Genomic DNA, 115343 nt, shown 5'->3' with positions numbered 1-115343 from the left:
AATTTTTAAAATCTCTTGCGGATATAAAATCCACGAAATTCCGTCTGACTGCTATTAGAGATAGGTTGTATTAAATTCCATTTTTTTACAGTTTTCTTCCGTCTTTGGTATGTGTTGTTTGCATTGTGAGGGTAAAGCCTTTTGCTTTTATTGCCATTATACACGGTGTTTGTGTGTTGCCAGCTATTCTTATTCTTACTTCGTTCATCGTTAAAAAATTAAGCAATTCCTGATGTTACCTAAAAACACCCTTTGATTGGAAAAAGTGATTTTATTATTTTCCATTTTATACAGCAATCCGTAAGAATAACCATTGTCTTCATCTTCATTAAAAAGTTGGGTAACAATGGCGTTGCATTCGCCATCTGCAAGTTTCACTACATCGGAGTAAACAAACACCACAGTTTCCTGCGTTAAATCTTCTATTTCTTCCTGTGCTGTTTCGATGGCTTTATCAATATTATCTGCCAAAATTTTACGGATGTTCTTTTCTCCCAAAAAAATGTATGGTGAAAATGTGATGCTTTCCTGAAGATTACCGATTGCGTATTCTTCGGCTTGTGCTATTGCTTGTTGCAATTCGTTTCTTAATGCTGTGAACTCCATAGTTTCATTTTTCTTTTCTATAATCTTTTCATCCCTTCGGGATTTTTGTTTTTATGCTATCGTTTCAAAATCGCCATCTTCCTCAATATAGGTTTCCAGCAAATCTTCAAATGATGGATATAAAACTTTCCATTCATCAGCATTAAATTCGTGGAAAGCATCCAGAATTTTCGTGGAATGTTCTTCGGTTGCATCCCAAACCAGATTTTCCTGACCACGAGTGTGCATTATCGGGATTAATCTTTTGCCGGTATATTTTTCCTGTTCCTGATAATCAATTAAGGTAAAAGAACCATCAAAATTGTAGGCTTCGATAATCTCTTCAAGACTGAGGAAATAATTGCTGTTCCAAATAATGCTTCCCAAATCTTCAGGGTTTTGAAGTTCTTCGGTTTTAAAAAGATTATTGGCAAAACAACCGCCGTTATTCAACAGGTAAAATGCTTTTAAAACCAATGGAAGCTTGATATTTAAAGTGGTTTCAAAATTTTCTATTTCACTTTCTGATGCACCTTTAGCAAAAAGATTTCGCTCTTTCAGTTGCAGTGATTTTTGTTTGAGTTTTTCTTTGATATTCATAGGTTTATATTTATCGCATTCGATTAATCGCCTTCAAACATTCCGATGTATTTTAATCCGTTGTAATCTTCTTTGTAAGGTTTTGGAACAGCCAGCTCGCCATCGGCATACCATAAAATTGCATTGGCTTTTTCGATGTTGTAATCTTTGCAAATGCTTTTTATTTTTTCCCATTCGGCTGGGTCTGTGGATGAATGTTCCAAAATTTCATCTAAAGAAATTTCATTCTCAAACCTTGGGATAATGCCAATGAAATCCTGGTCGTACCACTGTTTTCCAATGTCTTGGCAGAATGGGCAGAGTTTATAATTCGGAGTTTCAAAATCGCCCTCGGTTGAATAATCTAATTCGAAATATTGCTGATATTCCGCTTCGGTTTTGTTTGTTGTTCCTATCCAAAGATGGATTTTATTGTATCTTTCCATTGTTTTGTTGTTTTTATTTTTTCACTTTTTTAAAAATATTTTCTACAGGCTTTTCTACAGTGCCATCTTTGTTCCAAGTAGTTGGCTGTATTCTAAAAATCAATTGATTTTCTTTTACTTCTAATTGTATGTGTTCGTCTTCCGTATTGATAAAAAGTTTGTTGTCTTTCGGTAAAGCCTGCAATTTTACAGGTGGTGCTTCGCCGGAACCAATATCGATAACCGTGGCGTAATTTTTTTCTTTTTCAAATTGTATTTCGATGGTGCTGGTTTGAAATTCGGTTTCTTTTTGCCAGGTTCCTTCAAATTGTGTTTTGAAACTGTCAGTAAATTTCCCCTGATTTTCTACCTTAATCGTATCGGTTTGCGTTTTGTTTCCGCTGGTGTTTTTCTCTTTGCAGGAATGCATTGTGGCAAGTAAACAGATGAGGAATATTGTGGATTTCATTACTAAATTTACTTTGTTAGTTGCTCAAATAGAAACTGTTCCTTTTTACCCAATGGTTTTATGGCTTGTGCATTTTTAAAACTTTCTATCGCTTTTTCGATGCTTTTTGCTTTTGATTTTTCCGTTTTGTCGGTTTTAGATTTTGCAATAAACTTTGTGGCGTGTTCTAAAAATTTTTGGTAATTCTTCCAATCTTTTTCAGTCAGATGTGCAAAAGGGTCAACTTTTGGTGCAGTTGGCTTGATGTAATCTAATACAAAATCAATCTCTTGCTGTGTTGCTATTTTGGAATTAAATTCTCTGAACATTATACACTCCGGCAAATTTTCTTCAAACCATTTTTTTGCCTTTTCAGTAAGATAAATATGTCCGGCACTTTTGCTGATAAAAATATCGTTACCTGTCCAAGCGTTTTCAATAATGAAGAGTTCATTTCTTCCAGACACATTCCTTTGCTTTCTTCCAATCAAAGTTTCTTTATCTAATTTTAAACACCATATTGCTTCCATTTTTTTGGCAATTTCAGCATTATGTTTTCTTGTGAAAATATAGTTTTCCGGCTCGCCTCCGGCTGGATAAATCCTGGGTTTTTCTGCCTCCAGATCCCAATTTTGCCAATCGATATCTACTATTTTTTTGAAAGTTGTATTGATGAATTGAATTCCTTTCAAATCAGATTTTTCTAATTTTTGCCTGGTACTTTCAGAAACTAAAATCATATCCCACTTTTTATAAATTGCAGGAACAAAAGGACCTGCCCGTTCTATATATATGATTTCGTCATTATTTTCATCAGGGTATGCAAACCCTGTAAACAAGGTATTTCCATAATCGCCCCAGGGCATTTTTTTTGTTTTCAAATGTGTAAAAGTTCATCGTTCGTCAAGCTATTTTTTGTTTAACATTCATATCTATTTTAATAAGCGGTTTTTCAGGGGGCATATGCTAACCACTAACGTTTCGGGGCTTTGCGTTCGGGCGGGATTTTGAAGCACAAATCTTCAATTTTGTACAAAAGTTGAACCGAAGAAATACCGTTGAACTTTGCAGTTTCGCCCCACTATTGCAAAACCCTTGTTATGCGACGTTTTTTATCCGTTTAGTTTTGTTAGTCTTGATAGTTCGTCAAACTCAGCAGTTATAGTTTGTCCGTTTTTTGTGGCAATTAATTTTGTTCCATTTTCTGAAATCGTATAACCTTTTGCAATTAGATAATTTGTCAGAGCATAATTGTGGTTCATTTCAAATTGTGAAATTAATTGAGGAAAAACGGTTAAAATTCTGTGATGATTATCTTCTTTATTAATTTTGTCCACTTTTTCGCTTTTTATTGTTACAACCATTGCACCTTGTCCGTAATCACAAATATAATATCCACTAGAATTATGAATTCCTGATGCAATTATTCCAATTAGATGTAAGTCCTCTTTTGTAAAATCGAAAGTATCATTTTTTAAAAGGTCAATCTTATTTTCTTCGCCATATTTTTTTAGTTGCAATGCTTGTTTAATTACATTTTCGGAAAGACCTGATTTAGTATTTGCCCAAGCCCAAAGCCAAGTCTGTGAAGAGTGAGAAATTGTACCAAGTACTTGCATAGGAAGAACAATGTCAGTTCCAAAGCTTATTTCACCGTTTGCTATATTTATATTCCAATTGTTATTACCAATAAAATCTCCGAAACTTAATTGCTTATCCATTGCAATTCCGCCATATCTTTCGATAAGTTCTTGTTCTGTTTTACAAGGTGCTAAATTTTGTTGTGATTGTGTTTCGTTGGTTTGTTCTGTTTTGTCGTTTTGTCCAAAAATTTTATTAAAAAATCCCATATTTTTGTGTTTTATTTTTAGGTTGTTCTAATGTTAAAGGTCTGTCGTTTTAAAATGGCTACTAACGGTTTTGGGCTTTGCGTTGGTGGGCTTTTGAAACCGTAAACTTTCTGCCAGCACCAACGTTTATTAATTGCTCAAATATTTCTATTCGCACTGTCAGCCCACTAAAGCAAAACCCGTGTTAGCGGTTTGTGCTTTATTGTCCATTCCGTTTCAATATTTCTTCAATTGCAAATTTTGCAGAGTCTTTCACGTCTCTTTTTCTACTTTTCAAATGCTTCTCTAAATGTGGAATAGCTCTTAATGTTCCAATTCTATTTAGTGTCGCATTTGAATAAGTCAAGTTGTATTGGTTATCTGAACTATCAAGAATTTCAATTAGGGTTGATTCTGCATCTGGGTCAGTCGAATAATTTAAAGATTGAATAGCGCTATGTCTTATTAACCATTTGTCATTTTTGGTAGCTGTAATTAATGGCTGCAAATTTGTTCCTGTTGGTTTTTTGATATCCCCAATTCTGTCGAGAAGTGACGAAACAATGTATTTGTCCGTCTCTTTGTCAACCCGCTGAATTAAATAGTTCAACGCTGTTGTGTCGTTCGTGTTTTTTGCAATGTGCCCAAGTAGAAAGTATGCTTCGCCACGCTTCTTTTTGTCTTTTTCTTTGTCTATGAAAAGAATTAGTTGAGGTACGTAGTCCGCTTTGTCAACTTTTTCTGCTTCTCTAAGTGCTTTCCACGAAATGGTTTTAGAACTGTCATAACCGGCTTCCATAATTTGGTCGCTGGTGTCCAACATTCTTTCAATTAGGTCGATTAAATATTTGTCCATTGTTACTGTTGTCATAGCATAACCGCTAACGTTTCGGTTAGCAGTAGTTGTAATTTTCAGTTAGTATTTTGCCAATTAAAATCTTGGTCACCTTTTGATATTTTTCCTCGTTCAGATTTTCCATTTTTAATTTTCCAATTAGTTGTGTATGTTCCAGCACCATCCGAAAAAAATCCATACAAAATATAATAATCTGATTTTTTTTCAATTTTGAATTGTTCTTTAATTAATTCTCCGTTCAAATTTGGGTTAAACATCTGCGATACCTCTAATTTTATATATTTTCCATCTACGGATATTGCGAGTGATTTCAGTTCATTTTTTGGTAAATCCATTCTGAAATCAGAACCATACCAAAGCTCATTATCTATACTACAAATATAAGTTGCGTCTTGGTATTCATTTTCACAATATTCAATTTGATGATTTTTTGAATCAAAATCTTTAATAGTCCATCTTAAGTTAATGTTATTTTCGAAATCAATTTTGCCAGATTTCGAGTTTTTAAATTCATCTACTCGCTTATTCCAAATTTCTATTTTTCGTTCTTGAACTTTTTCGTCGGAAAAATAATATCTGTAAAAAGTAAAACAAACAATAATTGTCAGAGTTATTAATCCAATAAAAATTCCAATTATTTTCTTCATTTTGTTTTTAGCACAATTTTGTTTTACAATTACCGCTAACGTTTCGCGCATTTGAGAAGTTGCGGAAATAGGAGTAGAGTTCTCTCCGCTAAGATATAATTTTCTTGGTTTGATGAATCGTTCAATCACTACAAAACCAGCAATTTCTTAAATGCGTTGTTAGCTGACGTTCTATTTTAGTAATTTGCTTTGTTCTATAATATTCCAGCCAATTGTGCCTTCACGTAATTTTAATTGGATTGATGAATAATCATCTAAATTTTTGAGTTTTCGAAATACAAATCCCTTTATTATTCCATCCACTTCAGCATCTGCTGTTGGTTGTCTTGTTCTTGTAGTAAACCCTTTTTTCAAAATTTTAGTCTCTACAATTTTAAAATTTTCGGAAGATTTAAAATTCAAATTTATGAATAGTAATAAAGTTGTGAACAGACTTCCAAACGATACTGTCGAATATACAAATTTGATAAAGATGCTCAATTCTATTTTGGTAAATTTATCTATAATAAAATATGAAATTAAACCAGGAATTAAATAGAGTTGTAGGATAGTAAAAGGGCTAATTACAGTTTTGGCAAAAAGTTTCACGACAACGATGTTCAAAATTAGCCCTAAGAAAAAGAGGGTATTTTTGAGTGATACTTTTTTTGATTTTCTCAATTTCATATTTGCATTAATTTCCCAATGTTTTCCAAGAATGTCAGCTAATTCGGGGCTTTGCAATGGTGGGGCAATCGAAGCGAAAATCTTCAATTTTGCATAAAAATTAAATCGAAGAACTGCCATTGAACTTTGCAGTTTCGCCCCACTATTGCAAAACCCTTGTTGTGTGCAGTTTTTTAGTTAGTTACCATCTTTCTGATAATTAATATGTTTATTTTGAATATACTTTTCCTTAGATTTAGTGTCAATTAAAGACCATATTTCATATTCATCTTCTTCGGCTTTAAAAATTCGCTCGTTTTTATCCATCTTATTTATCAAAACAATAAACCTTTGTCTTTTAATATACTTTTGTTTTGTAACGTATTCTACTTCGTTAACTTTTTTTTCAAAAAGAGGATATTGCAAATTCACAAACGTTGAAATTTTTTCATTGTTAACAGGATAATATTCTATAATTATTGCATTATGTTCGTCTATAAAGACTAACTCTTTATAATAAGCCTTTTTGTTTGATAATATCAAAGGCTTATTTTCGTCAATCTTAATTTTCCACGAGTATTCAGCATTTCTATTTAAACCATTGCTTTCAAGATATGGTAGGTCTGTAACCTTTGATTGAGCAAATAGCTGAGAAACTGCTAAAATCAAAAGAATTGTAAAAATATTTTTTTCATTATGTGGTAAAGTTCGTTTTATTGAAGTCAGTTCTGTAAAATCACCTTGTTAGAGGTAGTTTTTATTCTCCATAATCATTTAGATAGAAGAACGTATATTTTTGGTTATATTTATTAATTTTATTTATTTGACGAATACACCTTATGGGGCTAAGTAATTTGTTTTTTTTTGTTTCTTCATATGAACCATACCTCTCCAAATAATCAGATTTTGTTTCGTCAACTTTATACCAATCTGGCTCAAGTACAGTATAAGCCATTAAATTTCTACCTTTTTCCATTCTAAGAAACTCCATATTGAATAGGTTAATTTTCCAAATACATTTCTCTTTTTCACATTCGTCATACAAATCTTTATATTTATCAAAAGTAAAAATATTGCCATCCTTGTCTATCCCTATAATACGTGGATAATCTCGAATTAAACTAAATTGAGATTTTGCGATTAAATATAACTCAATTGTCTTTTCTTGTTCTTTTGTTATATTAAAATATGAATTATCAAAATCAATATTTGTTTTTTTGTAACGTATAAATTTTTGAGATAAGCACAAATTACAAGTCAAACAAAAGATAATTAGTGTTAATATTTTTTTCATACTTTTTTCATTGTTCGTTTTATCTTGTGTCGGTCTGTAAAATTACCGCTAACATCTACATTAGCGCAACTTAGCCGTTGTTAATTATTTGTAATCGTTTAATTTTTCGCAGGAAAAGGTTGTTTCATTTCCGCAGGTTTTTGGTAAGTGTCCGGTAACTTATCGGTATCAATGGCTACCATTTTATCGCTTGTCATTTTCAATCCGTATTTAGCCAAAACATAAACTTCGGTAATACGGTAAGCGCCAATGTAATCATAACTGTCATTGGTTACCACTAAGGTGTTGTTCACAATTTTGTAAGAACCTTCGGCTGTTATTTTTCCTTTTCTTATAGTTTGTTTGGGAAATTCAAACTCACTGAGGTAACTTTTGTTTTCAACAATTTTATATAGCTGATAAGTACCGTCTCCATCAGATATTTTTTCCGACAGATAAATATTGAATTTCTTCTTGCCCAATGTAAAGCTTTCTACCAATTTATCTTTTTTGGTCACTTCGGATTGTCCCACAACAGCATCGGGTTTTTCCTGTGCTAATGTGGCTGTGCTGATGAATAAAAAGAATAGTATCGTGAATAGTATTTTCATAGAATTTATAATTGATTAGTTTATTTTACGGCTTCGCCATCGTTGGTAACAGGTTTGTTCCAACATTCGGTAGATTTATGATTTTACAATTTGTGATTTATATAATCACTTTTTGAGGCCATTTAATATTTGCAGTTTTTCTTTCAATATTTGTGGCATTTAGGTTAATATCCGAAAACTCAAACTGCTTTTACCACATCATTTTTATCAATCGAGATGCTTGCAAAACAGTTTAAAACAGGAATGTGAATTTGCAGTTTCCGCCTATCCGGAGTAGAAATCAATTGACCTTTCAAACCGATGAACTGACCTGAAATTACTTCCACTTCATCACCTTTTTTGTAGGTTTCTTCAATTTTAATATCGTTTGAAGTACAGAAAATTCTGATTTGCTCGATTTCCTTTTCGGTAACCACGGCAATTTTTCCGCCCACAAAAAGGTATTTTACCACAGCCGAAACTTGAAAAACTTCTTGTCGTTTTTGTTCGGTAGTGTAAATAAAAACGTAGCTTTTGAAGAGTACTTCATCCACGTATTTCTTGCGGTCGTGCCAGTTTTTGAGTTGCTTGTGTAAAGGCAGATAGTGGTCAATTCCAATAACAGAAAGTTTTTCAGATACTTTTTTTTCTGCCCGTGGATTAGTTCTTACAACGTACCACTTCTTTTCGTTCATTGTTTTTCATCATTTTTTTCATCGTTTGTATTTTAATTATCCAACAACATTTTTATTTTCCTAAAAACAAAATTAGGATTTATTTTTTAAATCATAATACTATGATTTGTTTTTTTTATATCTACTTTTGTTATTAGAATAAGATGATAAAATTGCACCGATTTTAAATCTGAAAAAAATGAAAAAAGAACCCCCTAAAAACAATAAACCCAGAAAAGAAATTACCGGTTCAATCAGGAACAAAGAGCGCACACAGCAGAAACTCATTAATGCCGTTGGTGCTGTTTTAAAAGAAAAAGGATATGCTGGAATTTCTATTCCGAATATTATCAAAAAGGCAAAAGTTGACCGCCGGCTGATTTACACTTATTACGGCGGACTCGATAATCTGGTAGAAGAATACCTGAACAGCCGAGATTACTGGATGACCAAAGTGGCACCACAAGTGCAGGAAATTGCATTCAAATCAGAACATTTTGGCGAAAAACAAATTGTGGAGATTCTACACACGCTGTACGATGCTGTAGATATTTCTCCCGATTTACAGAAAATGATTTTGTGGCAAATCAGCGAATACCACGATAAATTAAGGGCTTTGGTTGATAAAAGAGAAGAATTAGGCAAACCGCTTTTTGAAGCCACCGATAAAGATTTTAAAGGAACTGATATTAACCTGAGAGCGATTATGGCGGTTCAAATTGCCGGCATTTATTACCTGAACCTGCACGCTAAATCCAACAGAAGTACTTTTTGTGAAATAGAACTCAATTCTGAAGAAGGTAAAAAGCAAATTAAAGAAGCTTTGACATTGATGATGAAAATGGTGTATGAAAAAAGAAATTTGTAATTCTTGTCGTATTCATTACCTAAAACAGAATATATAAAAACCAAGTCTTAGATTTGATGAATATTACTAATTATATAGCGGACTAAATTTAGGCAATTATAATTCTAAAAGAGGTCATAATTTTCGTTATTATATTTGTTGAAATTCTGCAATGACACTCAAAATAGCTTTTTCAAATCCCATTGCATTTTCATCTGATTTTCTGTTACTTACAAAATTTTCGCTAATGATGTAATTCTTCACAAATTGGCTTTTCTTTGATCCCATTGGGTAATGCCAGTCTCCCATTCCGGAACTTCCGAAAACGATCACTTCATCCAGATTTATTATTTTTCCGTTTTGAAAAGAGGAGATTAGTTTTTGATAAACGCATTGGCCGATTTGTCGAACATTTACTTTACAGGGATGTAATACAATAATTCTTTAAAAAGAAACCACACGCACCCAACCAAATAAGATATCTGAAACGATTATCTTTATTGCATCACCAATTTGATTAAAATAGATTAAAACCAATGCTCCCAAAATAAGCATTGTAATTACATACCATTTCAGTCCTTTTTTGTAATGCACAAAAGGGTTGAAAACCAATAGCGAAACTGATTCTACTACTTCGTATCTATCTCTGATGTTCTTCGCCAAATATTTCATCCATATTATTTAAAATACTTTGCATTGGTTTGGTAAAAAAACTCTTGCCGGAAATAAACATCATGCAGATAAATCAATATACCTTTTAGCATCAATGTCCGCTATCTTGCCCTCTATAGTAATTCTCAAATAGATTGGAGCTATTCCTTTTGTTCTGATTTTATTCTTTTTGATAAAGAATAGCAGGCTGAATGTTTTGTTCATTGTGTAATAACTTTAATTGTTTAATAATTTACTTTTTCTTACCACTTTTTGCAAGATGTACAATCTTTAGACTACCTATTGATAGGCTTTTTCTAAATTTTTCTTCTCCCATTTTTCAATTTTAACGATGGGACACGAAATAGAACGTATTTTGATTTTTTTTATACCTGTGCTAAAACAAAAAACGCTGTAAACATAAATGTTTACAGCGTTTTAGCTTATTTTGGTTTCCCAACTGGCGGAGAGTGAGGGATTCGAACCCCCGGACCTGTTACAGTCAACAGTTTTCAAGACTGCCGCAATCGACCACTCTGCCAACTCTCCTTTAACTTCGGTTATACCGTTGTTTTCAGTGGTGCAAATATAGAAAGTTTTTTATAACTGACAAAATATTTTTTAATAAAATTAGAAAATTCATTGATAGCACAGGGTTTTCCCAAAATTCTACTCAGAAATACAGGTATACAAAGGCATTGACTATCAAATATTTTCACTATTTAACAGCAAAAATTCCTGCTCTATCATTATAAAAATAAACTTTAAAAACTTTTTTGCAACAATCTTTCTTTTGATTGAATATTCCTCCTTAGATATTAACTTTTAGCTGTAATAGTAAGTTGTGGAGACATCTCCGCTAAAATTAGGTTTTGTTTCCTGCTTCTGCGCATTAAGCTCAAATAATCTTTCCCCATCCTTTACTCCTGCTCTTATTCTTATGGAGGACCATCCGTTGTCAAGGGTAAGCTTTATGCTGTTTTCATCATTAATGGTTGAAATATCCTTTAAATAGCCAATACCCACAACCTTTAATTCATTATTCGTTGTCTGATATATCCAACCATCTGACTGAACAGCCACTTCCCCATTTCCTAGGATATGTTCTTCACCTGTAGAAATACAGAAAGAATAATAATCCTCTTCTACTCCTATAAGTGGAATAGCAATTCCTGACTTTGTTATTTCATCGCCGTGTTCATTTTCAACAAAGTATTTCAAAATATTATTACCCGGAAGGTTATGTTCCTGAAGGTATTTTGCTAAAAGCTCCGGACTGTATATGACAAAGCCTTTAAGTTCAGAAAATATTTTTTTCATAATTAATTTGATAAATTGGGTTAAAATTTAAATAGGGCCTCACTATATTTCAGATTCCTCCGGTTAAACTTCTGCCTAATCCAGTTCTGCCCTTGAAAATAGGTCCATGATCACGGTTTCATTTTCACAGGCTTTTTTAAAATCCAAAATAAAGTCTTTCAATTGATCTCCATTAGAAGAATAGACACAAAACATTCCTCCCTCAGGATCAAAACGAATACTATCGCTCAAATCCGGTCTTTTCTCTTCTAGAAAAACCTGAGCTAGGGATCCCCAGTCGTAACCGCTTCCCTCAAAGCCTTCTTCTGCTCTTGCATCAAAGATTTCCTGCTTATAACTACCGGCATCTAAGCATACTGAAAAGCTATTACCGTGTTCTACCCAGAAAAATGGCTTTATTGTTTCTTTTAAATTATTAATGTCCATATTGTTTTAAATCTTTAAAAATTTCGTAACGATTTTGCTTATATTGATCTATAATATTACAGGCATTTTTCCTTGAAATGAGATATTATTTCATAAAATACTTTCGTTTTATTTTGGCATCAAAAAATAACCCTGAAATAAAAACTTCAGAAAATCAAATGAAATAAACAGCTAAATTTTAAAAATCTGTAATAATCAGTAGAGTTAGAACAGAACGGATAAGAATGCCCTTGAATTTGTTGCCATGATCTATAAATTTTAATCGTTAATATTATTTTGTAATTGGGTGTTGGTATAACAAATATAAAACGGTTATTTATATTCAAAAAATTTTCAGACATTAATCTGAAAATTTGTAGTAGTTCTACGACTTTTGATCATAACTCTTCTTTTTTCTACATTAAAAAACATCAACAAAACGCTGTAAGACAAAACAATATTAATTATTTTCAAAAAAATATTTTTTCACCCTGCTATGAGAAATGCATTGTCATTTATGTACTGAGATAAAAGATCAGCCACAAATTCTTCATCTGTAACTGGTTTACTTATTTATTATTTTGTTTCTGAAGTTCAAGTACTTTTTTGAGATAAACATCTGTTTGATCCAAAAACTCCTGATTCGTTTGTTGTATTTTGATATGAGGAATAATTCCCTGTCCTCTTTTCTGATCCGGAAGAATTTGGGCATCCTGAATCACATGAACAATGGAAAACCCGGTCTGAATACCGGTATTTGGAAGTTCATACACCACAGGAAAATGTCCATTATGTTCATAATAACCACCTACAGTCTCCTTACCGATTACAATAGCATTGGTATAGGATTTAATAAGTGAAGCCAAATGGGAAGCTGCAGAAGCTACACGCTGGTCTATAAGCAGGTAAAGCTGCCCTTTAAAGGTCCTTTCATTGGGTAAAATAAGAGGATTCTTGTCATCTGCCCAATAATACTTCCCTTGAACCTGCTTGGGATAAAGCTGTTTAAAATAAGCGTTCAATCCGTTCTTATCCGTTACTCCATTGGAAAGGAAAAGAGGGGTAATAACCAGTTTTTCATCCATTGGAATCTCATTAAACTTAGTGTAAGCATAATGACTGTCACGAAAAGGTCTTTGCGTGAGGTAAGTAAAAACTTTCTCATAAACGGCTCCTGTTCCGCCTGTATTTCCTCTTAGGTCAATAATTAAGTTTCCTATGCTCTCCCGTTCAAGGATGTCCATCATCTGCTCAAGAAAAGTGGTGAATCTTTTGTATGCCGGATCTTCTTTACCAGTTGCAAAGTCAAAACCTCTCAATGATAATCGATACATCCCCTCGCCCTCTTTCGTGAGGCTATATTTTTCAGATAAGAGCTTTTTGTCGAATATTAATGAAAATCGGGATTCCTGAAGCTTTTTAAAACTTTCAAGCGGAATTCCGGATAACGTTGTGTGATGAGTCTGATTATCCCACAGATAACTAATTACATAGCTCTTATGGGTACCGAACTCCATATAAAATTTATCAAGCATTCCTCTTTCAAAGCCCGCAGTCTCCTTATAGGGCATGGAATAACCATCAGAAAAATAATATTGTGAAAAGCGAGTGATTATTTCCTTTGAGGAAACTCCGTTAATGGATAAAATTTCAGCCCCAAGAGGAACTGCAACATCTTTGGAATCCTGTAGTAATCGTCCATCAATATTCTTAAGGGTAATGGGTAAATATTCTGGTTTTTGGATTAGATAATAAGATGCGTGGTTAGGAAGGTCTGTATAGTTATGACAACTCCCCTCGAAGCCTGTAACCTTGGCTATTACTTTGTAAAAATCAAAAATATTCTTACTGTTTCCAGCCTCTTCCTCTGCTCTTTGATAAATGCTGTCTATCTGCTGCTTACTTCTGTAAACATAAAGCCCGGAGTTTACCTGCTCCCGAATGGATCGGAAAGTATGGAGATCTTCCACAAACTGAGCTGAAGCAAACTGGTTGTTCAGTATCGGTATATTTTTGGACTCTGTAATGGAAACTACAGCTGTTTTACTTTTTTCAACATAAGATTTTGCCCAGACCTTAAGTTGATACTTTTTATTTTTTTCAGGCGAAAAGTACAGTCGTTCAACACTCCTTGTTCCTCTGGAATCATCCTGCTCCTTTATCTTCTTCCCATCCATGAATAAAGCTATCCCTAAATTGGCATTGCCTGACTCCACAGATATCCATACAGGTCTGCCGGAATGGGGAGAATACATTAAGGTATCTTTTGGCTTTAGCTCCATATTTGTTTGTGCATATACAGAATTCACCAACAGTAAAAAAGCAGTGATAAAGGGCTTGGTCATGATTATTTTTTTGAAAGGCTAATATACAAATTAACCACAATCAGTTTTTATGATTCCTAGGTTACGGATTTTTAAAAGACTATAGTTTCACACTCATATCCTGAACTTCTTCTGCTGAAAAACCATAAATCTGAGGGGTTTTCACATCCAAAAGGTTCAGGTAAATATATAGTTCTGCTCTGTGATGAATTTCATGCTCTACCATTGCCCGAAGCCATTTCCATATTGAGATCTCATTATTGGCCGGAGTAAGGCATTTGCGGTTAAGATCTTCATCGGAAAATCCCCTTATGATTTCCAGAGTTTGCCTATGCATTTCATTGAAAAAAATGACAATGTTTTCATACCCATCCGCCAGTTCCTTTCCACAGCCCGGATACGCACTTTTTCTTCCAGAAATGGTTTCTCCATACATATATCGTTCAATAGTAGCAATATGTCGTATTTGGTCGCCAATGGTAAATTTACCCGGCTTATAAGTAAAATCAATATGTTCAGGAGGAACGATCTCAATAATTCGGTTGGTTCTTGCACGAATTTTCTCATAATAATCTATGAATGAATCTACAGACTTTATTTCCATTTTATTTCTTTGATTGAATTAATACATTGAATTTCGGTGTTGTGAATATAGTAAATCTTGAAAAATAAGAATCTCTTTACAATATTCTTTAATTAAAAAACAAAAATCCCAAATATGTGAATACAAAACTTGCCAGTTTATTAAATATCCAATATTTTAGTTAAAAAAAACAATAATGATGAAAATAGTATGGCTTTCTTGTCTTTTTATTTTACTGTCCCTTAAAAACATAATAGCGCAGACAACAAAAATAGATACTGAAAAACTGCTGACCTATTATGAAACACAACGCTATGGTGATGCAGCTCTTTATCTGCAAAGCATTTATCCTGAAGATACACAGGACTTAAAAGCATTAACTCAGATTGCCTACTGCAATATGATGGCTGGCAAACTTGCAGACGCAGAAAAAAGCTATCAGAAAGTCCATATCATCCAACCTAATAACCTGTCTACTCTATTCAGCCTCTCAAGTATTAATTCCAAGCGGGGTAATATATCTAATGCTAAAGCTTATCTTCAGCAGATCATTCAACTGGATAGTCTTAACTTTAGTGCTTACAAGCAAATGGCCGCCTATTCCGATAATCCTGAAACCAAGCTGAATTACCTTAGAAAGGCCAATATTCTGAATGCTGCTGACCCTGATGTTGCTTACGAATTAGCTATGACTTATAACAAACTCAAGCAGTATCAACTTGCTTATGACATATTAAAAACAGCCATCGCATTAGACACTGAAAACTTCACATTACAACAAGCAAAATTACCGATAGCCAACCAACTCGGAAAATATTTGGAAGTCATTGAAACAGGAGAAAAATTATTAAAAGTTCATCAGGATGAAAATGTAATGAACGATCTGGGGCAAGCTTATTTCTATATGAAAGATTATAAGAAATGTATTTTACTTTATAAAATGTTAGAAGAACTGGGAATACAAAATGAGAGCATCTTATATTATATGACGCTAAGCTACCGCGAGCTGAAAGATTATGATCAGGCCACAATCTATGCTCAAAAAACAATTGATGAGGCCATTTCAAAACACATCTCCCTCTATTATGCTGCATTGGCTGGTATTTATGAAGACCAGGAAAAATATAATGAAGCTACAACCACTTATAAAAAAGGTCTTACCTTTGGTAGTAATAACATTATTTATTATCGTTTGGGTATTCTTTACGACGTTACCCTTAAGCAGCCCAAGAATGCCATAACATATTATCAATTCTATTTGAAGAATAATCCTCATCAGGAAAAAGAAAAAAAGCAGATTGCCTATGCTACAGAGAGAGTTTCAGCATTGATAAATGCAAAATAAAACCACTTCAACACATATTTAAATTAACAAAAACACGAAAGAAGAGATACAATCAAAAAAACTCATTTATTTTGTAGCAATCATTACAAAGAAAATTGACATCAATCTACTAATTTTACTTTGATAAAAACAATCTTTCTGATGAGCCAGAAAGTTCTATTATTTCCTTTTCAAATCTATGATTCATTGGCTGTTAAATGATATTTCAAGTTACAAATTATTAATGGTATCAAGAATAAACTGAACCCTTTCCACTATGGAAATTTTCGGAACTTCAATGACATTGTACTCATATTTTAAATAGGTTTCCACCATACAATCAAAGGTTTGCACTGCTTCTTCCCAAGTTTGTTTTCTCTCCGAATCATTTTCGTAAATATCTTTCCAGGGAGGAAGAATAAAAATGTTTTTATTGTAAACCATTTCGCCGGCAATCAACTCCATTTCTTTCGGAATAGGAATATTCTCAAGCTTGAGATAGCCAATAGTATCCAATATTCCACGGTCAAAGAAAATAGGTTTCATATCAGTGTTCGCATACATTTTATGATATGTTTTTACTGAAGCTTCAAACATCAGTTCCGCAAAGAACTTTTTATTAATCCAAGGCAATCCCTCACCATCTAAGTCTATTTGTTCTTTAATAATTCTTCGACCATCTTCAGGCACTGTTGTAAATCCGTTATTGCTTAATTCATTTAATATTGTGGTTTTCCCGGCGCCAGGCCCGCCAGTGATAATATAAAGTTTTTGGTTTGCATCAATATTTTTCATCTACAAATATTTAAAGGTTAATAGCTTAGAATAATTAAAAGTTGCTGTAGGATTATTTTAATTTGAAAAAAAAAGAAATCCATAGCTTCTATAAAAGCAGTAGATAAAGGGATATTATTAATCGTAAAGAATAAAGAAAGAGCTGCTATAAGAAAATAGAAAAGTGTGAAAAATTAAGAATAATCATGACTCTCCTTACCGAATAGAAACTTGAATTAATCTTAATTGAGAAAGTAGAATTCTTATCAGTAAAAATAATAATTTTTGGTTAAATAAACGGAAAGAGCGGTCTATTCTTTTGGAGGAAAGGTAATTCCTGCATCCTTAATCAGATCATATCCAAAAGTCATAATAGTTTCAATGACAGGAATGGCCTTTTTTCCTTTCTCTGTCAGGCTATATTCTACTTTGGGCGGAATTACAGGGAATACTTCACGGTGGATCATTTCCTTACTTTCCAACTCTCTTAGCTGGCTGGTCAGCATTTTGTCCGTGATATGGGGTATATCCTTTTTCAGTTCACTAAAGCGAAGTGGTTTTTCCTGTAATCTCCACAAAATAGGCATCTTCCAAGTTCCCCCTATGTGACTTAGAGCAAATTCAATCGGAGTATAATACAATCTTTTATCGTGGAAAAACTCAGGCATAATAATCGTTTTTTATATTCATACTTTCCTAAAGGTAGGTATAGCGCTAAAAGGTAAGTATATGATTTTCTAATAGCTCATTTTGCAAATTTGCACAAAAAAATATGAAATCGAAAAGAAAAGTGTGCTGGCTTTATCTCAGCTTATCATTACCCTATCTAACATTCTCTCTCCATATATTGAAAACTTTTGTCACCAACCATGAATACTAATAAAAACCCTCGCACACTGGCAAGGGTTTATTATTTTTATCGATAGGTTAAAATTACGTTATTATTCCTGCATAATTTTTTTAACCTCTTCAAATTCACTTTCAATCACATCATCCTGCTTATAAGTCAATGACGAAACAATAATATTGGTTAATAGAGAAAGTGTGAATCCCGGAATAATCTCGTACCAATTTTTTAACGGATGCTGAATATATACCCAAGCCAATACGGTTACTCCACCTACTAACATACCAGCCAAACCTCCCTGCCATGTTGTTTTTTTCCATAAAAGTGACAAAAGAATAAGCGGTCCAAATGCAGAACCAAAACCAGCCCACGCATTTCCTACCAGATTAAGGATGCTGTCTTTTGGATCTAAAGATAAAAGACCAGCAATAATCGCTACCAGTAAAACAGAAAGCCTGCTGGCGATAAGCAACTGCTTTGATGTTGCCTTTTTATTTAGGAAAGCTTTATAAATATCTTCCGTTAATGAACTTGAAGTAACCAATAACTGTGAAGAAATAGTACTCATTACAGCAGCCAAAATAGCCGTAAGCAGGAATCCTGCAATAAACGGATGGAACAATATACGGGAGAAATAGATGAAAATAGTTTCTGCCTCTGTTTTGGATCCATCAAACTTCATCATGGTTTCCAAGTCAAATTTTTGCAGATAAGCAATTCCCACCAACCCGATGGCTAAAGCTCCGGCAACAGTAAAAATCATCCATGTAATTCCTATTCGTCGTGCCTTAACCAGATCCTTAGGCTTATCGATGGCCATAAAACGTACCAGAATATGGGGTTGCCCACAATATCCTAATCCCCATGCTAACAGAGAGACAATGCTTACCGTAGTTGTTCCCCTGAATAGATCCAGGTATTTAGGATCTTTAGCTTCAATCAGGGATAAAGTTTCTCCAACGCCCCCAATTTGGGTAATGGCCACAATCGGTACAATTACCAAGGCCAGCACCATAATGGTTCCCTGCACAAAATCTGTAAGACTTACGGCCAGAAATCCACCTAAAAACGTATACAGAACTACCACCAAGCTGGTTAATAGTAGCCCTACAGTATAATCCATTCCAAAAGCTGACTCAAACAATTTTCCACCTGATACCATCCCTGCTGATGTGTACAGTGTAAAAAATACCAGAATAAAAATGGAAGAGGTGATTTTTAGAAGATGATTTTTATTTTTAAACCTGTTTTCAAAGAATACCGGTAATGTAATGGCATTTTGAGCGACCTCTGTATAGATCCTAAGTCTTGGTGCTACAATAATATAGTTGAGATAAGCTCCAATCGTTAACCCAATCGCGATCCAGGAACTTGAAATCCCGGATAAATACATGGCACCCGGAACCCCCATCAACAGCCAGCCACTCATATCGGCAGCCCCTGCTGACAATGCCGTAACGGCAGCCCCCATCTTTCTTCCACCTATTAAAAATTCTTCCGAATTACTTGTTGATTTTCTATAAGAATATATGCCTATACCTATCATTAATAACAGATACAACCCCACAGAAATCCCTTCATATACTTGCATATCATTTTTTTTTATGAAGCCGAAGATAACCATTTTTAAAAAAATGCCCGAATTGCCTCTGAAAATAGTACTCTATTTTAAATATAAAACCCCAAGTATATTTATCTGGGGCTTGGTTTTTATCATAAATTGAATGAGCTTTATTTCACAAGAACCTGAGCCCTTTTCAAATTGTCAGTTGCCTGCAAAATTTTATTCTTCAGAATTGGATTATAATCAGGATTTTTCAAAAGAAACTGATTAACAATATCAAATGCTTTTGGAGTCTGATAATTACTAAACGTTGAACGAAGCCAATTATCCGGGAAAAAGATAGCTCCCGTTTTTTGTATTTCCTGTAAAACCTCTAAAGTATTGGAAAGATAATGAATAGAAGTATTTTGCCTTAACGGATGATGCAGGTAGCCTAATGCAGAACCAACAGCAGATTCATTCGCTCTGTTCTGTTTTTGCATAAGACCATTAAAAAAATCGTCACGTACTTTTTGGTCTGAAGAAGCAGCTTTCATAATAATTTTAAAACGATTTACCCTATCCGGATTCTTGATTCTTGCCAGTTGCTCTTGCAATAAATCATTATTATTAGCATTTCGTAATGATAAAGCAAGGGCAAGGTTCGTAAAATCATCATCATTAAGGGATACGTCTTTTGGTGGCATCTGGGATTTCCAAATGGTGTACAGATTATCATAGGCCTGCTGAGACTGAAATATTCCCTGATAGCAATCAAAAATAATTTTCTTATTATTTTTTGCCGTCTGCACCTGCAATGTTTTCCATAATGTATCTTCTATATTTCCGGATTCTTTCAATCGGGTATTTTCAGATAAAAAATCCCAGTAAATAGTAGAAATATAACCGGTAATCAAACGTAAGTTTAATTCTGTATTTTCCTTTGGCAACTGCTCAGTAAAAAAATGTAATAATTCCTGCGGGTTGGTTCCTGAGCCGTTCAGCATATTTTCATATAAAGAAATATAAGCGCTTGCACGGTTTATCGGATCTTTTACCAAAGAGAATTCCGATATTACTGCCTTTTCAGTTTTGAATACTCCATACCCGATTCCAGAGGAATTTTGCAGGATAAACAGAGGTTTCTTTTTCCCTTTTAACTCTGAAATGCTTTGTTCTTTTCCAGACAGTTTTACATTAACCTTCTCAACCTTGTTGGCATAAAATAAACTGATCTGAAATTCCTGCGGCCAGTATTTTTGTTCGTTTCCATATTCTGGTTTCTGAGAAATTATAAATTTTTCAATTGCATTGCCTTTATATTGTATATCATAATCGATAACAGGTCTGCCTGGATCGTTCACCCACACTTTATTCCAACTTTGCAGATCTTCCGGTGTATGTTGATCAAGAATGGTAATAAGATCCGGCCAGCTTGCATTACTGTAAGCATATTTTCTAAGGTATTCGCTTACTCCTTTTTGAAAATTTTCCTCACCTATCAGTAATTCCAACTGACGCATCATAATGGGTGCCTTATCATAAATAATAGGCCCATACATCATCCCTGCATTCTGCAGATTATCCAAAACCTGTCGGATAGGATTAGCTCCTAAGGTACGATCCACAGAATAGGCTGCCGGAAAATGCCCTGTTAAGAATTTCAGATCATAAACCATTTTATCTGAAGATGCGCCGGTACTTTTATCTGCCATAAAATTGGCAAAAACCTCCTTCATCCAGACATCATTGAACCAATTCATTGTCACCATATCCCCAAACCAAAGATGGGCAACTTCATGGGCTATAAGATTGGAGCGGTTATTTAGCTGGTTTTGTGTAGCATTTTGATCTAAAAATAAAGTGGAGTTTTGAAATAATATAGCTCCCGGATGTTCCATTCCTCCGAATTGAAAATCAGGAATAACAACCAACCCATGTTTTTGAAAGGGGTGCTTAATGCCTGTCCATTTTTCGTAATAAGAAAGAGAATTCCTATATAAAGTGAAAATTGAATCCATACTGTTTTTAATTTTCACGGAATCTGTTTCACGGTATAAAATCCTGGAATCCTGCTGACTGATTTTCTCTGTATGATTTTTAAAATCTCCGGCAGCAAAAGAAAACAAATAGGTAGGCAGCAGATCCGACTGCTCAAAACGCAATGTTTTTTGGGCCTGCTGGATACTTGTTTCCTTAAGCTTTCCGTTGGCTATCGCGCTCCATTTTTCAGGAATAGTTAACGTCAAGGAATAGTTGGCTTTCAGATCAGGCTGGTCAAAACATGGAAACATTGTTCTTGCACGATCCGGAACAAATAAAGCATACAGGTATCCATCACGTCTGTTCAATGCTCCGTTTCCGGCAATAAAGGCAATATTAATTTGGTTAAATCCCGATTTCAGGTACTTTGCTTCAATAATGACATGTTCGTTTTCCAGAACTGTTTTTATCTGTTGTCCGTTCACGGAGACAGAGATGAGTGAAGAGGGTTCTTCTTTAAAATCTATCTGTAACGGAGCTTCATTTTGTTTTTTATAGTTAAAAGTAATTGCTTCTGTTCCGGAGATCCTTTCTGACTTACTTTCCGGGATCTTCAGATTAAGTTCATACTTAATTTCTTTGAGTGTATTCTTTCGAAATTGAGCTAACTCGTAAGATACACCAGATTCAATCTTTGGTAAAGGCTTCATTTGGGCATGATAACCACTATTGAAAACAACTAAAAATAACGCTAACAGACCTGCTTTTTTCATAGATCAAATATAAGAATTGGAATTGGAATGGGTAATATTGAAATAACCCAACCCAGCAAGACTAAAATTTTGAAATTTATTACGGACATGAACCAGAAACTATTTCCAGTTAGTAATTTATTTTAATAAAAAATCAGACATTTATTTCCACCCCAATTTTAAGACACACAATTACTGCATTTTATGCATATATTTTCTCAGGTAAAAACAATGTTTTTTGAAATACAAAAGTCCAAATAATACGTTTACTATAAACAGATTAAGGCAATCTGAAAGCATATTTTCATATTTATTTATATTAATTCCAAACAAATGCAATTCTTTGTATTTTTTTTCATAAATATTTAATACTTTAGCTATATAATTGAAACAAATGGGCATACTGCTTAAACCTATTGATGTAGTAGAAGATATTTCACAAGAAGAATTTCGTGAAAAATATTTAAAACCATGTAAACCCGTGGTAATCAAAAACATGGCAAAGAAATGGCCCGCCTATCAAAAATGGACGATGGAGTACATGAAGGAGGTTGTAGGCGATGTGATTGTTCCTTTATATGACAGTGCCAAGGCTGATCCTGCTGCTCCCATCAACACTCCAACGACTAAAATGCCGTTTAGCGAATATGTTGATCTTATCCAACGGGAACCTACCGATCTTAGAATTTTCTTTTTCGACCCAATCAAATTTGCTCCTAAATTGCTGGATGACTATGTTCCGCCAAAGAATCTGATGGGTGGGTTTTTAGATAAATATCCGAGTATGTTTTTCGGAGGAAAAGGTTCTGTAACGTTCCTTCACTACGATATTGACATGCCTCACATCTTCCATACCCATTTCAACGGGAGAAAGCACGTTCTTCTTTTTGAATACAAATGGAAAACCCGCCTGTATAAGCTTCCTTATGCAACCTATGCTCTGGAAGACTATGATATTTCAAACCCGGATTTTGAAAAATTTCCTGCATTGGATGGTATTGAAGGAATTGAATGTTATCTGGAACACGGAGATACATTATTTATGCCAACCGGCTGGTGGCACTGGATGAAGTATCTTGACGGATCATTCTCTATTTCTCTTCGTGCCTGGGACAAAAGCTGGGCTGTAAAAGCACATTCTCTTTGGAATCTTACAGTTCAACGTAATTTTGATAACTTCATGAAAGGCAGGTACAAAAAAAGGTACATGGACTGGAAAGAAAGAAAAGCCGTGGAAAGAGCTAATATTGCTTTAAAAAAAGGACTTCCAAAATAAAAAATATTGATAAACAGGTTGAGAGATTTTTCTTTCAACCTATTTTTTATATGATCAATCTCATCTAATGAGAATCCCTCTCTACAAATGATTCTGAATTCTTCCTCCGAATCATTTTATTTTTACCACTTGCACTTAAAATTTAATTAAATTGCATAGTGAACCCGTTCCCTTAATTCCTCATGTATGTTCGAAAAATTGATTGACAGCTTTGAGAAGCTGTGTCTTCAGATTATTATTGAAATATTGCTGGTACCGGTAACCATTTTCAAGTTATTTCAGGATACCCGCAGATGTTATGATCTGTCTGTACATGAAATGGAAAAGGAAGAAACTGAACGCTTTCGTGATTATTTGTCGCCCATTAAGCTTTCAGTCTATACTTCTGTAATTGTTTCCGTACTTCTCATGGATTACAGCGGAGAGCACAGCTTTATTTCCAAGATAAAGGGGCTAAGTATGGTAGAAAAAGCCTTGTTTATATTCCTGATGAATAACTTTACAGCCGTGATCTTCAGTGTAATATTATTGTGGTATAAAAAGGAAAAAGTGAACACAGTAGCCTTTCGTACACTTCTTTTTTCCTTTATCTATACTACCGTTTACACCTCTACTCCATTTTTTATATTAATTCTTTCTGCGATGTTTCTTGGACAAACGGTAAATGTACAGTCTTATTTGGATCATCTTTCAAAATTGGCAGACTCAGGAGCCTATGAATCCAGAGATTATATCTTTTTTATTGTTTTTGTTGTATTTGTTGTGATAGGAGTAATCGGGCTGATAAAATTGTTCAGGGCTTTGCATCATATTTTAAAGGAAAATTTTCGTTATCATCCTTATGTGGTATGGATCTTTACCTTGCTGTTTTTTCTTATACAAATCTACTATGCGGGAGGATTCATTTGAGAAATCCCTTTATTCTAAGTACTTTTTCGGCGAAAAGAATATTTTAATTGAAAGATTCACTCTAAAAACGCAATGCTAAAAATAGATTTACGTTTATTGATCTCACAAAATAAAAAATATACACAAATAATTGATTTACAATAAAATAAAATCAATAAAAAGACTATATCAAAACATTATTTTAAGATTTTATTAACAAACACACCAGTCTGTTCATTTTTTATTTACATTTGTGAAAAACAATAATCAATGTCTCGACCTCGCGAAAGAATATTAAGCACCTCTATGCTTCTGTTTCACAGACAAGGGTATAACCGTACCGGTATCAATCAGATTATCGAAGACGCCAAGGTATCAAAGGCAAGCTTTTACCAGCACTTCAAGTCAAAGGACGATCTATGCATTGAATTTCTCAACAAAAGATATGATTATTGGGTTTCTGAACTGGAAAAATTTATATCAGAAGAGAAAAATCTTGAAGAGAAAATACTGAAATCATTTGATTTTCTTATTTATATGAACGAAAAGGAAGATTTCCGGGGTTGCAGCTTCCTGAATCTTCTCTCTGAAATACCAGCTGACCAAGTTGAAATCCACAATGTTCTACGTTATCATAAAAATAAACTGCGGGAGTTCTTCAATGAAGAGATTGAGGATGAGCATACGGCATCTCATATCTATCTCCTTTTTGAAAGTTCAATACTTACCAGCCAGCTTTATAGATCCAATGAATTAATCGAAACATCTAAGACTGCTATCAAAAATATACTCAACTCTTCACACTAAGGAAGAATTAAATATACTCAAGTTAAAAGCTATTAAAAAACTATGCAAAACTCTACTTTCTTGCAGAAGACTCATTCTGCAGTGTTCAGGCTATGCCTATTCGGAAGCACTACCATCACTTCACTACTCTATTCTCAGGCTGGTGGTAAAATAGGAATAAATACTCCTAATCCAAAAGCTACGTTGGATATTACTGCCAAAACAGACGGAACTTCACAGGCAGAAGGCCTTATGATCCCTCGTCTTACAGGAGATCAGATCCAAACAATGACAGCAAACATCCAACCCGGAACAGAATCCCTGATGATCTATGCAACTGCTTCTCCTGCTTCTCCTACTGCAAAAGTTTCAAAAATCACGCAGCCGGGTTACTATTTCTGGAATGGCACTAATTGGGAAAGCATGGGTGTAAATTCTAATATCTACACGGCAGATGGCTCTATCACAACACCTTTGGCATCAAGAAATGTGGATCTTAATGGCAAAAATCTTGTTTTTTCCGGAACAGGAAGTGTAGGCATTGGAACCGCTCCGTCAGCATCTGCTAAGCTGGACGTTGCCGGAACTGTAAAAGCCAGTGCTATAGACTATAACTCTGATGAAAGACTGAAGCAAAACATCACAGAAATTAAATCTTCTGACGAAATAGTAAGTAAGCTAAGGCCAGTTTCATACTTCTGGAACGAAACCGGAAAAAAGAAAGGAGGAAATGCACAGCTACAATATGGCCTTGTTGCCCAGGACGTAGAAAAAGTTCTTCCCAACATCGTAAGTACCGATAACGAGGGGTATAAATCCGTAAACTATAATGAGCTGATCCCTTTATTGTTACAAGCCGTTCAGGAACAGGGCAAAAAAATAGATGAATTACAAAAAGAAATACAGCAACTGAAAAAGTCAAAATAACCATCGAGGAAATCGATTTTTGACTTATTCATTACTATCAGGGATTGAGATTTTTATCTCAGTTCATTATTAATCTTGTAATTCAAAGAACATGAAACTTAAATTATATTTCATACTGCTCTTTCTGATAAGCCAGAGTTTTTTGGCGCAAAATAACTATTACTGGGTGGGCGGCCCCGGTAATTGGACAGACCTCAATCACTGGCGTATAGGCTCATCATCAGGGCAGGCAGCTACCATTATTCCTTCCCGTTATGATAATGTTTATATCACGTCGGGAAGTGGTTTTACTTCCAGCGGAGGCATGCTTAATATTCCATCAACAGCTACCTGCAAGGATTTTATCATAGATGATTCATTTAACACGAAACTTAGCTTTCCGGCAGGAAGTGTCTTTAATGTGTACGGAAATCTGAAATGGAAATCTAATGCCGGTGCTTATTATAACCTGACCATGAATTTGTTTTCGGACAGCTCAAATCCGACTCCAAACCTCATTGATGTCCCGGATAATATGATTGATCCAGGATATGTTAATGGAGGGTATCAGTCTTCTTTTAACCTTAAAGGAAACGGAACTTTCAAGCTTGTGAAAAATTTTGTCAGTAACGGATTTTTTCTATTCAACATCAGTGATAGTGCCTTTCTTGATACAGATCATAAAAATATAAGCTCTTTGATGCTCACCCACAGCTCTACGGCAGCATCCAATTTTAGATCTTCTACAATAACCACTACCAGCTCAATGACGTTTAACTCGTCTGTAAATCTTACACAAGCTACTGTTACTTTTGTTTCACTGAACATACAAACAACTCAGGATATCAAAAAAATACTCCTGACTTCTTCTGGGTATGCTCAAATATCAGGCGGAAATCTATTGACCGTTGATGAAGTAACAGGTGTGGGAACTTCAGGGGGAAATTTTACAGGAAATCAATTCAACATTAATAAAGTAAATGTATACTCCTGCCTCTTTAATGCCACTTTACTTAAGGCAAATGATATTGTGATTGGTGATGGAAGCGCTGAGATGACAGGCTCCCGATTTGAAGTCAAAAACTTGACTCTTGGCAAGGGAAATAATATCCTTCGGGCGTCACAATTTGACATCAATAATCTTACCTTGAATGGCGGACAATATAATTTTCGTCAGCCCATAGGTACTCTTTCTACCTATTTTCAGGTTAATGAAACCCTTATTGCCAATACTCCATGTAACGGAGCTATTCCAAAGTTTGGAGCTTTAGATATTTCATTGCCTGTAAATCTTATTCTCCCTGGTTCTATCAACGGAAATGGAATTGCTTCTTTTAATGGTTACAATTTAACGACTACAAAGCTTACGGGAGGAGCCTCTGCAACGGCAGGAATCAACGGTGGAAATAATACGGGAAATATTACATATCCCGGAATTACGACAAAAACCTATTACTGGATAGGTGGTGGTGGTAGCTGGAGCGATCCGGCACACTGGTCTTTTACATCAGGAGGACCTTCTGCCAACTGTATCCCTATCATGTATGATGATGTGATCTTCAATGAAAACTCAGGGTTTACGGCAGGAAATAACAATATCAGTAATAATGGAGCAGTTGCTTCAGTACGGAATATGAACTGGAATAATGCTCCGGCTAATCCTGTTTTGAGTGTTACGATGAACTTGTATGGCAGTATTTATCTTCAAAAGGATATGACGGCTCCTGTAGCAATAACCTTGCTTAAAAACAATTCAGGAGATCCTGTTGTAAGTCGTTACATGAACTTTGAAGGTCAGAAAATAAATCAGCTGAGCATCTTTGGGAATGATAATTTCTACCTCCTGCCATCTGGTTCAGGTACTCCTTATGATCTGGAAGTTGGAGGGGTCTTTAATTTTGACAACAATGCCCTGACAGGTAATCTTTATGCGGACGGAAGAAAAATAAAGTCTGGGGAATTATGGTTAGGTGGTAATAATGTCAATATAGACAATGCCCTGCTACGTCAGAACATCTTAAATATTCTAGCCAAGCAAACCATCATGGCACCTAATACAACGGTATACATACAAAACTATAACGGGCGATATTATAGTTCAGGAAATACCAATAACTTTTTTGGAAAAGTTTACAAAGAGGGAAATAGTGTCGGAGATATACAGCATATGAATACTGATGTTTTCCAGGCCAATGGAGGGGATCTAAGATTTTATGGAAACAATAAAGCAAAAAATGTTACCATCAATAGTTCTTCTCATATTAATATGTTTGATAATACTACCAAATTTACCATAACAGACAGTTGGATATATAATCGCGCAGACTGTGATATGGTTCTCAATTTTACAGGTCAGGGCGGAAGTAACCTCGTTCTGGGAAACAACATTAATGGTAATGGGTTTGTTGAATTGAACAGAATGAATTTTTCAGGGATTAATGCCAGCTATATTAATCCGGTGGCAGGAGCAAAACCTATTAACGCCAGCAACTCTATAGACAGCGGAAGTAATTCCGGGATTAATTTCATGGCCACTACTGCTAAAAATTTTTACTGGAAAGGAGGCTATGGCACATGGAACGACCTCAGCCATTGGTCTCTGGATCCTACAAGTACAAGAACAACAGCCAACTGTGGTCTTCCTACCATTAATGATAATGTTTTCTTTGATCAGTATTCCGGATTTTCTACAACAGGCATCACCAGTATACAGCTTTCTAATGATGTTTCTGTTAATGATATAACATTCATCGGATTAGCCCCTGGTTCAAAATCTCATTTTTCAGGAAACAGCAACTATTATAAGATCAATGTCAACGGAAATGCAGTCTTGCATGCGGGATATTATGATGCTGGCTATTTCAGTGGTTTTACGTTTGTGAATATTAATAAACCTACAGGTACCTTAAAAAATGTGACTCCCAATGGAGCAACTTCATCCCTAAATTTTGCAGGAGATGCGCAATGGAAAATAAACAGAGGAACTTCACAGTATGATCTTACCGGTAATGCTAGTATTGGACAAACCAGTATTCCCGGAAACATTTTGGATATAAGCGGTACCGTAATGAACATTAATGTTGTGAATATAAACGGTTCTCAGCTATTGATGGACAACGCAGATCTTACTGTTAGTTCCAGCTTTATCATCAATACCAAACAACCCGTTGTAAACACAGCCAATAGTGTTATTAAGTTAATAAGAAACTTTGGGGGCTCCGATTCCGATATTACATTCAATAATTTAAACCATTATTTTGAAAAGATAGAATATACCAATTCCTCTACCAATACAGATTATATTATCTCTTTTAGCTTCCCTGGTGGGATTATCAATAACTTTATTATTCACTCAGCAACCAATTCAAGAATTGATAAGGTTAATCCATCCATTGTTCTTAAAACACCTATGGCTGTGAATAACCTAACCATTGAAAAAAATAATTTTGTTGCCCTAGACGGAAATCTACAAGTCAACCAGTCACTAAAGATATTGGGAGACTGTTTAGACAGACTTACTTTTGCTTCATCAAATGCACAATTAAGAACCTTAATACTTCCTAATTACAGCACCAGCCCATCCAATTATGTAATGGATAAGGTACAGTTTAAAGCTATCTCTTCTTCTGCCGGACAAACTTATATAGCTACAGGAAGTACCGACCTAGGAGGAAATACCGGTATTAATTTTCAGGATGCCATTTCCTCCGCTCCAAGAAATCTTTACTGGATTGGAGGGCAGGGATTATGGCAAGATCCTCAACATTGGTCATTAAGTTCAGGAGGTATACCTGTTGCAGGTTGTGATATTCCTACAGCTGTTGATAATGTATTCTTTGATCAGAATTCAGGGTTTACAGCAACCTCAAACAAAATCATTATCAGAGGAAATAACTTGTCAAAAGCCAATAATATCACTTTTAATAATGCGCCTAATCAGCCAGTGCTTGACTTTGGTATAAGTGGCAATAATCCTTATTATCTGAATGTGTATGGAAACCTTACCCTGCAAAGCGATCTAAAAATTATAGTTCCGATGTCAACGTATGGGCTAACCCGAAATATTGTTATGACACAGGGAACCTCCCTAGGAAAAATACGATATATCGATACAAAAGGAACCTATATTTATCTGAATGTTAATTCCCAAGACTATTTTGAATTGAAAAGTCCATACCAGGGAGATCTTAATTTTAATAACGCAGCCGGATTTAAAACCAATGACCAGCCTATGAAACTGGTTAATTTCAGCTGGAATCAAACAATCAATAATAACCCGGTAGTAGATCTTGGGCAGTCTGTTATTACGGGAACAAGAACAAACAGTATTGGTACTGCCAACTATTACGTAGCAGCCATTCCTTATTATAGCTTCTATAGCCCTTATTTTTATATTAGCTCAGGGAATAATCCAATCACTTTAAATGCATCTGCCACTAAAGCCGATACAGGATACTTTACCATCAATACTCCTGATGCAGCAAGCTTTGGTGATCTTACCATCTGGAAAGACGGAGGAGTAAATACAGGATCAAAAATCTGGAATTTCAATAAAATGACTTTCCTGGGTAGTTCTGCCGTCAATTCTGTAAGTACGCTGACTTCCGCAGGTAAGTATAAAACGTTATACTTCAATCCGGGATCTTATCAGATAGAAAACAGCCAGACTGTAACTGAAAATCTGTTCATGACAGGAACTCCTTGTAACAGAATCTCTGTAATCAAGTCAACAGCTGGTCAGAATACAATTAATCTGGATCCTGCAGCAGCATACACCATGTTTTATGCTTCCATCAGAGACCTCAACTTTTCCCGTTCTGTGAGTGCCTATGGCAATAGTCAGGACTTAGGAAATACAGCCAACCTTACCATTGTTCCTACCAATGTACAGGCAGCAGGCTTCGGAGGAAATAAGGCCCTTTGCGCCTCTGAATTTCCAAAAACCTATGATGCATCAGCTTTATATGGAACGGATCCTAACGCAACCTATACCTGGACTAAACTTAATACTCCCAGCTCAGGAGTGATGGGCACAAGTCCATTGGTAACATTTACACAGCCAGGAAACTACAGGGTAAATGTTACTTATAGTCAGGACGGATGTAATATTACAGAGGATTTTACCATTTCTGCTATTGAATTGCCGGCAGACAGTAGTACTTCTTCAGCCACAAGTGCTGTGAAGCAGCTTTCCGGAGATGTACAGGTAAAGTTTAAAGGATCTCTGGCCCAAGCGTATATCTTTACTTATAGCATGAATGGAGGTCCTGATCAAGAAATCGCGTCTGCAGCTAATGGTGAAGCAATAATTCTTCATTCTAAAGCCCAAACAGGAACATTTGTATATCGTCTTAAAAGCATCCGATTTGCCACTGGAGAAGCTTGTCCGGTTACCATCAACAATAAAGAGATGATTGTGAACATCAACCCTGATTGCCCTACTCCCGGTGTTATGATGTTGATGGATAATGTTCTCAGAGGTTGTACTTCCGCTATGGGAGCAAGACGCTTATCAGAATTAAATCCGTCTATTGTATCAAATCCGCCAACGGATGCGGGCGTAACAAGACTTATTTCAGGAACAGGAATTGTAGTAAAGGAACGAAATGAAGTATTCCTGATCCGTAATACAAATGCTATCCCTGAAACATTAACGCTTCCAACAAATAAAACTCATATTCAGGGAGCTATTATTTACCATAACGATCATTTTTACGAAGGGATAGAAAACGGAAAATGGACCAGAGTAGATAACGATTAAATTTGCACTTCATAAAAACTGACTAATCATCAAGATCCGCATTGGAATTATTTCAATGCGGGTTTTTAATATTATAATTGAATATATAAGTACAGGATGATTTTAAAAGACTTTCTCTTCTTAGAATGATCTTATATTTTTTATACTTTATTCTGATCAAAAAAATCCCTTATCATCTTTGAACTTTCAGCAGCAGTTTTTAATTGAACAGTGTCACCATTTTCATCAGTTGTAAAGTGTCCTTTAAAAGCTTCCGGCATTCTTTCATATTGTTCATTCACTTGTTCCAACAGGTCCTTAAAAGAAGTATATTTATATTTTTCAACAAGAAATGGCAATGCATTTTTTCCTCTCAGCAATTCATATTCCTGATAATTATAGGGTGTTGTTTGCTCACGTTTTGTCAATGTTCCCTTAAGCTTGTTCACAAGCTTTTCCATCTCTTTTTCCTCTGAGAAAAGAGCTAATCCACGCAAGGCATAGATTTTCATATCCAGATACCTTTCTTTTTTATAAGCCAGCTCAAAAAATGAGTGAAGTTTAGGATGAGTCTGATCATAAAGGAGTTTCAGAATTCTATTCCGATAATCAATCTGTTTTGTAGTAGTATAAATCCGAATCAAGCTGTCAAAATTGTCAGGAGCAAGATCCTTGGAAGAAAGATCATACAATGCATTCCTAAAATCTATATGCCTCTCATTAAGTTTTTCATCTGATAAAATCTCCGGGAATCTGCTCATCTTATTAATAAATTTTGATATGGGTTGTTTTCTTTATGCAAATTGAGAAAAATAATTTAAAACCATATGTCGGAATAGAACTTAATTTTAGGATTTATTTAAAGTTCATCACATATTTCTATGGTAAAAGTGAACTCACCTTAATTCTATTTACGGTTTCCCGTAAAAAAAACAAGACAACGGTTCCTAATTTTGGTGAGAAATTAATCCTATAAAACAATAATCATGGCTTGGAGCTACAGAAAAAGAATTAAAGTAATACCTGGTGTACATCTTAACTTCAGTAAAAAAGGGATATCAACTTCTATTGGTGTAAAAGGAGCCAGCATTAATTTTAGTAAATCCGGAACAACCGTCAGTACTACTGTTCTTGGATTTTCGAATCGTTATAAAATTTCAAATACTCAATCCAGATCAAAGTATAATCCCACTCCATCACAACCCAACGTGCCTATAAATGAATCTTATTTTCCTGATGAAAATATTTTTAGTGCAGATATTCATGAGATCACAAGTCAGAATATGCAGGGCATTAAGGAAGCAATTATTTTAGCAGGGCAGCAAAAGAATGAATTAACATCTGATCTTAGAAAAATTATAAGAACTCTTTCTGTAACAAAAACTAAGAAAATTTTAAGTTATATATTTCTTTATGGCTTTATCAATAAAGACATTCCAAAAAATTCAGACAGAGATATTAAATCTCAGCAGGAGGCTATTGACCAAACAAGAAAAATGATAGAAAAATGCTATGTTAATCTTGAAATTGATTTTGACCATGAAATCAAAAGAAAATTTGAAAAGGTTTATGAAACTTTCCAAAAACTTACTGCTTCCCGTAAAATTTGGGACATTACAAGTGCCCGCTTTCAAGACAGAGTCGCTATGCGTTCTTCTGCAAGTACCATAGTAAGCAGGCGTGAAGTTCATTTTTCACTTAAAACACTTCCTTATATAAAATCTGATTATCAGGCGTTGTATATGAAAAATGCAAATGGTGCTGATATTTATATTTATCCAACCTTTATTGTAATGTATACCAATGAAAATAATTTTGCCATTATAGGAATTAATGAACTGAATTTTCGACAAACCTATACCCGTTTCACTGAAACCTCAACAGTTCCCGCAGATACCAAAATCATTAGTAAAACCTGGGCTAAGGTCAATAAAAATGGAACTCCGGACAGAAGATTCAAAAGTAATTATCAGATTCCTGTGGTACGTTATGGAAATATCAGGCTCACTACTCAAACAGGTCTTCATGAAGAATATGAGTTCAGTAATTATGAACTGACCGAAGAATTTGGTAAGGCTTTTAATGAATTTCAGTCAGAATTTAGATAAATTAAAATAGCTTATACCATTCATTTTACATTATGGTAATACTTCGTCATATTAACAAATCTTAAAACAATGTTAATTTTTATTTCAGATCACTTTCCAAACAGTCGTTTAATTTTGTTATGATTTTAATCTAATCAAAAGAAAGTGAAGAAAATTTTTACATCCGTTTTGTTTTGTGCTTCTATTTTTTTCTATGCACAAACCGGTACTCTTTCCGGAAACATCAATGACGATACTAAAATTGCCCTGCCGGGAGCCAAAATCTCCTTAAGCCCGGGAAATATTTATACAACCTCTGATGAGCATGGAAATTTTGTTTTCCTGAATGTTCCTCCCGGCAGTTATACCATGAAAGTGGATTATCTAGGCTATGGAGCGCATGAATATAATGTAATTGTAGAATCTGAAAAAAATACCCGGCAAAACATCGTTTTCGATAAAAAGGAAACAAATATTGCGGAAATCGTAGTTTCCGGAGCTACTTTAAAGAATCAGGCAAGAGCCCTGAACAAGCAGAAAAACAACTCCAATATTACCAATGTGATCTCTTCCGACCAGATCGGACGTTTTCCTGATGCGAATATTGGAGATGCCCTGAAACGTGTTCCGGGAATTACCATACAAAATGATCAGGGAGAAGCCAGAAACCTTATTATCAGAGGTCTTGCGCCCAACCTAAACTCGGTAACCCTGAATGGTGACAGAATTCCGTCTGCTGAGGGCGATAACCGTAATGTTCAGATGGACCTGATTCCCTCGGATATGATCTCTACCATTGAAGTGAACAAAACCCTAACTCCCGATATGGATGCTGATGCCATTGGTGGTTCTGTAAACCTTATCACAAGGGCTTCTCCTAACGGACAAAGAATTTCTGCAACATTGGCGGGAGGGTATAATCCGATTCGTGAAAAAGGAAATTATACGGCTGGATTTATATATGGAAATCGGTTTTTAGACAAAAAATTGGGAGCTGTATTTAGCTTTTCCTATAACAACAATAATTTTGGTTCAGACAATATAGAACCTGTATGGAGCCAGGCCAATGATGTGGCACAAACTGTTTATATAAGCAAAATGGGCATTCGTCATTACAATGAACATCGTATCAGGCATAGTTTTGATCTTAATATGGATTATGAGTTCAATTCAAAAAATAAGATCTATGCTTCTGCCATGTACAATTTCAGAAATGATAAGGAAAACAGGTTTGCGTTAGGCTATAAAATAAAACCGGTTTATAATACTGATGAATCCGAGATTACAGGCTGGAAAGGCAGCATCACAAGACAAAACAAGGGCGGAGATTCCGACAATGACAATACCCGCCTTGAAAAGCAGAAAGTTCAGAACTATGCCTTACGTGGAGAGCACTTACTGGGAACAAAAGTAGATCTTGACTGGTCTATGAACTACGCTACAGCCAGCGAAGATAAACCTCACCAGCGTTATATAGAGTTTGAAAACAGCAAAATGAATTTTTCACCGGATCTTAGTGACCCGAGAAAACCTATGTTCAATCTTCTTGCAGCAGATAACTTGGGAAGCTATAAATTGAGTGATCTTTCGGATGCCAACAGCTTTACACAGGAAAAGGAGTTTGGTGCCAAAGTGAATGTACGTTTTCCTTTTTCTGTAATTGAAGATCAAAAAGGAAGACTTCGTACCGGTTTCCGTATGCGTTTAAAGGAAAAGGAAAGAGATAATGATTTTTATGCCTTTGAACCCACCAGTAATATGGGTAGTCTTCTTTCTGTACCTACTGTATATCTTGATGGAAAAAACTTCCAGCCGGGGAATTATGTTCCCGGAGCATTCGTTGATCCCGCTTATTTGGGAGGATTGAATTTGTTTAATTCAGGACAATTCAATGGTAAGCTGAAACCATCAAAATTCCTTTCCAATAACTACAGTGCAAAGGAACAGATTTATGCAGGTTATATCCGTTGGGATCAGGATTTTAATGATAAGCTCTCCATGATTGTAGGGGCCCGTGTTGAAACCACAAAGATTGATTACACCGGAAATTATGTAATGAATGAAAGCAATCTGGTTGGAAAAATCAACAATACAAACACTTATACCAACGTACTTCCCAACTTATCATTTAAGTATGTTCCAATGCAGGATCTTGTCCTTCGTGCAGCATTTACAACAGCCATTGCCCGCCCGAATTACTACTCGTTGGTTCCTTACCTGAATGTAATTTCAGAAGATGAAGTTATTTCTGCAGGAAACCCGAATTTAAAGGCAACATATGCCTATAACTTCGACTTTATGGCAGAAAAGTACTTTAAGTCTGTGGGAATTCTTTCCGGAGGAATTTTTTATAAAAACCTGAACGACTTTATTTATACGTATTCCAGAAGAAATTACACGGCAAACGATTTTTCTAATGAGTTTGCAGGGCAATCTAATCCTATTCCCGCCGGAGAAAGCAACTGGAAATTTACCCAACAGCGTAATGGTGATAATGTAGATATTTATGGTTTTGAAGTGGCTTTACAAAGACAATTGGATTTTATTCCGGGAGCATTCTGGAAAGGCATGGGAGTATATGTCAACTATACTTATACCCAATCAAAAGCTAAAGGAATAACCAACGAAGATGGTATTGAAAGAACGGATGTTGGCCTTCCGGGAGCGGCGCCTCATATGTTCAACGGTTCGCTTTCATGGGAGAACAAGCGTTTTTCTGCAAGGGTTTCTATGAATTATGCGTCTCATTATATTGATGAATTGGGTGGAAAATCCTTTGATGATCGTTATTATGACAAGCAATTTTTCCTTGATGCCAATGCCTCCTATAAAATCACAAGCCAGTTAAGAATTTTTGCAGAAGCCAATAATCTAACGAATCAACCGTTAAGATACTACCAGGGAATTCAGAGCAGAACGGCACAGGCAGAATATTACAGGCCTAGATTTACTTTGGGGGTGAAATTTGATTTTTAACAACATGAAAAAGATAACATATTATATAGCAGCACTTGTAGTCTTTCCTTTTGTAACAAGCTGTAAGGGGCAGAATCAGTCAGGAGAAAAACTAAAACCAACGGTTATTACGGAAACTGTAGTTCATGATACCGATGATCCTGCAATATGGATTAATCCCAAAGATGCTTCCAAGAGTATCATCATTGGAACAGATAAGGATACTGATGGCGGATTGTACGCCTTTGACCTTAATGGTAAGATCACTCACAAGGTTTTGGGACTAAAGCGTCCTAATAATGTTGACATTGAGTATGGCTTTATTTTAAATGGAAAAAAGAAAGACATCGCTGCCGTTACAGAGCGTGAAACCAACAAGGTAAAGCTTTATTCTCTTCCTGAACTGAAAGAGGTTGGCGAGTTTTCTGTATTTGATGGAGAAACGGAACGCGGCCCGATGGGAATTTCTATGTATAAAAATCCCGAAACAAGAGATATTTTCGCCATTGTAGGAAGAAAATCCGGTCCAAAAGACGGCTATCTCTGGCAATATAAACTTTCTGAAAAAAACGGAGCCATCACAGGAGAAGTGGTTCGTAAGTTTGGGAAATACAGCGGTCTGAAAGAAATTGAGAGTATTGCTGTAGATGATGAAGCGGGATATATTTATTATTCTGATGAGCAGTTTGGAATTCATCAATATAATGCGGATCCGGCAAAAGGGAATGAAGAGCTTCTGGTTTTCGGGCAAGGTGATTTCACCTCTGATGTGGAAGGAATCTCAATCTACCCTACTTCAAAAGGGAAAGGATACATTTTAGTTTCCAATCAGCAGAATGATACGTTTAATGTGTATTTAAGAGAAAATCCGGGAAAGGGACGCGTTGCAGAAATTCCAGTTTCTACTCTTGAAAGTGATGGTTCTGAGGTAACCAATGTTAATTTAGGGGCTAAATTTCCTAAAGGTGCATTTGTTGCCATGAGCAATGGAAGAGTCTTCCATATGTATGACTGGAGAATGATTGAAGAAAGAATTAAATCTGCAGTAAAAAGCTCAAATCCAACAAAATAGGTTTTAAATATTGTATATAATGTAAGTCATTAAGATGAAAAATTTCTCAAAATCTTAATGGCTTATTTTTTATTCTACTCAACAGAACTTCCCTCAAAAAATCATTACTTATAAGTCCTGAACAACCTGTCCCAAATAGAGGTATAAAACCCAAAGTTCTTAGTTTCCTCCAAATGATGCTGATTATGAAATCTGGTTGTTCCTACAAAGAATTTATCAAAACTGGCAGGAAAAAACTCCCGATTCAGATGTCCTATGGTTCCCCAAATAAGATTAATCAGCAAGTAAATGGAAATTGAAATGACAGAAAAATCATAAGCCATCAGCAAAATCAGCATCATCATTCCAAAGCCTATGGTTTCAAAGGGATGAAGAACAAAAAGGCTCAGATAATTGGTGCTTACATGCTCATGGTGTTTTCCATGCAAAAGCTTATATACAAAAGGTAAATGAGCAGCATAATGAAAGAAATACATCAGAAGATCCATCAAAAGAAGCAATGCCATTACTTCCAAAACAATGGTACCCGGTGAAAGGATATTTTCAACCTTTATCCAGCCGTTTTTCCATAAAAAAACACCTATCAGCATCACAAGAGTGTTACAAAAAACGGTAAGCAAACTAAGATAGAAGTCTGCCTTTGTAACGGGATGATCCTGTTTCTGCAGTTTACTTTTGCGACAGGTTTTATCAATGAACAGATATATGCCTATTGAAAACAGGTACAGAAAAATGTTAATGACCAGACTGAACATGATCCATTGAGGCCAGGAAAACTGCCAAAATAAGTGCAAATAACCGGAAAGCTCAGTCTCATTAAAATTCATAAACTCTTCATCTTTCAACTTGATGTTATAAAAGTATGAATTTCGTTTTTAAAATTAGTCTTTCTGGTTATTTCTCCTTTGCTTTTTTCCTAAGTTCCCGAAGCCTTACAGTGAGCTTACGCCTTAAGTCATTGTGATATTCACGATAATTTTTTATACTATTCTCCAAATTCTTTTTGTTGAGCAAATAATCATCATACAATTCGTCCAGTTCCGAAATCTTTACCAGAATATCAGAAGACTGGGACTCAGGGTTATCCATAGCTTCCTGTAATAAGGTACGAAAGCATTCCATACGGTCCATCAGGCTTGTGTGAAGTTTGGGTTCTATTCCTTGCATTGTTTTATTTTTAAAGAAACTTAAATGAATGACTACTTCTGCCCCTGCATAAAATTCAAGTCACTCTGGTACAAAATCTTCACGTCTTTTTCCAGTCCATCATGACCTGCTGACTTTAGATACGTGCCGTTAAGAACAGATGAGATGAGGGTTTCATCAGGATCGCCTAAAGGTAATAATGGCAGCTCAGCATATTCATTCACTGTAATCTGTGGTGAGATTCCGTTGCTATATTCCCCAGATCCATCGGCATTAAATACTTTATAAATTACCGGATGAATCTGCCATGAAATATGTTTTGGCTTCCGTCTATCTTCTACTGTAAATCCTGCCATGTCTTTTCCTAGGGTTGTATTCCCTATTTGAATAACCTGCAAGTAAGGCTTTAAGTTATTAATCACTATTTCTGCAGCTGATGCCGTACTGTTTGAAGTCAGAATATAGACTTTACTTAATCCCAAAGCATTGGCTCGCAAAGTATTAAAATCAAGAGCTTTTGGATCATAGGCAATCTGCTGGGCAAATGTTCTTTTTACCTGACCGCCATTTTTATTTCCTTTAAACAGAATGAATGATGAACCTGAAGAAATACCTGAAGGAATCAGTGAACAAAGTGCAGCAGCGGCAGATACAGATCCGCCATAGTTGTACCGAAGATCCAGAATCAGTTCCTGTACGCCGGCAGCCTTAAACTCTGCAAATTTTTGATTGAACACGGAAGTCATTCCATCCGGAAAATCATAGATATAAAGGTAGCCTACCTTTTTACCGTTTTTTTCAAATATTCTGGATAATATAGGTTGTTCGAGAGATAAGCCATAATACACCTTAACTTCCTTTTCATCGGTAATGGTTCCATTTTTCCAGTCTCCCAGCGTAAGATCCAGCACCGTGAAATCTTTCATGGAAGCGGTCATGGTTTCTGCATTGGCCGCTGTCACGGTTTTTCCATTGATTTTGGTGATAATCATTCCCCGTTCCAGCCCGGCATTGAATGCAGGAGAGTTTTTAAGAACCAATTTAATCACTGTAACTACTTCCCCGTTGGCCAGCTGAAGAACCGTATAATCGAAACCATACATATTTCTAATGGAGCGTGGATAGCTGGAAGAGTCTTCGGTATTTACAATAAATGAAAACCGATCCTGAGAAGACAGCAGACTTTTAAAAAAATCTTTTACCGGAAGATGATAGTCAGGTTTGGCAGGCATCTGATCTGCCCAGTAATAGTAGCGCTTCATGCTGTCCTGTACCCAAACATTGACAGATTCTGTGCTTCCCTCAGGAAAAGCAGGAATATTTTCATCATTGTTTGTGCAGGACATTAGAATGGCTATCATGGCTATGCACTGAAGTTTTAAAAAGTTTCTCATCTCAGATTACAAATATTCTGCTACATCAATGTCCCCTTTTACCACCCATTTTCCGTTTTCCATTTTTTCCTGAAGAACAATCATATTGGCACCCATATGCTGCTTTATTTTAACCTTAATAATTTCGGATCCAATGTAGGGTTCTGTAGTCCCGGGCTTATATAATTCAAGATAAACGGGAGCTGTGGAGCTGAAAAAACTATAGACTTTCACTGCTGTGAAATTATCTTTCCCAATAGTGTCAAACTCTGCCAATACCACTCCATTTTCTCTTTTTAAAACACCTTTTACATTTTTAAGAGATGATCCTGAAAATTCTCCCAGATTTGGAAAAATAAATTCGAAGCCTACTTTTCCAAGGTTTACCTGAGGCTTTACGATATTAGTTTGCAGAAAGATGCCAGGTAAGTTGAAGAAATACAGCTTTTTATAATCATCTATATTATCATAGGTGATATTGTATTGTGCTATTTCCTTTCCTGTTTCATTATTATATATTGCCAGTTTGTTTGTTTCTCCTTGATCCTGTGCAAACTGAATGTTGGTCTCTATTTTATTGGTATATGAGGTATTTCCGTTAATGGATATGGGAGTTCCATTAAATCTCAACTGAAGTACATCAGGCTTGGAATATCCGTTGATGGCTATATCTCCGGGTTTTTGTATTGTATCATACGGCTCCATGACAGTGTTGTCTGTACAGGAAAACAGTATGGTAAATAATAATAGTACTGCAAAGATCTTATTCATCTTTTATATTATTTTAAAGCTTAAAAAATATTGCCCCACCCTAAGCAGGGCAATATATAATTATAAAAAAACTAGTTGGATATGTTCTGGATAAAGATTCTTGGAAAAACTTTATCCATTATTGTATATTTAAAATGTCTTGGTGTTTATAAAAATCATTTTAAAAGCAAGAAGGCTTATTTCTTAATAAAATTCAACCTTTCTGTGATCTTTCCGTCAGTAACCTCCACAATATATACTCCTGTAGATAAAGCTGCTACCTTCATAGATTTGGAATACTGAGTGGCACTCACTTTCTGACCTGCTCTATTGTAGATATTGATCATTGTTATATTTTCTTTCAATGCCGGATTAAGCTGTAACTGTAGGTTTTCTTTTACCGGATTTTCTACTATTTTAGTAAGATTTTCTTTCTTTTTTACATCCTTTGTGTTTAAAGATAATGTAGCATAAATAGCCATTTCATCTATATTAATATTCTGAATATTGTTCCCTAGTGCTTTTCTGTTTGACCATATCCCTATGTAAATTTTCTTTCCTGCAAAAGCAGACAGGTCTACAGTACTTTCTACAAACTGAGTAACATCCGTTGGAAATGGATTATTGGTGTATCCTCCCTGTATTTTATACGGATTAGGAAGATCATTCCCATTGGCATCTACGGCAAGTGACTGGAAATCTGACAAGGCCGGAACCGGCTTTTCCGGAGTACTCACGTAGATATAAAGATCTCTGGCAACTGAAGCCTGACTTGCTCTCTGCCTTGCTACGTAAGCAGCCAGCATAATACTTCCTCCGGCTGAGGATAAATCAATCTCTGGCGAAATGATCCAGTCATTTTCTGTATTGAAACTGGCAGCAGTACCTGATGGAACTAAGCTTATGGAATAACGAAGTGATCCTGAAGTTCCCAATACCATTGATGTTCCGTTATGGTAAATGTTTTTTCCCTGAACCCATTTGTTCCCGTTATTATTTAAATCATGAATCGTCCATCCCTGAAGATCATCAGCTGTTTCAAATGAATTGCTCCATATCTGAAACTGCGCAGCAGCTGCCTGTGAAACCAATACAATAGATAGTAAAATTAATTTTTTCATAATACTTGTTATTAAGATTTTTTGAAGAATAAAAGCAGGGAAAGACAAGAATGCCCTCCCTGCTTTTTAAGTCTTATTCCTGAACTGAGAAGTCATATTTTGTCCAAATACCCTGGAAGTTTCCACAGTTTCTAGGAGAAACATTCCATGGTCCCTCGTTGAAGAACGGCTGGCTCATTCCCCATAGTGAAGCAAGAGTTCCCGTTAATAGATTTGCAGCAGGAATTCCGGCTGTTCCTGTTCCTGTAACAGAAGTTCCGAATCCGTGTACAAGGATTGAACTTAAGTTAGAAGCTGAAGAAAGCTCAGAACCTGTTCCTTCTACTTTAATCCCTACAGGATATCCTGTAACTACAGCATTATTTAATGTTAGTTTTCCATTTCTTCTGATATGGATACCATTTTCGTAAGCAAGTCCTTGCCCTGCTACTCCGTTTCTTGCACCAATGATGGTAAGGTTATTGATCACAGGATTTGTAATCAATGATGTAGCAGTACCTCCGGCGTTGTTATCCAACTCGATACCGTTAGAGTCTGGAGAACCTCCACTTACAGTATGTGCTGATTTGTAATCTGCTAAAGATAATGCACATGTGATTGTTCCTGTATATCCGTTATCAAAATCGAAGTTATCGTCTTCAGCTGCAAAAGATACCAAGTTGGAAGCATTTACTGTTCCTCCGAAGAATTCGAAAGAATCGTCCTGACCATAAGAAACCTGAATATGATCTAAAGTCGTTCCGTTTCCAACACCTCCTAATGATAATGCGTTTACTTCGTTTCCAGAGTTAGCTCCTACGAAATCATAACCCGCGAATTCAATACGCACATATTTCATTGTTCCTGCGCTGTGAGCCGGATTGGTTCCTCCAAAGTAATAGTCATCACCACTTAGCCCCTCAATAGTTGTTGTAAAAGGTACATTGGTAGGAGCATCTCCTAATAGGATAACTCCTCCGAAATCTCCTGGAGTAGCCGTTGTAGTTTCTTCTCCGTCCAACAATCTATAACTTGTAAAGACAATAGGCTGAGCCTCTGTACCTACAGCATTGATCTTAGCTGATTTCGTAATCACCAAAATTCCTGAACCTTCTCCTGATGCATTTGGTTTAGCTTTGATAAATGTACCCGGCTGTATTGTAAGTATTGCTCCGTTTTTAACGGTTACTGTACCATCAAGCTCTACTACTCCGCTCCAAGTGGTGTTAGAAGTAATTGCTCCGCTTACAGTAGTTACGGGAAGTGAAGAAGCTGTAAGGTATTCAGCAGAAGTAGATTTCATTTCGAAAGGAGTTGAAGAATCCGCTAAATGGTCGTTCTGACAAGCAGTAAGGGATAATGCAGCAGCTGCAATTAGAGTTAATCTTTTCATTGTTATAATTTTTAGTAGATCCCGGTTATTTATTTTATTACCGGAAGTTTTAATATTTAGGAATATCCGCCTCTCTATTCCTTCGATTTGGTTTTTAATATTCACCCGGTATTTCAGGAGGGGCTGTCCTACCGAGGTTCCCTTTAAATCCGCTGCGGTTCGGAAAAAAACAGCAACGTTCGGTTTTTTGCTCATCCGGTACTGCTGTGCGCATCATCAGTATTCATCCGGTTCATGTTCAGGCTACCGAAACCCGTACGTTTCTATATCAAGAGCTCTTTTTCTCATTTTAAATTTTTGGCAGACAGGTATTAAAATGTATAACCCACACTTAGCCCGAATATTCTTCCGCTATATGCACGGAATAAGATTTTATCAATATCCTTATCATATTTATCGGTAGCACCTGGTAAAAGTGCCAAGGATTCTCTGTAGGTTCCTACCGTACTTCCACCGTCTTTCTCATTCAGATAAGAATTATAATTGTTGTAATATTCCCTTACCCTATTGAATAGGTTTCTGACATTCAATTTCAGTTCAAGGTTTCTGTTTCTTAAAAATTTATATGAAATCTGTGCATCTGCCACGGCGTATGGACGTTGTATTTCTTCTCCGCTATAGGCATATCCTACCGTCATATACTGATCTCCTTTTGCATTGTACAAAAAGCTTGCTCCCAGCCTCTCCCCATCAAACATCAATCCTAGGTTATAGGCATAAGGAGTTTGTCCGTAAAGAGGTCTTCCCACTTCGTAGGTTGCATCTTCATCCTTTGTTTTTTCCCTGTCTTTAAAGGCAATTACCTTAGTATCATTGTAAGTAAAATTTCCGCTTATGAAAAGCTTTGACAAAAAAGAATCCGGTATAATAAAGCCCAAGTTTTTTCTTACCTCTACTTCAAATCCTTTCAGCTTTGCATTTTTTGAATTTCCATTGTACAGATACAAATTTCCCTCGCTGGAAATATATCCCTCACGTTCTATAGGACGATCTATGTCTTTATAATATATTCCTGCAGAAAATATCTCTCCTAATCCCGGAAACCACTCAAATTTAAAATCATAGTTATTGACTACAGAAGAAACCATTTGTGTGTTGAAAATTTGTCCATTGGCGATCGGATCAAAATAAGGCAACCCTGTTCTTTCATTAAACTGAGGACGGATAACGGTCTTACTGTAAGCCAGCCTCAGATTCATTTTATTGGTAGGGCTGTAAGTAAAATTGGCCGAGGGCATCCATTGCCATGGTTTATCATCGATACCGGATTTGGAAAAATTTCTGGAATCATTTGGGTCTAGCTGCTGAGAAATAAGATCATATCTGAAATATTCTGCCCTTAGTCCCCAAACCAATCTGAATTTATTTTTCCAACGGTTATCAAACATCACATAGGCAGCATGCTGATCAACTTCTCCCTCATACTTTTCGTTTTTATAAAGAGGTCTGGTTTGCCAACCGATTCCTCCCGGTACATAATGAGAACCATTGAACCATTCGGAAAGAGGGCCATACATGATTAAAATATTAGGATTTGAAACCTCCCTGTTTTCATCTACCCGGAGCAGAAATTTCTGTTGCTGGTTGGTATTGAATTTGGAAGCACCGGCATATCCTATCTTAATATCATTTTTAAAATTTTCCCTGTCGAGGTTCAGCTTAAAGGACGCTCCATAGTTGTAGTCGGTTTCCTTATTTTCAATATACCCTCTTGCAAAATCACTTGAGGAGTTATTAATATTATGATAGCTTAGGATTTCATTACCCATGAAACGATATAAAGCCTGATGTAAAGTATAATCCTTGGTATCTGAAGTAACTCCTGTTCTGGCTGCAAACCAGTTGATTTCCATATTTCCTGTCTTATGGTTTCCTTCCAGTTTATTTTGCAAAAATGACTGATAAACAGGATAATTCGCATTGTCTGTATAAGGAGCATCTAAAGATTTAATCTGTGACGGATCATTATTCGGAATAATTCCGTGGTAAAAGTAATTATAGGCAAGCTCTGCATTAGCAGGAAGGGCACTTCCACTAGAATATTCGTTCCATCCTGTAACCCTTGTCAGTGTATTGTCATAAATATGGGTATAAGAGTTACGGAATGATATTCTGGTTTTATTGAGCTGTAAACCAAAATTTAGCATTCCGGCTACCGTTGAATTGTAATTATAAGATACCCCTGAGTTTTTAAAATTATAAAAAGGTATTTTTCCGTTGGCATCCGGTACGCCGGTAGTATCCATCCAGTTTCCTCTTCCTGTATGGTCTATATCCAGCTTATTCTGTTCGTTTCTGATGATAAAAGCTCCTGCAAAACCCCATTTATTATTATTTTTAAGGGGATATGTTCTTCCTAAAGCCAACTGTAAATTAGATCCCATATCACCTTTTGTTCGGTAGGTTGTAAAATTATCATTGGTGAACTGCTTAGACTGTTCAAAAAACATAGGATTGTTCCAGTTCATAGGTTCAAGCCCCTTGGGAAAATCTCTTGTTCCATCATCATATCCGAAATAATCATATTTTCCACGCTTACGGGTCAGGAAATCTTTGAAAGCAGCCTGATCATTGTAAGAAGTTCCCATGCTTACCGTAGTAAAGTTCTCGTTGGGAATATCTTTGGTTCTCACCTCTACATACCCTCCTGCAAAATTGGCATTCATATCAGGTGTTGCAGATTTGCTTACCACTACGCTTTCTACCATTGCCGTAGGAATAATATCGAATGAAAAATTCTGGTTATATGCCTCTGTACTCGGTAAATTGATCCCATCCATGGCAGCTGTATTCCAACGTTCTCCCATAGATCGTACAACAACGTATTTATTATCTATGGTCGTAATTCCCGTTACCCTTTTTAATGTACCACCTACATCATTATCCGGTGTTTTTGCAATCTGTTCAGCAGAGATCCCGTCACTCATTTGGGCTGCCTTTTTCTGCTGGGCCAATAATCCTGCCTGGGTATCTGCCTTTCTCGTGGCTGTAACTACCACTTCCTTAATGTCTGTAATTTTATCAGAAGCCCTATTCAGAGCGAACGATACCGCATTTGTTTCCTTATTGAGGATAGATAACCTTTCTACCCGAAGGGTATTGTATTTGGCTGCTTTTATCGTTAAATTATAGATTCCTGATGGGAGATCCGTTGAAAAATTACCGTTGTTGTCTGTCACTACAGTTTTTCCCGCAATATTAACTTCCGCCCCTGCAATAGGGTTTCCCACCTCATCTACTATTTTCCCGGAAATACGTCCGTTTCCCGGTATAGAAACATTGCCACCCTCATATTTTATGGAAATAAGGTCTCCATGTAACCTAAATACTACAGGAAGTCCACTGGTAATGTCTTTCAGACAGCCATTGATTGTAGAATTTTCACATTTTACGCCTTTTACCCTTAGCTCTTTAATATCTACTTTTGAATAAGCCAGTCTCATACCTGTTTTTCCGGCAAAGTCCTCCAAAACTTCAATCAACGGTCGGCTTGCAGGAACAGAAAATGAAACTTTCTGAACCAATTCCTGTGCTTCTGCTGCAACGGTAAAAAATAAGGCTGCTATGGTAAAACCACATTTCAAACTTCTCATACGTTAGTGTTCTCTTTTTAATTAAAGGTTATCTGATTATTTAATTTTTTTTGATGATTTACTTTTTTAGGAGGTATGTATTGTCTTTTTTCTGAACTTCGAAGCCCAATATAAAGGCCAATGATTCAATATTCTCACCGACTGTTCCCCCTGTAAAATCGGCAGTGATCTTTTTATTTTCAATTTCTTTCGGGTAATAAATTTTTGTATTATAGTTCCCTTCCAAAACTGTAATCACTTCTTTTAAAGGCACATCGTTAAAACTCAAGGATAATAACTCAGAAGTCTGCTTTCCGGAAGTTTTATCCGGTGCAAACGAAATAACAGCAGTGGTATGAGCAATCCCGAAATTGGTCCATTTCTGATTAGGCATAAGGAACGAAACAGGAACTCCTGCAGAAGATACAGCAACCTTACCCTCATAAAGATCTACTGCTTTTCTCTTCCCGGATTGAGAGATTTTAAATACCGTTCCCAATACCTTGGTACTGAAACCGTCTGCATATACAATAAAAGGATGTGTCTTTGATTTTGCTACAGAAAAAATAGCATCTCCTTTTAAATTAACCACTCTGGTAGAGGCAGGAAATGATTTTGATACGGTAAGCTCTGCCCCCGGTAATAAGGTTACCATAGATCCGTCTTGCAAATGAACAATACGCTCCCCAGATTCGGTAATATAAATATCCGGCTTAATGAATGTATGATAAGTAAAGAATCCTCCCAGCGAAAAAAGCAGAATGATTGCGGCTGCAATTTGGTAGGGATATCTTTTTAAACCTACTATAGAAATGGTTGTATCTGATGATGTAAAATAAGGCTCCAAACCGGACAGCACTCTTTCTTTGGATTCTTTCATATGAACAGCATCCAGATCTTGCTCGGCATTGATCTTCCATTGTGCTAAAAGTTCTTTTTCTTTTTCAGAAGTGGCTTCCCCTGAGACTTCACGTGTCCAAAGTCTGAAAACAAAGGCCTCAATATTTTTATAGTTAAAATGTTTCATAAAATATTTCATAGTATTCACAGATACTTCTATCTATAAGACGATGAAAATGAAAAACTTCCCCAGACAGTTCTTAATATTTTATTCATATTAAAGCCAGATTTGGGATTATTTTTAACTTATTTTACATTTACTCAACATTAAATTCATATTTAAGCGCAGTTTTGCAGAAATATTTAACCTTACCATAACTAAAGTTCACAAAAAGTTAATTTTCCTTTAGGTAATTTTGTTGCAGCCATATGAACGTAACAGACTCTACTTTATTAAAGAAAATAAAATCAGGCGATCGCCCTGCATTCACGCTGTTGTATGACCGATACTGGGATAATCTGTACCGCTTTGTCTTTGTACGAACCAAGGATAAGGAAGCCTCCGAGGAACTTCTTCAAAATCTTTGGATGAAGATCCTTGAAAATCCAGATACGATACAAACGGATGAAACTGAAAGTGCAAAAGGCTACCTTCTTCGTCACCTTCATTATCGGATTCTTGATTACTATAACAGCTATAAAAAAGCACCTCCTACCCTAAGCATTGACGAGTTTGAAACTCCGGAGGAACTTAATATTTCTGATACGGAATACTTTGAAATTATTGAGGAAAATGAAATTTCTACCTTATTATCTATGATTGATGAGGTAGTCTCACAACTCCCTGCAACAGAACAGCAGGTATATGACATGAGAATCCGACAGAATATGTCTGTAAATGAAACCGCAGAAGCCTTGGGAATAAGCAATAAAACGGTGAGCAATAAACTAAGTAAAGCCCTCAATGAAGTACGGGAACAGCTAAATCCGGAATACCAGTCTTCCAAAAAACTGGTATCTATTCTTATGCTGATGGAGATATTGACAAGGTATTAGAAGTCCTGTCTATTATAATTTTTATGTAATTCTATTATTGAAAAACAGTCAATAGCCCTGCATTGAAGTTCAATATTTTAAAATCAGCAAGATCAAAGTCTATACTTTCATCATCATTCGTAAAAACGATGGTTCTCATACCGGCTTGCAGCCCGAAGCCCGGAATGACTGTCTTCAATGGCTATGCAATGTTCCGGAGATACGCCAAGCTTTTTAGCTGAGGTAAGATATACAGCCGGATGTGGTTTTCCCAGCTCTTCAAATTCCGAGGAGTGAACGCTGTCAAATAATTCCCGTAATTGAAGCTTTTCAAGAACAGCATCAGCTACGCGTAAAGGCGCATTAGTTGCTAATCCTATCTTATAATCCTTATTTTTAAGGTTTGTAATAAATTGCTGTATGCCGGACATGGTACAGTCTTCGGATTGTATAAACTCTATAACCTTAGAAACAACTTCCTGCTCTACAGTAGGTACATCCAGATTTTCCCAGGGAAACTTTCCATGCCAGAATTCCGTAACCTCTTTCGTGGTCATGTATTTGGTCTGTGTTGCCAGCTCATCCGTGACCTGAACGCCATAGGAAGAAAAAACATCCAGCTCAGCCTTGGCCCAAAAACCCTCCGAATCCACAAGAACCCCATCCATGTCAAATATTACTGCTTTTAAAACCATATTCCTTACTAATGAATTTAAATGATAAATAATGAGTTATTGGCTAATTTTATAGACACAACGCTGTCCTCCGGAAATAATGTGGTCTATTCTTTCCACCGTATAGTCTTTCCCGATAAGGGACTGGAAATTGGAGAGTTCAGCACGGCAGAATCCCTGACATTCGGTTGCTGCAGCACATATCGGGCAATGGTTTTCGATCAGAAAATAATCCTTACCCTCTTTTTTCCACTCCGCCATATAGCCTTCCTTACTTCGGGCTTCTGCAAGAACATCCAGACGTTGTTCCAGAGATTTTGTCTTGGAAATAGCCTTTTCATAGCGTTCATGGGTATTCTTTTCTCTATCACTGATCAGTAAATCCAATGCATTTTCTCCTAAAAGATTTTTCACAGATTTCAGAAGCTGAACCGTTACCTCAGCATGCGTGTCCGGAAATTGAGCCATTCCCTTTTCAGTAAGAATATAATAAGTGGATGGGCGACCCACCCCTTCACTTTTCACGATAGGTTCAATCAATCCACCCTCCGCAAGATTCAGTAAATGTTTTCTCGCACCCTCCTTTGTAATAGACAGTTCCTCGGAAATCAGGAGCGCAGTCGCCTCTCCTCTCATCTTTAAAAACATCAGAATGCGGTCTGCTGCCGGCTTCTTCATTTGACAATATTTAGGTTGTTTTATTTTCCAACAACAAATATAGTCATTTTCTATAATCTTTAAATTCTAAGATTAATCACATCATTTACAAAGCATTGCACTTCATATCTGGTAAATTAATAAAACAACTAAAAAGTTGTTTTATTTAAATATATTATTACCTTTGTCCTACATTAATCAAAAAAATAAATGCAATGAAACCATTTACACTACCCCAATTATCCTATGCGTATGATGCTCTGGAACCATTTATAGATATAAATACAATGACCATTCACCACCAGCGTCATCATCAGGCGTACGTAGATAATCTAAATGCTGCCCTGGAACAAACCAATGAAACCAATCCTGATCTTGACTCATTATTGCAAAGAATAAGTGAATACAGTCCTGCAGTGAGAAATAATGGTGGTGGTCACTATAACCACTCTTTATTTTGGGAAATCCTGTCTCCACAACCTAAGCTGAATCCTGAAGGAAAGCTTAATAACGATATTATTTCAAGCTTTGGAAGTCTTGAGAATCTGAAAGCAGAAATGAAGAAAGCTGGATTAGGGCAATTCGGTTCCGGATGGGTTTGGCTTTTTGTAAAATTCAATGGTTCTCTTGCCATAAGCTCCACTCCCAATCAGGATAATCCTATGATGGATGTACTTTCGATGAACAGAGGCTTTCCAATCCTTGGGATAGACGTTTGGGAACATGCTTACTACTTAGCCTACCAGAATAAAAGAGCAGACTATCTGGATTCTTTCTGGTCCGTGTTAGATTGGGCTTCAGTAGAAAAAAAATACGAAGAAGCGCTTTCAAAAATAAGATAATACAAGAAAATATTGCCAACAATGAACACGCAAACTTTTGTCAATAAAGCAGAGGCCTCCGGTATTATTGCTTTTGACTTTTTAGACTATAAACCCACTACAGAAATCGTAGAGCTAGATATCAAGGATCATCTTTTTATGGGAATGATTGTCAAAGAAAAGGAGTTTAAAGAATCAATTGCTGCATTGGACTATTCTGTATACAACGAAAAAGCAGTGGGAATTATTTGTTCTACTGATGCTATCATTCCGCCGTGGGCCTATATGCTGATTATGGAAAAATTATCTCCTTATGCTGTTTATGTAGATTTAAACAATGCTGAAACAATTCTGCTTGACCTCTGGAAGCGCAGGATCACCTATGCAGATCTGAAACACTATAAAAATCAAAAAGTTGTAGTTAGAGCACATACCCATCATGACTCAGCACTTTACTTATTGGCAACCGGACTTCTAAAACCTCTGGTCAAAAGCCTGATGTACGGCGAGATAGGTTTACCAAAAGTAATTTTCAAAAACTAAAACAAAATGAAAGCAATTATATTTAACGGATCGTTGGAAAGAAGAACAGAATCTACCTCAGGACTTATTTCCAGATATTTATCAGAACGTCTTTCACAATCAGGAGTTCAGGCGGATATTTTTACCCTTGCAGATTCCGGAATTCCTTTATTTGATGTCACTCTTAGCAAAACGCCTTTGGCTGTGGAACGCATGACTCAAATGTTTTTGGGTGCTGATCTTCATTTCTGGTTGGCTCCCCTCTATCACGGCAGTATTCCGGGGGTAATGAAAAACTGCCTCGACTGGCTGGAAGTGACAGCTAATACCTATGAACCTTATCTTACAGACAAAACCGTAGGATTAGTTTGCTGGGCAGATGGTTTACAGGCATTACATGGAATTAATACGATGGATGTTATTGCCAAATCACTACGGGCATGGCCACTTCCTTTTAGTGTACCAATTGTAAGATCTTCCCTATTTGACATTGATAATCCTACACAAATTTCATCTCTTTATTCCGGTAAGTTTGATCAACTTATCAGTATAGCCACGACAAAGAAAATAGAAAAAACTACAATAAAGCAATCATAACATACATGATAGTGAAGAAGCACTTCTCTCAGAAATGTTCACTTCTGATGCAACCAGCAGATTAGCCTGTCAACTTTATTTGACAGCACAAACGGATGGCTTCTCTGTGGAAATTACAGCAGATTAGCAGATTCAAAATACAAGTTTGCACAGTTTATGATGTAATAAATTGTTGAAAATGTTTTAATTAAGTTTAGTAGGGATTTCCAAAACAGTTCAATGTTGAAGAAGTCCCTTTTTTTAAATACTTTAAAAATAAAGAACATGGCTATAAAAATAACTGATGCCTGTATCAATTGTGGGGCCTGCGAACCTGAATGTCCTAATTCAGCCATTTACGAAGGGGCAATCGACTGGCGTTGGCAAGACAAGACAAAGCTTTCCGGAAATGTCACATTTCCTGATGGTACAGAGGTAGATGCCAGTGCCTTTAATGAGGCTGTTTCTGATGAAGTCTACTATATTGTATCCGGAAAATGTACTGAATGCAAAGGCTTTCATGAGGAGCCACAATGCAAAGCCGTATGTCCTGTAGATTGTTGCGTTGATGATCCTGATCATCGGGAAACGGAAGAGGTTTTACTGAGCCGACAGAGGTTTTTACATAACTAATTTTCAAGCTTCATTTCTTGAATAAGTAAAGGCGGGTTTTAACCCGCCTTCAATATCAAAAAATCTTCGTCTGGCTTTAGTCCAAACTTATTTTCCTTTTATCTCATTGTATATTTTTTGCGTAAAAGGAGTATCAATATGAAGCTCTGTACCATATTTTAAGATCGCTCCGGCAAATAATTCCAGTTCATTGTCTTTCTTCCCGGAATGAATATCCAACTGTAAGGACGTGGGCGTTTCAAACGGAAATGTAGCGGCTTTTTCAAAGGTTTTCTCAATAATATCTTCTTGTAGATGAATTTCTTTTTTATCCGCAATCAATTTTATTTCTTTCATTATTTCTGTTGCTTCACGCTTCTGTTCTTCATCTGTGCATACCGTTCCAATGGATGAATTATGCTTTGCTGTTACCAATCCGAAGCTTGCAATAAAGAAAAACTTAGTCCAGATATCAGATAATGAATTGTCTTTAAAATCAAAATCAATCTTGCTTTCCTGAAGCAGGTTTGTTACCCATTCCACATCGGCGGAAAAATGTTCGGGATCTCTTCCTACAATCATCTTTCCTGCCTTTCCTTTATGTTCTACAGTTCCTCTTTCCTTAATATGAGAAGCTACATAAATGCAGGTTGGCAGAACAATATGATCAGGAATTACTTTTCGAATTCTGTCATAAATATCTGCTCCGTTCATCATCGGAAGTAAAATAGTATCTTTATGAATGACCTCTGAAAGCTGTTTACAAACATTTTCCAGATCATATTCCTTAACGCAGATCAGTACCAGATCCGGATTTTCAATATCGCTAATATTTTCTACAATCGTATTAGGATGTGTGCGATCATTGGGATGTTCTGGTGAAAGCAGAGTCAATCCGTTTTCCTTTACTTTATGATAGGTTTCTCCTCTGGCAACAAAAGAAACTGTATATTTTTCGGAAGCTTCGTTAGCCTGATTAATTTTAAAACCAAAATATCCGCCTACACCTCCTAATCCAACAACGACAATATGTTTTTTGTTCATGAAATTATTTTTAACAAAGATGAACGACAAAGATTAAAATATCACTTGACAAATGAAAAGAAATTACATTTTATTAATATCTCTCCTGATCCTGCTCAAAGAGCTATCCTTGATTCCCAGATAAGACGCAATAACCTTTAGAGGAACATGTTGAAAAATATCAGGATCTTTCTTCATCAGATTAAAATATCTTGTGGAAGCTTTCTGGCTCGCCATTTCAATCAGTCGATCATGGATGTTATGATAATTTAATACGAAAAGAAGCCTGCTAAATTCTCTGAATTCAGGGATATTATGAAAATTATGCTGTACATTTTCCAGGCCTGTTTCCCAGAAAGTACAGTTTGTAACAGTCTGATAAATTTCCTTGGTAGGCTGCTGTCTGAAAAACGACAGAAAATCATTTACAAAGCAAGGTGCAGCATAAATATTGGTGGTAATTTCCTCATTATCCTCATTCAAAAGATATGAGCGAACATATCCTTTTTCCAAAAAATAGGTCTTTGTGCTGATGGTATTTTGATCAAGTAAGACCGTATTGGCCTTTAATTCAAAATGATTGAAGGTTTCTGTAATTTTTTCAACCACTTCATCTTTGATACTGAATAAGGAATGAAAATAATTATTAATTGATGACTTATCCATTAAATATTACACTAATAAATCTATATTAAGCCCTCTAAAATAGGGATAATTCTATTAACTGAACTTAAAGATTTGACGACCGTTCTAGATTCTAGATTGAAGGAGATGGCGAATATTCTGATTCATTAAATATTCTTCCCGTTTTTACCTCCTTTATTTTGATCACTTTCTTGCCTTTTTTGGTTACTTCCAATATAATTTTCTCTTTTTTTGGATCCTTTTTATCAGAAAGCTGCAGTTTGTTGCCCTTTAGTTCAACAGTATCATAGTCATCATACTTTGCAGTATACCCCAGCAGAATTACCCGATCATCATTTTTATCCGGTTTTTTATAGCTTATCGTTTCTAATGGATAATGTGAAATAATACGCACACTATACATTCCATTAAAATCATATATCCTTTCTACAAGGTCATCAGGAGTAAAAGTAGTTAAAGTTTCGGGTTCATTCTTCCAACGAAAGGCTGCTATATCTCCGATGGCAGGTTCCAGGGATTCCTTTGTTATTATTGCGGGAGGAATTAATACTTCTCTTTTAGGCATGGGAGATATTCCCTTACTTTTCTTTTTCTGTGCAGGCAATGCCATAAAAATCAACAGAAAAAACAACAAAAATTGATATCTAGCCATATTTTTAGTCTTTTTAGATTCAAATTATATGAATAAGTCTTATCTACTAAAGTATTAAATTATTTGTTGTGATCTAACTATTTTTGTAATTTAATTCAATCTAACCAGTATGCATCTCTTATCAGTATGGACCAGGACTTTTATTATAATTTCATTGAACCCGATATCGTTCTTGCTGATTTTGTAGAAAATCTGGGGACATTTCATAACCGTTCAGATGAAGCAAAGGAGGTGGTCATCATACCGGATGGTCGGGTTGATTTGTTTTTCATGCAATCTCCGTCTGAACCCTTTCATATTGCCCTTGTTGGGTTAGAAACCTATCCCGAACAAAGACAGATTCCGCCACAAACCATTGCCTTTGTTGTCAGCTTCAAGCCTCTTGCTGTTGAATATATTTTACATACCTCCATTGCTGAAACATTAAATATAGCAAAAGATCTCCCTGACGATTTTTGGGGATTTAAGGCAGAAGATTTGCAAAATTTTGAGCTTTGCTGTACAAAAGCAACACAAAAGATAAAGGAACTTCTTCCCAAAGAAACAGATGAAAGAAAGCGTAACCTTTTTAATCTCATCTACTCATCAAAAGGAGAAATGAGTGTGAAAGAACTTTCGGAAAATGTGGGCTGGAGCAGCAGACAGATTAACCGGTATTTCACAAAGCAATTAGGCTTGTCATTAAAAACCTACTCCACTATTTTACGTTTCAGAGCATCCTTGGAGCACATTGTGCAGGGAAAGCTTTTTCCTGAACTTAATTATACGGATCAAAATCATTTCATCAAGGAAGTGAAAAAATTTTCCGGAGTTGCTCCCAAGGAATTATCTCAAAATAAAAACGACCGATTTGTACTATTATCAGTGTTGAAAGGCAAGTAATTTTGTCCTGTAAAATTTAAATTAAAATGCTGATAAACAATAAATCAATAGCAATCGTTGGAGGTGGTCCTGCGGGACTTACTCTGGCAAGACTTTTACAGCTAAAGAATGCCAATGTAAAGGTATATGAAAGAGATATTAATAAATATGCTCGTGTACAAGGCTCTCCCCTTGACATGCATGAGGATTCCGGACTGGCTGCCTTGCGTAAGGCTGATCTTCTGGAAGAATTTAAAAAAGCATACCGTCCTGGCGCAGATAAAACACTGATTATGAATGAACAGTCAGGAATTCTTTTCAGTGATCATGAAGGAAAACCTGATGAAGATTTTGGTGCCGAACATTTTCGTCCTGAAATAGACAGAGGGCCACTCAGAAATATGCTGCTGGACTCTCTACAACCGGAAACAGTGGCATGGGATAGCCATTTTATACACATGGAACCTCACAATGATGGCTGGATGCTTCATTTCAAAAACGGAACTTCAGCTTATGCAGACCTTGTAATTGCTGCGGATGGTGCCAATTCTAAAATCCGCCCTTATCTTACGGATAACAAACCTCTCTATTCAGGAATTATTATGTTGGAGGGAAATGTTTCAAAGGAAAATGCACCCAATATTAATGCCTTGATAAAAGGGGGTAAAATAATGGCATTCGGAAATACCAAGAATATATTGATGGGCCAAAAAGGCAATGGTGATCTTGGTTTCTATGCAAGCTTTAAGGCAGACGAAAACTGGGCTACCAATAGCAGTCTAAACTTTTCTGATAGTGCTAATATTCTGGAATGGTTTAAAACAGAATACTCTGAATGGAGCAATATATGGGATGAATTATTTATAAATGCAGCTACACCATTTATTCCTCGCCTTATTTACTATATGCCTTTGGATCAGACTTGGGAAACAAAGCCTAATGTAACCTTGTTAGGCGATGCAGCGCACGTAATGCCTCCATTTGCCGGGGAAGGAGCTAATATGGCAATGCTTGACGCCCTGGAATTGAGTGAGCATTTGACAAATAATAACTACAGCACCTTACAGGAAGCTCTTCATCATTATGAAACTAAAATGTGCAAACGGGCTGCTGTTGCTACCCAAGAATCTCTTGAAAATGGAGAGAGAATGCACTCTGAAAAAGCATTAACCACCATGCTGGAATTCTTTAGTGGACATTGAGGCTTATCATAAAAAGGCTGCCTCATAAGTTGAGACAGCCACTTTTTCCCTCTTAAAAAATAAATATCTTTCTCTCCGCTAGATTCTGATTTTGGAGACCATTTGTGCTATTTTTTATCATACCGCGTATTTCGTAAACTTTATAATGATTTATTATAATTACTGTTATTTTTAATCACAATTAACGCGCTATTAGTTATTTATTTTCAATAAAATATCTACAAATCTATATTTTAAAACTAGAAAAATGGAAAACAAGCCTACTACACCAATACAGCACCGAACAAAATAAACTGATTATCAATTCATTGTAAAAATAAATTAGGAAATATAGATTTGCAATAAAAAGCATTTATGATCTAAAATCGGATTTTAAGTATTATACAGAACATTTCCTGAGGGGGTGCATTTTAAAATAATTAGTCTCAAGAAAAAATATTAGTCATCAAAATTATCCATAAATGTGTACAAATTTTTGAATTTGGCGACAAAAATACAATGGGCTTATTCTCAATAAATTAACCTTATAATTTAAAGGTGTAGTATTTATGTAGTATAGCTTTTTTTCTTCCTTCAGGTAAAAATTTTCATATTTGAAGAACAAACCACTTAAATATAGTGGTGGAAAAAAAATATTTCGAACGCTGTCTGATTGTGATGATTCAGGCAGTTTTTTTTGCAGTTAATCCAGATCATCAAAAAATTGATAAATATCTGTCTCTGTTGGAATATCAAGCCTTTTTCTAATTCTGTATTTTTTCTGCTGAACAGTTCTATGCTGGATAAGGGTATAGCTGGCAATCTCCTTTGAAGTAAAATGTAGCTTCAGCATGGCACAAAAAGCCAATTCAGAATCCTCAAGGTTAGGATTAATGTGTAAAAGTTTATTAATGAGCTCCGGATATGCTTCTTTAAACTGTCTAAGAAACTCAGGATCATTTCTTCTGCCTAACTCCATAACTTCATCCAGACTTTTATCATTCATGCGATTCTTTAGCTCTTCGGATTCTGTTCTAAGTGTGTCTTTCCTCTTCCTAAGCAAACTTATGATTCTCCATGCATACACAGCCAGAAATGAGAAAACTGCAAGAGATAATAAAATTACCCATTGCATTTTACTCCTATGATCTTCCGAATCACTCTTTGTCTCTGCTATAAAGGATTCCATATCCTTGTTGATGGTTTTCAGGATGGCTGTATTATTTTTATTTTTTGCCTCTGTATAAGCATTCAAATAAAAATAAGCTTTTTCATTGTCACCTTTATTTTCATATACTGATCTTAGATCGTTATAAATATATTTGGTATAATAGGCATAGATACGCTTTGTACTACTATCTATTTCCAGGGCTTTTTTAAGGGATTCTTCAGCTTTATCATACTGCTTATCCGCAAGATAATATTCTCCCATAATGGTGTTTGCATAAAGAGCTACCCCATCATTTTTCCCTCTCACATTGGCTTTATTGTAGGCAATGGTTATATATTTATAGGCAGAATCCATATTTTTATGCATATATATGTAATCTGCTATTGCACAGTCTGCCAGTCCTAGATCGTCTAATTTTCTGGCTTTCTGAAAATACTCCAGGGCCTTTTCAGGCTGCTTTTTTTCAATCAGGTAAGTACCCTGTCTGAGATAAATATTAAAAAGGATATTGTTTTTCAGTTCTGAGTTTCCACTTTTTGTAATAAGATTTAATGCCTCATTATTGTACTCAAAGGCCTTATCCAGCCTCCTCATCTCTAAATTGAAACGGCCATACGCATTATAAAACCTAGATTGATGAATCTCATTCTTTGAGTGTTTTAAAATGGTCTCTGCATCATTAAAAAAAGACTGAGATTTTTGATAGTTTTCTAGTGAGATATTAACTTCCGCCAGATTGATATAGCAAAGTGCCTTTCCTTCTTCGTACCCCATATTTTGAGCCTTTCTATAAAAATTTTTATTAAGACTGACAAGAGCATCATATTCACCGGCGAGTCTAAGTTCCTCATTCTGTTTCATTAGAGGAATATCAAAGTTTTTCTCATATTTCCTGGAATCTGGGTTGCAGGAAATAAAAAAAACAAGCAAAATAAAAAGAAGAATACGTATCATAACACCTTTACCATCTAAATTGAATTTAGGTATAAATTATGATTAAAAAATGATTTTTTTACACTCAATTGCATTACATTTTGTTTATATTTTAATACTAAATCATTTTTAGTAACTCTTTTAGCGATCCAGGTTATCAAAAAAGGCATAAATATCTTCTTCCCCTGTAATGTTAAGCCTTTTTCTGATTCTATATTTTTTTTGCTGTACAGATCTATGCTGTACAAAGGTATAATCGGCTATTTCCTTGGATGAAAAATGGAGCTTTAACATAGCACAGAAAGCTAGTTCAGAGTTTTCCAGATCAGGATTAATCTTCAGGAGTGCAGTTATAAAATCCGGATATACTTCCTTGAACCTCTTTAAAAAAGAAGAATCATTCTTTTTGGCCAGCTCGGTGACTTCCTGAAGCATCTTAGTTTGGACATGATTTTTCAGTTTTTCTGTTTCCTCCTTTAATGTTTTCTTCTTAATTTTTTGCTGTTTTATAGTTTTTTGAACATAAATACCGGAAACGGTAAGCACTGTAATTGATAATGCGATAAGAAGAGGTAAATCATTTTTATGCCAATCCGATTCTTTCTTCATTTCTGTGATAAAGCTTTCGGTAGCCTTATTCATTGTAGCTAACCGGGCAGCATCTAGTGTATTTTCCTCCTCCATGTATCTTTTTAAATAATAATATGCCTTTCCACCGTCATTCTTCTTTTTGTATAGCTCAGCCAAGGACTTATATACCCCGCTGATATGGGTAGAATAGGTACGTCTTGTCTTTATATTAATTTCCAGAGCCTTTTTAAGGGCTATTTCTGCTTCATCATTGTTATTGATTTCGTTATAATAATATCCCATTGTATAGTAAACCCAGAGGGATTCTACATCGCTGGTCTTTTGGCTCAGCATCTTTTCATCCGCCTTAGCAATGTAGGAACCTGCTTGTTTCGCCTCATGTACAAACAAGTAGTATTGGGCAATCATACAGTTACTGTAGGCAGAGTTTTCCAATTCATTCGCCTTTAGAAAAGATTTTAGGGAAGTGCCTTTCCAGCCTTTCCAGGCAAAGTAGATTCCTTTATTGATATAAATTCTTGGCAAAAGCTTTTTTTTAAGATCTGAATCCTTTGCTTTCTTTAGATAAAAAAATGCTTTGTTATTACATGTTAGTGCCTTGTCATATAATTTGAGATGGGAATAATATTGGCTGTAATCATTATAGAATGTTGCCTTGTGATAGCTGTTTTCAGAATTTTCAAGGTCTTTTTCTGCTTTTTTAAAAAAGAACAGTGCTTTTTCATAATTTCCGGCTGATACATTTACTCCTGCAATATTGAGATAACAAAGGCCTTTTCCCTCTTTATATTTCATTTGAGAAGCTTTCTGAAGATATTTCATATTGAGCTGTACAAGAGCTTCATATTCCCCAGAAAGTTGTAGTTCTGAGCTTTTCCTGAGTAAGGAAATATCAAAATTTTCTTTCTCTTTATCTTGGGATTTTGAACCACACGAAAGCATATGCAATAACAGACCTATACACAATGTATACATCAATATTCTCTTCAGAATTATTGAATCTGTTCTATTACTCTTAATAACCATCAATTTTAATTACTCATTTTTTAGCCGAATTCCAAATACCTACCTATGCATAAATATTGCAATCTCCAGATACTATTATTCAATGGCTACCTTTAACTGCATCTGTTATAAATATACATAATTATCCCCAGCTATTATTCTATAAAAATTATTCCAATCTAAAAAAACAACGTAATAATCATTCAAAAATTATTTATTTATGGTAGATATTGTTGATTTTTTTACCGTTTTAAAAACCTATCAATAAAAAAAATTAGGTGCTTCATAAAGGACAAGTCTAAAACTATCTGCATATTTGTACATTAAAACCATGTAATCTTAAGCTTTTGCAAACCACCATGAATATTGAATATCGAAATCTTTTACCGAACGAAAGTAACGCCTATCGGAAAATCCGCTTAGAAAGCCTTGAAAAATTCCCGGAATCATTTGGTGCCAATTACCAGGAAGCTCTGAAGACTGAAAAATTCAGGATAGAAAATGATATAGAAAATCAATCTTTAGATAGATTTGTATTTGGCGCATTTGTTGATCAGGAGCTTATTGGTATCTGTGCTTTCGTTAAGGATGAAAGTAATACAGGAAATATCTATCAAATGTATGTAAGAGAGGGATTTCAGGGGAAAAATATAGGATCTGGATTAATACAGGCTATCATTAATGAAGCCAATAACAGATTTAAAAGTATTGAAATTGTTTTGGAAGTAACTCCGAAAAATGAAAGGGCCTATCATTTATATAAAAAAATCGGGTTTCAGGAAGTCATTGATGAAAACAATTCTGAAAGCAATATGATCATGAAATATCTGGCATAAAACAAAAAAAGAACTACAAAAAGTAGTTCTTTTTCATTTGTGACCCGGCTGGGATTCGAACCCAGGACCCATACATTAAAAGTGTATTGCTCTACCAGCTGAGCTACCGAGTCGGCCACTTACTTTTTCAAGTAAATCCCTTTGTTTAAGGGAATGCAAAGATAGAAACTTTTTTATCCAATCCAACTTTTCCTCCTTAAAAATTCATTGAAAATCTTAAAAACATTCTTAAAGTCCACAAATACAGTAAGATTAATTTTAGTAAATTTTTAGTGATCCCAATAAAGAGTCTGCCTCTGGTGATAAGGTTCTGGAAAATAAAAAATGGATTACCTAATTTTGATAATCCGTTTGCTTGTGAACCCACTGGTACAAAACTCGAACTCCTTACTGAAATATTTGGAAACTATTTTAATTCTGAATAGAGTATGTAATGTATCATTAGCTTACACCTGCTTCTTTGCATTATTGCATTTTTTATTCTTTAGATTTCTATTTACTTTTTCGTTGAAAAGCAAAATATATAATAATTACACTAATAGCCATTAAAATGGATGCTAGAAAAAATGGCGCTCCTGAAAATTCAAATGGAGCTTTATCATGTGTAAAGTAATAGAATAAGTTTGTCATGATCGGAGGGCCTATAATAGAAGTAGCACTCACTAAACTTACTAAGGCTCCCTGAAGTTCGCCCTGTTCATTTGAAGGAACATTTTTACTAATTATTGATTGTAGTGCGGGGCCACAGATTCCTCCCAAAGAATAAGGGATAAGGAAAACAAACATCAACCACCCTTGATGAGTAAAGGCAAATAGCATGAGCCCCAAGGCGTAGAATAGCAACCCCAAATATACACTTTTTTGTTCTCCTAATTTTGGGGTTGTCCATCTTATTAGAACTCCTTGTACTAATCCAAGTAATAATCCAAGTAAACCAAGTGATAAACCTACAGTTCGTTCCGTCCAATTGAATTTATACATGGTAAAGAAATGCCAGTTGCTCTGTACAGCATGAAGAGCGACATACACCAAAATTAAAGCAACGACAAGGTTTGATATTTTTGATTGTTTTCTCAAAAAATTAAATGTTCCAATAGGATTGGCCCTTTTCCAGTTGAATGACCGACGTTTATCTTTTTCTAAACTTTCTGGGAGTATAAACAACCCGTAAAGAAAATTCATCATGCATAATATAGCAGCAACATAAAAGGGAACTCTTGCTCCATAATGCCCAAGTAAACCACCGATTACCGGACCTATAATAAACCCTAATCCAAAAGCTGCACCTATTAAGCCAAAATTTTTGGTTCTATCTTCATCAGTGGATATGTCAGCTATATATGCACTAGCTGTTGAAATACTAGCCCCAGTAAGCCCGGAAATGATTCTTCCAAAAAACAACCAACCAATAGAAGGCGCAAGTGCTAATAGTATATAGTCAATCGCAAATCCAAGAAGAGAAATTAAAATAATTGGTCGTCTTCCATATTGATCACTGAGATTACCCACGATAGGTGCAAATATAAATTGCGTAATAGCATAGGCGAAGCCGAGCCACCCTCCATATTTTGCAGCTTCACTAAGGTCACTATGGATAAGTTCTCCAATGAGTTTAGGAACCACGGGAAGTATAATTCCCCAACCTGTAATATCAATCAACAATGTGATAAATATAAATCCAATCGCTGCTTTTTTACCTGTTTTTTTCATGCTGTAAAATTAAACAGAGATAAAAAGAAGGTATTGACAATTTAATGGAGTTTACGTACAATCTGAAAGCTAAAAATGTTCAGCCATCTGTAAATAGTTTAGATACATAAACGAATATAAATTACTATTCGTTTCTATACGTTTTTGGCGACACTCCCACTATTCTTTTAAAGTACCTGCAAAAGATACTTGTTTCTTCAAAATGAAGCTCATTGCTAATTTCTTTAATTGATAAATTAGAAGATTTTAATAATGTTTTAGCATGGAGAATTGTGATATAATCAATCCATTGTAATACAGATTTTCCAGTTTTCTGTTTTAGGAAAGTAGAAAGATATTGTGGTGTTAAATGTAGCTTTTCAGCATAAAACGCAACGCTTCTTTGTTGGCTGGCATGCTTTGAAATTAGTAAATAAAAATCGTCTATAATCTCATGTGTACGGTTTTTTACTAAGCTTTTGTTATCCGGTAAATTAGAATATACTTCAGAAATCATACTAATTAGAACCATAACAAGATGCCGTAGCATTTGTGTCTTATTAGAACTCGGTTTTTTATGATAGAAATTTTGTATAAGTGTTAATAATTCATTTTGGAGCTTTACGTCTTCGGGTTGAAGTCTGATAATTGGCTGCCATCTAATTTGATTATTCATTACAAACTCACGTAGAATGGGAAATTCTGTAATAAAATCTAATGAAAGACCAATTGTTATTATTTCTGCATCTTCACTCAATGATTTTGTTTCAATCATCAATTGCGGTTGTAAAATAGCAATATCACCCGTGTTTATTTCATACTCTAAAAAATGGATTTGCGATTTCATGGATCCTTTTACCATAAATCCCAGTAATAACCCATCAAATAGGCGACTATGAGTTGTATATTTCTTCTTTGGGTCATTTTGTTGACTAAGAATAACTATCCCTTCCGTCTTTTTTGAAGGATCGATATTGTACAATTTATAGACATTGTCCAAAGTTATAAATAGAGCCATGTACAAATAATAAAAATGAAGCTGAAAAAGTAATAAAATAAATTAGATAATAGCAGTTTTACTGTCTGAAAACAGAGTGCTTACAAAATGATGAGGTGGATTTTGCATACCTGTTCTTTTTTAGCAAGCCATTCCTATCACTTTCCCGTACTGCCGAAGATGAAGTTGGTTTATATTTTCCTATGAGTGATTTAATTCTTTCAAATTCAAATACACCTATTCCTTTGTCAAGTTGAGTTCCTGCGAATAGAACACCGGCTATCATCCCGCTTGAAATAAAAAAGCCTCAACTTTCGTTAAGGCTTTTTGTGACCCGGCTGGGATTCGAACCCAGGACCCATACATTAAAAGTGTATTGCTCTACCAGCTGAGCTACCGAGTCGGCCACTTACTTTTCAGTAAATCCCTTTGTTTAAGGGACTGCAAAGATAGAAACTTTTTTCTCCAATCCAACTTTTTCATCCTAAAAATCTCAGAATTATTCCTAAAGTACAGAGATACAATAAGATTAATTTTCATGGATTTTTAGTATCTCATATAAAAAGTAAAGTCCAATGATAAGGTTCTGGAAAATAAAAAATGGATTACCAATATTTGATAATCCATTTGCTTGTGACCCGGCTGGGATTCGAACCCAGGACCCATACATTAAAAGTGTATTGCTCTACCAGCTGAGCTACCGAGTCGGCCACTTACTTTTTCAAGTAAATCCCTTTATTTAAGGGACTGCAAAGATATAATTTTTTCCTTTACTCCTACTCTTTTTCTTATATTTTTCACTTTTAAATCTCTCATTAATGAAGATTTCACATTCCTTGTAATTATGGCCATCATACCAAAATACTGATAAAGTGTTAGTTGAAAAGAAAAAATGCTATATGAAATTTTCATATAGCATTCTAAAATTGTAGGTAGAAATTTAAATTTATTTGTGTTGATTTATTAAAATAACCCATTTAAGGGAAGTTACCAGAGAAGAGGTGCCTGGTCTCCATTTTTGTTTTCAGTATAATAAAGAGATGGCAGGATCTGTGAAAGGTAGGTAAACTCACTGTAACAGTGCTCCATTAAACCGAATCCAATTTCTTCAGACAACTTATTTTCACTATCTGCTGCTAAAGCTCCAAGAAAAAAATGACTTCTTAATGTACAGCCCTGCACTGTATCTCTAACAACATGAAACATATAGCCATCCATAGGGTCCCCATTTGCATCTATTAATGTATCCTCACCAAACCCAATTCTTGCATAGACAACAGCACTTACTTCCCCATTGGTATAGGCCTGCATTAGAGCATTAGGATCAAAAACTTCTGCAGGATCATGAAATTTTATAGTGGCTGCTACGGGAGGAATATCCCCAAGGGATTCTGTTGCGTAGATGGTAGCTCCGATATAATTTTCGTTTTTAATCCATTTATTGTCCCAACCACCGTGCTTCACATGATCATGGGGATGCCATAGCTTTAAATCTGCCGTGGTTTCAAAATACTTGAACCACCAATCCAACATCTTTCCTTTACAGTTATGCAGAACGTTTCTCATCGCGATATGAAGCATTCCGTTATCCAGCCTTTTTATACCGGCTTCAAGAGAGACCGGCTTAGAGGATAAAAGGGCGTTTATATCCTTAAACATTAATTGTTCAGTTTCCTTAGTCAATTCCATACTCGATACTTTATTACATTATACTTATTAATTCTTCGATTAAACCTGTTAATCATAAGACAAAGTTAAATCAGGTAAATCCCAAGATTATTGTACTATTATCTAATCGACCTGTACAATTTGGAAATGTGTTATGAATAGCACTTCCACTCAAATAATATCTTTGAGTTTGAAGAGATAGTAAGAAAAAGGATTAGAATTTTAAATGCTAGAAATATTAAAGACAGACATTATTTCTTTTAAAATCTTCAGGGTTTTGTCCTGTTTGCTTTTTATAAAATCGGGAAAAATAGGCAGGATCATCAAAATTTAAGCTGAACGCAATTTCCTTTATTGTCAATTCACTGGATATCAGCATTCTTCCTGCTTCTAAAACAACTCTTTCATGCAATAACTGAGTAAGGGTTTTATTCATCTTTTCCTTTAGAATTTGATTGATCCGTTTTTCACTGATCCCCATTTTTGAGGAATAAAAGTCAGCCTTTCTTTCTGTCTTATAATATTTATCCATCAACATAATAAACTGATACACCCGTTTCTGGTTGACATCCTGATTTAAAAAGTAATTTTGATTGATTCGAATAAGATTTAAAAGAAACACTTTCAACAATGACTTTAAAACCAGATAGGTTCCCATTGAGTTATTGTATTCTTTCTCAATTAATACTTTTAAGCACTGAAGAGTTTCTATAACATCATTATCCAAACTAAAACTACTGTATTGGCCATGCATATTGAAAAGGTTGAAAACATCCAATGCGTACTCCTTATCATCTTCTTCCAAATACTCTCTTTTAAAAGCAATTATACATCCGTTCTTGCCTTTAAGATCTGGCTTTTCAAGTCGATATAGGGGAATCAGACTTATATATTGCTCTTCCTCATTATTCTCTGAATCATTTTGAAACCATATAATCTCAAAAAAATCGGCTCGCAGTGGGTTTTGCAGGTAGTTTTCCGAATAAGAATCCAGTTCAAAAAATGTGAATTTCGATGGGTCGATTTGGTGAATAAATTTCATATGCCGGCTCTATTCTCGTGATATTATACAAATATACATCACAACTCTTCTGGAAAAATAGATGAGCTGATTTAAAATTTACTTATAAAAAACAAAAAAAGAACTGCAAAATTGCAGTTCTTTTTTATTGTGACCCGGCTGGGATTCGAACCCAGGACCCATACATTAAAAGTGTATTGCTCTACCAGCTGAGCTACCGAGTCGGCCACTTACTTTTTCAAGTAAATCCCTTTGTTTAAGGGACTGCAAAGATAGAAAAATCCTTTTTAAATCCAACTGTTTTCCTGTTTTTTTCACTTATAATTTCAAGAAAAAACATCAAACACCTGTTTATAAATCAATTACATTTATTGATTTTATGAAAATTAATCTTCTACTGTTTAGCTATCGAATCTTCCACTCTTGTCTGCTGATATTCAAAAAGGGTAATCAAGGTATTTACCAATTCTTTTCCATGATGCTTCCCAACTAAGTATAGAGCGGCATCTATTCCGGCTGTGATCCCTGCAGTGGTAATTAACTGTTCCTGATCAACATATCGTACTCCTCTTTTAATATTACTTTCCTGATTATGCGCTTCTAATGCATCCAGCAGCATGCTATGAGTCGTAATATCATAATGATCAAGGATTCCTGTTTCTGATAACAGCATACTTCCTGTGCAGATTGTAAAAATAACGGTTCCATTATTAGCATTATTTTTCACCCAGTTCAATACAATATTTTGAAAGTCATTGTCTTTGAGGCATTTCATTACCTGATCAGGATTTGTTCCGGGAATCACAATCATATCAGGCTTTGGAGATGTTTGTATATCATAAGTAGGAATTATTGACATGGTATTAGCCTCTGTATACACCGGCTCCATGGTTTTCCCCACGGTATAGCAGTTATAGCTTCCGGGTTGTACTACATTTGCTTTAACAAAAACGTCCAGAGGACCGTTCAGATCAAGAACTTCTACCTGATCATAAATTAAAAATGCTACATTCATTGTTTTACTGTTTTGTGCTTGCTTCATTATTTTATTTTTTAAGATTAATATTTTTCTGAAAAAGACATAGCTTTTGCCTGCTGACAAATGATTATCAGCCTTATTGTTTATCAAAAAGTGAAAATTTATTTATTCTGGTCCCTTGAATGCTCTTCTATATTGTGCGGGAGACATGGAAAGGTTTTTCAGAAATAACCTCCGAAGGGAAACGGAACTTCCAAAGCCACATTTCTCAGCAATCATATCGATGCTCATATCCGTGTATTCAAGCATGTTCTTTGCCTGACCAAGCCTCATTTTTTCAAGAAACCTACCAGGTGTCATTCCTGATTCTTTTAAAAATACTCTGGAAAAATTGCGAATACTCATGTTCACAGATTCTGCCATATATTCAATGCTTATGGACTTCCCTAGCTTATCTTTAAGTAAATCTCTTATTCCTTTTGTAAAAGGGCTCAGGGTTTCATAATCAGGGAGAGCATTTCCAAACTGCGACTGTACTCCTGCTCTTTTTAAATGCAAAACGAGATGACGTGCTACTTCCGCGGCCAGAGGTTTTCCAAAATCTTCCTCTACAACAGCCAATGCCAAATCCATCCCGGAAGAAACACCTCCAGAGGTATACATCTGCTGATCCCTGATAAAAAAAGGATTGACATTGACCTCCAACTCTGGGTAGCTTTTCTGTAATGTATCTGCGTATTTCCAATGAGTGGTTACCTGCTTCCCTTTTAAAAGTCCGGCTTTTGCCAGTACAAATGCTCCTACACACACTGATCCCATCCGTTTTACTTTTCCTTTCATATTATGCAGATAGGAATAAAGATTCGGATTGATCTCATCCAACACGGTAAGTGTAGTTCCTGCAACTAATAAGGTGTCAATATTAAAATCAATATCATAAATGGTATGGCTACAGTTCAACGGAATTCCGGAACTTGAATACAAAATCTTTTCTGATGTTCCTGATACAAGGCAGACATGATATCCTGATTGGGAGCTTCCCTCAGATAAAAAACGATTGGCTGAAGTGAAAACATCACAAGGTCCCGCTACATCCAATAATTGCACCTGCGGTAAAACCAAAAGCACAATATTTTTTATTCCTGTATCTTTTCCTACATCTTCCATATCGTTATTTGTATGATACAAATGTACAGAGAACGCATCATGACTGCAATGACAAAAAATATACACTTTCAGCCATATTTATAGCCTTTCGAATATGTAACAAAAAGAGACTGCCATAAAAGACAGTCTCAGCACTCTACTATAAAAACTAGCTAATAAGCTATACTTTTCTGATGGTATTTGTATTTAAAATATTCTCAAAGATCATATCCAATTATGCAGGAGATAATCTGCGGGATTTTAAATAAAGGGCTGTACGATTCAGATACGGGAAAAGAAAAATCAGCAGTATGGTAGCGGCAAGGAGCCACATCATCATTTCATAATAATCCATGGCAAAACGAACATGATTCTGGACGTTGATTCTTCCTACCAGTAATTTATTGGAAGCCTTTACAGCATGATCTTCCAACATTCCTTTAGCGGTCAATTTAGCTGTTTGTTGATGTAAAAAGCTTTTAACAGCAGGATCTATTGCACTTAAATGATCCTGAAAGGCATTATAGTGACGGCTTTTTTCGAAAAGTTCAAAAAAATTGATCAATGCAATACTGATGCAAAACCCTAGATATCTTATCGCCAGGGCTGTTGCCGCTGCTGACGGGCCAATAGAAGCAGGAACTGATGAAATAATGTAAATAATAGTTGGTACCATAATGAATCCCACTCCTAATCCCTGAAGAAATAACGGAATGTAGTAATTGAATTCATCAGCCTGAACATCAAAGGAATAATACATCAAAACATGAAAGGCAAGCAACATCAGAAACCCAGGCCCCCAAATATATTGAATCCTTTTCTTCTGCAATACCATACAGCAGGCAATAATTACCCCAATAACAAGTCCGCAAAGGTTAAAAATATTAATATAGGAAATATAAAATGGGTCAAGATGTAGTTCTGTAGCAAAATAATTATTGGTAATTCCCGAAGCAAAACGACAAATATACATTACAAAAAGAATCAACAGTCCCACTTTAAAGTTTCTGTATTTAAAAATCCGAAGATCAATATAGGGTCTTTTAATCGCTTGCTGGCGGAATATGGATATTCCTGCCAAAACAATGATACCTATTACACTTCCTAAAATCCGATTATCTTCCAGCCAATAATATTCCTGCCCAAAAATCATGATATATCCTATAAGCACAAGTATTGTACTAAAGACTGCAAAACTTTGCCAATCCAGTTTATACAGATGGAATCTCACATGAGTTCTGTAATTACTCATCGCAAGAGTTAGGAAGACAAGTCCAGGCAGATAGGAAAAAATGGCTGTTTTATAGACAATATTAAAATTATAAGAGTCTATAAGGTCAGCTGTAATTAAATTATTAAAGGGCAATGCACAGAGCAAAATTCCAAAGAATACGGAAAAGCTTATCTCCCGCCCTCTTTCACTGTTCAGTCTTGTAAAGATCTGCGTAAGCGAAAGGTTAACGTTACCCGCAAACAACATTCCCTGAATAAAACGTATCGGAAATAAAATGTAAACTTCCCGGGTGAAATAACATACCAGACAGGCTACTATCTGCAAGGTTGTAAATAAAAGAAAATACTCCTTGGCTGCCAGAAAACTGAAAAACCTCCTTTCCAGACTATAAAATCCCACATATCCGGCATAAAACAGTGCCACTGAAAACTGAATATCTGCAGGCTCACATCCATAATATCCTGCTGCTGCATTAACGTTGGATAGTGGCAGAAAGAATATGATAATCCCCGGCAATGTCATGGAGAAAAGAATGATCTTAACCAGCCATTCCGGTGCCCATCTTTTGAAAAAGGGCATTTGTCTTTTAGCCATTGGAATGCTTTTTATTGGCGTATACATTTACATTCATTCCTAATTTCAGGACATCTATCTCTTTTCTTTGTCCGTCCACCTTGATTCTTACAGGAATACGCTGTACAATTTTCACATAGTTTCCGGTGGAATTATCAGGAGGCAAAAGGGAAAAACTAGACCCTGTTGCTGGTGACAATGAGATAATGGTTCCCTGAAATTCTCTGTCGGGATAAGAATCCGCTACAATTTTCACATGATCTCCAATATGCATATCCTTAATTTGTGTTTCCTTGTAATTTGCAACTACCCATTTATCGGTTTCATTATTCACGATAAAGGCAAGGGTTTCTCCGGCATCAATCATTTGTCCTATTTCAACGGTTCTACGACCCATTCTTCCATCGTATGCGGCGGTAACTGCGGTATAGGTTACATCCAGTTTATGGCGATCCAATAATGCTTCCAGTCTGGCAATTTCTGCCTGTACAACAGCTTTCTCACTTTGTATATCATTGATTTTAGACATGGATGCAGCATAGTTGTCCTGAGAGGATTTATATTCGCTTTCATTGACGTCCAGAGTTGCTTTTACATCTTCTAATCGTTGTTTTGTAGCAGATTCTTCATCATAAAGCTTCTTGTATCTGTTATAATCAAGTTGCTGTTTCCAGACCTTTGCTTTATTGGCATCTACCTGAGCCTGAGCCGAGGCGGCTTCTTTTTCTGTGGTACCGGTATTACTTTCCAACACTCTTAGTTCTGCACGGGCTTTCTGAAGGGCTGCCTGGGTTTGTTTTTGCTGAAGTACATATTCACGATTATCAATCAGTAAAAGAGTGTCTCCTTTCTTCACTTCCTGATTTTCTTCAAACTTCACCGCAACAATAAATCCACCAGCTCTGGAAATAACAGGATTTACATATTCCTGAACTTGAGCATCATTGGTTTGCTCATATTGATAATAATTTTTAAGGGTAAAACCGCCCCAAACGGCCAATGCAGCAACGATTAAAACGGAAATCCATCCTGTTACTTTTGTAATGATTCTATCAGTGGGAGTATATTTTTTTTTCATTGTATTATAAAACGCCTGTAATATTTTGTAGTAAATAATAATTGTTCTGTGCCATAATCTTTGCAGCCTCCAATTCAAATTTTGTCTGAAGAACCTGTATATCAGCATCCAGAAGTTCTGTTATAAGAGAAGTTTGATTGAAATAGGTATTTTTGATGATTCTTGCATTTTCTTTCGCCTGAACCACATTGGTTTCAGCAACTTTTATCTGTTCAAGGGCTTCCTGATATCTTAAATAGGCTTCTTTTACCTGTTGTCTTACTTTATCCTCTGTATCCTTGTGTACCTCCTCTTCTTTTTCAAATTCCAGTGCTGCCGCTTTTACTTTTTGGGTATTGTGATAAAGAGAAGAAATGGAAAATGAAGCCTTAATTCCCACAATTCCCAGTGAGTACCAGTATGGATTATATGGATAAAGAAAAATCTGAGGGTTGGCATAATAAAATTCTCCATACATTCCAATTTTAGGACTTAAATTGGCTTTTACCTGCTTCAGTTTAATCTTGCTCAGTTCAGTTTGCTGTTCTGAAACATGATAATTGAAAGAATGATCCAAAGCCAGTTTCAGGTATTCCGCATAGGTTGTATTTTCATTCCATTGACTGAACGGAGCCTCAGGAATAACAACCTGATCATCCGGAACACCTAAAATAATATTCAGCTTTTGCATGGCAATGAGAATATCATTCTCAATGGTCACCAAGGTCATTTTTCTTTTGGAAAGTTCCAGTTCTATTCTTAAAACATCACTTTTCAGAACTACTCCATTTTTATAAAGAGCCTGTATCTCTTTAAGCTGGACTTTTTGATCTGCAATATCCTGCTTAATAAGATTCCTGAAGATGAAAGTTTTCTGTAGTTCAAGATAAAGACTTGCCGTTTTGTAATGAATATCAGAAATGGCCTGCTCTTTTTGAATTTCTTTTACTTTTTGAAGCGTTTTATTTTCCTTAATCTTAAGGTTCAGCTTATTTCCGTTATAAATATTCAGATAAAAATCTGCTCCTGCTCTGTAAAGTGTATGAATTACTTCATGTTGGGTAGGTTTTGAAAAAATACCATTTTCATAAATTGGGATATTGGATGCTTTTTCTGCGGATCCTTTAACTTCTATTTCCGGAAGTCTTTCCCTTTTGGCGTCTTTTACTTCAGCTTCGGCGATGTCTACATTGATGGTATTGATTTTAATATGACGGCTGTTTTCTTCAGCTTTTTGCCATGCATCTTTTAGGGAGAGACGGATGGTATCATTTCGTGGATTGCCTGTATGGGCTGATATAGTGTAGGAAGTTCCCAGCATCAGCAATCCGGTAAGATAAATTTTCATCGGGATTTTTCGAATTATTGCTCTGCAAAGTTACTCTCCAATTCAGACATCTCTTTTATCTAAAATAGTCAAGTTTTACATGATTCCGGCCAAATACGTATATTTGCATTTTCTTTAGTATTTTCATTTTTTATGGGATTAATTGCAGCACTACCGGATATAGATAAACATGATAAAAGTGTATTTGTAATGCACGAAAAATCAGAAAAACTAATTCCTTTTCATAAGCATACAAAAGGACAATTGAGCTATGTAGAGGGTGGTATCGCCTATATTACAATTGACAATAGAACGTATGTGGTACCTGCCAGACATTTTTTCTGGATTCCACAAGGGATGGAACATATTTTAGAGATCGGGCATACAGCTACGGTCCTTCGTTCTCTTTATTTTTATGCCCATGATGATATTTCTGATCCTTTCTATGGCAGGCTGGGGATTTATCCGGCATCAGAACTTTTGATTCAAATGATTAAATACTCAGAGATATGGGATGAGAAGCATGTTACGGAAAAGGACGAAAATTTTGAATTTCTAGTAGCTTTAAAAAAAATACTTCCCAAAACTCACAATCAGCCCCTGCCTATCATTCTTCCTGCTACCCACAATAAACAGATGATGAGAATCGTCTCTTATCTCGAATGGAATATCGGGGAAAAGCTTACACTAGGTAATGTAAGTGCCAGATTCGGGCTGAGTGAACGCTCCATGTCCCGTCTGTTTAAGGCCGATATGAATATTTCCTTTCTTCAATATCTAAAAACATTAAGAATCATCAAGGCAATTGAACTGCTTTTAAATACGGATAAATCTATTAACGAAATTGCAGATGATGTGGGTTATAGCTCCATTAGTGCATTCAGTGATACTTTTCATGAGTTTACCCAATCCAGACCGTCTGACCTTAGAAAAAGCAGTAAGGCTTTTTAAATGTTCTGTGTAAGATATCATTACCATACAAAAAAGCCTTTAAATTCAATATTTAAAGGCTTTTTTATCATTAAGCTGATGTTCTTATTACTGTGTAGCCCTAATCATGGCTGTGGTAATCTGCTCTTCTTTCTTCTTTGAATAGGCAGAATCAAAAGGCTTCATTACGTCAAACAAATATTGATAGAAAGGGGTAATCTGCTGAACATTTTCAGATTCTTTCATTGCTTTTTCTTTATCCATTTGCTGAAGACTTTTTATAAAGACATTGAATTTCTGATCAATTGGCTCCACAGATTTTAGCAGATAGGCATGTGCTTTCTCATTCTGTCCCAATCTTCTGTATCCTTCTGTAACTGCTGAAATGACAAGTGCATATTCCATCGGTTTTGTTCTCATCTGCCTTCTGGCAGCGGCTTGAAATGACGGAGAGAGTTTCAGATAATAATCATACTCATCAAATATTCCTTTTTTAAGTTTTTCTGCCAACTGAATTCCCTTTTGCTCTTCTCCAGCAACGATATAAGCGGTTACAATAGAACTCAATGAACGTGGATCATTGTATTTTTCAACGGGAATTTCCTTAGCTACAAGATCTAATAATTCCTGTGCCTTAGCTTTCTGTCCATTGAGAACAAGCGCAGAAGCGGCTCTGCTTACCGACATTCTGTAACCTATAATATTGGAAGTAGCAGTTTCATCATAATAAATACTGAGATCTTTAAAATTACCCCATTTAAAGTTTTTCACCACGTTATAAAGAGAATTCGCATCTACCCTGCCTTTATCTCCATCCGGACCTTGTGGCGTATGAATAGGAACCAGTCTGTAACTGAATCCATCAAACTGCAGATAATCATCCAGATAAAAAATATTTTCACTATCATAGAGTCCACCTGATGAGAAATTAATAGGTCGTTTCCAATCGAAGTTAGCCAACATATCCAGCATCATAAGATTGCTTTTGTAAAGAGTATGGGCTTCATAATTAATCATGATATGATCCACTGCATCTGGAAGATCTTTCGGATTAATAATTCCTGACTTCACCGCATTTTCCTTGTTTACGGGAAGAATAAATTTATTGACAGGAATAATATTGTATTTTTCATACTCCTTTTCTCCGAAGTACATTTTCAACAGTTCGTCTTTTTCAGCAGATTTTAACTTAAGAAACTGCATGGCCTCTTTCAAAGTCATAGAATCCTGCGTCAGATACTTTCTAAACGTTTGAAATTCCGTATCAGGAGCACCTTGTTCTTTTAACATGGCAAAAAGTCCCTCCCAATCATCCTTTTTCATCAGATAAACCTGATCATTTACTCCGTCTCTATATTCTTCATGGGTTAATTCTCCCGGAATTCCCATTGCATTGTAGGTTCTTCTTTTTACCTGATCGATACTCCAAGGCGTGGCTAAAAGGGTGAAGTTGACTGTTTTCACATCATCCCTGAATCTTTCTGTTTCCTGAATTGCCCATGTAGGAAAAGTATCGTTGTCTCCATAGATAATGAAGATATCATTTTTAGGTAAAGATTTAAGAAATGAATAGGCAGAGTCATACGCTGCACTCTTTTTGCTTCGATCGTGAGAGGTATAGTTTTGGAAGCCCATCATAAAAGGAATTCCTAATAAGACTATTCCTACTGCCACATTAGCTCCATTCGATTTGATCTTGGATTGCAGGAACCATAGAATTGCTCCTGCTCCCAACCCGATCCAGATAGCAAAAGCATAGAAAGATCCCACCATTGCATAATCTCTTTCTCTTACTTCAAACGGTTTCACTCCTGTATAAAAAACAATTCCAAAGCTGGTCAGAATAAACAATGAAAGAATTGCATAAAATCTTCTAAAATCCTTATTTAGCTGGAAAAAGAAACCAATCAAACCTAAAATAAGTGGTAAAAAGAAGAATTTCACCGTGCTTTCATTCTTAAATTTGGCCGGCATATGATCCTGATTTCCCAACAAAGCATTATCTATAAAGGAGAATCCGGAGATCCAATTTCCGTGCGTGTTTTCCATATGACCCTGTAGATCATTTTGCCTTCCCACGAAGTTCCACATGAGGTATCTTACAAAATAATATCCATTCTGAAAGGTAATAAAATAGTCCATATTTTGTGCAAATGAAGGCCTTTGCACATTGATAAGATCATAAGGCTTTACTTTTAGATAATCTTCTGCTGTAATGGTCTTATTTTCATATTTGGTTCTCAATTCATCGAAAATTTGCTTTGCCTGCGGATTGTCTGCAACTTCCTCATTATCATAATTGAACGTAAAATCAGGAGCTCCATACATGGCAATATAATTAGCCGTTACTTCCTTATCTTCACTGAACATCCTTGGCATAAAACTTATATGTGACTTACTGAAAACATAGTTGAATCTTTCCCCGGTTTTTCTGTAAGTTTTTGTTTTTTCATCCTTTTCATAAATGTCACCGGTTATTTTTCTTTTGTAGCTGCCGTCTTCATTTTTTTCAAGTCCTTTCCTGTCAAGGGCAGCCGTATAGTTTTGTCCGTAGATGGTTGGCCAATCACCGTATTGCTCTCTGTTGTAATAATCTTTCATCCCAATTGCCGTATCAGGATCGTTAAGGTTCATTGGAGGATTGGCATTAGCCCTGATCGGGATTACCAGCCAACAAGAAAAACCAATAATCATGTATACAACCGATAAAACGATGGTTTGATAAATATTCTTCTTGGTTTTTCGGGCATATTTAATCAGAAAGAAACTCATTGCAGCCATTATCATAAATGCAGCTATGGTTCCTGAATGAAAAGGAAGTCCTAATCCGTTGACAAAGAAAATTTCCAACTGTCCAAACATCGTCATGATCAAAGGAAAAATAATCTTAAACACAATGGTTAACACACCAAGGGTTACCAGATTAGCAATTATAAAACTCTTCCAGGTGAATGTATAGTTTCTGGCATAATACACCAGACAGATCGCAGGAATTGACAGCATGCACATCATATGTACCCCAACCGAAAGGCCTATCATAAAGAAAATAAGAATAATCCATCGTTCATTATCTGCTGCCTGATATTCGTTTTCCCATTTGGTAATGAGCCAGACCAATAACGCAATAAATAGGGAGGCCATGGAGTATACTTCCCCCTCCACTGCAGAGAACCAGAAAGTATCTGAGAATGTAAAACATAAAGCCCCGATTGCTCCTGCAAACAGAATAGAAATCTCCTGATGTCTGGAAATTTCTTCAAAATCCTTATTTAAAAGTCTTCTTAAAAAATGGGTAATGGTCCAAAACAGGAACAAAATAGTAAATGCACTAAAAAGAGCTGACATTGCATTGATTACCAGAGAATAGTTTTCTGAATTTCCTAATGCAAAAATACTCGCCACAGCTCCCATAATCTGGAATAAGGCGGCTCCCGGGGCATGGGTTACTTCAAGTTTAACAGCTGAGGAAATATACTCTCCACAATCCCAAAAACTAAGCGAATGCTCTATGGTAGAGAGATAGGTAATAAAAGCAATACCGAAAAGGAACCATCCCGTTACGGTGTTCCATTTTTTAAAAGACCAGTTTTTCATATAATATTTTCCAATAATTAATAAGACAACTGATGGAAAGGGTTTATTACATGAAAATTATAAAATAATTGATTTTAATAAGTATTATTCAAGCCTCCATCCAAAGGAATGTTTGCTCCGGTAAGATAGGCAGCATAATCAGAAGATAAAAAAGTTACCAGATGACCATATTCTTCGGGTTTTCCAAATCTTTTCATTGGGATTTTACTCTCTCTGGTATTTTTTATTTCATCCACTGAGGTATTTGTTCTTTCTGCTTCATGGCCAATCAGATTTTGAATGCGCGCTGTATCAAAATACCCTGTTAAAACATTATTTACAGTAATATTATGCTGCGCCACTTCATTGGATAAGGTTTTTGCCCAGGCCATTACTGCTGAACGAATGGAATTAGAAAGCGCCAGATTACCAATGGGTTCTTTCACGGAAAGCGAGGAAACATTAATGATGCGGCCATTTTTCTGCTTTATCATGTGAGGTAAGGCCAATAGTGTTGTTTCGCAAACGGTTTTAAAGAGAAGATCAAATGCTGTTTGATAATCTTCTGTATTTTTTTCTATTGCTAAGCCAGGTTCCGGACCATTGGTATTATTGACCAGAATATCTATTGAGTGATCATTAAAATACCCTGCAATCAATTTCCTGTAGTTTTCAAAGTCTGAAAAATCGGCAACCAAATATTTATGTTTATGATCTGAATTTAAGACTGGTAATGTGGATACAAAATCCTTAAGTTTAGCCTCATTTCTGGACATTACTGTAACATTGGCACCAGATTTTGCAAGTTCAAAGGCAATTCCTGCCCCTATACCCTGTGTAGCTCCTCCTACCAAAGCATTTTTTGAAAACAACTGAATATTCATACGTTCAAGTTAGGTTATATAAAGGTAAGAAAAAACCTCCAGATGTACTCTGAAGGTTGGTTACAGGATTTTACTGAATGATTATTTAACAACAGTGGTCTCCACTTCTCCTTTTCAGTTTCAAATATGTTATTTTTAACTGTTCCAAGTTTTGGTATAATTAAATTTTTTATTGAGCAGTTCAAAACCAATCTCATCGTTTAGAATTTTCTCCACCTCATCAAAGGTAACCAAGCCTTCTGCTTCAAAAGTATGGCCATTGGGAACTTTGTAGGTATATTCAAAGATATCTCTCTGATAGATATCCTGAAGAATTTCTATCTGTCTGGAGCTTAAATAAGGCTCATGGGTTTTCAATTGATTGAATAGATTCTGCTTCATGTCCTCTTCCTCATCTTCATAGAACATAGAGTCTTCATCAATCTCAGTAATGGCTTCCAAAAGCTGACGGAAAATAAAATCCTGAAAATTTTTGGCTACTACTTCAGCCTCTTCGTCATCGTGAGGAATAAAGGTAACCGGAACTTCCCCATCATTTTGTAAATCAAACTGAAAGGCGTACAAATCTCCGGCTCCATTCTTTGCAAAAGGTACAAACTGATATCCCGAATGGATGTTTCTATAGTCTTCTTCATCTGACATTTCATCTATCGAAGCCTCAACAAACTGTGGATTATTCCAGATTTCAATATCATATCCAAATAAAAGCAATGGTGGGTTTTTCTTTAGTTCCGGAAAGGTTGTACGATACCAATTTGATCCGGATTCACCCCAATCCAGCATATTATTTTTGGATAGCTGTCTGTAGATTTCGGGATATTTGAAGTTGTATTTTTGTTCTAGTGTTGAAATATTCATTGTGATATCTAATGTTTGAATGTATTCGTTTGATTCAAAAATAATCGATCTTATTGGGTTTTACAACCTTGAGAACTATCTGACTTTAAAATGTGAACGGATATTTTTCACTCAGTCCAGGCTGAATGAGATCCATTGTTTCATAAAATTTCTGCTTAACGGATTCTGAAATATCATCATGCCCATCAAAATAGTTATCCAGCTGTTTAATCACAAATGCCATTTGTAACCATTGCTCAAAATTGATATTCATGGGTTCCAGACTTTCATCATAATCATGGTCGTAGAAAAAAATATTCCCGTTTTTATCCAAAAACCACTGGTCTCCTTGTCCATTTCCTGCAAAACACCAATACTCTTTCAATACAAATTCTTTATTTTCATTAACTGCATCCACAGAATTATATAAAATAGCTTCTGATGCAATCTCCATCGTTTTTATTTGAGTAGCCAGTTTTCTATAAAGTTCAGAAAAAGGAAAATCGGTAGTTTTTGGGAAATTTTGCATGGCTTGTTTTTCTTTTAAAATTTCGGTTTCCATTTCCTTAATGGTTAGTATTTTAAAGGATAGCATCGGCATTATTCTTTTAAAAGTTGATCAATTTGGTCGTAAAAAGAAGCCTTACTATAATCAGCCAATCCTGTATGATGGAAACGGATTTCACCATTCTTATCCAAAACCACAGTGGTAGGCAATGATCCTCCATAGATTTCCTTTGGAATGGAGCCTGCCGGGGTCAAAAATGGAACGGTAAAGCCTTTTTCTTTCAGATAAGATTTTCCCAATGCCAGATCGTCATCCAAATTGATTGTCAGAAAAGCCATATTAGAATTTGAACGGTACTTTTCATAAAACTGCTGTATGGAGGGAAATTCTGCACGGCACGGAGGACACCATGATGCCCAAAAGTTGATAAAAACCACTTTACCTTTCAATTTTGATACACTTGTCACAGTTCCCATTTCATCTTTTATGGTAAAATCAGTGTAAGAAACTGAGGGTACAATACTGGTATTTTTAGCTTTGGGTTCTGATATTTTGGAATTCAATAAGCCTGTAGAAGCTACCTGTCTCATGAGCCATGCCTTGGCATCCGGACTTACTAACAATATGATTAAAGCAATGGCAAAGATTACTGTAGACCAATTGCTTCTGAACCATTTTTTCATGTTTTCCATATTCTTTTCCTAATAATTCATTACACCAATATAGGGTTAATATTTGGTTTGGCAGTACAGAAGAGGTTTTTCAATAAAAAAGTCTTTACACTTTCTGAATTAAAGGCTCCCTCTACATTGGGTTTTCCTTAACGTCTGCTTCATCTTTAGCGAAATAGAAAGCAAATAATAAGACTGTATTCCTTTATCATACAATATTTTCAGTTTTCTGCTGTTTTAGTAGTGACTAAAGCTGATCTTTAATTTTAAATAATCATGAAAAACAACACAACCTCCGGAGTTTCTATCTTTCATTGGTGTCAAAACGCCTTTACTGAGCATTTTGACAAGCTAAAAATTCATTTTTTAGATTAATTTGAAATAAAATTCGCTCAATAAAATCAAATAATTTATTTCATTTCAACACTAAGTTAAAAAGCATAAATAAAACAGTATTTATTGCATAATATTATTTTTTCTGCAATAATTTGTATTTATGTTTATTTTGGATGTTTTGAAAAAAAATCATTAAATGGGGAAAAATTCGTTTTTTTTAATGGATTTCTTTCATAATTAAAGCTTTAGGTGTAACTAATTCCCTTTCTACTCAACTAATTCAACGAACTATAACCGATATATCTATTGGAGATCTCTACTACTTTAAAAAAATAAACTTAATGCAAACATCTTTTTTTAAAATTGCTGCTGCCTCGGCTGCACTCTGTTTCAGCAGTTGGGCTATAGCACAACAAAAATATCAGGTAAGCGGAACCGTGAAGGATCAGAAAAATGGTGAACTTCTGATCGGCGTAAGCGTAAAGGTAGCCGAGGACCCCTCTATTAATGTGATTGCCAACGAATATGGCTTCTATTCCTTATCACTCCCTGAGGGAAATTATAAGGTGATTATCTCTTATCCGGGTTATAAGGATTTTGAACAACAAATAACTGTTAACCAGAATATCAAGCTGGATCTTCCTCTTAACCAACAGGAACAAGCGGCAAAAACTATTGATGAGGTAGTTATAACAGGAATTAAAAAGGACAAGAATTTAACATCTGCCCAAATGGGGACAGAAACGTTAAGCATTAAAAATATAGAAAAGCTTCCTGTTCTGTTTGGTGAAAAAGATGTGATGAAAACCATACAGCTACTTCCCGGTATTAAAAGCAATGGTGAGGGAAGCAGCGGATTCAGTGTACGAGGGGGTGCCACGGATCAAAACCTGATCTTATTGGATGAAGCCCCGGTTTACAATGCTTCGCATTTGCTTGGTTTCTTCAGTACGTTCAATAGTGATGCTCTTAAAGATGCAAGTATCATCAAGGGGAATAGCCCTGCCCAATACGGAGGACGTCTTTCTTCAGTGATGGATGTAAAAATGAAGGATGGTAATAATAAGGATTATAACATCAACGGAGGAATTGGGCTTATCAGCAGCAGATTAAGTGTGGAAGGACCTATTCAAAAGGAAAAATCCTCTTTTATTGTTTCCGGAAGAAGAACCTATGCGGATTTGTTTCTTAAAACCTCCAAAGACTACAAAGACAACAAGTTATATTTCTATGATTTGAATCTGAAAGCCAATTATCAGATCAATGAGAATAACCGACTTTACCTTTCGGGATATTTTGGAAGAGATGTATTGGGATTAGGGAATACGTTCTCTACAGACTGGGGAAATACAACGGCTACATTGAGATGGAACAGCATTATTAATAGTACATTGTTTTCCAATACCTCATTCATCTATAGTAATTATGACTACAAAATCAGCCTAACAAGCAATGACAATACCTTTGGCTTAAATTCTAAGATACAGGACTGGAATCTTAAGCAGGACTTTACATGGTTTGCGGGAAACAAGCATTCTGTTCGTTTTGGTTTACAATCTATTTATCATACTATTACTCCTAGCAGTGCTTCGGGGACAAGTGTAAGCAGCTTCCCAAGAAATCCGAGAAAATCATGGGAAAATGCATTGTACATTAATGATGATTTCAAGGCTACAGAAAAATTAACCATCAACTATGGGGTAAGACTTTCTATGTTCAGTGTTCTAGGAGGTGACACTTTTAATACCTATGATAACGGAATTCTTACCGACAGCAGATACCTTGAAAAAGGAGACTTCGGAAAAACTTATGTTAACATTGAACCAAGGGTTACAGCCAATTATCGTATCAATGAAGTGAGCAGCATCAAGGGAGGCTATTCCCGTAATACTCAGAATTTACACCTTTTAAGCAACTCAAGCAGCGGAAATCCTACCGATCAGTGGATTGGAAGCAGCTATACCGTAAAACCTGAAATTGCAGACCAGGTAAGTTTAGGATACAGCAGAAACTTCAATAATAACAACTATGAGCTGAATGCTGAGGTTTATTACAAATCCATGCAAAATCAGATTGACTTTAAAAATGGTGCGCAAATCACTTTTGATACTGCTGCCGATGTAGAAAGTGAATTGTTATTTGGGAAAGGAAGAGCCTACGGTCTGGAGCTTATCGCAAAAAAGAAAAGCGGAAAACTTACAGGATGGATTTCCTATACCCTTTCTAAAACTGAAAGAAAAATAGACGGAATTAATGATAATAAGTGGTATAATGCCAGAATGGATAAAACGCATGACCTTTCTGTAGTAGCCACTTATCAGTTGAATCCTAAATGGTCTTTCTCAGGATTATTTGTTTACAGCACAGGAAATGCAGTAACATTCCCTACCGGAAAGTATCAATTAAACGGACAAACTGTTTTCCAGTACAGCAGCAGAAATGCTGACCGAATGCCAGCCTATCACAGAATGGATATCAGTGCAACCTATGAGCCGGAATCTAATAAGCGTTTCCGTGGATCTTGGACCTTTGGAATTTATAATTTGTATGCTCGTGAAAATGCCTACACCATTACTTTTGAAGACAATCCGAATAATCCCGGAACTACACGCGCTATGCAGACTTCCTTATTCCGTCTGATTCCTAACATTACTTATAATTTCAAATTTTAAATCATGAAGAATATTTTTTTAATCATATTATCTCTGTTTTTAGTCACTTCATGCCAAAAAGAGATTGACTTGGATTTGGCGGATCAGAGTGGAAAAATTGTCATTGAAGGCAATGTAACCAATCAGGCTGGACCTTATATCGTAAGGATTACAAAATCTGTAGAATTTACACAACAGAACCAATATCCTGCTGTAATTGGTGCGCAGGTGATTTTAAGCGATAATACAGGTCAGACAGAAACTTTGCAGTATGTAGGTGATGGCAGATACATAACATCTGCTTTTGTAGGAGTCTCAGGAAGAACCTATACCTTGAAAATACAGGCAGAAGGGCAGCAATATACCGCGCAAAGTACCATGCCTGAAGAAGTAGACTTCGAGGGACTGGAACAGGATTCTTTTAAGTTTGGAGACAAAACCAGCTATACACTTTTGCCGATTTTTACGGATCCTGCTGTATTGGGAAACCGTTACTTGTTCTCATTTACCATTAATGATTTAGGTAAAAAATATATCGATGTATTTTCAGACAACCTAAATAACGGACTGCCTAATCAACGTCCAATCATGCTTCCTAATGATGATAATGATGGAGCTGATCATGAAGTGGTAGTGGGAGATACCATTCATGTAGAAATGCAGAGCATTGACAATAATGTATTCACCTTTTATAGTGCTCTTCTTAACCTATCGAATGGTAGCGGAGTTACTCCGGCTAATCCTCCGAGCAATATCAGCAATGGTGCCTTGGGGTATTTTTCTGCACATACAGTGAAAAATTTATCTTATACAATTCAGTAGATTTTAGCTACTATTATAATAAAAATGGTCATTTCAAAATACTGAAATGACCATTTTTTTAAGGAAACAATACTAGTTTTTTACAGGTAACTTAAAAAACTGGATAAAATAAATAAGCAAAAAAAAATAATTTAGAAATGTCAGCGTAACCGCCGTGAAAAACATGTCAACTTAAGTTTTTATCCAGTGCTATTTTATCCTCTTAAAGAGGAGATATTCTATGTTTAATAGTTCATATATGATCCGTTAAATCATATTCAAAATCTATTTTATTACTTTTGTAAAAATAATTCGTTTAGGAAAAAAACTTGTTGATTTAGATCTGTTTAAAATGTGATTTAAGTTACACTCTGAACTTTTATTCATCAGCCTCCATAGAAATTATGATCTCGAAATTTACTTTTAATAATCAATATCTTTTTAATGAGCTTCCTGAGCATGAGAAAAACCTTCTTCTAGGAGCCATGAGAACCAAAAATTACCGAAAAAATGAGGCTATATTTACTGACGGAACAAAGCCTAACGGAATTTACTATCTTAATGAAGGGAAAATAAAAAAATACAAGGTAGATAATGACGGCAGGGAGCAAATCATATATATCTACAGTTCCGGAGAGTTTTTCGGATACTCAGCTATCTTAAGCAATGAATCCTATGGAGACACTACGTCTACCCTCGAAAGTTCTGTGATTTCATTTATTTCAAAAGAAAGCTTTTTGGATATTCTTGATCAATCATCTGTATTATCAAGGCTTTTATTAAAATCATTGAGCCATGAATTCAGTGTGATGGCCAACCTTATTGCCGTTCTGTCTCACCGCACAGTTCGGGAACGTGCGGCCTTAAGCTTACTTATTTTACACGATAAATATAAAACCAATGATAATCCCGAGGAAGAGGTATTCATCTCTTTATCCCGTGTTGACCTCGCCAATATGGTAGGAACAGCAAGGGAAACCCTGGCCCGAATCATCAATGATTTTAAACAAGAAAGCCTGATCAAATCAGAAGGACGCAAATTAAAAATAATAGATTTTAAGCAGCTGATCCATATTGCTAATTTTTATTAAACCAAGATTTATTTCCAATCACTGCTGACATTCTGTTGTCACAACTCTCTCCTAGCTTTGTATGAAATTATTGAAATATAAAATCATATGAAATTAGCCTCATTAAGAATTATTACTGCAAACATTAAGCAATCTGCAGCGTTTTATGAGAAAGCAATGGGCTTAACGGCTCAGTGGTATACAGAAGATTTTGCGGAGCTTAAAACCACTACTATTACCATCGCTATCGGAAGCACCCGGACCATGAAGATGTTTGGTAGTGAACATCTTACGGAATCAAAAAGTGCTACCAATACCATTATAGAATTTTTAGTTCCTAATGTAGATGTGGAATATGAAAGAATTAAGACCTTAACAAACAACATTGTACAAGAGCCTACAACGATGCCATGGGGCAACCGCTCTCTTCTCTTCTGTGATCCGGATGGAAATTTAATCAATTTCTTCACTCCCGTGAGTACTGAAGCTCTTCAAAAATTTAGCTAGAATTCATTATTCTATCAAAAAACAGTTTACCAGTAATAGTAAGCTGTTTTTTTTGTCACTTATACTCTCATCAACCGTAAATAGGCCGCTTTTATAAACTTCTTAATTTTCCCAGTTTCTCTATTTTTCGTAAGTTAGATGTCCACAAACCAATTCATGAAATATATTATTCACCTCTTTATCATTCTTTTATTGATGCAATCCTGCCAGTCAAAAGAAATGAGAATCAATTTTAAAACCATTGAAATTAGTATTCCCGGGACGATGGCGTCATCCGTGAAGCACAACTCAAAATATTATTGTTATTTCGAAACTGTTGACAAAAAAAATAGCTCAGCACCATTTACAGACTTCTATATTTTGAATGAAAGCGGAAAAATAATCTCTAAAGTTCCATTAACTTTTGCAAATTCCACTGAGTATGACCTGTATATAAGAAACGATAGTATTTTGACTACACCAGAAAGAAGTAGTCTTACATTTTATCTTGATGAAAACAATAAAAAATGGATAAAAATCCCAAACGCAACAAATGAAATTTATAAAGACAAAAAATATACTGTAGTTGTTAATAATGAGAGCTTTTGCTGTGATAAAACTTGGTTTCAGGACAATGCAACCGGCCAGAAATATGAAATCAAAGCAGAAAACCCGGTGGTCAATAAGCTGAATAATATCTATTATCTTACCACTAAAGAATCCGTTTTGAAAATCAGTGATCCTAAAAGCCACAAATTAATGGAGCCTTTTGATCAATATTACCCTACAGCCAATACTTTGACAGAATCTGAAATTGAATATTCTAATGATTTTTCCGGTATAAATAATTTTGCCTTAATAACTTCATTTGTCATCAACAACCAGCTTTATCATCTTTATTCAAGTGATAATTCTATGAAAATAGGTGTTGTAAAAAACGAGTCTCTTCTGAATGTTCAGGAGTTTAAGTCTGACATTTTCCCCTACAGATCAACATCTGACACTCGAAATTATATCACCGAAAACTCATATAAAACGGTTCCGTTTACGACCAAGGATCCCAATTTTTTTGGAATTATTGAAATTGATAAAAACCAATTCAATGTGATAACTTTCAAAAACCTGTACAGAGAACCTATACACGGAGAATCAAAAATAAAGGCCTGGACAGAAAAAAACTTCGAGTACTTCTACTCTAACTTCAATACTTTATCCATGGATCAGATTGATCGTATTGAAAAGAAAGAAAACGCCCTAACTATCACTTCGGAAAAGAACAGCAATATAGAAGAACTTTCTAAAGAGCAAAGAGCCTATAAAAAATCTGAACGCAAGTACCTCCATTTATTAACAAGATATGATTATGCTCCTGATGATAAATCTGTACAAAAAATTCAATTTCAATGGGGCTTTCCGTTCTCAATACCCTCAAGAGATAATAAAAAAAAAGATACCAATGAGCTCCTATTGCTTAATTCCAAAAGTATTTTTATGAAAAAATACAACTGGTTGCTTAGCTTTCTAAATCAAAAATTAGGAACTCCCGTTTCAGAAGAACCATCATATTCAAAATGGGAAACCAAGACCCAATCAGTGGAGCTATCATATTCTGAACGTGAGGCTACGCTTACACTTACACTGCAAAAAAAATAGAGAAACTTATTTTTATAAGCTACATTGGAATGCTGATTCAGATAAGATTTTGAAAAACAAAACAGAAATCAAATAAAAAAAGGAGGCCTTTACGCCTCCTTTGTTTTTGTACTAGTAACCACCAATTGAACTTCTTTATATTAATTTGTGTTTTTTTTTCTTATCATTTGGTTTTTTCAAGAAATTCACTCGTTAATAGGTTATTCATACACTTCTATATTAATCTCATCACTTGCGTTTTTTATAACTATAGTTTATTATTTTTATAGTTATAATACTTACCTTTTAATATGTAATGAAAAAACTAAAAAAGCATTTACATTTCATTTGGTAAATCTTATACTGCAAAGAAACGACGTTCCAGAATAATATCATCTATAAAACCCATCGATAGATCTCGGATGCGATATAGATATTTATCTATAAAATTAGAAGTGAAGAATATTTCCTACAAACACCTATATCTTATGATGTGTTTTAATAAGGTCAATTAATTCAACGAGGTTATCAATCTTTAGCTTTTCAAAGATATTTTTTTTGATAGTACTTACTGTATTTTGCTTTATATTTAAATTATTCGCAATTTCAAGATTACCGTATCCATCTGCGTACAATTCTGCAATCTGTAATTCTCTTTTCGTTAAGCAGCTGAGCGGGCTTATTAAATCCGGATTATAAATAAACTGAACCAGCAAGTTTCGGGAAACATCAGAAAAGTATTCTCCTTTCTGTATAAAGTTCAGAACGGCCTGTCTCACCTCCTCTTCTTCGCTCAGCTTACTCAGATAACCATTGGCACCGGCTTTTATGAATTTCAGGGCATACAAATCTTCTTCAAGCCCTGTGAAAATTAAAATCTTAATATCAGGGTTTGCACTTTTCAATTGTGGTAATACATGCAGGCTATTTCCTTCAGGAAAATGAGCATCTATAATGGCCATTTCTATTCCCTTTGATTCTACCAGCTCTACAGCCTGTTGTAAAGATGAAGTATGATAAATTTTAGCATTTGGAGCAATATCATTGATTACGATCTCCATTCCCTGTCTTACAATACTGTGATCATCTGCTAAAAGGAATGCTATTTCTCTGTTTTCAATTGGTATTTCCATTATTATTAATATTTAAATTGAGACTGAATGTTATTTTTGTCCCTTTGTGTAATTTACTTTCAACAGATATTTCACCATCAAAAAGTTCTACGATTTCCTTACATAAATTTAGTCCTAGTCCTACTCCCAGATTATCAACTTCATCAGATACAGTTCCTTGGTAATAAGGGTCAAAAATCTTTTTAAGATCAGATTCCGAGATTCCTACTCCCGTGTCGGCTACCGTTGTAATCAGAGAAATTCTGTTTCCATCCAGAGGCTGTGTCGTCATGGTAAGATCAATCTGTCCGTTTTCTGTATACTTATTGGCATTTCCCAGAATATTCATAAAAATCTGGTTGATTCTTATATTATCAGAATACACCACTACATTTTCAGGAATCCTGTCTGTTACTGCAAATTTATTGTTTCTGGTTCCAAGATAAGGAGTGATAACCTTTACAATAGAACCCACCTCATCCTTAAGGTTAAATACAGATTTTATAAGTTTCTTCTCTGCATCCTGATTTTTCGTGTATTCCAGAATCTGGTTAGACTGCAGGAGTAAGGTACTGTTGGTAAACTTAATTGATTTAAGATAATCCTTAGTTGTTTCATCCTCCGTTGTTCTGTAGATCTTATCAATAAAGATATTAATGATTTTTAGCGGAGACCTTAAATCGTGGCTCAGCATTCCCAATATCCTGTTTTTGAAACTCAGGTTATTCTTGATCTCTTTGTTCGCAGCATTCAGTTTTCTTTCGTATACAAATGCCACTCTTGTGAAGTACATGATAAGGATGGATACAATAAACATCAAAGTCATTAATCCAATGACAAGATATCTTCTTATTTTATTATTATCCGAGCTTTGCTTGTTATACTCTTTTTCAAGTTCCACCTTAAAATCCTTAATGGCACTTTCATACACATCAATAAGTCCATTACTGTAAACCAATAATTTATTGAAGTTATTGTAAAACTGCATATTCTCACGTTGATTCTGAATGGCATAAAGCTGTGCTTTTTTTACCTCAGCTGCATAATGCTTATCCATAGACTTCAGCGCATTATTCATCTCAGACTTTACATTGGACAGATCTATCGTTTTATTATTCGTTAAAGTAACTACCGTACTCTCTTTCTGCACATTTACCTTACCTGTTATCGCATCCTTTAAACGCCCCATGAAGCCTTTCTTTTTAATAGTATCAGCATAAGTACGGGTCTGAACATTGAAGTTTTCAAAGTCATTCTTATACTTTTCCGGCTCGTATTGCTTGTCCTGAATTTTGGCAGGAGGTTTCAGAGAGGATTGATATACGGAATCTATTAAGGTTTTCAGCTTTGTAACCTTAAGAGTATCTATTTTTTTCTGGGCGAGGGTATTTTTTAGCCTTGGACTTGTATTTTCATATTCACCGATTTTATCAAAATTGCTTTTAAGTTTTCTAAGTGACTGAAAATAGGCTTGAAGATCCTTATCATCCTGGCTTACCATATATTTTTGAAGATGATCCTGCGCATCCATGAAATCTTTTCTTGAATTGTCTGTCAATCCTCCCAAAGCCCGACTTTCTTCGAGCTGATTTTTAATGAAATTTAGTTTTTTTTCATTGACAAATTCGTTGTAAAAAAATATGGCTATAATCACCTGTATCAACAAGATACATATAATCAATGAGTAATGAACAACTTTCCTCAATTTAAAATTTAAGAATTTATTTTCCATATTTACGATCAGCTAAATTAATATCCTGATTTTTCAAGTCTTTTCTTATTAGTTTTAACAATATAAAGTTATTATTAAAAGTTTAATAATTAACACATATTGCCCAACTAGCAAAGTTAAAGTAATTTTTGTCTACTTAATAATAGTAAATATCAGGTAAAATTGGGAGAAATGAACTGTATTCTGTATTAAAATTCGCTTAAAACCCTAGCTTTTCATTAATGTAAATCTATTTTTTTAGATGAGATGCAAAAATTGAGGAGCACACAAAATATTTAGCACATGCCTTATTTTTTTCAGAAAGGTCATTTATACTTAAAATAACGAAAGAAAATTATAGATCGAAAAAATATAATTGATAAGGTTTATATGCGGATATCTTCTTAACTGGATAGACAAAGTGTTTTTGTTGTAATACTTTATTCTCTCAACATATCAAGATCAATTGGAGGATTACAAAAAGTGTTTAGGCTTCTCTTTCCGTGCTGAATGCTCTGCAATTTCATCAATACGTTTCTGTCTGGTTTCAGGTCTTTTTGCCATTACAATCCATTGCAACATCATCTTTTTCATGGATTTACTCAGGCTAAAAAAATAGTCTTTTGATCCATTATGAACTTCAAATGCAGCATCCAAATCCTCGGGAATCACAAGATCTTCCACACTATCAAGAATTGTCCATGAACCATTTTCCTTGGCTCTACTGACAGCTTCATATCCTGCCTGCATCATCAACTTACCCTCGATTAATCTTTCAATCTTTTCCTTGTTGATTTTTGACCACGTACTATTAGGCTTACGTTTACTAAACAATTGCATGAAAGAATAGGAGTCAATGGTTTTTCTTGTACTATCAATCCATCCGAAACAAAGGGATTCATCCACGAGGTCACTCCATTTTGCAACGGGCAGATCAGACTTTGCAGTATTACAAATAATCCACACAGACTGTTCAGATTGATGGTTCTCTTCCAACCATTTCCGCCATTCTTTACTCGTATTGATCGTTATTGTTTTTCTTTCTCCTACAGGTTGCATGTTCTTCAATTGTTTTATGTAAAATTATGAAAAACAAGCGACAACAGTTTGTCAGGATGCACAGATATTTTTTTCCATCACATAAAAAAAGATGAAACGTTATTCTGCTTCATCTTTTATCTTTTTTATGGTAAACTAATCTTTTTACCTTGCTCAGGGAAAATATAATTTACCTTTAACGGGTTATTTTCCAGTAATTCATTCTTTATAATCTCAGGATTATCTCCGGTTGGCTTTCTATGGGTAACTACGATATTGAAGTTCTCCAGATTCTTTTGTCCGATTTTTTCTTTCAGTTTACTTAATTCCTCAGTCAACAGATTGGGAGTAAGGTGTCCAAACAGCAAATTTTCAGGTTGGCTATTGGGGAAAGAGACTTCAATTAAAATTGTATTTAACTGTCTTTTCTTAATAAGTGGTGCAACGTTGTTCCATAGAGTATTAAGCTTATCTGATTTTTCTACTCTATCAGCTCCTGTATCTCCCAAGTAAAGTAAATAATGTTCACCATTCCTTACCAGTGCAGCACTGCTTTTATAAGGATTCACATGGCTTAGTTCATATCCTGTTAAGAAAAATGAAGTTTTTTGTGTAGGAACCTCTATCCCCTCCTGAAGTTCATTATAGTGATACTTCCCAAGCATGGGTTTTTGCCCCTGATCTGCAAAGTTAATCCAGGTATCTGTGATAAAGTAATGATTCTGCAAAATTTGAAGTACAGGCGCTATTCCGAAAATATCTTTTTTAGAATCTGCAGGAGAATTGATGATAAGTCCTGATAAATGATCCAAATGACCATGTGAAATAAAGTATCCTTTTATCTGATCCTTTAGAACTGTTTCTGTTGATCCGTTGAGGCTTTTCAATTGGATCGCCTTACGGATTCCTGTATTTATAGTACCAGCATCCAGGCATAGGAATGTATTATCTTTTGGACCTCCTACTAAATAGGCAGACAGGTTATCCTCCTCTTCTCCACCATATATACCTAACGGGATAAGGTCGAAATTCTGTGCCTGACAGGCAAAATGTATAAGGAAAGCAAATAAGGAAAGGGTTATTTTTTTCATGATGAAAAAGGTTACTTATCAATATAAAAAAGAGATCAGATAATTGTTTATGACCTGTCTCTTTTTTGAGTTTCTTAAATCACCACAAAAATAAAAAAATATGGCTACTTAACGGCCTCTTTTTCTATCTTTAAAAGCATTTCTTTTGCATTTTGGTTAGTAGGGTCTAATTCTAAAACTTTTAAATAATCTTTTTTCGATAATATATATTCTTTCTTATTGAAATATCCTTCACCACGACTATCATAAACATTAGCAGATTTTGGAAACTCATTGACATTTAAACTAAAAATTTTAATTGCCGAATCTATGTTTCCGTCTCTTAGAAATTCATAGCCAAGTTCATTCAGCTCATTTTCATTAGAAAAATTATAATCAGCACTATTGTTCTTTTTAAGCTTCTTGTATAGTTCAATGCCTTTATCAATATTCTTATAGCATTCTTTTCTTATCGTTAAGGCAATAGGTTCTTTTTGAGATTCCACGGGATAGTTTTTCCAATTATTCATACTGGCGATGCTGCATACGATCTCATCTATTAATCTTATATTTCTTCCGTTTGTCATTACTACCACTCCATTTCCACCATCAACACTTCCCACATAATAACAAACAAAGCCTTCGTTTCCTCCACTGTGTCCGAAGTACTTTGTTCCTTTAAAATCATTCAGGAACACCCCTAAATTATTTTCCACTCTTTTTGCAGACATTTCTTTAGACAATATTTTATTGGAGTTCCCTAATAACGACAATTGTGTTTCAATAACATACTTTGCTAAATCAGAGGAATTTGTCCATAAGCCAGCCGCTGCCTTTTCCGGATAGACATGGTATTTCCCCTTCACTTCCTTACCGTTTGCATAATATCCTGTAGCCAGTAGACTGCTTTTATCTTCCAGCGGAGGCTGGTTAAAAGAACTTTCTTTCATCCCTAATGGAGCTAATACATTTTTCATCATATAATCCTCATATTTCTCTCCTGTTACATTTTCAAGAATTAGCTGAGTAATGACCGTTCCACCACCTGAATATTGAAACTTAAGTCCTGGCTCAAATACTGACTTTACTGCCCCCGAATTTGCCGGCGGTACACCATTCAATATTTCTATGATGGTTGGTAATTTTTTCCCTTTTTCATACCCATAAAAACCGTGGCCGGACAAACCTGCTGTATGACTCAATAAATTGGAAATTGAAATCTTTTTCCCTTTTGTTAAAGCTTCATCGTATGGAAATTTCCAATCCGTCAGATAATTGTTGATATCAGTATCTAAATCTAATTTTCTTTCCTGAACCAATTTCAAAATCCCAAGGCTGTTGATTGATTTACTGATTGATGCTGCCTGAAAAAGAGTTTGGGAAGTAGCCGGCTTATGTTCGGAAACATCTGCGTAGCCGTAGGCTTTCACCCACTCTATTTTATAGTCTTTAATAACAGCAATACTTACTGCATTGGTATTGTAAAGGGCCATCCTTTCTTTTAAGGTCCATTTTTTAGTTTTGGACTTATCCCAGTAGTTGATCTTGGTTTCGAATAGGTTTATTTTATCGTTTATATTTTGTGCAAAAACATGGAGTGATAAAAATAGAATAATGATGAAACATATCTTTTTCATATTTAAGTAATTAGTTGTATGGATATTTATTTTCTCTGTTAATAGTATAACAACTGAGAAAAAGACATTATTACATTTTGAATATGAATTTTTAGCGGCAACATAGAAACTCAACATCTACATCATTGCGAATTAGCTTTATTTAAAAACCCTTTATTTCCTGTTTTTTGATTAAACATTGAAATTCGCCAACTTGGCGCTTTTCCTAATATTATGTATGTCTTTTTAAAATCAGGGTTTATGTTTCCAGTGGTAATAGATACATTCTATACCAAATAATCCGGAATATGTTTCAATGTCAAGGTAATTTTCTTTATCAAAATTATTAAAAATCTCAGGCTTTATATTTATTACAAGAGGCTTTGCATATTGTCTTAGTTGGTACATTCTTTCTTTCCGGAGTTAACTGTAATCCTCATATTTTTCGATTGGTACACCAAAAAAAAAAAGCAGATAACATAAGTGTTATCTGCTGATTTTAACATCAAGAAAGCTTAAGCTTTCTACTGAATTTATGCTACTCGTACATTAACTGCGTTAATGCCTTTTTTACCGTTCTCTAAATCGAATGTTACAGTGTCATTTTCGCGTATATCATTAATTAAACCTGATGTATGTACGAAAATATCCTGACCTCCATTTGATGGTGTAATAAAACCAAAACCTTTGGCGTCATTAAAGAATTTTACTGTTCCTTGTTGCATTGTATTATATTATAAAATTATGTATTAAAACTATTTTGGCACGTGCCATTGCCTTATTGATACTAATAGTATCAAAGCAATTAATCGATCTGTAAACAAAAAATGAAGTTGGTATTTTTATCGTATTGAATATATTCAATTTGAAAAAGGAACTTTACCTGATATGTTGATGACAAAAATAGCGGCTGAAAAGGCGAAGACTGAGAAGAAAGAGTAAACTCGAAAGTTTCAGAAAAAGCGATGGCAGAAGCCTGATTATTCTACAAATATAAACATAAATTATTGAAAAACAAAATATTTTACATTTATAATATATTCCTTGATTAAAATATCTGGTAAAAATATATAGTGATATCTAAAATATTTCTTTCCTAAAGCTCTATTGAGCACCATACAGCGGATTCAAAAAAACTTCTCTATTACTAATCTAGAAATACTCTTCTACAACACATATTTTGAAAACGTAACAAGAGGAAGAACCACTATTATGTATGAATATGCCAATCATAATTACGGAGGATTTGTCGGAGATTTAAAAATCCCAACTTGGATAATATTAATGATTGATGAGCATTTTTAAAATTTATTCAAAATGAGCCAAATTTGGAGAAATAGATAACTTTTGAACATTGCTTAGAAAAGAAAAGAACAGGATTCCCTTGAGAAAAAAATAGTAATCAGAAACAAAAAGAAAATACAAAGAAATTTCACAACTGAGGTTTAATGTAAATTAAAGTAATTTTCACTTGCCTTTTTAGTCCCAATAAAAAGGAAAAAGCAAGTTTAAAAACCGAAAAATTAACAAAACTTCTATGAAAAATAATTTTGATAAAATTAAAAAACTTTCGAAGTATTAACCCTAAAAATTTACTAAATGTGATAATCACTATCTGTTATATAAAAAATATAGGGAATAGAGCTTTAATAAAACAAAAAAAACCTACTGATAATCAGTAGGTTTTCATTTGTTTCTGCGGAGAGTGAGGGATTCGAACCCCCGGACCTGTTACAGTCAACAGTTTTCAAGACTGCCGCAATCGACCACTCTGCCAACTCTCCCTAAACCCCGATTATATCGTTGTTTTCAGTGGTGCAAATATAGAACGATTTTTAATTTCTGCAAAACTTTTAGAGAACAAATTTTAACAAAACTTAATAATAGACTAGAAATCAAGGGAATTATTTTTCATTAATTTTAAATTCGACAGGTATTGAGTAAGTCAAATCTGCCGTCAATAAAGAGTTTTTGTGTAAAAACAATCTTTACCTCTTCCTAAACTCCCTCCTACCACTTATGAGAGACCTAATATTTTACACAATGCTGATTGGAAAATTGCAAGTCCTCAACTGTACTAAAAAATGCAATACATTACATAACGCAAAAAACCTGTATTTGAGTTAAATTTTCACTACATACCATAAATACAGATATACAACAGGTTCAAAGGAATACGTTATATTTGCAAGGTTCAGTATTCATGAGCATAACTAAAAACAATAACTATATTTTCAGATGTTTAATCAATCATTTATTAAAAGATCGGTTCTTACCGCATCAGTATTTCTATATTCTTCTGTGGCCTTGGCGCAAAAAAGCCCTTTAAATATATTGCCATCCGGACACCTGATTGTACAGGCCGAAGTGGAGGGCAAAAAAGGGAACTTTATTTTTGACACAGGTGGAGGTGTTAATCTTTTTTTGGAAAACTTTTCCAAGAACCTTGATCAAAAGGATTCCTATAATTTTTTGACCTCTTTTCGTGCTACCGGTGAAGAAATTACAGTTCCTATGTTTAAATCAAAAGAAATAATTTTTAATGGTAAAAAATTTAAAGATATCTGGTATGCCACCCACAATATGGAAATAAAGGGGATAGACGGGTTAATTTCTTTGGCAATGCTTTACGATACTGAATTCATTATAGATTATACCAATAAGGAAATTCTTTTTCCAAAGGAAAAATTGAGCGGAAATAAAGTATTGGATATACAACTGTCTACGAATGCAGATAAGTCATTGGATATTTCAACTTATGTTCTTGTTAACAATACATTTAAAATCAATGTTCTTTTAGATTCCGGAGCAGGTAATGATTCTTTTTGGCTGAGTGAGCGCCTTATGAGTACTTTGGGCATTAAAAAAGAAGATCTACAGCTTATTGAAAGGAAAAGTGAGTTTAATCCAGCAGTAACCAATAAGTTTTATAAGGGAAATGTGACTTCTGTCTCTAATTCGTTTGCGAAAGTTGAAAAACCTAATGTCTTTTTTGTTGAAGGATTGATTTATGAGGGCAAAACAAGTATTAACTGGCTTGGTAAAAAGCTAGGATTCAATCTTAAGGATAAGAAAATATATATTTTGGATTAATTATTAGTCCTAAAATCAAAAAACTGCTTCTTTTCAGAAGCAGTTTTTATTTGGGTTAATTTGAGTACTACTCTCCTGCAGGCTCAAATAATTCAATTTTATTCCCCTCAGGATCCATGATGTGAACAAATTTCCCGTATTCATAGGTAGCAATTTCATCCAGAATTGTAACACCCTCTTTTTTTAATTCTTCTACCAGTGCTTCGATATTTTCTACATGGTAATTAATCATAAAATCTTTGGATGACGGTTCAAAATATTGGGTAGAGTCTTTAAAAGGACTCCATAATGTATATCCTTTTTTATCAGAATCTACTTCTTTCCAATCAAATTTGGCTCCGTATGGGCTGGTTTCTACTCCAAGGTGGGTTTTATACCATTCATTTACGGTTTCTGGTTCTTTACACTTAAAGAAGATTCCTCCGATAGCAGTTACTCTTTTCATTTTTTATTCGTTTTTGTTCAGTTTATATAAAATGGAATGCAAATCTATTTTGATTTGCAGTTTCACAAATATATTAATGTTTCTATAACACATCTTACGAATTGAACAATAACATTTACACTTATACCATATCTATAGTTGAAAAAGCGTAAAGGTGCAAAGATTTTATCTAAGATAAAATTGAACATTGTACACTGTTAAAACTCTCGCAGATTTTGGATATTAAGCAGATGTTTATGGAAAAATCAGCGACATCTGCTATATCTGCGAGAAAATTAAATAAAGATTAAAAACTTTGCGCCATTGAAATTCTCCAACAAAAAAAGCGCACCCATTGGGCACGCTTTATATTATTTAAGACTGAATATTAGTGTAATTCAGCTAAGTATTTCTCAGCATCCATTGCAGCCATACATCCGCTTCCTGCAGCTGTAATAGCTTGTCTGTAGATGTGGTCCTGAACATCCCCCGCAGCAAATACTCCCGGAAGATTAGTTCTTGTAGAACCTTTTTCAGTTAAGATATATCCGTTTTCATCAAGATCTACCTGACCTACAAAGATATCTGTGTTTGGTTTATGACCGATAGCAATAAAGATTCCTTCAACATCCACTTTAGAAGTTTCCTGAGTTTGATTATTGATGATCACGGCTCTTTCTACCAAGCTGTTTTCTCCTTCAATCCCGATCAATTCATGGTGGAATTTCACTTCAATATTCGGTGTGCTTTCTACTCTGTGGATCATTGCTTTTGAAGCTCTGAAAACATCTTTTCTCACCAACAATGTTACCTTTCTGCATAATTTAGCCAAATAAGTAGCTTCTTCAGCTGCTGTATCTCCTGCTCCTACTACCACAACGTCTTTTCCTCTGTAGAAAAATCCATCACATGTAGCACAAGCAGAAACTCCGCCTCCTGCATATTTTTTCTCATCCTCAAGACCTAGATATTTTGCTGTAGCTCCTGTAGAAATAATTACTGATTTTGCAAGGAGCTCTTTGTTTCCTGCATAAAGTTTGTGAACTCCGCCAACTTCCTTAGAAAATTCAGCTTTAGTGATCATTTCGTAATGAACCTTGGTTTCAAATCTTTCTGCTTGTTTTTGCAGATCCATCATCATTTCAGGACCTGTAATCCCTGCCGGATACCCTGGAAAGTTATCAACCTCAGTAGTTGTAGTTAATTGTCCACCCGGCTCCAAACCTGTATATAATTCAGGTTTCAAGTCTGCTCTTGCTGCATAGATGGCAGCTGTGAAACCAGAGGGTCCGGATCCAACGATCACACAATCTAAAATGTTTTGCTCCATAATCTATTTGTTCAAAAAGATTTAATTAAATTAAGACTGCTAATTTCGTAATTTTTACTGTCTTTCTAAAGTTATTTTAATGATAGTTGTCAATATCAGATATGCAGATTGTCAATGAATAGGTAACGTGCAGAATTTCTGTCTTGTAAGAATTACATTTAGAGATCAAAGGTATATCCAAATCCAAGCTGATATATTTCTACCCGGCTTATAACTATTTTTTCGAAATACTACTTCTGTTTTGACATCTTCAAAGTTTAAGAAAACACCTTAAACCTTCATCTTAATTTTATCTACATTGATAATCTTATATACCAGTTCCTTAATCAGTTCTGTTTCTCCCATATTTACGGCTCCAAGACCTTTTCCTTTCATATCAAATTCCCTTAGAATAGAAATCACTCTTGTAGCATGTTTTAAAGGATAAAGTCTTGCACTTTCTGCATAATCCTTAATGAAATATGGGTTCACTCCCATTTGGGAAGCAATAGTCTGTGGCGACTGCCCTGCCATGGTATGATAAATAATAACGTTTGAAAAATAATTGTAAAGGCTTGCCAGCATCATTACAAAAGGGTTGTTTTTGGGATTCTTACCCATAAAATGAGCAATTTTAAAGGCGGCATTGGCATTCTTTGTTCCCAAAGCCTTTTGAAGCTCAAAAATATTATACTCCTTACTGATTCCGATATGGTTTTCAATAATAGTTCCGTCCAGAATTTCTCCTTCTCTAAGGATGATCTTCAGTTTATTCAGTTCATTGGCAATTCTTGAAAGGTCATTTCCTAAATATTCTGCCAGAAGATGAGAAATATTGGGAGCGGTCTTTATTTTAAGCTTTATACACTCATCAGCAATCCATTTGGGAAGATTACTTTCCTTTACAGATTCGCTCAGGAAAAGAGCCTTGGCTTTATCCAGAGCTTTGGCAGCTTTTTTTCTACTGTCCAGTTTTTTATGTTTGTGAGCAAAAACCAATACCGTAGAAGGAACAGGATTTTCAACATAGGACTCCAGAATTCTGTTTTCATCTTCATTCAATTTCAGGTCCTGAGCTTCCTTCACAATGATTACCTGTTTATCCCCCATCATCGGAAATTGTCTGGCCAGGGAAAGAACTTCCTGATAAGAGGTATCTTTTCCGTAAGTAACTGTCTGGTTAAAGGCCTTTTCATCCTCTTCCAAAAAGTTATGTTCAAGGGCTTTTACGGCAACATCAATAAAGTAGGCTTCTTCTCCATGGAAAAAATAAATAGGTAAAACTTCTTTATTTTTAATATTTTTGAGGATTAAATCTAATTCTTTCATCTTATTAATGGAACTTCCAAAACTGAATTTTCAGGAAACTTTTGATTTTAAATTCAAGAAAGACAAAGATAAGTTTTTTATTTATGATTTGGTTCGTAAAACTTATCTTCTGCTCACTCCTGAGGAATGGGTAAGGCAGCACTGGATACATTATTATCTTACTGTAAAATCCTACTCTACATCGGCATTAATCACCGAAAAAAAGATTGTCCTGAATGGCTTAACCAAGAGAATAGACCTTTTGGTTACTGAAAAAACAGAGCCTGTTATTCTGATTGAATGTAAGGCTCCCCAGATTAAATTAACCGAAAAAACATTTGAACAAACTGCCAGATATAACTCCATCATTGGCGCTAAAGAAATCGTACTAACGAATGGCTTACAGCACATCAATGCATCTTATGAAGATGAGCAATATGTATTCTACAAACCTAAATAAAGATTAAGATAATAGTAAATCTAAGATTTTATGGACGTGCTATAAAACGCTCCAGATAATTAGTAACCAAATTTAATAGTAAAAGTTAAGATGAAAATAAAAAACATAATATTCGATTTCGGAGGGGTTCTGATGGATTGGAATCCCAGATATTTCTTTAGGGACTATTTCAAGGATGATGAAAAAATGGAATACTTCCTTGAAAACATTGCACAGGACGAATGGAACATTGAACAAGACAGAGGAAGAACTTTAGCAGAAGGAACTGAAATTCAAGTGAAAAAATTTCCTGAGTGGGAAAAGGAAATCCGTGCTTATTATGATAACTGGACCGTTATGCTGAAAAGCGATATTCCTCAAAATGTTGAAGTCTTACGCAAGTTAAAGAATACGGATTATCATTTATTCGGATTGACGAACTGGTCTGCAGAAACATTCCCTTATGCGTTAGAAAATTATGATTTCTTCCAGATTTTTGATGGGAAAATTGTGGTTTCCGGAACCGAAAAGCTTATTAAGCCGGATCCTAAAATTTGGTACGTACTGCTAGAGAGATACAATATTCAGGCAAATGAATCTGTTTTTATTGATGATAATCCTAAGAATATTGAAATGGCACAATCTCTGGGCTTTGAAACCATTCAGGTTACTCCTGAGACCAATCTTGAACAGGAACTTGCCGGGCTAGGCATCAAACTGTAAAATATTCTATATCTAAAATATAAAAATCCTCAATTAAGTTATTTTCGTAATTTAGTTGAGGATATTTTTATTGATATGAATATCATTTTACTTTTACTACTATTGACATTTGCTAGTTTTAAGGCTCAAAATAGTAAACATCAGCGTAGAATTACTTAAACCCATTACAAAATAAAAAATATGATACGTTCAATTTTATTAACCACATTTCTCATGGCTTCAGGAACAATATTCAGTCAAAATCTTAAAACGGTTTCCTATAAGGATGGCGCACAAAATCTGAATGGTTTAATTACTTCCAACGCAGGGAAAAAACTTCCCGGTGTTTTGATTCTTCCAGCCTGGAAAGGGATTGATCAGGAGGCAAAAACCGCTGCTATTGAACTTGAAAAACAAGGGTATATCGCTTTTATTGCTGATATTTATGGTGAAGGTAAAATTCCTGCTGACAATGAAAGTGCAGCTAAAAGTTCAGGATACTACAAGCAGAATTACGCGGAATATCAAAAAAGAATTTATCTTGCTCTGGAGCAACTGAAGAAAAATGGTGCTATTTCTGACAAAACAGCGGTCATTGGATATTGCTTTGGAGGAACGGGTGCTTTAGAATCTGCAAGAGGCAATTTACCCGTAGTGGGAGTAGTTTCTATTCACGGAAGTCTGGGAAGAGATCAAAGCAGAAAAAATGAAAAATTAAATGCTAAGATTTTGATTGAAAATCCTGCTGATGATAAAAGTGTAACGCCTGATGATTATAATAACCTCATCAAGGAAATGAACGACGGGAATGCCGACTGGCAGATCATTACCTATGCTCATTCCAAGCATACCTTTACAGATCCTAAATCACCGGATTATAATGAGGTAATGGCTAAAAGGGCCTGGAATCACACACTTCTGTTTTTGAAAGAAATACTGAAGTAAATTCAATAAAAGTGTATCAGTTTTACAATGTGCCAATGTTGTGGTGTAAATCATTCATTGACACATTGCTATATCGGTAAATACTTACTATTATTGCTGTTTTGCTTCTAGCTCAACTTCATATTTTTTAGAAGAATATTTCGTCAAAGAACCTGTTGCAGCATCAATTCCTACCCCTATTGCTCCGCCAAAAAGAATGTTCAGTAACGTTACCGGATTAAATTTCTTGTCCAGCTTAACTTCCTCACTGTTAAACCCTTCTTTTTGAAATGTAACGGTTTGTTTACTCAATGATCTTGGGATCTTTGTGGTACAAGGTGTTACACACTTTTCAAGACCTTTATGAAATACGGTAGCTCCCTCAGGGTTGGAGGTAAACGTAATTGGGTCTTGCGTTCCGGTAAACATAGTAGCACAAGAAGTTGTAGAAAGTGTAATGCCAAGGAATAATACAGCTGATAATTTGTTTTTCATATATTAATTTAAGTATGCTGAATAATTTTCAGCGCGCGAACTTACAAAATAATTAATGACAACGGGCATTAACAGGCAATAATATCTTCGACTAAAATATAACTGACTGATATTTAAAATATTTTTTTGATCATTTTAATCAAAATATTGCATTCAGTCTTAAAAACAAAAAACTACCTCAAAAGTGAGATAGTTTTTTTATTGTTCTATTGTATTACAGCGAGAACACCGCCAATATTCTTTTGAAAAATCGGCCTCGCATTCAGGATAAATTTGTGTACCCATACATATGTTAATCTATACATTCTTCTTCCCTGTTCACCAGTTCCATAGAAAAGGCAGGAAGACAAATAGCAAGGTATTCACAAGGATCTGAAAACGGGTTACTGTAACGGATTCTTGCTCCTTTTTCAATAAGGATGCTGCTCCCTTTTTCAAGTATTACAATCTCACCATCTATTTCAAACTGTTTTTTTCCTGAAATGATATAAGTAAACTCATCAAATTCAGGGGTCTGATGTGGCTCACTCCAATCAGGCGGGGCTACCATATGAGCGATGGAAACATTAGAATTTCCGGTAGAGTTTCCCCAATGCTCTTCAATCAGCTTTCCGTCTGTAGTAGGAACTACGAATGGAGATTGCTGGATTTTATATTTTTTCATTTCCAGTCTTCTTTTTTAATTTCGTATACAAAATTAGTTCTTGTGGGTTCTGCAAAATAAGCTACTTCCTCTTCTGCTATTTTCACTCCTCCAAGTCTTTCTAATGCAGTCTGCGAACGGAAATTCTCCTTTCCAATATGAAAATGAACCTTTTCTACAAACTGAAAAATATAATCCAACATCAGTTTTTTAACTTTTGGATTAATTCCTTTCCCCCATGATTTGGTTCCATAGAATGTATACCCAATGAAAATATGGCTGTCATTTTCATCAAAATTGTAATAACGGCTACTTCCCAGAACATCTCCGGTTGCTTTTTCAATGATTTTAAAAGCACCTTCACTTTCGATGGCACCTCTGAAAAAATTTTCAAAAACTTCTCTCTGATAACGATCCTTGTTAGGATGCTGCTCCCATACTTTAGGATCCGATGCTACTTCATATAAAGATTCAAAATCCCCTTGCTGTAAGGGGATTAATTGAAATTCTTCATTCTCTAAAACGGGCTGAACAGAAAAATTCATTATTTAGCTCTTTTTAGTAGAATCTGATTCTATTTTCTTGATTTCTTTCAATTTGTCCGAAATCTTGATGACAGTGTCTAATTTTGATGGCTTCAAAGGAACTTCTGCCTGAGCCATATCCCATTTAATCACTAGGTTTCCTGTATTTTCGTCTGTAGGATTCAGGGTAATTTCAAACCACTCCTGCTTGTCTGTTAGCTTATTAACCGGTACAGTAACATCAACTACGTCCTGTTTAGGATCGTAAGTGTAAGCTCCCCATTGTTGGAAATCCTTGTTCAGGATTACTTTCCATTCTTTTTCTGTAGGAACGATGAATAATCCGTATGTTCCTGCAGGAACTGTTTTCCCACCGAAATTAACGGCTTGTCCGAATGTAATTTTCGTAGACGAGTTAGCTCCTGCTCTCCAAACCTGGCCATAAGGAACCAATTCTCCGAAGATCTTACGTCCTTTCACTCCCGGTCTTCCGTAATCGATGGAAATCTTAGACATTGAAAACTGCTGCTCAACTTTCTGACGCGGACTTGCTGCCGGTACAGAGTAGTCTTGTGCAAAAGTGAATACTGAAACTGAAATGCAAACTGCTGCTAATAACTTTTTCACGTGTAAATTTTTGTTTAAAATTACAAAAATCAAAACAAAATAGCTTTCTCTAACTCCAATAATTTTTGTTTTCTCCAGATTCCGCCTGCATAGCCCACCAATTCACCATTGGATCCAATCACCCGATGGCACGGAATTAAAATAGCAATCTTATTAATGCCATTGGCTGTTCCTACAGCACGTATTGCCTTGGGATTACCAAGAAATTCTGACTGTTGCTTATAGGTTCTGGTCTCTCCCATCGGAATCTCGCGAAGAAGCTGCCATACCTTTTCCTGAAACTCTGTTCCTGTAGTAAATAAGGGAACTTCAAAATGACCTCTTTTACCATCAAAATATTCTGTAAGTTCTTCTTCCAACTGCTTAAAATGGAGGTGTTCTTTTTGTACAATTTCAGCGTTCAATGCCTTTGATAAAGATTTGAACTGTTTCTCCATATTCTTCCGGTCTGTAAATTCCAGAAGGCAGATACCTTGGTCTACGGCACACGCTATCATCTCTCCCAATGGAGTTTGTATTGTTTTTTGGTATATGATTTCCATCAATATAAAATTAGTGTTTTTTGGAATTCATATTCGCTGCTTTTAAATATTATTCAAAATTCTTTCTACCTGGGCTATGTGCCTCTCATTATGATAAATAACAAAACGGAAAGTGTCGCCTAATTTTAAAGTGATTAATTTAGAAATACTGATGGCTGTTTTTGTTTTTTCCAAATCAATGTGCTGAGCTTTTTCCAATAGTTCCAGTAAAAGTTGCTGCTGTTTAACAAATTCATTCAAAACATCCTTATTCAATTGGCTATGGATAGGATTCATTGCTTTTAGGGTCTTCATCTTGTTCAGTTTTTCCTTGGGAAGCATGCTTTTAGCAAAATAGTTCCCTAAAATCCCTGGTTTGAAAGTGGCTTGGGGGGAAGTGGCGGAAGAAGATATTCTGTGACTGATTTCCGGAATGTAAAAATCTCCGTAGCGGTTAAGGTGTTCCAGACATTCCAATACACTCCAGCTGTCTGTAGAGATTCTGAAGTTTAATTCATTTTCCGGCTTTTGCAAAAGTGTTTGGGCATATTGTAAATGATTTTCGGTTCTATCTTTTAACTCTTCTAATAATTGTGTGGTTGAAATTTTCATCTGTTTATTTTTACATTTTTAAAAGGAAAATGGAACTGAGCATATCATTACGGTATATTATTCCATTGTTGCTTTTTATGCAAATTTCAGAATTGACAGGTTCTTAAATATTGATTGAACTCAAGATTTTTTGAGCCTGGACAAGGTTTCCGGAGACATTCTGAGATAATTGGCAATATATTTATTGGGGACTTCCTGAAATAGCTTTGGGCTTCGTCTTAATACTCTTTCTAATCGCTCTTTTGGTGAATTGATCAACAGATCTTTCTCTCTTTCAAGCTGCTGTAATACGAGATCTTCTAAAGTGTGCATCCAAAATTTCATATGCTCTTCATGAGATTGAATAAATTCATAGAAATCCTTTTTTGAAGCCACTTTTACTGTTGTTTTCTTTATTGCCTGAATATAAAGATCCGATGGTTTTCCTGAAAGAAAAGAATCCAGAGAAACAATTATATTCTCTGTATAGCCAAAACGGATGATCCTTTCTTCATTTTCATCCATCATGAAGATCCTTACACTTCCTTTTTCTATAAAATAAATAGAAGTATCCGTACTTCCTGAAGTCTTCAGAAATTCATTTCGCTTGAATTCCTTAGGTAACCAATGAATTCCACTTTGAAGTAATTTTTCAATCATTTCGCTTTATTATTTGGTGTTCCAAAGATAATGGGTAATTTTAATGGTTTAAACACTCATCACGAATAATGCTCAAAAAGATCAGTCTTTTATTTCTGTTTTCCATCGGGTTTTCCATTGTGAAAGCTCAAAAAACCATCCCCTTTCGGATGACAAAATATAATAATATTATTGTAAAAACGCTTGTTAACGAAAAAGATTCTTTGAATCTTATGTTTCAGATTGCCATGAAAGATGGTTCTCTTTCTCCGGAACGAAAGCAAAAAGCTGATCATATCATTTTCAATAAGGATAAAATAAGTGATCATAATACGATCAATATTGGAACTCTACACTGGAAAGATATTCGTTTTTTTGATAATGAATTAACGGGCCATGAAGCAGATGGAAAGATTGGAACAGGGCTTTTTGAAAGAAAGATTTTCAAAATTGATTATGATAACAACCAGTTTGTTATTTATGATAAAATCCCTGACCTTACAGGATTTCAACCGGTTAAAATTCTTATGAACCAACAGGCTTTTTATATTTCAGGGGATAATATCATTGACGGAGATCAACAACAAGAAGCTTATTTTTTACTCCAATCCGGATATTCTGGAGGAGTTTTATATAGTAATGAATTTGCCGAAAAACACCAATTAAATGATAAACTGAAGATTTCAGGAGAAAAAACACTCAAAAATTCAAGTGCAGAAAAATTGGTAATTAAACAAGGTGTTCTTCCTTTTTTTAAGCTTGGTAATTTCGTTTTTAAAGATGCGTCTGTTGGATTTTTCACAGGAGAATTGAAAACACAGAACACCAGTTATTTTGGGGCTGATATGCTCCGTAGATTCATCTGGATCTTTGATGCAGATAAAGAAATGGCCTATATTAAACCAAGTAAATACTATTCAGAACCCTATTATAAGATCAATTAAAACTTACGATATTCAAAAAAATCTTAATAATGAAAGTTAATACAGCCTTAGTGCTTTTATCGTTACCACTGATTATTATCAGTTGTAAAAAAGATGAAAAACAACCTGTTCAGAATCAAAACAATGTACCAAGTGATTCTACAAAAACAGTAGCGAAGAAAGAAGATGAAATAGATTTTAAGAATTTTCACATTTTCAATGTTTCTACCATGCAGCGTAATGAGCTGATGGACACCTTTATCTCTGTATCTGATATTTACAGTGATTCTCAATCTGTTCCGGCTGATATCCTTAAAAAGCAAAAAGAACTTCCTTTTGATAAGCTTTCTTATCTTGAGCTGGATGAGCAGCACAAGCAAAAGATGCTTGCAGGAATTCACCTCACTGAAAATGACTCTTTGTATCTTTACAACTATGGGTCTAATAAGCTGCAAAAACTTCCTGTACGTCAGTTAAAAGCCGTTGCCTATTTATCTCCTTACACCACTGAAGGGGAAGAAATTGATGCAGGTTCTTATATGCTGGGCTTCCAGATTGACAGCCAGAAAAGCAATGAGATTTTTGATAAGTATGCGAACGTTGTTGCTTATTTTGGAAACAAGAATCCATTTGTAGAAAATAAGATGAAGATGATTAAATGGGAAAAAGCAGGAACTGATGTTCAGAAAAAATATTTCTCGGGTTCTAAGCTTAGATATGGGGGTACTTTCCAGGCTAAATATGACAACATGACTTATTATGTGCAGGATCTTCTTGAAGAGTATGGAACCCAGGAACGTAAACTATTGGTCATCAATGATCAGAATGAAAAAATATTTGAAAAAACCTTTTCCATGGATGATGGCACAGAATTCAATCCTCTTGAGAAAATGGAAAATGATGAAGCCCATAATTATGCACAATGGACCGGTCATCTTTTTAAAGGAAAAGCTCCTGTAGTCTTTGGTTTCATTTCTCCATCTTTTGGTTGCCCTGTCATTACATTTATAGATAAGGAAAAGACCGAGCTGAGTGTTAATTGTGACAATAGACATTAATCAGACAAAAAAAGAAAAGATCATGGGGTAGACTTTAACTACCTAGCTAAAATCTATACTTTTTTCTTAAAAAAATACATAAAACATCAAAAAAGCAAATCTGTACTATTTACAGATTTGCTTTTTTATTATCGCCTTAAAAATTATGGGGCAGATTGAATAATACCAATCTACCCCACTTTCCATCCTATTTATAGCATTTCAATTATTTAATCTTAGGATAAAGCTTGTTTTTCAGGTTTATGAAATAGGCTTCGGACTGTTTAAAGTCGTTGCTTTTCATGAACTTAAGAACTACATTCAGATAGGCTTCTGACGGAGTAAATTCCGCACCCATTTTCCCAGAGAACTTTTTATAGTCTTCTTCCAGTAAGCCCGGATTTTTGGCAAGCTGCTTAATATCTGTTCGGAACCCTTTAAATATAAACTTTAAGGCTTCATAATTCCCCGGATATGAAACTGTTCCATGTACTTCTCCCTCAAAAAAGTGGTGCTTATAGTTCAGAGTTCCGTTTTTCTCTACAATTCCCTTAAATTCTTCAATGGCTTGTGTCATATCTGAGTTCCAGTTTTTCTGTTGTTCTTCATTGTCGGCCTGAGAGACATAGAGGGATTTATTGGCAGGAAATTTCTTATTCTTTTCCAAATAATCTTTTGTTCTTGAGATGGTAACTTTATTATCCCACCATAAGCTTGGATCATTGGCTACATAGGCATTAAAGTAATCCGGATAGGCAAGGAAAACATTGATGGCAAAAAGACCACCGAATGAGTGTCCCACCAACACAGAATAATCCTGAGTTCTATAGTTTTTACTGATAAACGGTTTTAGTTCTTCCTGCATGAATTTTACAAAATTTTCACTTCCCCCACTGTCAGCAAAAAGGGTTATATTAGGATTCACAGGACTTTTTTTCCAGCCTTTGTAGGGGTAAGATCCCTTGTTCGTTCTGTATTTTTAATTCCTACAACGATACACTCCGGAATATCTGCATAGGGAGTTCTTGCTATAAAATCTGCCATCCCTGTGTAATATTCAAAGTTGATCTCTCCGTCTAAAAGATAGATTACGGGATACTTTGCGGGGCTTATTGTATGATCATTATAGGTTTTTGGAAGATGAACTGAAATTTCTCTGTTTTCATTTAAAATCTTTGAAAATAGAGTTTGTTTCTCTCCTATTACAATTTTTTCCTGTGCATTCCCAAGTGTAAAGAATGAAAATAGAGATAGATATAAAATTTTAAACCAATTGTTCATGGTGTGATTCTTTTCTGTATTGATGAATATTATTAATTTCTTTTCCTTTTTTAGTTGACTTATTTCGTCTTCCCCACCAGATCAGGAATCCGGTAACCGGAAGACTGGTACAGATAATTCCGATGACGAATGTGAAGATTTTCCCAAACATTCCGCCCCAATAGCCTACATGCAGATCGAAATTCATGTGTTCAATCACTTCATGCATCTGAACCTCCTTCGGATAGTTGATTTCATCTCCCGTATATTTACTGACTTCTTTACTTTTCCCGTCAGAAATGCTTTTTAAACCTATAAACTTAGCGGCAATCACATTGTAAACCGTCGTGGAATCTTTTCGTGGGACACTCATTCTGATCTGCTTTGCCTGAGGGATTTCTTTAAAACCTCTGTCAATAAAGTCAGTAAAAGACAACGCCTTTTTATCAGGATCAAATTTAGGTTCATACTTTTCTGCAATCTTATGAGGGTCTGCAACTCCTCCGAAAGCTTCCTGAGTAAGGTCTGTTAAAACCTTATAGGCCATAATTAATCCTGTAATGGTAATAAATACTGCCGGTAATAATGAATAGAATCCGAAGACATTATGAAAATCATAGTTTTTTCTACGCCATTTTGTTCCTGATTTAATTTTAAATGCGGTAGTTCTCGTTGTTTTGTTCCATTTTTTTGGCCACCAAAGAATCAGACCGCCAATCAATTGAACAAAAAAGATGATGGATGCTACTCCCACCACTGTTTTCCCGAATTTACCAGCCAATAATTGAGCATGAATGTGAGCGACCACGTAGAAAAATTCATAGCTTTTGGTAGAACCCATCACTTTTCCTGTGTATGGATCAAGATAATGATAAGCGAAAACTCCTCTTGGGCCTCGTTCTTTTGGTTTTGCTGCTTTATCTGCATTTTTATCCTTAGGTGGTTTGGTTGCCGATGCTACCCTAAAAGTTCTGTTTGCTTCCTTATAGGTATCAAAGTAAAAAGCTTTTCTGTCCGGAACCTGCTGATGAAATTGTGCCAACAGCTGTTCGGGTGACATTTTTTTTGCGTTGGCCGGAGCCTGAACGTATTTTGCACTTCCACCGCACAAGTCAATGATTTCATCACAGAAGACAAATACAGTTCCTGAAAGTGTTACAGTAAGCACAATGATTCCGGAAACTAGCCCGAGCCAGAGATGCAGCCATCCTGTGATTCTTTTGGTGAGAGACTTTCCCTGTTTTTTCTTTGTATTAGTTTTTTTGTTTTCCATATCCAGTTTTGTAAATAATTTCAAAAGTAACCGATCACTAAAAGATTGATGTATGCCGGATATACGCAAAGAAGTTAAAAAGTATTAATAACATTGAGTTATAAGATGCAAGAATCTGAAATTGATCAAATTTATGAATGCGTGTTAAAAATCTAATTATTAAAAGTATTTGATTTTCTTACACCTTAAAAACGTTATAATCATCTCAACGGCTTTGCGTTCTCCAGCACATAGTTATTTTGAAAAAATATTTTTTTTGTTTTTAAGTTTTTTTAAAATTTGAATGCGAAATTGGCAAGAATTTCTCTTGGTTTCTGTGGCTGGCCATAGAAGTTCCAGTACATCTCATTCAAGGCATTGTTCATCTTCAAACCGATTCTGTATTTTTTCTTGTCATAGAAAATAGTGGCTCCCACGGAAGTGTATGAAGGTGCCAGAAAATGGTTTCCAATGTTGATATACGTTTTATCGACAAAATTAAATCCTGCCCCTAAACCAAGCCCTTCAAAAGCTCCATTCATTATTTTATAACTCGTCCAGAAGTTGGCCACATGCTTAGGCGTCCATGCACTTCTTTTTCCTGCATCTTTGCTTCTGTCATCAAATTTATTGTCGTTATAACCATAACCGGCAACAATATTCCATCCCTTAACAGGATTTGCTACAAGATCTATCTCAAAACCTTGGTTTTTGATATTTCCATCTTGAATATAAAGTCCGGTAATTCCTGATGGATCAGCAATCAGACGATTTTTAATTCTCATGTTATAATAACTTACCGTGGTTAAAAGTTTTTTTCCAAATAAATCAACTTTAAAACCTGCTTCAAACTGATTCCCTTGTTCTGGTTTATATTCAATGAAAGTGTTTCCTGATTTGTCTCTTGAATCCCTTGTAGGAGCTACGTTTTTAAAACCGTTTACATAATTTGCAAAGAATGAAATTTCATTTTTAACGATCTCATAAACTAAACCAAATTTCGGAGCAAATTGAGTTTGTGTGTATTCCCCCTTACCTTCTACCCCATTGGTAATGATATTGTTATTTTTATAGTTATCCATTCTTAAACTCGCCATCACCAATAGGTTATCTGTAATATTAAGAACGTCAGAGGCATATACGCTGAATGTACTGGATTGGGTAACATCGTAGTTTGTAGGTTTTATAAGGCTATTTGGATCGTTGGGAATTCTTTCCAGGTTTTCTACTAAACTTCTTGATATTGGCTGCCATGGTGAAGACTCGTTCAGCTTAATGGTGTCGTAGGGAGCAAAAACAGATCCTTTTGTGTCATCTTTTGAAGTCTTAAACATCCCATACTGATTTTTAGTGGTCTGCTGGTAGTAATCTAACCCTACCACCAGACGATTTCTAAGATTTCCTATTTTAAAGTCTCCTATAAAGTTCTGCTGAATATTATCTGTTGTAATTTTATAGCTGTCAAAAGGACGAATTCCTCTGCTTACCGTATTATTATCAATGTAACTTAATACAAGAAATATTGATCCGTTTTCATTAGCTTCACCTCTTTGATACGATGTTCTGGAAGTCCATTGCTCATTGAATTTATGGGTAACTTCAGCCATTGTTACAAAATTGGTTCTTTTTGATCCAATGTCGTTACTTGTAAATGATCTGTCATGTGCTCCTGCAAGGTCTTTCATAGAATGCAGTGTCAGTTTTTCAGATTGTCTTACAAAAGCATTCAGTGTTTTTTCCGGTGAATGAAACTCGGTATCCAATGTTACCGTTGTTTTATCGCTTACCTTGTATAAAATACTTCCTGAGAAAAACAGACCTTTGTTATATCCCGCATCCTGAAAAGAATCTTGAGAATAAGCTGCCACATTAAATCTCGCCAAGGCTGTTTTTTCTTTATTTAAAGGCGTATTTACATCTGCTGTAATTCTGTTCATTCCCCAACTTCCTGTCGTATAGTTGATGATTCCACCGAAGTTTTCCTGTGGTTTTTTGGTCACCACATTCACCACACCACCATAGTTTGCCAAGGTTCCTCCAAATAAGGTTCCTGATGGTCCTTTAATTACTTCTACTCTTTCAATATTGGCAATTTCCGACTGGACTCTTGGGTTTTGAGTCAATCCGTTTCTGAAGCTTGCATTAGAACTAAAACCTCTCAAAAAGACATCATTTCCACTGTCATTCACACTGTTACTTACTACCACTCCCGGCGCTGAAGCCATTGCCGTGTTGAAATCTGTAGCGCCCATTTCACTGATAATTTCTTTTGGGACCAGATTGTAAACGGTTGGATTTTCAAGGTTTTCCAGTGGAAGCCTTGCCACTGATTCGGATTTTTTGGTTCTGTAGTTATGAGTTCCCTGAAGTGATACGGACTGGATCTCAGCCACTTTTAGGGTATCACTTTCCTGTGCATAGAGCATGGTTACCGCCAATAAAGATGCAGAAATAATAGTTTTTTTCATTTTTATAATTAAGCTTGTGTTGCAAAATTAATTTATTTTTATTGATTCTAAATAAAAATATGACACAAATCATAAAATGTGTTAATGAAAAAAAGTCCATAAATAAAGGGTTTCCGAATAATCGAAAACCCTTTATCTCCTCAAAGTATGATATTTTTAGGTTGAATATCTACCTAAATACTTTACATTTTTCATAAAAATCAGCGCAAATTTTCTTATACTATTGCAGCGCTCATCATTGACATATAATAGTTGGCACAATGCAGTGAAGTCATCATTAATACTTCCTTATTGGATAAATTTTCAAAGGTGTCGGAGGTTATCATCTGATATTCATTACCCATTAAATTCCATTTAAAGTTTGGCTTCATAATCACCAATTCAGAACCTATTTTGTCTGTTAAAACAAATGATTCTTTAAAAATTCCTCTATGCTTAAAAACATAACTTTCTTTTACTCCATCAAAATAGGTCTGCACAATAATTTCTCCATTCCAGTTCATTCTGAATTTCAAGAGAACTTTTTCGCCATCTTTTAATTCAATAGTTGTTCCCCAAAATCCCTTTGGCTCTACCTGATAGCTTTTATAAGCCGCAATATCTATTATTGCATTAAACTTAAACCAATTCTTGTAAGAAAGCGTTCCTATTAATTTATCATCATTTGTAACTTCAAAATTCAAGGAATTGTTTGATTTTGCATAATATTCTGCCATGGTTATATTTTAATTTGGTGGAATTTTTATTAGTCTTTAAAAATAATAACAACCTGAATTTTAACGCTCTAATTTATAAATAATTCGGTAAAAATAAATGTATTTTTAAGCTGGTGTGATAAAAATACTTGATAATGAGTTGGGAGTTATGCTTTTTTCAATCAAGTTTTTCATAATAATGATTTGAATCTGCATTTAGAATAATCTTAGGTTTTTCAAAAAAACCATTTAAAAAATAGGTTTTATAAACAGCTGGCTGACCAAAATCTGTATAATGAAGTTCTATTTCAGGATTTAATCCATTATATAATTTATATGTACTCATTCCATAAAACTTACTTTTAAATGTATTGTCTTCATATAAAACTAAAGTATCAGCGGTATGAGGAGCTTCTACACAGCAAATTGGCTCATCAAAATTCATGTTAATATATTTTCCATAGATATCCTGCTTTTTTAATGGAAAATTGATATTGAGAATAAATACAACTCCTAATACAAAAGTGAGTGCAAAAAGTATTTTTTTCATAGAATAATTAAGAATGTCACGATATTATTTTTAATCGAAATATTTACTGCCCTAAATTATAGAATTTATATAGAAAAAACCTCATAGATTTCGGCGATCTATGAGGTTTAAATTATTTTCAGATCAATTTTATTCAATCTTTGTTAGTGTCATTGTTTCATCATGATCTATACTATCAGGCCGTTTCCCATTCATGTTTATCAGCATAAGGAATTTTGAATCGTTAACCGGAACGATAATTCCTAACAGTCTTCCTTTTTCCTGATTATCTTTTAATGCAATAAAATCAATCTCAATTGGCGTTTTATCTATATCAATTTTATATTTCAGTTCTCCTTTCTGTCCATTATTAGGACCTCCGTGGATGATAAAATTCTTGCCGTCAATCTCTTCCCCATTAATTGTAATGGATACATATCCATCTTTTGTAAAGCCTGCTTTGCCTTTACTCTTCCAGTAATCAATGGATTCCCAGCTTCCTACAATGTTAAACTGGGATTTTTGAGCTTTTGCCTGAAAACAAGCAATAAGAATGAACGCTATTACGCTTTTTAGAAAAGTCTGTTTTATTTTTAAATAAGAATTCATATTAAACGCCTAATTAATTTTAAAATCCAAAGCTGACGGATTCATTATAAATTGCTTTTGAGATGGGATAACTGTAATTGATCTTTATTAATTTTTTAGAGCCAGTCAGGTTTTAAATATAAAAATCAGTT

107 protein-coding genes and 6 tRNA genes are annotated in these 115343 nt (G+C 35.2%); 30 read left to right on the top strand and 83 right to left on the bottom strand.

Annotated features, from left to right (window positions below; genetic code table 11):
• Positions 1 to 210: 210 nt before the first annotated feature.
• The 13 genes from EG359_RS01035 to EG359_RS00975 all read right to left on the bottom strand — a co-directional run bounded on the left by EG359_RS01035 (position 211) and on the right by EG359_RS00975 (position 8572).
• Complete coding sequence (locus tag EG359_RS01035) at positions 211 to 606, bottom strand: hypothetical protein (protein WP_076355865.1); 396 nt, start codon at positions 604 to 606, stop codon at positions 211 to 213.
• 51 nt (positions 607 to 657) lie between these two features.
• Positions 658 to 1185, bottom strand: coding sequence for an SMI1/KNR4 family protein (locus EG359_RS01030; protein WP_076355867.1), 528 nt, complete (start codon positions 1183 to 1185; stop codon positions 658 to 660).
• 23 nt (positions 1186 to 1208) lie between these two features.
• Positions 1209 to 1610 carry an immunity 22 family protein gene (locus tag EG359_RS01025; RefSeq protein ID WP_076355869.1) on the bottom strand — a complete coding sequence of 134 codons (402 nt, stop codon included), beginning with the start codon at positions 1608 to 1610 and terminating at the stop codon, positions 1209 to 1211.
• A 13-nt stretch (positions 1611 to 1623) separates the two neighbouring features.
• On the bottom strand, positions 1624 to 2058 hold the full coding sequence (locus EG359_RS01020; RefSeq protein ID WP_076355871.1) for a hypothetical protein: 435 nt from the start codon (positions 2056 to 2058) through the stop codon (positions 1624 to 1626).
• Between the two features lie 8 nt (positions 2059 to 2066).
• Entirely contained in the window at positions 2067 to 2918 is an 852-nt protein-coding gene (locus EG359_RS01015; protein ID WP_123867237.1) for a hypothetical protein, read from the bottom strand.
• Positions 2919 to 3149: 231 nt separating this feature from the next.
• Positions 3150 to 3887 carry a DUF6882 domain-containing protein gene (locus EG359_RS01010; protein WP_076355875.1) on the bottom strand — a complete coding sequence of 246 codons (738 nt, stop codon included), beginning with the start codon at positions 3885 to 3887 and terminating at the stop codon, positions 3150 to 3152.
• A gap of 199 nt (positions 3888 to 4086) precedes the next feature.
• Positions 4087 to 4722 (bottom strand): HEAT repeat domain-containing protein, encoded by a 636-nt coding sequence (locus tag EG359_RS01005; RefSeq protein WP_123867236.1) that lies wholly within the window; start codon positions 4720 to 4722, stop codon positions 4087 to 4089.
• 56 nt (positions 4723 to 4778) lie between these two features.
• Positions 4779 to 5498, bottom strand: a complete 720-nt coding sequence (locus EG359_RS01000) for a hypothetical protein (protein ID WP_076355879.1) — start codon at positions 5496 to 5498, stop codon at positions 4779 to 4781.
• 42 nt (positions 5499 to 5540) lie between these two features.
• Positions 5541 to 6155: a hypothetical protein gene (locus EG359_RS00995; RefSeq protein ID WP_076355881.1), complete on the bottom strand. Its 615-nt coding sequence runs from the start codon at positions 6153 to 6155 to the stop codon at positions 5541 to 5543.
• A 57-nt stretch (positions 6156 to 6212) separates the two neighbouring features.
• Positions 6213 to 6683 (bottom strand): hypothetical protein, encoded by a 471-nt coding sequence (locus EG359_RS00990; protein WP_076355883.1) that lies wholly within the window; start codon positions 6681 to 6683, stop codon positions 6213 to 6215.
• A gap of 88 nt (positions 6684 to 6771) precedes the next feature.
• The gene (locus tag EG359_RS00985) at positions 6772 to 7308 is read right to left on the bottom strand and encodes a hypothetical protein (RefSeq protein ID WP_123867235.1); all 537 of its coding nucleotides are present in this window, start codon (positions 7306 to 7308) and stop codon (positions 6772 to 6774) included.
• Positions 7309 to 7406: 98 nt separating this feature from the next.
• The gene (locus EG359_RS00980) at positions 7407 to 7898 is read right to left on the bottom strand and encodes a hypothetical protein (RefSeq protein WP_076355887.1); all 492 of its coding nucleotides are present in this window, start codon (positions 7896 to 7898) and stop codon (positions 7407 to 7409) included.
• A gap of 179 nt (positions 7899 to 8077) precedes the next feature.
• The gene (locus EG359_RS00975) at positions 8078 to 8572 is read right to left on the bottom strand and encodes a UpxY family transcription antiterminator (RefSeq protein WP_076355889.1); all 495 of its coding nucleotides are present in this window, start codon (positions 8570 to 8572) and stop codon (positions 8078 to 8080) included.
• A 178-nt stretch (positions 8573 to 8750) separates the two neighbouring features.
• On the opposite strand from EG359_RS00975, the gene EG359_RS00970 reads away from it, so the two are divergent.
• Positions 8751 to 9419 carry a TetR/AcrR family transcriptional regulator gene (locus EG359_RS00970; RefSeq protein ID WP_076355891.1) on the top strand — a complete coding sequence of 223 codons (669 nt, stop codon included), beginning with the start codon at positions 8751 to 8753 and terminating at the stop codon, positions 9417 to 9419.
• A gap of 129 nt (positions 9420 to 9548) precedes the next feature.
• On the opposite strand, the gene EG359_RS00965 is transcribed toward EG359_RS00970, so the two are convergent.
• The 8 genes from EG359_RS00965 to EG359_RS00930 form a co-directional block, all read right to left on the bottom strand.
• Positions 9549 to 9731: a hypothetical protein gene (locus EG359_RS00965; protein ID WP_076355893.1), complete on the bottom strand. Its 183-nt coding sequence runs from the start codon at positions 9729 to 9731 to the stop codon at positions 9549 to 9551.
• Between the two features lie 111 nt (positions 9732 to 9842).
• On the bottom strand, positions 9843 to 10070 hold the full coding sequence (locus EG359_RS00960) for a hypothetical protein (protein ID WP_076355895.1): 228 nt from the start codon (positions 10068 to 10070) through the stop codon (positions 9843 to 9845).
• Positions 10071 to 10130: 60 nt separating this feature from the next.
• A complete protein-coding gene (locus EG359_RS00955; RefSeq protein WP_123867234.1) occupies positions 10131 to 10274 on the bottom strand; it encodes a hypothetical protein in 144 nt (47 codons plus the stop codon).
• Positions 10275 to 10510: 236 nt separating this feature from the next.
• A tRNA-Ser gene (locus EG359_RS00950) sits at positions 10511 to 10598 on the bottom strand.
• A 276-nt stretch (positions 10599 to 10874) separates the two neighbouring features.
• Positions 10875 to 11369, bottom strand: coding sequence for a hypothetical protein (locus tag EG359_RS00945; RefSeq protein WP_076355897.1), 495 nt, complete (start codon positions 11367 to 11369; stop codon positions 10875 to 10877).
• A 75-nt stretch (positions 11370 to 11444) separates the two neighbouring features.
• Entirely contained in the window at positions 11445 to 11795 is a 351-nt protein-coding gene (locus tag EG359_RS00940) for an immunity 51 family protein (protein WP_076355899.1), read from the bottom strand.
• A 548-nt stretch (positions 11796 to 12343) separates the two neighbouring features.
• Positions 12344 to 14119, bottom strand: a complete 1776-nt coding sequence (locus EG359_RS00935) for a S41 family peptidase (protein ID WP_076355901.1) — start codon at positions 14117 to 14119, stop codon at positions 12344 to 12346.
• Positions 14120 to 14198: 79 nt separating this feature from the next.
• A complete protein-coding gene (locus EG359_RS00930; protein WP_076355903.1) occupies positions 14199 to 14702 on the bottom strand; it encodes a DinB family protein in 504 nt (167 codons plus the stop codon).
• A 175-nt stretch (positions 14703 to 14877) separates the two neighbouring features.
• Here EG359_RS00930 and EG359_RS00925 point away from each other — a divergent pair, with 175 nt between their 5' ends.
• Positions 14878 to 16026, top strand: coding sequence for a tetratricopeptide repeat protein (locus tag EG359_RS00925; protein WP_076355905.1), 1149 nt, complete (start codon positions 14878 to 14880; stop codon positions 16024 to 16026).
• A 210-nt stretch (positions 16027 to 16236) separates the two neighbouring features.
• Here the strand turns inward: EG359_RS00925 and EG359_RS00920 are convergent, their stop codons facing one another.
• The 4 genes from EG359_RS00920 to EG359_RS00905 form a co-directional block, all read right to left on the bottom strand.
• Positions 16237 to 16800 carry an AAA family ATPase gene (locus EG359_RS00920; RefSeq protein ID WP_076355907.1) on the bottom strand — a complete coding sequence of 188 codons (564 nt, stop codon included), beginning with the start codon at positions 16798 to 16800 and terminating at the stop codon, positions 16237 to 16239.
• A 290-nt stretch (positions 16801 to 17090) separates the two neighbouring features.
• Positions 17091 to 17447 (bottom strand): winged helix-turn-helix transcriptional regulator, encoded by a 357-nt coding sequence (locus EG359_RS00915; protein WP_076355909.1) that lies wholly within the window; start codon positions 17445 to 17447, stop codon positions 17091 to 17093.
• A 273-nt stretch (positions 17448 to 17720) separates the two neighbouring features.
• Positions 17721 to 19217 (bottom strand): sodium/proline symporter PutP, encoded by a 1497-nt coding sequence (gene putP / locus EG359_RS00910; RefSeq protein ID WP_076356050.1) that lies wholly within the window; start codon positions 19215 to 19217, stop codon positions 17721 to 17723.
• A 140-nt stretch (positions 19218 to 19357) separates the two neighbouring features.
• Complete coding sequence (locus EG359_RS00905; RefSeq protein WP_076355911.1) at positions 19358 to 21925, bottom strand: M1 family metallopeptidase; 2568 nt, start codon at positions 21923 to 21925, stop codon at positions 19358 to 19360.
• 373 nt (positions 21926 to 22298) lie between these two features.
• On the opposite strand from EG359_RS00905, the gene EG359_RS00900 reads away from it, so the two are divergent.
• The 5 genes from EG359_RS00900 to EG359_RS00880 all read left to right on the top strand — a co-directional run bounded on the left by EG359_RS00900 (position 22299) and on the right by EG359_RS00880 (position 31521).
• Positions 22299 to 23180, top strand: coding sequence for a cupin-like domain-containing protein (locus tag EG359_RS00900; protein WP_076356052.1), 882 nt, complete (start codon positions 22299 to 22301; stop codon positions 23178 to 23180).
• A gap of 186 nt (positions 23181 to 23366) precedes the next feature.
• Complete coding sequence (locus EG359_RS00895; protein WP_076355913.1) at positions 23367 to 24089, top strand: hypothetical protein; 723 nt, start codon at positions 23367 to 23369, stop codon at positions 24087 to 24089.
• Between the two features lie 249 nt (positions 24090 to 24338).
• The gene (locus EG359_RS00890) at positions 24339 to 24875 is read left to right on the top strand and encodes a TetR/AcrR family transcriptional regulator (protein ID WP_076355915.1); all 537 of its coding nucleotides are present in this window, start codon (positions 24339 to 24341) and stop codon (positions 24873 to 24875) included.
• A 42-nt stretch (positions 24876 to 24917) separates the two neighbouring features.
• Complete coding sequence (locus EG359_RS00885; RefSeq protein ID WP_076355917.1) at positions 24918 to 25781, top strand: tail fiber domain-containing protein; 864 nt, start codon at positions 24918 to 24920, stop codon at positions 25779 to 25781.
• Between the two features lie 91 nt (positions 25782 to 25872).
• Positions 25873 to 31521, top strand: coding sequence for a hypothetical protein (locus EG359_RS00880; RefSeq protein WP_076355919.1), 5649 nt, complete (start codon positions 25873 to 25875; stop codon positions 31519 to 31521).
• Between the two features lie 140 nt (positions 31522 to 31661).
• On the opposite strand, the gene EG359_RS22665 is transcribed toward EG359_RS00880, so the two are convergent.
• On the bottom strand, positions 31662 to 32261 hold the full coding sequence (locus tag EG359_RS22665) for a hypothetical protein (RefSeq protein WP_228435087.1): 600 nt from the start codon (positions 32259 to 32261) through the stop codon (positions 31662 to 31664).
• 225 nt (positions 32262 to 32486) lie between these two features.
• Here EG359_RS22665 and EG359_RS00870 point away from each other — a divergent pair, with 225 nt between their 5' ends.
• The 3 genes from EG359_RS00870 to EG359_RS00860 all read left to right on the top strand — a co-directional run bounded on the left by EG359_RS00870 (position 32487) and on the right by EG359_RS00860 (position 37614).
• Positions 32487 to 33608, top strand: a complete 1122-nt coding sequence (locus tag EG359_RS00870; RefSeq protein WP_076355925.1) for a DUF4236 domain-containing protein — start codon at positions 32487 to 32489, stop codon at positions 33606 to 33608.
• A gap of 144 nt (positions 33609 to 33752) precedes the next feature.
• The gene (locus EG359_RS00865; protein WP_076355928.1) at positions 33753 to 36563 is read left to right on the top strand and encodes a TonB-dependent receptor; all 2811 of its coding nucleotides are present in this window, start codon (positions 33753 to 33755) and stop codon (positions 36561 to 36563) included.
• 4 nt (positions 36564 to 36567) lie between these two features.
• On the top strand, positions 36568 to 37614 hold the full coding sequence (locus EG359_RS00860) for a phytase (protein ID WP_084180490.1): 1047 nt from the start codon (positions 36568 to 36570) through the stop codon (positions 37612 to 37614).
• Between the two features lie 104 nt (positions 37615 to 37718).
• On the opposite strand, the gene EG359_RS00855 is transcribed toward EG359_RS00860, so the two are convergent.
• The 8 genes from EG359_RS00855 to EG359_RS00820 form a co-directional block, all read right to left on the bottom strand.
• Positions 37719 to 38441 (bottom strand): sterol desaturase family protein, encoded by a 723-nt coding sequence (locus tag EG359_RS00855; RefSeq protein WP_084180492.1) that lies wholly within the window; start codon positions 38439 to 38441, stop codon positions 37719 to 37721.
• Between the two features lie 67 nt (positions 38442 to 38508).
• On the bottom strand, positions 38509 to 38781 hold the full coding sequence (locus EG359_RS00850; RefSeq protein WP_076355930.1) for a hypothetical protein: 273 nt from the start codon (positions 38779 to 38781) through the stop codon (positions 38509 to 38511).
• 32 nt (positions 38782 to 38813) lie between these two features.
• Positions 38814 to 40121: a S41 family peptidase gene (locus EG359_RS00845; protein ID WP_228435089.1), complete on the bottom strand. Its 1308-nt coding sequence runs from the start codon at positions 40119 to 40121 to the stop codon at positions 38814 to 38816.
• Between the two features lie 39 nt (positions 40122 to 40160).
• Entirely contained in the window at positions 40161 to 40904 is a 744-nt protein-coding gene (locus tag EG359_RS00840) for a hypothetical protein (protein WP_228435091.1), read from the bottom strand.
• A 176-nt stretch (positions 40905 to 41080) separates the two neighbouring features.
• Positions 41081 to 42004, bottom strand: coding sequence for a T9SS-dependent choice-of-anchor J family protein (locus tag EG359_RS00835; RefSeq protein WP_076355934.1), 924 nt, complete (start codon positions 42002 to 42004; stop codon positions 41081 to 41083).
• A 73-nt stretch (positions 42005 to 42077) separates the two neighbouring features.
• Positions 42078 to 43376: a hypothetical protein gene (locus EG359_RS00830; protein WP_076356062.1), complete on the bottom strand. Its 1299-nt coding sequence runs from the start codon at positions 43374 to 43376 to the stop codon at positions 42078 to 42080.
• A gap of 311 nt (positions 43377 to 43687) precedes the next feature.
• Positions 43688 to 46969 carry a TonB-dependent receptor gene (locus tag EG359_RS00825; protein ID WP_076355936.1) on the bottom strand — a complete coding sequence of 1094 codons (3282 nt, stop codon included), beginning with the start codon at positions 46967 to 46969 and terminating at the stop codon, positions 43688 to 43690.
• A gap of 58 nt (positions 46970 to 47027) precedes the next feature.
• Positions 47028 to 47975 (bottom strand): FecR family protein, encoded by a 948-nt coding sequence (locus tag EG359_RS00820; RefSeq protein WP_228435093.1) that lies wholly within the window; start codon positions 47973 to 47975, stop codon positions 47028 to 47030.
• A gap of 242 nt (positions 47976 to 48217) precedes the next feature.
• Between EG359_RS00820 and EG359_RS00815 the strand changes: the two genes are divergently transcribed.
• Positions 48218 to 48844, top strand: a complete 627-nt coding sequence (locus EG359_RS00815; RefSeq protein ID WP_084180496.1) for an RNA polymerase sigma factor — start codon at positions 48218 to 48220, stop codon at positions 48842 to 48844.
• A 113-nt stretch (positions 48845 to 48957) separates the two neighbouring features.
• Here EG359_RS00815 and EG359_RS00810 read toward each other — a convergent pair whose 3' ends face one another.
• Positions 48958 to 49518 (bottom strand): HAD-IA family hydrolase, encoded by a 561-nt coding sequence (locus EG359_RS00810; protein ID WP_228435095.1) that lies wholly within the window; start codon positions 49516 to 49518, stop codon positions 48958 to 48960.
• A 36-nt stretch (positions 49519 to 49554) separates the two neighbouring features.
• The gene (locus EG359_RS00805; protein WP_076355940.1) at positions 49555 to 50175 is read right to left on the bottom strand and encodes a helix-turn-helix transcriptional regulator; all 621 of its coding nucleotides are present in this window, start codon (positions 50173 to 50175) and stop codon (positions 49555 to 49557) included.
• Positions 50176 to 50369: 194 nt separating this feature from the next.
• Here EG359_RS00805 and EG359_RS00800 point away from each other — a divergent pair, with 194 nt between their 5' ends.
• From EG359_RS00800 to EG359_RS00785, 4 genes are all read left to right on the top strand, one after another.
• Positions 50370 to 50996: a superoxide dismutase gene (locus EG359_RS00800; RefSeq protein WP_076355942.1), complete on the top strand. Its 627-nt coding sequence runs from the start codon at positions 50370 to 50372 to the stop codon at positions 50994 to 50996.
• A 21-nt stretch (positions 50997 to 51017) separates the two neighbouring features.
• Positions 51018 to 51518 carry a DUF2480 family protein gene (locus EG359_RS00795; RefSeq protein ID WP_076355944.1) on the top strand — a complete coding sequence of 167 codons (501 nt, stop codon included), beginning with the start codon at positions 51018 to 51020 and terminating at the stop codon, positions 51516 to 51518.
• Between the two features lie 6 nt (positions 51519 to 51524).
• Complete coding sequence (locus EG359_RS00790; protein WP_076355946.1) at positions 51525 to 52094, top strand: NADPH-dependent FMN reductase; 570 nt, start codon at positions 51525 to 51527, stop codon at positions 52092 to 52094.
• Positions 52095 to 52358: 264 nt separating this feature from the next.
• Positions 52359 to 52706, top strand: coding sequence for a 4Fe-4S dicluster domain-containing protein (locus tag EG359_RS00785; RefSeq protein ID WP_076356066.1), 348 nt, complete (start codon positions 52359 to 52361; stop codon positions 52704 to 52706).
• Positions 52707 to 52793: 87 nt separating this feature from the next.
• Here the strand turns inward: EG359_RS00785 and EG359_RS00780 are convergent, their stop codons facing one another.
• From EG359_RS00780 to EG359_RS00770, 3 genes are all read right to left on the bottom strand, one after another.
• A complete protein-coding gene (locus tag EG359_RS00780) occupies positions 52794 to 53729 on the bottom strand; it encodes a ketopantoate reductase family protein (protein WP_076355948.1) in 936 nt (311 codons plus the stop codon).
• A 63-nt stretch (positions 53730 to 53792) separates the two neighbouring features.
• A complete protein-coding gene (locus EG359_RS00775) occupies positions 53793 to 54374 on the bottom strand; it encodes a Crp/Fnr family transcriptional regulator (protein ID WP_076355950.1) in 582 nt (193 codons plus the stop codon).
• Between the two features lie 91 nt (positions 54375 to 54465).
• Positions 54466 to 55005 carry a hypothetical protein gene (locus tag EG359_RS00770; protein ID WP_076355952.1) on the bottom strand — a complete coding sequence of 180 codons (540 nt, stop codon included), beginning with the start codon at positions 55003 to 55005 and terminating at the stop codon, positions 54466 to 54468.
• A 126-nt stretch (positions 55006 to 55131) separates the two neighbouring features.
• Between EG359_RS00770 and EG359_RS00765 the strand changes: the two genes are divergently transcribed.
• Together EG359_RS00765 and EG359_RS00760 are read left to right on the top strand one after the other, a co-directional pair.
• Positions 55132 to 55887: a helix-turn-helix domain-containing protein gene (locus tag EG359_RS00765; RefSeq protein ID WP_076355954.1), complete on the top strand. Its 756-nt coding sequence runs from the start codon at positions 55132 to 55134 to the stop codon at positions 55885 to 55887.
• 26 nt (positions 55888 to 55913) lie between these two features.
• Positions 55914 to 57068 carry an FAD-dependent oxidoreductase gene (locus tag EG359_RS00760; RefSeq protein WP_076355956.1) on the top strand — a complete coding sequence of 385 codons (1155 nt, stop codon included), beginning with the start codon at positions 55914 to 55916 and terminating at the stop codon, positions 57066 to 57068.
• A 682-nt stretch (positions 57069 to 57750) separates the two neighbouring features.
• On the opposite strand, the gene EG359_RS00755 is transcribed toward EG359_RS00760, so the two are convergent.
• Positions 57751 to 59079, bottom strand: a complete 1329-nt coding sequence (locus EG359_RS00755; RefSeq protein ID WP_164463032.1) for a tetratricopeptide repeat protein — start codon at positions 59077 to 59079, stop codon at positions 57751 to 57753.
• Positions 59080 to 59292: 213 nt separating this feature from the next.
• On the bottom strand, positions 59293 to 60768 hold the full coding sequence (locus EG359_RS00750; RefSeq protein ID WP_123867233.1) for a tetratricopeptide repeat protein: 1476 nt from the start codon (positions 60766 to 60768) through the stop codon (positions 59293 to 59295).
• A 338-nt stretch (positions 60769 to 61106) separates the two neighbouring features.
• Between EG359_RS00750 and EG359_RS00745 the strand changes: the two genes are divergently transcribed.
• Positions 61107 to 61583 carry a GNAT family N-acetyltransferase gene (locus tag EG359_RS00745; RefSeq protein ID WP_076355958.1) on the top strand — a complete coding sequence of 159 codons (477 nt, stop codon included), beginning with the start codon at positions 61107 to 61109 and terminating at the stop codon, positions 61581 to 61583.
• Positions 61584 to 61623: 40 nt separating this feature from the next.
• Here the strand turns inward: EG359_RS00745 and EG359_RS00740 are convergent.
• From EG359_RS00740 to EG359_RS00680, 13 genes are all read right to left on the bottom strand, one after another.
• Positions 61624 to 61696: transfer RNA gene (locus EG359_RS00740), tRNA-Lys, on the bottom strand.
• Positions 61697 to 62075: 379 nt separating this feature from the next.
• Complete coding sequence (locus EG359_RS00735) at positions 62076 to 63293, bottom strand: TCR/Tet family MFS transporter (RefSeq protein ID WP_076355960.1); 1218 nt, start codon at positions 63291 to 63293, stop codon at positions 62076 to 62078.
• 124 nt (positions 63294 to 63417) lie between these two features.
• The gene (locus EG359_RS00730; RefSeq protein WP_076355962.1) at positions 63418 to 64290 is read right to left on the bottom strand and encodes a helix-turn-helix domain-containing protein; all 873 of its coding nucleotides are present in this window, start codon (positions 64288 to 64290) and stop codon (positions 63418 to 63420) included.
• A 309-nt stretch (positions 64291 to 64599) separates the two neighbouring features.
• Positions 64600 to 64672: transfer RNA gene (locus EG359_RS00725), tRNA-Lys, on the bottom strand.
• A gap of 231 nt (positions 64673 to 64903) precedes the next feature.
• Positions 64904 to 64976 (bottom strand) — tRNA-Lys (locus tag EG359_RS00720).
• 280 nt (positions 64977 to 65256) lie between these two features.
• Positions 65257 to 65958, bottom strand: coding sequence for a DAPG hydrolase family protein (locus EG359_RS00715; RefSeq protein WP_228435097.1), 702 nt, complete (start codon positions 65956 to 65958; stop codon positions 65257 to 65259).
• A gap of 217 nt (positions 65959 to 66175) precedes the next feature.
• Positions 66176 to 66979, bottom strand: coding sequence for a helix-turn-helix domain-containing protein (locus tag EG359_RS00710; protein WP_076355966.1), 804 nt, complete (start codon positions 66977 to 66979; stop codon positions 66176 to 66178).
• Between the two features lie 130 nt (positions 66980 to 67109).
• Positions 67110 to 67182: transfer RNA gene (locus EG359_RS00705), tRNA-Lys, on the bottom strand.
• 170 nt (positions 67183 to 67352) lie between these two features.
• Positions 67353 to 68000: a DJ-1/PfpI family protein gene (locus tag EG359_RS00700; RefSeq protein ID WP_076356074.1), complete on the bottom strand. Its 648-nt coding sequence runs from the start codon at positions 67998 to 68000 to the stop codon at positions 67353 to 67355.
• Between the two features lie 102 nt (positions 68001 to 68102).
• A complete protein-coding gene (locus EG359_RS00695) occupies positions 68103 to 69104 on the bottom strand; it encodes a GlxA family transcriptional regulator (protein WP_076355968.1) in 1002 nt (333 codons plus the stop codon).
• A 214-nt stretch (positions 69105 to 69318) separates the two neighbouring features.
• The gene (locus EG359_RS00690; protein WP_076356076.1) at positions 69319 to 70911 is read right to left on the bottom strand and encodes an efflux MFS transporter permease; all 1593 of its coding nucleotides are present in this window, start codon (positions 70909 to 70911) and stop codon (positions 69319 to 69321) included.
• Entirely contained in the window at positions 70904 to 71968 is a 1065-nt protein-coding gene (locus EG359_RS00685; protein ID WP_076355970.1) for an HlyD family secretion protein, read from the bottom strand. The genes EG359_RS00690 and EG359_RS00685 overlap by 8 nt, the downstream gene beginning before the upstream one ends.
• Positions 71969 to 71972: 4 nt before the next feature.
• Positions 71973 to 73295, bottom strand: coding sequence for a TolC family protein (locus EG359_RS00680; RefSeq protein ID WP_076355972.1), 1323 nt, complete (start codon positions 73293 to 73295; stop codon positions 71973 to 71975).
• Positions 73296 to 73427: 132 nt separating this feature from the next.
• On the opposite strand from EG359_RS00680, the gene EG359_RS00675 reads away from it, so the two are divergent.
• Positions 73428 to 74225, top strand: a complete 798-nt coding sequence (locus tag EG359_RS00675; RefSeq protein ID WP_076355974.1) for a helix-turn-helix transcriptional regulator — start codon at positions 73428 to 73430, stop codon at positions 74223 to 74225.
• An 87-nt stretch (positions 74226 to 74312) separates the two neighbouring features.
• On the opposite strand, the gene EG359_RS00670 is transcribed toward EG359_RS00675, so the two are convergent.
• The 5 genes from EG359_RS00670 to EG359_RS00650 all read right to left on the bottom strand — a co-directional run bounded on the left by EG359_RS00670 (position 74313) and on the right by EG359_RS00650 (position 80689).
• Entirely contained in the window at positions 74313 to 77798 is a 3486-nt protein-coding gene (locus EG359_RS00670; protein ID WP_076355976.1) for a glycosyltransferase family 117 protein, read from the bottom strand.
• A 74-nt stretch (positions 77799 to 77872) separates the two neighbouring features.
• Entirely contained in the window at positions 77873 to 78661 is a 789-nt protein-coding gene (locus EG359_RS00665; protein WP_076355978.1) for an SDR family oxidoreductase, read from the bottom strand.
• Between the two features lie 135 nt (positions 78662 to 78796).
• A complete protein-coding gene (locus EG359_RS00660) occupies positions 78797 to 79519 on the bottom strand; it encodes an SMI1/KNR4 family protein (protein WP_076355980.1) in 723 nt (240 codons plus the stop codon).
• A gap of 85 nt (positions 79520 to 79604) precedes the next feature.
• Positions 79605 to 80060 carry an SMI1/KNR4 family protein gene (locus EG359_RS00655; protein ID WP_123867232.1) on the bottom strand — a complete coding sequence of 152 codons (456 nt, stop codon included), beginning with the start codon at positions 80058 to 80060 and terminating at the stop codon, positions 79605 to 79607.
• Positions 80061 to 80098: 38 nt separating this feature from the next.
• Positions 80099 to 80689: a TlpA family protein disulfide reductase gene (locus EG359_RS00650; RefSeq protein ID WP_228435099.1), complete on the bottom strand. Its 591-nt coding sequence runs from the start codon at positions 80687 to 80689 to the stop codon at positions 80099 to 80101.
• Between the two features lie 665 nt (positions 80690 to 81354).
• Here EG359_RS00650 and EG359_RS00645 point away from each other — a divergent pair.
• The 5 genes from EG359_RS00645 (at position 81355) to EG359_RS00625 (ending at position 87674) form a co-directional block, all read left to right on the top strand.
• Positions 81355 to 83685, top strand: a complete 2331-nt coding sequence (locus EG359_RS00645; RefSeq protein ID WP_076355985.1) for a TonB-dependent receptor — start codon at positions 81355 to 81357, stop codon at positions 83683 to 83685.
• Positions 83686 to 83688: 3 nt separating this feature from the next.
• The gene (locus EG359_RS00640; RefSeq protein WP_076355987.1) at positions 83689 to 84486 is read left to right on the top strand and encodes a DUF4249 domain-containing protein; all 798 of its coding nucleotides are present in this window, start codon (positions 83689 to 83691) and stop codon (positions 84484 to 84486) included.
• A 383-nt stretch (positions 84487 to 84869) separates the two neighbouring features.
• A complete protein-coding gene (locus EG359_RS00635; protein ID WP_076355989.1) occupies positions 84870 to 85556 on the top strand; it encodes a Crp/Fnr family transcriptional regulator in 687 nt (228 codons plus the stop codon).
• Between the two features lie 87 nt (positions 85557 to 85643).
• Entirely contained in the window at positions 85644 to 86042 is a 399-nt protein-coding gene (locus EG359_RS00630; RefSeq protein ID WP_076355991.1) for a VOC family protein, read from the top strand.
• Positions 86043 to 86198: 156 nt separating this feature from the next.
• Positions 86199 to 87674 (top strand): hypothetical protein, encoded by a 1476-nt coding sequence (locus tag EG359_RS00625; RefSeq protein WP_123867231.1) that lies wholly within the window; start codon positions 86199 to 86201, stop codon positions 87672 to 87674.
• 458 nt (positions 87675 to 88132) lie between these two features.
• Here the strand turns inward: EG359_RS00625 and EG359_RS00620 are convergent, their stop codons facing one another.
• The 7 genes from EG359_RS00620 to EG359_RS00590 form a co-directional block, all read right to left on the bottom strand.
• Positions 88133 to 88786, bottom strand: coding sequence for a response regulator transcription factor (locus EG359_RS00620; protein ID WP_076355995.1), 654 nt, complete (start codon positions 88784 to 88786; stop codon positions 88133 to 88135).
• A complete protein-coding gene (locus EG359_RS00615; protein ID WP_076355997.1) occupies positions 88770 to 90497 on the bottom strand; it encodes a sensor histidine kinase in 1728 nt (575 codons plus the stop codon). The genes EG359_RS00620 and EG359_RS00615 overlap by 17 nt, the downstream gene beginning before the upstream one ends.
• Positions 90498 to 90950: 453 nt before the next feature.
• Positions 90951 to 91535: a YdeI/OmpD-associated family protein gene (locus EG359_RS00610; protein WP_076355999.1), complete on the bottom strand. Its 585-nt coding sequence runs from the start codon at positions 91533 to 91535 to the stop codon at positions 90951 to 90953.
• A gap of 125 nt (positions 91536 to 91660) precedes the next feature.
• The gene (locus EG359_RS00605; RefSeq protein WP_076356001.1) at positions 91661 to 92605 is read right to left on the bottom strand and encodes a 3',5'-cyclic-nucleotide phosphodiesterase; all 945 of its coding nucleotides are present in this window, start codon (positions 92603 to 92605) and stop codon (positions 91661 to 91663) included.
• A 104-nt stretch (positions 92606 to 92709) separates the two neighbouring features.
• The gene (locus tag EG359_RS00600) at positions 92710 to 94221 is read right to left on the bottom strand and encodes a serine hydrolase (protein ID WP_164463031.1); all 1512 of its coding nucleotides are present in this window, start codon (positions 94219 to 94221) and stop codon (positions 92710 to 92712) included.
• Positions 94222 to 94733: 512 nt separating this feature from the next.
• Positions 94734 to 94925 (bottom strand): cold-shock protein, encoded by a 192-nt coding sequence (locus EG359_RS00595; RefSeq protein WP_123867230.1) that lies wholly within the window; start codon positions 94923 to 94925, stop codon positions 94734 to 94736.
• 974 nt (positions 94926 to 95899) lie between these two features.
• A tRNA-Ser gene (locus EG359_RS00590) sits at positions 95900 to 95984 on the bottom strand.
• A gap of 454 nt (positions 95985 to 96438) precedes the next feature.
• Here EG359_RS00590 and EG359_RS00585 point away from each other — a divergent pair.
• Complete coding sequence (locus EG359_RS00585; protein WP_076354335.1) at positions 96439 to 97293, top strand: pepsin/retropepsin-like aspartic protease family protein; 855 nt, start codon at positions 96439 to 96441, stop codon at positions 97291 to 97293.
• A 67-nt stretch (positions 97294 to 97360) separates the two neighbouring features.
• On the opposite strand, the gene EG359_RS00580 is transcribed toward EG359_RS00585, so the two are convergent.
• The 3 genes from EG359_RS00580 to holA form a co-directional block, all read right to left on the bottom strand.
• Positions 97361 to 97738 (bottom strand): VOC family protein, encoded by a 378-nt coding sequence (locus EG359_RS00580; RefSeq protein ID WP_076354333.1) that lies wholly within the window; start codon positions 97736 to 97738, stop codon positions 97361 to 97363.
• A 367-nt stretch (positions 97739 to 98105) separates the two neighbouring features.
• A complete protein-coding gene (gene trxB / locus EG359_RS00575; protein WP_076354331.1) occupies positions 98106 to 99047 on the bottom strand; it encodes a thioredoxin-disulfide reductase in 942 nt (313 codons plus the stop codon).
• Positions 99048 to 99317: 270 nt separating this feature from the next.
• Positions 99318 to 100355 (bottom strand): DNA polymerase III subunit delta, encoded by a 1038-nt coding sequence (holA, locus tag EG359_RS00570; RefSeq protein ID WP_076354329.1) that lies wholly within the window; start codon positions 100353 to 100355, stop codon positions 99318 to 99320.
• A 7-nt stretch (positions 100356 to 100362) separates the two neighbouring features.
• Here holA and EG359_RS00565 point away from each other — a divergent pair, with 7 nt between their 5' ends.
• The 3 genes from EG359_RS00565 (at position 100363) to EG359_RS00555 (ending at position 102420) form a co-directional block, all read left to right on the top strand.
• On the top strand, positions 100363 to 100794 hold the full coding sequence (locus tag EG359_RS00565) for a type I restriction enzyme HsdR N-terminal domain-containing protein (protein WP_076354326.1): 432 nt from the start codon (positions 100363 to 100365) through the stop codon (positions 100792 to 100794).
• Positions 100795 to 100884: 90 nt separating this feature from the next.
• Positions 100885 to 101496: an HAD family hydrolase gene (locus EG359_RS00560; protein ID WP_076354324.1), complete on the top strand. Its 612-nt coding sequence runs from the start codon at positions 100885 to 100887 to the stop codon at positions 101494 to 101496.
• Positions 101497 to 101676: 180 nt separating this feature from the next.
• Positions 101677 to 102420: a dienelactone hydrolase family protein gene (locus EG359_RS00555; protein ID WP_076354311.1), complete on the top strand. Its 744-nt coding sequence runs from the start codon at positions 101677 to 101679 to the stop codon at positions 102418 to 102420.
• 90 nt (positions 102421 to 102510) lie between these two features.
• Here the strand turns inward: EG359_RS00555 and EG359_RS00550 are convergent, their stop codons facing one another.
• From EG359_RS00550 to EG359_RS00520, 7 genes are all read right to left on the bottom strand, one after another.
• Positions 102511 to 102894 (bottom strand): PEGA domain-containing protein, encoded by a 384-nt coding sequence (locus tag EG359_RS00550; RefSeq protein WP_076354309.1) that lies wholly within the window; start codon positions 102892 to 102894, stop codon positions 102511 to 102513.
• 292 nt (positions 102895 to 103186) lie between these two features.
• Complete coding sequence (locus EG359_RS00545; protein WP_076354306.1) at positions 103187 to 103558, bottom strand: cupin domain-containing protein; 372 nt, start codon at positions 103556 to 103558, stop codon at positions 103187 to 103189.
• Positions 103555 to 104082 (bottom strand): GNAT family N-acetyltransferase, encoded by a 528-nt coding sequence (locus tag EG359_RS00540; protein WP_076354303.1) that lies wholly within the window; start codon positions 104080 to 104082, stop codon positions 103555 to 103557. Before EG359_RS00540 ends, EG359_RS00545 begins: the two co-directional genes overlap by 4 nt.
• A gap of 3 nt (positions 104083 to 104085) precedes the next feature.
• The gene (locus EG359_RS00535; protein WP_076354389.1) at positions 104086 to 104688 is read right to left on the bottom strand and encodes a DUF2911 domain-containing protein; all 603 of its coding nucleotides are present in this window, start codon (positions 104686 to 104688) and stop codon (positions 104086 to 104088) included.
• Positions 104689 to 104717: 29 nt separating this feature from the next.
• Positions 104718 to 105230 carry a methylated-DNA--[protein]-cysteine S-methyltransferase gene (locus EG359_RS00530; RefSeq protein ID WP_076354300.1) on the bottom strand — a complete coding sequence of 171 codons (513 nt, stop codon included), beginning with the start codon at positions 105228 to 105230 and terminating at the stop codon, positions 104718 to 104720.
• A 42-nt stretch (positions 105231 to 105272) separates the two neighbouring features.
• Complete coding sequence (locus EG359_RS00525) at positions 105273 to 105821, bottom strand: DinB family protein (protein ID WP_076354298.1); 549 nt, start codon at positions 105819 to 105821, stop codon at positions 105273 to 105275.
• 120 nt (positions 105822 to 105941) lie between these two features.
• Complete coding sequence (locus tag EG359_RS00520; RefSeq protein WP_076354296.1) at positions 105942 to 106460, bottom strand: Crp/Fnr family transcriptional regulator; 519 nt, start codon at positions 106458 to 106460, stop codon at positions 105942 to 105944.
• Between the two features lie 149 nt (positions 106461 to 106609).
• Here EG359_RS00520 and EG359_RS00515 point away from each other — a divergent pair, with 149 nt between their 5' ends.
• Both EG359_RS00515 and EG359_RS00510 read left to right on the top strand, forming a co-directional pair.
• The gene (locus EG359_RS00515; RefSeq protein WP_228435049.1) at positions 106610 to 107383 is read left to right on the top strand and encodes a hypothetical protein; all 774 of its coding nucleotides are present in this window, start codon (positions 106610 to 106612) and stop codon (positions 107381 to 107383) included.
• A gap of 29 nt (positions 107384 to 107412) precedes the next feature.
• The gene (locus EG359_RS00510) at positions 107413 to 108420 is read left to right on the top strand and encodes a hypothetical protein (RefSeq protein ID WP_076354292.1); all 1008 of its coding nucleotides are present in this window, start codon (positions 107413 to 107415) and stop codon (positions 108418 to 108420) included.
• A gap of 205 nt (positions 108421 to 108625) precedes the next feature.
• Here EG359_RS00510 and EG359_RS00505 read toward each other — a convergent pair whose 3' ends face one another.
• The 7 genes from EG359_RS00505 to EG359_RS00475 all read right to left on the bottom strand — a co-directional run bounded on the left by EG359_RS00505 (position 108626) and on the right by EG359_RS00475 (position 115212).
• Positions 108626 to 109324, bottom strand: a complete 699-nt coding sequence (locus EG359_RS00505) for an alpha/beta hydrolase (RefSeq protein WP_084180414.1) — start codon at positions 109322 to 109324, stop codon at positions 108626 to 108628.
• Positions 109321 to 109680: an alpha/beta hydrolase-fold protein gene (locus tag EG359_RS22780; RefSeq protein WP_084180412.1), complete on the bottom strand. Its 360-nt coding sequence runs from the start codon at positions 109678 to 109680 to the stop codon at positions 109321 to 109323. Before EG359_RS22780 ends, EG359_RS00505 begins: the two co-directional genes overlap by 4 nt.
• A complete protein-coding gene (locus tag EG359_RS00495) occupies positions 109664 to 110932 on the bottom strand; it encodes a PepSY-associated TM helix domain-containing protein (RefSeq protein ID WP_076354290.1) in 1269 nt (422 codons plus the stop codon). The genes EG359_RS22780 and EG359_RS00495 overlap by 17 nt, the downstream gene beginning before the upstream one ends.
• Before the next feature lie 272 nt (positions 110933 to 111204).
• Complete coding sequence (locus tag EG359_RS00490; RefSeq protein WP_076354288.1) at positions 111205 to 113379, bottom strand: TonB-dependent siderophore receptor; 2175 nt, start codon at positions 113377 to 113379, stop codon at positions 111205 to 111207.
• A 215-nt stretch (positions 113380 to 113594) separates the two neighbouring features.
• On the bottom strand, positions 113595 to 114095 hold the full coding sequence (locus EG359_RS00485; protein WP_076354286.1) for a hypothetical protein: 501 nt from the start codon (positions 114093 to 114095) through the stop codon (positions 113595 to 113597).
• A 157-nt stretch (positions 114096 to 114252) separates the two neighbouring features.
• A complete protein-coding gene (locus EG359_RS00480) occupies positions 114253 to 114624 on the bottom strand; it encodes a hypothetical protein (RefSeq protein WP_076354284.1) in 372 nt (123 codons plus the stop codon).
• A gap of 129 nt (positions 114625 to 114753) precedes the next feature.
• Positions 114754 to 115212, bottom strand: coding sequence for a hypothetical protein (locus EG359_RS00475; RefSeq protein ID WP_076354282.1), 459 nt, complete (start codon positions 115210 to 115212; stop codon positions 114754 to 114756).
• Between the last annotated feature and the right edge of the window lie 131 nt (positions 115213 to 115343).

Source organism: Chryseobacterium joostei, from assembly GCF_003815775.1.
In the GTDB taxonomy this organism is placed as follows: Bacteria; Bacteroidota; Bacteroidia; order Flavobacteriales; family Weeksellaceae; genus Chryseobacterium; species Chryseobacterium joostei.
This window is presented reverse-complemented; position numbering and strand designations above follow the sequence as displayed.

What these genes read in the sequence shown, in the direction of transcription:
- EG359_RS01035 (WP_076355865.1), bottom strand. Translation starts at nt 606, where the DNA reads ATGGAGTTCACAGCATTAAGAAACGAATTGCAACAAGCAATAGCACAA.
- EG359_RS01030 (WP_076355867.1), bottom strand. Translation starts at nt 1,185, where the DNA reads ATGAATATCAAAGAAAAACTCAAACAAAAATCACTGCAACTGAAAGAG.
- EG359_RS01025 (WP_076355869.1), bottom strand. Translation starts at nt 1,610, where the DNA reads ATGGAAAGATACAATAAAATCCATCTTTGGATAGGAACAACAAACAAA.
- EG359_RS01020 (WP_076355871.1), bottom strand. Translation starts at nt 2,058, where the DNA reads ATGAAATCCACAATATTCCTCATCTGTTTACTTGCCACAATGCATTCC.
- EG359_RS01010 (WP_076355875.1), bottom strand. Translation starts at nt 3,887, where the DNA reads ATGGGATTTTTTAATAAAATTTTTGGACAAAACGACAAAACAGAACAA.
- EG359_RS01005 (WP_123867236.1), bottom strand. Translation starts at nt 4,722, where the DNA reads ATGGACAAATATTTAATCGACCTAATTGAAAGAATGTTGGACACCAGC.
- EG359_RS00995 (WP_076355881.1), bottom strand. Translation starts at nt 6,155, where the DNA reads ATGGCAGTTCTTCGATTTAATTTTTATGCAAAATTGAAGATTTTCGCT.
- EG359_RS00985 (WP_123867235.1), bottom strand. Translation starts at nt 7,308, where the DNA reads ATGAAAAAAATATTAACACTAATTATCTTTTGTTTGACTTGTAATTTG.
- EG359_RS00980 (WP_076355887.1), bottom strand. Translation starts at nt 7,898, where the DNA reads ATGAAAATACTATTCACGATACTATTCTTTTTATTCATCAGCACAGCC.
- EG359_RS00975 (WP_076355889.1), bottom strand. Translation starts at nt 8,572, where the DNA reads ATGAACGAAAAGAAGTGGTACGTTGTAAGAACTAATCCACGGGCAGAA.
- EG359_RS00970 (WP_076355891.1), top strand. Translation starts at nt 8,751, where the DNA reads ATGAAAAAAGAACCCCCTAAAAACAATAAACCCAGAAAAGAAATTACC.
- EG359_RS00960 (WP_076355895.1), bottom strand. Translation starts at nt 10,070, where the DNA reads ATGAAATATTTGGCGAAGAACATCAGAGATAGATACGAAGTAGTAGAA.
- EG359_RS00955 (WP_123867234.1), bottom strand. Translation starts at nt 10,274, where the DNA reads ATGAACAAAACATTCAGCCTGCTATTCTTTATCAAAAAGAATAAAATC.
- EG359_RS00945 (WP_076355897.1), bottom strand. Translation starts at nt 11,369, where the DNA reads ATGAAAAAAATATTTTCTGAACTTAAAGGCTTTGTCATATACAGTCCG.
- EG359_RS00940 (WP_076355899.1), bottom strand. Translation starts at nt 11,795, where the DNA reads ATGGACATTAATAATTTAAAAGAAACAATAAAGCCATTTTTCTGGGTA.
- EG359_RS00935 (WP_076355901.1), bottom strand. Translation starts at nt 14,119, where the DNA reads ATGACCAAGCCCTTTATCACTGCTTTTTTACTGTTGGTGAATTCTGTA.
- EG359_RS00930 (WP_076355903.1), bottom strand. Translation starts at nt 14,702, where the DNA reads ATGGAAATAAAGTCTGTAGATTCATTCATAGATTATTATGAGAAAATT.
- EG359_RS00925 (WP_076355905.1), top strand. Translation starts at nt 14,878, where the DNA reads ATGATGAAAATAGTATGGCTTTCTTGTCTTTTTATTTTACTGTCCCTT.
- EG359_RS00920 (WP_076355907.1), bottom strand. Translation starts at nt 16,800, where the DNA reads ATGAAAAATATTGATGCAAACCAAAAACTTTATATTATCACTGGCGGG.
- EG359_RS00915 (WP_076355909.1), bottom strand. Translation starts at nt 17,447, where the DNA reads ATGCCTGAGTTTTTCCACGATAAAAGATTGTATTATACTCCGATTGAA.
- putP (WP_076356050.1), bottom strand. Translation starts at nt 19,217, where the DNA reads ATGCAAGTATATGAAGGGATTTCTGTGGGGTTGTATCTGTTATTAATG.
- EG359_RS00905 (WP_076355911.1), bottom strand. Translation starts at nt 21,925, where the DNA reads ATGAAAAAAGCAGGTCTGTTAGCGTTATTTTTAGTTGTTTTCAATAGT.
- EG359_RS00900 (WP_076356052.1), top strand. Translation starts at nt 22,299, where the DNA reads ATGGGCATACTGCTTAAACCTATTGATGTAGTAGAAGATATTTCACAA.
- EG359_RS00895 (WP_076355913.1), top strand. Translation starts at nt 23,367, where the DNA reads ATGTTCGAAAAATTGATTGACAGCTTTGAGAAGCTGTGTCTTCAGATT.
- EG359_RS00890 (WP_076355915.1), top strand. Translation starts at nt 24,339, where the DNA reads ATGTCTCGACCTCGCGAAAGAATATTAAGCACCTCTATGCTTCTGTTT.
- EG359_RS00885 (WP_076355917.1), top strand. Translation starts at nt 24,918, where the DNA reads ATGCAAAACTCTACTTTCTTGCAGAAGACTCATTCTGCAGTGTTCAGG.
- EG359_RS00880 (WP_076355919.1), top strand. Translation starts at nt 25,873, where the DNA reads ATGAAACTTAAATTATATTTCATACTGCTCTTTCTGATAAGCCAGAGT.
- EG359_RS22665 (WP_228435087.1), bottom strand. Translation starts at nt 32,261, where the DNA reads ATGAGCAGATTCCCGGAGATTTTATCAGATGAAAAACTTAATGAGAGG.
- EG359_RS00870 (WP_076355925.1), top strand. Translation starts at nt 32,487, where the DNA reads ATGGCTTGGAGCTACAGAAAAAGAATTAAAGTAATACCTGGTGTACAT.
- EG359_RS00860 (WP_084180490.1), top strand. Translation starts at nt 36,568, where the DNA reads ATGAAAAAGATAACATATTATATAGCAGCACTTGTAGTCTTTCCTTTT.
- EG359_RS00855 (WP_084180492.1), bottom strand. Translation starts at nt 38,441, where the DNA reads ATGAATTTTAATGAGACTGAGCTTTCCGGTTATTTGCACTTATTTTGG.
- EG359_RS00850 (WP_076355930.1), bottom strand. Translation starts at nt 38,781, where the DNA reads ATGCAAGGAATAGAACCCAAACTTCACACAAGCCTGATGGACCGTATG.
- EG359_RS00845 (WP_228435089.1), bottom strand. Translation starts at nt 40,121, where the DNA reads ATGATAGCCATTCTAATGTCCTGCACAAACAATGATGAAAATATTCCT.
- EG359_RS00840 (WP_228435091.1), bottom strand. Translation starts at nt 40,904, where the DNA reads ATGAATAAGATCTTTGCAGTACTATTATTATTTACCATACTGTTTTCC.
- EG359_RS00835 (WP_076355934.1), bottom strand. Translation starts at nt 42,004, where the DNA reads ATGAAAAAATTAATTTTACTATCTATTGTATTGGTTTCACAGGCAGCT.
- EG359_RS00830 (WP_076356062.1), bottom strand. Translation starts at nt 43,376, where the DNA reads ATGAAAAGATTAACTCTAATTGCAGCTGCTGCATTATCCCTTACTGCT.
- EG359_RS00825 (WP_076355936.1), bottom strand. Translation starts at nt 46,969, where the DNA reads ATGAGAAGTTTGAAATGTGGTTTTACCATAGCAGCCTTATTTTTTACC.
- EG359_RS00820 (WP_228435093.1), bottom strand. Translation starts at nt 47,975, where the DNA reads ATGAAACATTTTAACTATAAAAATATTGAGGCCTTTGTTTTCAGACTT.
- EG359_RS00815 (WP_084180496.1), top strand. Translation starts at nt 48,218, where the DNA reads ATGAACGTAACAGACTCTACTTTATTAAAGAAAATAAAATCAGGCGAT.
- EG359_RS00810 (WP_228435095.1), bottom strand. Translation starts at nt 49,518, where the DNA reads ATGGTTTTAAAAGCAGTAATATTTGACATGGATGGGGTTCTTGTGGAT.
- EG359_RS00805 (WP_076355940.1), bottom strand. Translation starts at nt 50,175, where the DNA reads ATGAAGAAGCCGGCAGCAGACCGCATTCTGATGTTTTTAAAGATGAGA.
- EG359_RS00800 (WP_076355942.1), top strand. Translation starts at nt 50,370, where the DNA reads ATGAAACCATTTACACTACCCCAATTATCCTATGCGTATGATGCTCTG.
- EG359_RS00795 (WP_076355944.1), top strand. Translation starts at nt 51,018, where the DNA reads ATGAACACGCAAACTTTTGTCAATAAAGCAGAGGCCTCCGGTATTATT.
- EG359_RS00790 (WP_076355946.1), top strand. Translation starts at nt 51,525, where the DNA reads ATGAAAGCAATTATATTTAACGGATCGTTGGAAAGAAGAACAGAATCT.
- EG359_RS00785 (WP_076356066.1), top strand. Translation starts at nt 52,359, where the DNA reads ATGGCTATAAAAATAACTGATGCCTGTATCAATTGTGGGGCCTGCGAA.
- EG359_RS00780 (WP_076355948.1), bottom strand. Translation starts at nt 53,729, where the DNA reads ATGAACAAAAAACATATTGTCGTTGTTGGATTAGGAGGTGTAGGCGGA.
- EG359_RS00775 (WP_076355950.1), bottom strand. Translation starts at nt 54,374, where the DNA reads ATGGATAAGTCATCAATTAATAATTATTTTCATTCCTTATTCAGTATC.
- EG359_RS00770 (WP_076355952.1), bottom strand. Translation starts at nt 55,005, where the DNA reads ATGGCTAGATATCAATTTTTGTTGTTTTTTCTGTTGATTTTTATGGCA.
- EG359_RS00765 (WP_076355954.1), top strand. Translation starts at nt 55,132, where the DNA reads ATGGACCAGGACTTTTATTATAATTTCATTGAACCCGATATCGTTCTT.
- EG359_RS00760 (WP_076355956.1), top strand. Translation starts at nt 55,914, where the DNA reads ATGCTGATAAACAATAAATCAATAGCAATCGTTGGAGGTGGTCCTGCG.
- EG359_RS00755 (WP_164463032.1), bottom strand. Translation starts at nt 59,079, where the DNA reads ATGAAACAGAATGAGGAACTTAGACTCGCCGGTGAATATGATGCTCTT.
- EG359_RS00750 (WP_123867233.1), bottom strand. Translation starts at nt 60,768, where the DNA reads ATGGTTATTAAGAGTAATAGAACAGATTCAATAATTCTGAAGAGAATA.
- EG359_RS00745 (WP_076355958.1), top strand. Translation starts at nt 61,107, where the DNA reads ATGAATATTGAATATCGAAATCTTTTACCGAACGAAAGTAACGCCTAT.
- EG359_RS00735 (WP_076355960.1), bottom strand. Translation starts at nt 63,293, where the DNA reads ATGAAAAAAACAGGTAAAAAAGCAGCGATTGGATTTATATTTATCACA.
- EG359_RS00730 (WP_076355962.1), bottom strand. Translation starts at nt 64,290, where the DNA reads ATGGCTCTATTTATAACTTTGGACAATGTCTATAAATTGTACAATATC.
- EG359_RS00715 (WP_228435097.1), bottom strand. Translation starts at nt 65,958, where the DNA reads ATGGAATTGACTAAGGAAACTGAACAATTAATGTTTAAGGATATAAAC.
- EG359_RS00710 (WP_076355966.1), bottom strand. Translation starts at nt 66,979, where the DNA reads ATGAAATTTATTCACCAAATCGACCCATCGAAATTCACATTTTTTGAA.
- EG359_RS00700 (WP_076356074.1), bottom strand. Translation starts at nt 68,000, where the DNA reads ATGAAGCAAGCACAAAACAGTAAAACAATGAATGTAGCATTTTTAATT.
- EG359_RS00695 (WP_076355968.1), bottom strand. Translation starts at nt 69,104, where the DNA reads ATGGAAGATGTAGGAAAAGATACAGGAATAAAAAATATTGTGCTTTTG.
- EG359_RS00690 (WP_076356076.1), bottom strand. Translation starts at nt 70,911, where the DNA reads ATGGCTAAAAGACAAATGCCCTTTTTCAAAAGATGGGCACCGGAATGG.
- EG359_RS00685 (WP_076355970.1), bottom strand. Translation starts at nt 71,968, where the DNA reads ATGAAAAAAAAATATACTCCCACTGATAGAATCATTACAAAAGTAACA.
- EG359_RS00680 (WP_076355972.1), bottom strand. Translation starts at nt 73,295, where the DNA reads ATGAAAATTTATCTTACCGGATTGCTGATGCTGGGAACTTCCTACACT.
- EG359_RS00675 (WP_076355974.1), top strand. Translation starts at nt 73,428, where the DNA reads ATGGGATTAATTGCAGCACTACCGGATATAGATAAACATGATAAAAGT.
- EG359_RS00670 (WP_076355976.1), bottom strand. Translation starts at nt 77,798, where the DNA reads ATGAAAAACTGGTCTTTTAAAAAATGGAACACCGTAACGGGATGGTTC.
- EG359_RS00665 (WP_076355978.1), bottom strand. Translation starts at nt 78,661, where the DNA reads ATGAATATTCAGTTGTTTTCAAAAAATGCTTTGGTAGGAGGAGCTACA.
- EG359_RS00660 (WP_076355980.1), bottom strand. Translation starts at nt 79,519, where the DNA reads ATGAATATTTCAACACTAGAACAAAAATACAACTTCAAATATCCCGAA.
- EG359_RS00655 (WP_123867232.1), bottom strand. Translation starts at nt 80,060, where the DNA reads ATGGAAACCGAAATTTTAAAAGAAAAACAAGCCATGCAAAATTTCCCA.
- EG359_RS00650 (WP_228435099.1), bottom strand. Translation starts at nt 80,689, where the DNA reads ATGAAAAAATGGTTCAGAAGCAATTGGTCTACAGTAATCTTTGCCATT.
- EG359_RS00645 (WP_076355985.1), top strand. Translation starts at nt 81,355, where the DNA reads ATGCAAACATCTTTTTTTAAAATTGCTGCTGCCTCGGCTGCACTCTGT.
- EG359_RS00640 (WP_076355987.1), top strand. Translation starts at nt 83,689, where the DNA reads ATGAAGAATATTTTTTTAATCATATTATCTCTGTTTTTAGTCACTTCA.
- EG359_RS00635 (WP_076355989.1), top strand. Translation starts at nt 84,870, where the DNA reads ATGATCTCGAAATTTACTTTTAATAATCAATATCTTTTTAATGAGCTT.
- EG359_RS00630 (WP_076355991.1), top strand. Translation starts at nt 85,644, where the DNA reads ATGAAATTAGCCTCATTAAGAATTATTACTGCAAACATTAAGCAATCT.
- EG359_RS00625 (WP_123867231.1), top strand. Translation starts at nt 86,199, where the DNA reads ATGAAATATATTATTCACCTCTTTATCATTCTTTTATTGATGCAATCC.
- EG359_RS00620 (WP_076355995.1), bottom strand. Translation starts at nt 88,786, where the DNA reads ATGGAAATACCAATTGAAAACAGAGAAATAGCATTCCTTTTAGCAGAT.
- EG359_RS00615 (WP_076355997.1), bottom strand. Translation starts at nt 90,497, where the DNA reads ATGGAAAATAAATTCTTAAATTTTAAATTGAGGAAAGTTGTTCATTAC.
- EG359_RS00610 (WP_076355999.1), bottom strand. Translation starts at nt 91,535, where the DNA reads ATGCAACCTGTAGGAGAAAGAAAAACAATAACGATCAATACGAGTAAA.
- EG359_RS00605 (WP_076356001.1), bottom strand. Translation starts at nt 92,605, where the DNA reads ATGAAAAAAATAACCCTTTCCTTATTTGCTTTCCTTATACATTTTGCC.
- EG359_RS00600 (WP_164463031.1), bottom strand. Translation starts at nt 94,221, where the DNA reads ATGAAAAAGATATGTTTCATCATTATTCTATTTTTATCACTCCATGTT.
- EG359_RS00595 (WP_123867230.1), bottom strand. Translation starts at nt 94,925, where the DNA reads ATGCAACAAGGAACAGTAAAATTCTTTAATGACGCCAAAGGTTTTGGT.
- EG359_RS00585 (WP_076354335.1), top strand. Translation starts at nt 96,439, where the DNA reads ATGTTTAATCAATCATTTATTAAAAGATCGGTTCTTACCGCATCAGTA.
- EG359_RS00580 (WP_076354333.1), bottom strand. Translation starts at nt 97,738, where the DNA reads ATGAAAAGAGTAACTGCTATCGGAGGAATCTTCTTTAAGTGTAAAGAA.
- trxB (WP_076354331.1), bottom strand. Translation starts at nt 99,047, where the DNA reads ATGGAGCAAAACATTTTAGATTGTGTGATCGTTGGATCCGGACCCTCT.
- holA (WP_076354329.1), bottom strand. Translation starts at nt 100,355, where the DNA reads ATGAAAGAATTAGATTTAATCCTCAAAAATATTAAAAATAAAGAAGTT.
- EG359_RS00565 (WP_076354326.1), top strand. Translation starts at nt 100,363, where the DNA reads ATGGAACTTCCAAAACTGAATTTTCAGGAAACTTTTGATTTTAAATTC.
- EG359_RS00560 (WP_076354324.1), top strand. Translation starts at nt 100,885, where the DNA reads ATGAAAATAAAAAACATAATATTCGATTTCGGAGGGGTTCTGATGGAT.
- EG359_RS00555 (WP_076354311.1), top strand. Translation starts at nt 101,677, where the DNA reads ATGATACGTTCAATTTTATTAACCACATTTCTCATGGCTTCAGGAACA.
- EG359_RS00550 (WP_076354309.1), bottom strand. Translation starts at nt 102,894, where the DNA reads ATGAAAAACAAATTATCAGCTGTATTATTCCTTGGCATTACACTTTCT.
- EG359_RS00545 (WP_076354306.1), bottom strand. Translation starts at nt 103,558, where the DNA reads ATGAAAAAATATAAAATCCAGCAATCTCCATTCGTAGTTCCTACTACA.
- EG359_RS00540 (WP_076354303.1), bottom strand. Translation starts at nt 104,082, where the DNA reads ATGAATTTTTCTGTTCAGCCCGTTTTAGAGAATGAAGAATTTCAATTA.
- EG359_RS00530 (WP_076354300.1), bottom strand. Translation starts at nt 105,230, where the DNA reads ATGGAAATCATATACCAAAAAACAATACAAACTCCATTGGGAGAGATG.
- EG359_RS00525 (WP_076354298.1), bottom strand. Translation starts at nt 105,821, where the DNA reads ATGAAAATTTCAACCACACAATTATTAGAAGAGTTAAAAGATAGAACC.
- EG359_RS00520 (WP_076354296.1), bottom strand. Translation starts at nt 106,460, where the DNA reads ATGATTGAAAAATTACTTCAAAGTGGAATTCATTGGTTACCTAAGGAA.
- EG359_RS00515 (WP_228435049.1), top strand. Translation starts at nt 106,610, where the DNA reads ATGACAAAATATAATAATATTATTGTAAAAACGCTTGTTAACGAAAAA.
- EG359_RS00510 (WP_076354292.1), top strand. Translation starts at nt 107,413, where the DNA reads ATGAAAGTTAATACAGCCTTAGTGCTTTTATCGTTACCACTGATTATT.
- EG359_RS22780 (WP_084180412.1), bottom strand. Translation starts at nt 109,680, where the DNA reads ATGAACAATTGGTTTAAAATTTTATATCTATCTCTATTTTCATTCTTT.
- EG359_RS00495 (WP_076354290.1), bottom strand. Translation starts at nt 110,932, where the DNA reads ATGGAAAACAAAAAAACTAATACAAAGAAAAAACAGGGAAAGTCTCTC.
- EG359_RS00490 (WP_076354288.1), bottom strand. Translation starts at nt 113,379, where the DNA reads ATGAAAAAAACTATTATTTCTGCATCTTTATTGGCGGTAACCATGCTC.
- EG359_RS00485 (WP_076354286.1), bottom strand. Translation starts at nt 114,095, where the DNA reads ATGGCAGAATATTATGCAAAATCAAACAATTCCTTGAATTTTGAAGTT.
- EG359_RS00480 (WP_076354284.1), bottom strand. Translation starts at nt 114,624, where the DNA reads ATGAAAAAAATACTTTTTGCACTCACTTTTGTATTAGGAGTTGTATTT.
- EG359_RS00475 (WP_076354282.1), bottom strand. Translation starts at nt 115,212, where the DNA reads ATGAATTCTTATTTAAAAATAAAACAGACTTTTCTAAAAAGCGTAATA.